At 67.4% G+C, this 112597-nt stretch carries 106 protein-coding genes and 1 pseudogene (1 of these 107 cut by a window edge); 34 read left to right on the top strand and 73 right to left on the bottom strand.

What is annotated here, in order from left to right; translation table 11 throughout:
* From K9U40_RS01245 to K9U40_RS01220, 6 genes and pseudogenes are all read right to left on the bottom strand, one after another.
* Positions 1 to 2729: the 5' portion of an efflux RND transporter permease subunit gene (locus tag K9U40_RS01245; protein WP_149577668.1), read on the bottom strand. Its footprint begins 481 nt before the window's first position; 2729 of the gene's 3210 nt are visible here — the first part of the coding sequence; the start codon lies at positions 2727 to 2729; its stop codon lies off the left edge, out of view.
* Positions 2726 to 3115 (bottom strand): P-II family nitrogen regulator, encoded by a 390-nt coding sequence (locus K9U40_RS01240; RefSeq protein WP_149577667.1) that lies wholly within the window; start codon positions 3113 to 3115, stop codon positions 2726 to 2728. The genes K9U40_RS01245 and K9U40_RS01240 overlap by 4 nt, the downstream gene beginning before the upstream one ends.
* Positions 3105 to 4094 (bottom strand): divalent metal ion exporter adaptor subunit IhpB, encoded by a 990-nt coding sequence (gene ihpB / locus K9U40_RS01235; RefSeq protein WP_149577666.1) that lies wholly within the window; start codon positions 4092 to 4094, stop codon positions 3105 to 3107. The genes K9U40_RS01240 and ihpB overlap by 11 nt, the downstream gene beginning before the upstream one ends.
* Complete coding sequence (locus K9U40_RS01230; protein ID WP_149577665.1) at positions 4091 to 5362, bottom strand: TolC family protein; 1272 nt, start codon at positions 5360 to 5362, stop codon at positions 4091 to 4093. The genes ihpB and K9U40_RS01230 overlap by 4 nt, the downstream gene beginning before the upstream one ends.
* A 65-nt stretch (positions 5363 to 5427) precedes the next feature.
* The gene (locus K9U40_RS01225) at positions 5428 to 5859 is read right to left on the bottom strand and encodes a hypothetical protein (protein WP_149577664.1); all 432 of its coding nucleotides are present in this window, start codon (positions 5857 to 5859) and stop codon (positions 5428 to 5430) included.
* A 158-nt stretch (positions 5860 to 6017) separates the two neighbouring features.
* Positions 6018 to 6452: pseudogene (locus tag K9U40_RS01220) on the bottom strand (MerR family transcriptional regulator); the annotation flags it as partial.
* A 67-nt stretch (positions 6453 to 6519) separates the two neighbouring features.
* Here K9U40_RS01220 and K9U40_RS01215 point away from each other — a divergent pair.
* The 9 genes from K9U40_RS01215 (at position 6520) to K9U40_RS01175 (ending at position 19482) form a co-directional block, all read left to right on the top strand.
* Entirely contained in the window at positions 6520 to 8769 is a 2250-nt protein-coding gene (locus K9U40_RS01215) for a heavy metal translocating P-type ATPase (RefSeq protein ID WP_149577662.1), read from the top strand.
* A gap of 291 nt (positions 8770 to 9060) precedes the next feature.
* On the top strand, positions 9061 to 9702 hold the full coding sequence (locus K9U40_RS01210) for a hypothetical protein (RefSeq protein ID WP_209483271.1): 642 nt from the start codon (positions 9061 to 9063) through the stop codon (positions 9700 to 9702).
* A 3-nt stretch (positions 9703 to 9705) separates the two neighbouring features.
* Entirely contained in the window at positions 9706 to 10773 is a 1068-nt protein-coding gene (locus tag K9U40_RS01205; RefSeq protein ID WP_209483269.1) for a helix-turn-helix domain-containing protein, read from the top strand.
* Between the two features lie 181 nt (positions 10774 to 10954).
* Positions 10955 to 11431 carry a hypothetical protein gene (locus K9U40_RS01200; protein ID WP_232847562.1) on the top strand — a complete coding sequence of 159 codons (477 nt, stop codon included), beginning with the start codon at positions 10955 to 10957 and terminating at the stop codon, positions 11429 to 11431.
* A 131-nt stretch (positions 11432 to 11562) separates the two neighbouring features.
* Complete coding sequence (locus tag K9U40_RS01195; protein WP_149577659.1) at positions 11563 to 11970, top strand: FixH family protein; 408 nt, start codon at positions 11563 to 11565, stop codon at positions 11968 to 11970.
* Positions 11967 to 13388, top strand: a complete 1422-nt coding sequence (locus K9U40_RS01190) for an efflux RND transporter periplasmic adaptor subunit (RefSeq protein WP_149577658.1) — start codon at positions 11967 to 11969, stop codon at positions 13386 to 13388. Before K9U40_RS01195 ends, K9U40_RS01190 begins: the two co-directional genes overlap by 4 nt.
* Positions 13385 to 16561 (top strand): efflux RND transporter permease subunit, encoded by a 3177-nt coding sequence (locus tag K9U40_RS01185; protein ID WP_149577657.1) that lies wholly within the window; start codon positions 13385 to 13387, stop codon positions 16559 to 16561. Before K9U40_RS01190 ends, K9U40_RS01185 begins: the two co-directional genes overlap by 4 nt.
* A 582-nt stretch (positions 16562 to 17143) precedes the next feature.
* Positions 17144 to 18274 carry a multicopper oxidase domain-containing protein gene (locus K9U40_RS01180; RefSeq protein WP_149577656.1) on the top strand — a complete coding sequence of 377 codons (1131 nt, stop codon included), beginning with the start codon at positions 17144 to 17146 and terminating at the stop codon, positions 18272 to 18274.
* Positions 18271 to 19482 (top strand): ZIP family metal transporter, encoded by a 1212-nt coding sequence (locus tag K9U40_RS01175; RefSeq protein ID WP_149577655.1) that lies wholly within the window; start codon positions 18271 to 18273, stop codon positions 19480 to 19482. Before K9U40_RS01180 ends, K9U40_RS01175 begins: the two co-directional genes overlap by 4 nt.
* Before the next feature lie 306 nt (positions 19483 to 19788).
* On the opposite strand, the gene K9U40_RS01170 is transcribed toward K9U40_RS01175, so the two are convergent.
* From K9U40_RS01170 to pstS, 13 genes are all read right to left on the bottom strand, one after another.
* Positions 19789 to 21087, bottom strand: coding sequence for an MFS transporter (locus K9U40_RS01170; RefSeq protein ID WP_149577654.1), 1299 nt, complete (start codon positions 21085 to 21087; stop codon positions 19789 to 19791).
* On the bottom strand, positions 21084 to 22499 hold the full coding sequence (locus K9U40_RS01165) for an FAD-dependent oxidoreductase (protein ID WP_149577653.1): 1416 nt from the start codon (positions 22497 to 22499) through the stop codon (positions 21084 to 21086). Before K9U40_RS01165 ends, K9U40_RS01170 begins: the two co-directional genes overlap by 4 nt.
* A 61-nt stretch (positions 22500 to 22560) precedes the next feature.
* A complete protein-coding gene (locus K9U40_RS01160) occupies positions 22561 to 22908 on the bottom strand; it encodes a PadR family transcriptional regulator (RefSeq protein ID WP_049776178.1) in 348 nt (115 codons plus the stop codon).
* A gap of 178 nt (positions 22909 to 23086) precedes the next feature.
* Positions 23087 to 23521 carry an arsenate reductase (glutaredoxin) gene (arsC, locus tag K9U40_RS01155; protein ID WP_012115938.1) on the bottom strand — a complete coding sequence of 145 codons (435 nt, stop codon included), beginning with the start codon at positions 23519 to 23521 and terminating at the stop codon, positions 23087 to 23089.
* A 17-nt stretch (positions 23522 to 23538) separates the two neighbouring features.
* Positions 23539 to 24357 carry a phosphonate ABC transporter, permease protein PhnE gene (phnE, locus tag K9U40_RS01150; RefSeq protein WP_012115937.1) on the bottom strand — a complete coding sequence of 273 codons (819 nt, stop codon included), beginning with the start codon at positions 24355 to 24357 and terminating at the stop codon, positions 23539 to 23541.
* A complete protein-coding gene (gene phnE, locus K9U40_RS01145; RefSeq protein WP_149577652.1) occupies positions 24357 to 25163 on the bottom strand; it encodes a phosphonate ABC transporter, permease protein PhnE in 807 nt (268 codons plus the stop codon). The genes phnE (K9U40_RS01150) and phnE (K9U40_RS01145) overlap by 1 nt, the downstream gene beginning before the upstream one ends.
* Entirely contained in the window at positions 25160 to 26014 is an 855-nt protein-coding gene (gene phnC, locus K9U40_RS01140; protein WP_149577651.1) for a phosphonate ABC transporter ATP-binding protein, read from the bottom strand. The genes phnE (K9U40_RS01145) and phnC overlap by 4 nt, the downstream gene beginning before the upstream one ends.
* A gap of 23 nt (positions 26015 to 26037) precedes the next feature.
* Positions 26038 to 27006: a phosphate/phosphite/phosphonate ABC transporter substrate-binding protein gene (gene phnD / locus K9U40_RS01135; protein WP_149577650.1), complete on the bottom strand. Its 969-nt coding sequence runs from the start codon at positions 27004 to 27006 to the stop codon at positions 26038 to 26040.
* A gap of 66 nt (positions 27007 to 27072) precedes the next feature.
* Complete coding sequence (arsJ, locus tag K9U40_RS01130; RefSeq protein ID WP_149577649.1) at positions 27073 to 28332, bottom strand: organoarsenical effux MFS transporter ArsJ; 1260 nt, start codon at positions 28330 to 28332, stop codon at positions 27073 to 27075.
* Between the two features lies 1 nt (position 28333).
* Positions 28334 to 29377 carry an ArsJ-associated glyceraldehyde-3-phosphate dehydrogenase gene (locus K9U40_RS01125; RefSeq protein WP_149577648.1) on the bottom strand — a complete coding sequence of 348 codons (1044 nt, stop codon included), beginning with the start codon at positions 29375 to 29377 and terminating at the stop codon, positions 28334 to 28336.
* Positions 29378 to 29429: 52 nt separating this feature from the next.
* Positions 29430 to 30491: an ACR3 family arsenite efflux transporter gene (gene arsB, locus K9U40_RS01120; RefSeq protein ID WP_149577647.1), complete on the bottom strand. Its 1062-nt coding sequence runs from the start codon at positions 30489 to 30491 to the stop codon at positions 29430 to 29432.
* 81 nt (positions 30492 to 30572) lie between these two features.
* Positions 30573 to 31460 carry a helix-turn-helix domain-containing protein gene (locus tag K9U40_RS01115; protein WP_149577646.1) on the bottom strand — a complete coding sequence of 296 codons (888 nt, stop codon included), beginning with the start codon at positions 31458 to 31460 and terminating at the stop codon, positions 30573 to 30575.
* 45 nt (positions 31461 to 31505) lie between these two features.
* Positions 31506 to 32534, bottom strand: a complete 1029-nt coding sequence (gene pstS, locus K9U40_RS01110; protein WP_012115929.1) for a phosphate ABC transporter substrate-binding protein PstS — start codon at positions 32532 to 32534, stop codon at positions 31506 to 31508.
* Positions 32535 to 33079: 545 nt separating this feature from the next.
* Between pstS and K9U40_RS01105 the strand changes: the two genes are divergently transcribed.
* From K9U40_RS01105 to pstB, 4 genes are all read left to right on the top strand, one after another.
* Positions 33080 to 34081 carry a PstS family phosphate ABC transporter substrate-binding protein gene (locus tag K9U40_RS01105; protein ID WP_012115928.1) on the top strand — a complete coding sequence of 334 codons (1002 nt, stop codon included), beginning with the start codon at positions 33080 to 33082 and terminating at the stop codon, positions 34079 to 34081.
* Between the two features lie 105 nt (positions 34082 to 34186).
* The gene (gene pstC / locus K9U40_RS01100) at positions 34187 to 35095 is read left to right on the top strand and encodes a phosphate ABC transporter permease subunit PstC (RefSeq protein ID WP_041575981.1); all 909 of its coding nucleotides are present in this window, start codon (positions 34187 to 34189) and stop codon (positions 35093 to 35095) included.
* Positions 35096 to 35099: 4 nt separating this feature from the next.
* Positions 35100 to 36041 (top strand): phosphate ABC transporter permease PstA, encoded by a 942-nt coding sequence (gene pstA / locus K9U40_RS01095; protein WP_309749466.1) that lies wholly within the window; start codon positions 35100 to 35102, stop codon positions 36039 to 36041.
* Complete coding sequence (pstB, locus tag K9U40_RS01090; protein WP_012115925.1) at positions 36041 to 36880, top strand: phosphate ABC transporter ATP-binding protein PstB; 840 nt, start codon at positions 36041 to 36043, stop codon at positions 36878 to 36880. The genes pstA and pstB overlap by 1 nt, the downstream gene beginning before the upstream one ends.
* A gap of 84 nt (positions 36881 to 36964) precedes the next feature.
* Here the strand turns inward: pstB and K9U40_RS01085 are convergent, their stop codons facing one another.
* A complete protein-coding gene (locus K9U40_RS01085) occupies positions 36965 to 37918 on the bottom strand; it encodes a substrate-binding domain-containing protein (protein WP_149577645.1) in 954 nt (317 codons plus the stop codon).
* A gap of 227 nt (positions 37919 to 38145) precedes the next feature.
* Here K9U40_RS01085 and K9U40_RS01080 point away from each other — a divergent pair, with 227 nt between their 5' ends.
* Entirely contained in the window at positions 38146 to 38994 is an 849-nt protein-coding gene (locus K9U40_RS01080; RefSeq protein WP_149577644.1) for a sulfite exporter TauE/SafE family protein, read from the top strand.
* Between the two features lie 48 nt (positions 38995 to 39042).
* Here the strand turns inward: K9U40_RS01080 and K9U40_RS01075 are convergent, their stop codons facing one another.
* From K9U40_RS01075 to K9U40_RS01030, 10 genes are all read right to left on the bottom strand, one after another.
* Positions 39043 to 41505, bottom strand: coding sequence for an arsenate reductase (azurin) large subunit (locus K9U40_RS01075; RefSeq protein WP_149577643.1), 2463 nt, complete (start codon positions 41503 to 41505; stop codon positions 39043 to 39045).
* A gap of 11 nt (positions 41506 to 41516) precedes the next feature.
* Positions 41517 to 42038 carry an arsenate reductase (azurin) small subunit gene (locus K9U40_RS01070; RefSeq protein WP_012115921.1) on the bottom strand — a complete coding sequence of 174 codons (522 nt, stop codon included), beginning with the start codon at positions 42036 to 42038 and terminating at the stop codon, positions 41517 to 41519.
* A gap of 171 nt (positions 42039 to 42209) precedes the next feature.
* Positions 42210 to 43532: a sigma-54-dependent transcriptional regulator gene (locus tag K9U40_RS01065; RefSeq protein WP_149577642.1), complete on the bottom strand. Its 1323-nt coding sequence runs from the start codon at positions 43530 to 43532 to the stop codon at positions 42210 to 42212.
* Positions 43522 to 44973 (bottom strand): sensor histidine kinase, encoded by a 1452-nt coding sequence (locus tag K9U40_RS01060; protein WP_149577641.1) that lies wholly within the window; start codon positions 44971 to 44973, stop codon positions 43522 to 43524. The genes K9U40_RS01065 and K9U40_RS01060 overlap by 11 nt, the downstream gene beginning before the upstream one ends.
* A gap of 5 nt (positions 44974 to 44978) precedes the next feature.
* Positions 44979 to 45854, bottom strand: a complete 876-nt coding sequence (locus tag K9U40_RS01055; protein WP_149577640.1) for a PhnD/SsuA/transferrin family substrate-binding protein — start codon at positions 45852 to 45854, stop codon at positions 44979 to 44981.
* Positions 45855 to 46086: 232 nt separating this feature from the next.
* Entirely contained in the window at positions 46087 to 47274 is a 1188-nt protein-coding gene (locus tag K9U40_RS01050; RefSeq protein WP_282888464.1) for a thiolase family protein, read from the bottom strand.
* 67 nt (positions 47275 to 47341) lie between these two features.
* The gene (locus tag K9U40_RS01045; RefSeq protein WP_149577638.1) at positions 47342 to 47746 is read right to left on the bottom strand and encodes an OsmC family protein; all 405 of its coding nucleotides are present in this window, start codon (positions 47744 to 47746) and stop codon (positions 47342 to 47344) included.
* An 8-nt stretch (positions 47747 to 47754) separates the two neighbouring features.
* On the bottom strand, positions 47755 to 47991 hold the full coding sequence (locus K9U40_RS01040) for a thioredoxin family protein (protein ID WP_282888463.1): 237 nt from the start codon (positions 47989 to 47991) through the stop codon (positions 47755 to 47757).
* 19 nt (positions 47992 to 48010) lie between these two features.
* A complete protein-coding gene (locus K9U40_RS01035) occupies positions 48011 to 49075 on the bottom strand; it encodes a permease (RefSeq protein ID WP_149577636.1) in 1065 nt (354 codons plus the stop codon).
* Positions 49072 to 49371 (bottom strand): ArsR/SmtB family transcription factor, encoded by a 300-nt coding sequence (locus K9U40_RS01030; protein ID WP_149577635.1) that lies wholly within the window; start codon positions 49369 to 49371, stop codon positions 49072 to 49074. The genes K9U40_RS01035 and K9U40_RS01030 overlap by 4 nt, the downstream gene beginning before the upstream one ends.
* Positions 49372 to 50062: 691 nt before the next feature.
* Between K9U40_RS01030 and K9U40_RS01025 the strand changes: the two genes are divergently transcribed.
* Together K9U40_RS01025 and lldD are read left to right on the top strand one after the other, a co-directional pair.
* The gene (locus tag K9U40_RS01025) at positions 50063 to 50821 is read left to right on the top strand and encodes an FCD domain-containing protein (protein ID WP_282888462.1); all 759 of its coding nucleotides are present in this window, start codon (positions 50063 to 50065) and stop codon (positions 50819 to 50821) included.
* A complete protein-coding gene (gene lldD / locus K9U40_RS01020) occupies positions 50818 to 51990 on the top strand; it encodes an FMN-dependent L-lactate dehydrogenase LldD (protein ID WP_282888461.1) in 1173 nt (390 codons plus the stop codon). Before K9U40_RS01025 ends, lldD begins: the two co-directional genes overlap by 4 nt.
* Positions 51991 to 52094: 104 nt before the next feature.
* On the opposite strand, the gene gatB is transcribed toward lldD, so the two are convergent.
* Positions 52095 to 53585 carry an Asp-tRNA(Asn)/Glu-tRNA(Gln) amidotransferase subunit GatB gene (gatB, locus tag K9U40_RS01015; protein WP_282888460.1) on the bottom strand — a complete coding sequence of 497 codons (1491 nt, stop codon included), beginning with the start codon at positions 53583 to 53585 and terminating at the stop codon, positions 52095 to 52097.
* Positions 53586 to 53873: 288 nt separating this feature from the next.
* Here gatB and K9U40_RS01010 point away from each other — a divergent pair, with 288 nt between their 5' ends.
* The gene (locus K9U40_RS01010; protein WP_349239402.1) at positions 53874 to 54956 is read left to right on the top strand and encodes a glycosyltransferase family 2 protein; all 1083 of its coding nucleotides are present in this window, start codon (positions 53874 to 53876) and stop codon (positions 54954 to 54956) included.
* Positions 54957 to 55001: 45 nt separating this feature from the next.
* Here K9U40_RS01010 and gatA read toward each other — a convergent pair whose 3' ends face one another.
* The 4 genes from gatA to K9U40_RS00990 form a co-directional block, all read right to left on the bottom strand.
* Positions 55002 to 56486, bottom strand: coding sequence for an Asp-tRNA(Asn)/Glu-tRNA(Gln) amidotransferase subunit GatA (gene gatA / locus K9U40_RS01005; RefSeq protein ID WP_282888459.1), 1485 nt, complete (start codon positions 56484 to 56486; stop codon positions 55002 to 55004).
* Entirely contained in the window at positions 56483 to 56770 is a 288-nt protein-coding gene (gene gatC / locus K9U40_RS01000) for an Asp-tRNA(Asn)/Glu-tRNA(Gln) amidotransferase subunit GatC (protein WP_012115897.1), read from the bottom strand. Before gatC ends, gatA begins: the two co-directional genes overlap by 4 nt.
* A gap of 88 nt (positions 56771 to 56858) precedes the next feature.
* Positions 56859 to 57197: a type II toxin-antitoxin system RelE/ParE family toxin gene (locus K9U40_RS00995; protein WP_282888458.1), complete on the bottom strand. Its 339-nt coding sequence runs from the start codon at positions 57195 to 57197 to the stop codon at positions 56859 to 56861.
* 65 nt (positions 57198 to 57262) lie between these two features.
* Positions 57263 to 57505 carry a type II toxin-antitoxin system ParD family antitoxin gene (locus K9U40_RS00990; protein ID WP_282888457.1) on the bottom strand — a complete coding sequence of 81 codons (243 nt, stop codon included), beginning with the start codon at positions 57503 to 57505 and terminating at the stop codon, positions 57263 to 57265.
* A 236-nt stretch (positions 57506 to 57741) separates the two neighbouring features.
* Here K9U40_RS00990 and ruvX point away from each other — a divergent pair, with 236 nt between their 5' ends.
* Entirely contained in the window at positions 57742 to 58272 is a 531-nt protein-coding gene (ruvX, locus tag K9U40_RS00985; protein WP_282888456.1) for a Holliday junction resolvase RuvX, read from the top strand.
* A 334-nt stretch (positions 58273 to 58606) separates the two neighbouring features.
* Positions 58607 to 59542, top strand: coding sequence for an AEC family transporter (locus tag K9U40_RS00980; RefSeq protein WP_282888455.1), 936 nt, complete (start codon positions 58607 to 58609; stop codon positions 59540 to 59542).
* A gap of 87 nt (positions 59543 to 59629) precedes the next feature.
* Here K9U40_RS00980 and K9U40_RS00975 read toward each other — a convergent pair whose 3' ends face one another.
* Entirely contained in the window at positions 59630 to 60082 is a 453-nt protein-coding gene (locus K9U40_RS00975) for a hypothetical protein (RefSeq protein ID WP_282888454.1), read from the bottom strand.
* Positions 60083 to 60370: 288 nt separating this feature from the next.
* On the opposite strand from K9U40_RS00975, the gene K9U40_RS00970 reads away from it, so the two are divergent.
* The 4 genes from K9U40_RS00970 to dprA all read left to right on the top strand — a co-directional run bounded on the left by K9U40_RS00970 (position 60371) and on the right by dprA (position 64486).
* A complete protein-coding gene (locus K9U40_RS00970; RefSeq protein ID WP_282888453.1) occupies positions 60371 to 61318 on the top strand; it encodes an aspartate carbamoyltransferase catalytic subunit in 948 nt (315 codons plus the stop codon).
* On the top strand, positions 61311 to 62627 hold the full coding sequence (locus K9U40_RS00965) for a dihydroorotase (RefSeq protein ID WP_282888452.1): 1317 nt from the start codon (positions 61311 to 61313) through the stop codon (positions 62625 to 62627). Before K9U40_RS00970 ends, K9U40_RS00965 begins: the two co-directional genes overlap by 8 nt.
* A gap of 105 nt (positions 62628 to 62732) precedes the next feature.
* Positions 62733 to 63341, top strand: a complete 609-nt coding sequence (gene plsY / locus K9U40_RS00960) for a glycerol-3-phosphate 1-O-acyltransferase PlsY (protein WP_282888451.1) — start codon at positions 62733 to 62735, stop codon at positions 63339 to 63341.
* A gap of 8 nt (positions 63342 to 63349) precedes the next feature.
* A complete protein-coding gene (gene dprA, locus K9U40_RS00955) occupies positions 63350 to 64486 on the top strand; it encodes a DNA-processing protein DprA (protein WP_282888450.1) in 1137 nt (378 codons plus the stop codon).
* 21 nt (positions 64487 to 64507) lie between these two features.
* Here the strand turns inward: dprA and K9U40_RS00950 are convergent, their stop codons facing one another.
* Positions 64508 to 64726: a hypothetical protein gene (locus tag K9U40_RS00950; RefSeq protein WP_282888449.1), complete on the bottom strand. Its 219-nt coding sequence runs from the start codon at positions 64724 to 64726 to the stop codon at positions 64508 to 64510.
* 320 nt (positions 64727 to 65046) lie between these two features.
* Between K9U40_RS00950 and topA the strand changes: the two genes are divergently transcribed.
* Complete coding sequence (topA, locus tag K9U40_RS00945; RefSeq protein ID WP_282888448.1) at positions 65047 to 67728, top strand: type I DNA topoisomerase; 2682 nt, start codon at positions 65047 to 65049, stop codon at positions 67726 to 67728.
* Between the two features lie 130 nt (positions 67729 to 67858).
* Here the strand turns inward: topA and K9U40_RS00940 are convergent, their stop codons facing one another.
* Positions 67859 to 69016, bottom strand: a complete 1158-nt coding sequence (locus K9U40_RS00940; RefSeq protein ID WP_282888447.1) for a zinc-binding metallopeptidase family protein — start codon at positions 69014 to 69016, stop codon at positions 67859 to 67861.
* 325 nt (positions 69017 to 69341) lie between these two features.
* Between K9U40_RS00940 and K9U40_RS00935 the strand changes: the two genes are divergently transcribed.
* Complete coding sequence (locus tag K9U40_RS00935; RefSeq protein ID WP_282888446.1) at positions 69342 to 69797, top strand: DUF488 domain-containing protein; 456 nt, start codon at positions 69342 to 69344, stop codon at positions 69795 to 69797.
* On the opposite strand, the gene K9U40_RS00930 is transcribed toward K9U40_RS00935, so the two are convergent.
* The 3 genes from K9U40_RS00930 to K9U40_RS00920 form a co-directional block, all read right to left on the bottom strand.
* Entirely contained in the window at positions 69778 to 71412 is a 1635-nt protein-coding gene (locus K9U40_RS00930; protein ID WP_282888445.1) for a molybdopterin-binding/glycosyltransferase family 2 protein, read from the bottom strand. The genes K9U40_RS00935 and K9U40_RS00930 overlap by 20 nt on opposite strands.
* Positions 71409 to 72113, bottom strand: a complete 705-nt coding sequence (locus tag K9U40_RS00925) for an XdhC family protein (RefSeq protein ID WP_282888444.1) — start codon at positions 72111 to 72113, stop codon at positions 71409 to 71411. Before K9U40_RS00925 ends, K9U40_RS00930 begins: the two co-directional genes overlap by 4 nt.
* 98 nt (positions 72114 to 72211) lie before the next feature.
* Positions 72212 to 72535 (bottom strand): XdhC family protein, encoded by a 324-nt coding sequence (locus K9U40_RS00920; RefSeq protein WP_282888443.1) that lies wholly within the window; start codon positions 72533 to 72535, stop codon positions 72212 to 72214.
* Positions 72536 to 72607: 72 nt separating this feature from the next.
* On the opposite strand from K9U40_RS00920, the gene K9U40_RS00915 reads away from it, so the two are divergent.
* Both K9U40_RS00915 and K9U40_RS00910 read left to right on the top strand, forming a co-directional pair.
* Positions 72608 to 73696, top strand: a complete 1089-nt coding sequence (locus K9U40_RS00915; RefSeq protein ID WP_282888442.1) for a lysine-2,3-aminomutase-like protein — start codon at positions 72608 to 72610, stop codon at positions 73694 to 73696.
* Between the two features lie 49 nt (positions 73697 to 73745).
* A complete protein-coding gene (locus tag K9U40_RS00910; protein WP_282888441.1) occupies positions 73746 to 74618 on the top strand; it encodes a DUF296 domain-containing protein in 873 nt (290 codons plus the stop codon).
* Positions 74619 to 74625: 7 nt separating this feature from the next.
* Here the strand turns inward: K9U40_RS00910 and K9U40_RS00905 are convergent, their stop codons facing one another.
* From K9U40_RS00905 to K9U40_RS00875, 7 genes are all read right to left on the bottom strand, one after another.
* Entirely contained in the window at positions 74626 to 75690 is a 1065-nt protein-coding gene (locus tag K9U40_RS00905; protein WP_282888440.1) for a bile acid:sodium symporter family protein, read from the bottom strand.
* A 412-nt stretch (positions 75691 to 76102) separates the two neighbouring features.
* Positions 76103 to 77203 carry a branched-chain amino acid ABC transporter substrate-binding protein gene (locus K9U40_RS00900; RefSeq protein ID WP_282888439.1) on the bottom strand — a complete coding sequence of 367 codons (1101 nt, stop codon included), beginning with the start codon at positions 77201 to 77203 and terminating at the stop codon, positions 76103 to 76105.
* 120 nt (positions 77204 to 77323) lie between these two features.
* The gene (locus K9U40_RS00895) at positions 77324 to 77767 is read right to left on the bottom strand and encodes a DUF6867 family protein (protein ID WP_282888438.1); all 444 of its coding nucleotides are present in this window, start codon (positions 77765 to 77767) and stop codon (positions 77324 to 77326) included.
* Entirely contained in the window at positions 77767 to 78540 is a 774-nt protein-coding gene (locus K9U40_RS00890; RefSeq protein ID WP_282888437.1) for an ABC transporter ATP-binding protein, read from the bottom strand. Before K9U40_RS00890 ends, K9U40_RS00895 begins: the two co-directional genes overlap by 1 nt.
* The gene (locus K9U40_RS00885; RefSeq protein ID WP_282888436.1) at positions 78537 to 79463 is read right to left on the bottom strand and encodes an ABC transporter ATP-binding protein; all 927 of its coding nucleotides are present in this window, start codon (positions 79461 to 79463) and stop codon (positions 78537 to 78539) included. The genes K9U40_RS00890 and K9U40_RS00885 overlap by 4 nt, the downstream gene beginning before the upstream one ends.
* On the bottom strand, positions 79463 to 80998 hold the full coding sequence (gene livM / locus K9U40_RS00880) for a high-affinity branched-chain amino acid ABC transporter permease LivM (protein WP_414114751.1): 1536 nt from the start codon (positions 80996 to 80998) through the stop codon (positions 79463 to 79465). The genes K9U40_RS00885 and livM overlap by 1 nt, the downstream gene beginning before the upstream one ends.
* Complete coding sequence (locus tag K9U40_RS00875) at positions 80998 to 81915, bottom strand: branched-chain amino acid ABC transporter permease (RefSeq protein ID WP_282888434.1); 918 nt, start codon at positions 81913 to 81915, stop codon at positions 80998 to 81000. Before K9U40_RS00875 ends, livM begins: the two co-directional genes overlap by 1 nt.
* Before the next feature lie 235 nt (positions 81916 to 82150).
* Here K9U40_RS00875 and K9U40_RS00870 point away from each other — a divergent pair, with 235 nt between their 5' ends.
* On the top strand, positions 82151 to 82540 hold the full coding sequence (locus K9U40_RS00870; RefSeq protein WP_282888433.1) for a rhodanese-like domain-containing protein: 390 nt from the start codon (positions 82151 to 82153) through the stop codon (positions 82538 to 82540).
* A gap of 6 nt (positions 82541 to 82546) precedes the next feature.
* Here K9U40_RS00870 and K9U40_RS00865 read toward each other — a convergent pair whose 3' ends face one another.
* The 12 genes from K9U40_RS00865 to K9U40_RS00810 form a co-directional block, all read right to left on the bottom strand.
* Positions 82547 to 83005 carry a type II toxin-antitoxin system RatA family toxin gene (locus K9U40_RS00865; protein WP_282888432.1) on the bottom strand — a complete coding sequence of 153 codons (459 nt, stop codon included), beginning with the start codon at positions 83003 to 83005 and terminating at the stop codon, positions 82547 to 82549.
* 2 nt (positions 83006 to 83007) lie between these two features.
* Positions 83008 to 83961 (bottom strand): lipoyl synthase, encoded by a 954-nt coding sequence (gene lipA / locus K9U40_RS00860; protein ID WP_282888431.1) that lies wholly within the window; start codon positions 83959 to 83961, stop codon positions 83008 to 83010.
* Positions 83962 to 84137: 176 nt separating this feature from the next.
* Positions 84138 to 84386 (bottom strand): GlsB/YeaQ/YmgE family stress response membrane protein, encoded by a 249-nt coding sequence (locus K9U40_RS00855; protein ID WP_282888430.1) that lies wholly within the window; start codon positions 84384 to 84386, stop codon positions 84138 to 84140.
* 11 nt (positions 84387 to 84397) lie between these two features.
* Complete coding sequence (locus tag K9U40_RS00850; RefSeq protein ID WP_282888429.1) at positions 84398 to 84676, bottom strand: GlsB/YeaQ/YmgE family stress response membrane protein; 279 nt, start codon at positions 84674 to 84676, stop codon at positions 84398 to 84400.
* A 119-nt stretch (positions 84677 to 84795) separates the two neighbouring features.
* Positions 84796 to 86211, bottom strand: a complete 1416-nt coding sequence (gene lpdA / locus K9U40_RS00845; protein ID WP_282888428.1) for a dihydrolipoyl dehydrogenase — start codon at positions 86209 to 86211, stop codon at positions 84796 to 84798.
* Complete coding sequence (locus K9U40_RS00840) at positions 86204 to 86845, bottom strand: nucleoside 2-deoxyribosyltransferase (protein WP_282888427.1); 642 nt, start codon at positions 86843 to 86845, stop codon at positions 86204 to 86206. Before K9U40_RS00840 ends, lpdA begins: the two co-directional genes overlap by 8 nt.
* Positions 86846 to 87023: 178 nt before the next feature.
* Positions 87024 to 87260 carry a YdcH family protein gene (locus K9U40_RS00835; protein ID WP_282888426.1) on the bottom strand — a complete coding sequence of 79 codons (237 nt, stop codon included), beginning with the start codon at positions 87258 to 87260 and terminating at the stop codon, positions 87024 to 87026.
* Between the two features lie 130 nt (positions 87261 to 87390).
* On the bottom strand, positions 87391 to 88710 hold the full coding sequence (locus K9U40_RS00830; RefSeq protein ID WP_282888425.1) for a pyruvate dehydrogenase complex dihydrolipoamide acetyltransferase: 1320 nt from the start codon (positions 88708 to 88710) through the stop codon (positions 87391 to 87393).
* A gap of 12 nt (positions 88711 to 88722) precedes the next feature.
* Positions 88723 to 90093: a pyruvate dehydrogenase complex E1 component subunit beta gene (locus K9U40_RS00825; RefSeq protein WP_282888424.1), complete on the bottom strand. Its 1371-nt coding sequence runs from the start codon at positions 90091 to 90093 to the stop codon at positions 88723 to 88725.
* A gap of 5 nt (positions 90094 to 90098) precedes the next feature.
* Positions 90099 to 90452, bottom strand: a complete 354-nt coding sequence (locus K9U40_RS00820; RefSeq protein WP_282888423.1) for a hypothetical protein — start codon at positions 90450 to 90452, stop codon at positions 90099 to 90101.
* 10 nt (positions 90453 to 90462) lie between these two features.
* Positions 90463 to 91479, bottom strand: a complete 1017-nt coding sequence (pdhA, locus tag K9U40_RS00815) for a pyruvate dehydrogenase (acetyl-transferring) E1 component subunit alpha (protein ID WP_414114750.1) — start codon at positions 91477 to 91479, stop codon at positions 90463 to 90465.
* Between the two features lie 155 nt (positions 91480 to 91634).
* The gene (locus K9U40_RS00810) at positions 91635 to 91949 is read right to left on the bottom strand and encodes an FtsB family cell division protein (RefSeq protein WP_282888421.1); all 315 of its coding nucleotides are present in this window, start codon (positions 91947 to 91949) and stop codon (positions 91635 to 91637) included.
* A 167-nt stretch (positions 91950 to 92116) separates the two neighbouring features.
* On the opposite strand from K9U40_RS00810, the gene recO reads away from it, so the two are divergent.
* Positions 92117 to 92848 carry a DNA repair protein RecO gene (gene recO, locus K9U40_RS00805; RefSeq protein ID WP_282888420.1) on the top strand — a complete coding sequence of 244 codons (732 nt, stop codon included), beginning with the start codon at positions 92117 to 92119 and terminating at the stop codon, positions 92846 to 92848.
* A 5-nt stretch (positions 92849 to 92853) separates the two neighbouring features.
* Here recO and K9U40_RS00800 read toward each other — a convergent pair whose 3' ends face one another.
* Positions 92854 to 93102: a hypothetical protein gene (locus tag K9U40_RS00800; protein ID WP_282888419.1), complete on the bottom strand. Its 249-nt coding sequence runs from the start codon at positions 93100 to 93102 to the stop codon at positions 92854 to 92856.
* A gap of 297 nt (positions 93103 to 93399) precedes the next feature.
* Between K9U40_RS00800 and parC the strand changes: the two genes are divergently transcribed.
* On the top strand, positions 93400 to 95637 hold the full coding sequence (parC, locus tag K9U40_RS00795; RefSeq protein WP_282888418.1) for a DNA topoisomerase IV subunit A: 2238 nt from the start codon (positions 93400 to 93402) through the stop codon (positions 95635 to 95637).
* Between the two features lie 4 nt (positions 95638 to 95641).
* Positions 95642 to 97453 carry a chloride channel protein gene (locus K9U40_RS00790; protein WP_282888417.1) on the top strand — a complete coding sequence of 604 codons (1812 nt, stop codon included), beginning with the start codon at positions 95642 to 95644 and terminating at the stop codon, positions 97451 to 97453.
* Between the two features lie 66 nt (positions 97454 to 97519).
* Here K9U40_RS00790 and era read toward each other — a convergent pair whose 3' ends face one another.
* The 9 genes from era to K9U40_RS00745 all read right to left on the bottom strand — a co-directional run bounded on the left by era (position 97520) and on the right by K9U40_RS00745 (position 106550).
* Positions 97520 to 98500 carry a GTPase Era gene (era, locus tag K9U40_RS00785; RefSeq protein ID WP_414114998.1) on the bottom strand — a complete coding sequence of 327 codons (981 nt, stop codon included), beginning with the start codon at positions 98498 to 98500 and terminating at the stop codon, positions 97520 to 97522.
* A gap of 209 nt (positions 98501 to 98709) precedes the next feature.
* Positions 98710 to 99447, bottom strand: coding sequence for a ribonuclease III (gene rnc / locus K9U40_RS00780; protein WP_282888416.1), 738 nt, complete (start codon positions 99445 to 99447; stop codon positions 98710 to 98712).
* Entirely contained in the window at positions 99417 to 100169 is a 753-nt protein-coding gene (gene lepB, locus K9U40_RS00775; RefSeq protein ID WP_282888415.1) for a signal peptidase I, read from the bottom strand. Before lepB ends, rnc begins: the two co-directional genes overlap by 31 nt.
* 166 nt (positions 100170 to 100335) lie before the next feature.
* Entirely contained in the window at positions 100336 to 100743 is a 408-nt protein-coding gene (gene acpS / locus K9U40_RS00770) for a holo-ACP synthase (RefSeq protein WP_282888413.1), read from the bottom strand.
* Entirely contained in the window at positions 100740 to 101513 is a 774-nt protein-coding gene (locus K9U40_RS00765) for a pyridoxine 5'-phosphate synthase (RefSeq protein ID WP_282888412.1), read from the bottom strand. Before K9U40_RS00765 ends, acpS begins: the two co-directional genes overlap by 4 nt.
* An 82-nt stretch (positions 101514 to 101595) precedes the next feature.
* Positions 101596 to 103824 carry a RelA/SpoT family protein gene (locus K9U40_RS00760; RefSeq protein WP_282888411.1) on the bottom strand — a complete coding sequence of 743 codons (2229 nt, stop codon included), beginning with the start codon at positions 103822 to 103824 and terminating at the stop codon, positions 101596 to 101598.
* A 172-nt stretch (positions 103825 to 103996) separates the two neighbouring features.
* Positions 103997 to 104971 carry a quinone oxidoreductase family protein gene (locus K9U40_RS00755; protein ID WP_282888410.1) on the bottom strand — a complete coding sequence of 325 codons (975 nt, stop codon included), beginning with the start codon at positions 104969 to 104971 and terminating at the stop codon, positions 103997 to 103999.
* Positions 104972 to 105039: 68 nt separating this feature from the next.
* Entirely contained in the window at positions 105040 to 105792 is a 753-nt protein-coding gene (locus K9U40_RS00750) for an SDR family oxidoreductase (protein ID WP_282888409.1), read from the bottom strand.
* A complete protein-coding gene (locus K9U40_RS00745; RefSeq protein WP_282888408.1) occupies positions 105789 to 106550 on the bottom strand; it encodes a TerC family protein in 762 nt (253 codons plus the stop codon). The genes K9U40_RS00750 and K9U40_RS00745 overlap by 4 nt, the downstream gene beginning before the upstream one ends.
* Before the next feature lie 270 nt (positions 106551 to 106820).
* Here K9U40_RS00745 and K9U40_RS00740 point away from each other — a divergent pair, with 270 nt between their 5' ends.
* Positions 106821 to 108059: a UbiH/UbiF family hydroxylase gene (locus K9U40_RS00740; RefSeq protein ID WP_282888407.1), complete on the top strand. Its 1239-nt coding sequence runs from the start codon at positions 106821 to 106823 to the stop codon at positions 108057 to 108059.
* A gap of 11 nt (positions 108060 to 108070) precedes the next feature.
* Here K9U40_RS00740 and K9U40_RS00735 read toward each other — a convergent pair whose 3' ends face one another.
* Both K9U40_RS00735 and K9U40_RS00730 read right to left on the bottom strand, forming a co-directional pair.
* The gene (locus K9U40_RS00735; protein ID WP_282888406.1) at positions 108071 to 109027 is read right to left on the bottom strand and encodes an AEC family transporter; all 957 of its coding nucleotides are present in this window, start codon (positions 109025 to 109027) and stop codon (positions 108071 to 108073) included.
* 185 nt (positions 109028 to 109212) lie between these two features.
* Entirely contained in the window at positions 109213 to 110013 is an 801-nt protein-coding gene (locus K9U40_RS00730) for a gamma-glutamylcyclotransferase family protein (protein ID WP_282888405.1), read from the bottom strand.
* A gap of 171 nt (positions 110014 to 110184) precedes the next feature.
* Here K9U40_RS00730 and K9U40_RS00725 point away from each other — a divergent pair, with 171 nt between their 5' ends.
* Together K9U40_RS00725 and hspQ are read left to right on the top strand one after the other, a co-directional pair.
* Complete coding sequence (locus K9U40_RS00725) at positions 110185 to 111225, top strand: HpcH/HpaI aldolase/citrate lyase family protein (protein WP_282888404.1); 1041 nt, start codon at positions 110185 to 110187, stop codon at positions 111223 to 111225.
* Between the two features lie 267 nt (positions 111226 to 111492).
* Positions 111493 to 111816: a heat shock protein HspQ gene (gene hspQ / locus K9U40_RS00720; protein ID WP_282888466.1), complete on the top strand. Its 324-nt coding sequence runs from the start codon at positions 111493 to 111495 to the stop codon at positions 111814 to 111816.
* A gap of 149 nt (positions 111817 to 111965) precedes the next feature.
* Here hspQ and K9U40_RS00715 read toward each other — a convergent pair.
* Positions 111966 to 112597, bottom strand: a 632-nt coding sequence (locus K9U40_RS00715) for an invasion associated locus B family protein (RefSeq protein ID WP_282888403.1), incomplete at its 5' end; no start/stop codon positions are given.

The following is a 112597-nucleotide window of genomic DNA, read 5'->3' as shown; positions in this document are numbered from 1 at the left end:
AGCAGCAGGAAGATGAGCAACAGCGCGATGGGCACCACGATGGCAAGGCGCTGTGTGGCCGAAACCAGCTGTTCGAACTGGCCGCCCCAGCCGATCCAGTAGCCTTCGGGCAGCTTCACCTTATCTGCCACCTGGCGCTGGGCGTCGGTGACGAAGGAGCCGAGGTCGCGGTCGCGCACGTTGGCGCTCACCACGATGCGCCTTTTGCCGTTCTCCCGGCTGATCTGGTTCGGGCCAGGGGAGACCGTGAGGTTGGCGATGGCGGACAGCGGCACGTAGCGGATCTGCCCGCCAGATCCGGGGACCCAAGCGGCCTGGACTGGCTTGGCCTCATCGCTCGCCGCAGGGGGAAGCGGCACCGGCAGCGCGCGCAGGGCCTCGATGTCGGTGCGCAATTCCTCCGGCAGGCGCACCACGATGTCGAAGCGGCGATCGCCCTCGAACAGGGCGCCGGCCTCGCGGCCGCCCACCGCGATCTCCACCAGTTCCTGCACGTCGGCGACGCTTACCCCGTAACGGGCCATGGCCGCTCTATTGAGGGCGACCGTCAGCATGGGCAGGCCGGAGACCTGCTCGGTCTTCACGTCGGCGGCGCCCGGCACCGCCTGGAGCACGCTCTGCACCTGCCCGGCCACCTGCAGCAGCATGTCGAGGTCGTCGCCGAAGATCTTGACGCCCACATCGCTGCGGATGCCGGAGATCAGCTCGTTGAAGCGCAGCTGGATCGGCTGGGAGAGTTCGTAATTACTCCCCGCCACGCCCTCCGCCGCCTTCTCGATGTCGGTCATCACCGCGCTCTTGGACTTGCCGGGGTCCGGCCATTCGGCGCGTGGCTTCAGCATCACGTAACCGTCGGAGATGGAGGGCGGCATTGGGTCGGTGGCAACTTCCGCCGTACCGGTGCGGGCGAACACCTCCTTCACTTCCGGCACCTTCAGCAGGCTCTTCTCCAGCGCCTGCTGCATCTCCAGCGACTGGGTAAGGCTGGTGCCCGGCACCCTGAGCGCCTGGATCGCCGCATCGCCCTCGTCGAGGCTCGGAATGAACTCGCCGCCCATGCGGGAGGCGGCAAGGCCACTCGCAACCACGAGGCCGGCCGCGGCCACCGCCACCACGGCGCGGTAGTTGATGGCGGCATCGAGCAACGGCGTATAGAAGCGCCGCGCCCCGCGCATGATGACGTTCTCGTGCTCGGAGACCTTGCCCGTTACCAGCAGCGCGATGGCCGCCGGGATGAAGGTCATGGAGAACAGAGCCGCGCCGGCCAGCGCCATCAGGACGGTGATGGCCATGGGCGTGAACATCTTGCCCTCCACCCCCGTTAGGGTGAGCACCGGCAGGTAGACCACGGCAATGATCATGGTGCCGAACAGGCTCGGCCGGATCACCTCCTTGGAGCCGGCGAGGATGGTCTCGAACCGCTCGGCGCGGGTCAGGAGCCGGCCGCGCCGATGCTGCTCTTCCGCCAGCAGGCGTAGGCAGTTCTCGACGATGATGACCGCCCCGTCGATGATGATTCCGAAGTCGATGGCACCAAGGCTCATGAGGTTGGCGCTGACACGGTTCTCCACCATGCCGGTGATGGTGAAGAGCATGGCGAGCGGAATGACGAAGGCCGTCACCAGCGCCGCGCGGAAATTGCCGAGCAGCACGAACAGCACCACCACCACCAGCAGCGCGCCTTCCAGAAGGTTCTTCTCCACCGTGGCGATGGTGGCTTCCACCAGGTGTGAGCGGTCGTAGACGGCACGGGCGATGACGCCTTCCGGCAGCGAGCGGGAAATCTCCTCCAATCGCGCGGCGACACGCTGGGCCACGGTGCGACTGTTCTCGCCGATGAGGAGCATGGTGGTGCCCAGCACCACCTCTTCTCCGTTCAGGGTCGCCGCGCCGGTGCGCAGCTCACGCCCCTCGCGCACCTCGGCAATATCGCCTATCCGCAGCGGCGTGCCGCCCCGGCTGCCGATGACGATCTCGCGGATCTCGGCGGCGTCCGCCACCTGGCCCGGCGTGCGCACCAGATACTGCTCGCCGTTGCGCTCGATATAGCCGGCGCCCACGTTGGCGTTGTTGGCGGCCAGCGCCGTCATCACCTCGCGGAACGAAATGCGATTGGCCATCAACCGCGCCGGATCGGGCAGCACATGGAACTGCCGCTCGAAACCTCCGATGGTGTTCACCTCCACCACCCCCGGCACGGTGCGCAACTGCGGCTTGATGATCCAGTCCTGGATGGTGCGTAGGTCGGTGGGGCTGAAGGGCTGGCCGTCAGGCTTCTTCGCCCCGTCCCTGGCCTCCACCGTGTACATGTAGATCTCGCCAAGGCCCGTGGACACCGGCCCCATGGCGGTCTCCACCCCCAGCGGAAGCTGGTCCTTCGCCTGCTGGATGCGCTCGTTCACCAACTGGCGGGCGAAGTAGATGTCGGTGCCATCGCGGAACACGACCGTCACCTGGCTGAGGCCATAGCGGGACAGCGAGCGGGTGTATTGCAGGCCGGGCAGGCCGCCCATGGAGGTCTCGATGGGAAAGGTGATGCGCTGCTCGGTCTCCAGCGGCGAGAAGCCGGGCGCCGAGGTGTTGATCTGCACCTGCACGTTGGTGATGTCGGGCACCGCGTCGATGGGGAGGCGCGTGAAGTTCCAGGCCCCGAAGGCGCCGATGGCGAGGCAGAACATGACCACCAGCCAACGCTGGCGGATGGAGAAGGCGAGGATGGCGTCGATCATCGCGCCCCCTCCTGAGCCTGAGCTTTGCCTGCCTCACGGATGCGGGCGAAGCGCTCCACCGGCGTAACGAAAACCACTCCGTCACCGCGGTGTCCGGTCCACCCAGCGCGCGTGAGGGTCGAGATCACTGCCTCCACGACGCCGGCACGGCAGACGATCTGCAACTGGAGATGGCGCTGGTAGGTGAGGTCGTATTCGCTCGCCACATAGGTGCCGCCGGCACCGCGGCCGCGACCTTGGCCGCGCGCTTCGGTGAAGGTAAATCCCGGGAATTCAGGTAGCTCGTGCAGGGCTCGCACCACGCGCCCTTCAAGATGAGGATGAATGAAGGCAGTGACGAGCCGCAGGCCGTCGTCCATCGCGCCGGGGGACGCCTCAGTGCTCATGGCTAGCGCTCCCTTTGGCGAGTTCCGCCTTCACCACGAAGCTGTTTCGCGCGGCGTAGACATCACCGGGCATGAGCCCGAACAGCACCTCGGCCCATTCCGCATCGCGATCACCGATCTCCACATCGCGGGGGGCGAACGCGTCACCGTCGCGCACGAACACGACGGTGCGGTTGTCGATGGTCTGAAGCGCGCTGGTTCGGACCGCGAGATCCACCGGCTTCTCAGTCAGGGTGATGGTGCCCACGGCGAACAGGCCGGGCCGCAGCCGCATGCCGTCGTTGGGAATGACCGCCCGCGCCAGCGCGGTCTGGGTGTCGGCTGATCCGATGGGCGAGACATAAGCCACTCGGCCGTCGATGACCTGCCCACCGTCCTCCGGATCGATGGCGACCTTATCGCCGGCACGCACCCGTGGAAAATCGCGGCGATAGACGGAGAGATCCACCCATAGAGTCGAAAGGTCGGCCACCACGAAAGCCGGCTTCTGTTCGGAGGCGTATTCGCCAAGCCCGACTTGCCGGTCCACCACCGTGCCGGAGATCGGCGCCTTCATGTCGTAGGTGGTGAGGCTCTGGTTGCTTTCGACGACCGCGAGAACGTCGCCCTTGGCCACCTTGTCGCCGATCCGCTTGCGGATCTCCCGGACGATGCCGGGAAAGCGCGGGGTTACCTGGACCACGTTTTCCTGATTGGGCTGGACCAAGCCATTTAGGCGTAGCTTCTGGCGAAGCGTCCCGGGGCTGGCCGTCTCCAGGCCGATGCCGGCAGCAGCAAGCCTGGTGTCGTCCAGTTCCACCCCGCCCTCGGCATGTCCGCCTCCCTCTTCTCCATGCCCACCCTCCGCACCATGTCCGCGCTCAGCGGCTAGGCTGCCCGAAACGGGAGCGTTGCGGTCCTGGAATGCGTACAGCGCCCCCGCGCCGGCCAGCAGGCCGATGAGGAGCATCGCCACGTCGCGTCGCGCCGTGCGGCTCATTTGGCTTTTCCTTTGTTGAGATTCACCGGCCGACCCGTCAGCCCTTCGAGGGTGGCGAGTGCGGTGTGGAACGAAACCAGCGCATCGAGCTCGCGCAGGGCGGCGTCGGTGAGGGTGGACTGGGCGTCAAGCAGTTCCAGGAGCGTGTAGCGGCCTTCGGAATAGCCGGTCTCTACCCCCTCGAAGGCAGTCCGCGCGCCTGGAATGGTGCTGCCGCGCAATAGCGCTATTTCGTCGAAGGCCGCCCTCATCCCGTCATGGGCCCGGCCAAGCTGGGAGATGAGGGCATTGCGGGCGATGGCTTCCTCCGCTTCGGCCCGCAGCATCTGTTCGTTCGCCTCGGCGATGCCGCCGTCATTGCGGTCGAACAGGGGGATCGGCATGGACAATGAGAAGCGCATGCCGCTGTCAGCGGTCTCGTTGTAATGCCGGTAGCCGACCCCCAGGGTCACGTCCGGCACCGACTTGGCCTGTGCCGAGCGCAGGTCCGCCTGCCGCTGGGCGCGCAGGGCGGTGAAGCGGGTGAGCTGCGGATTGCCCAGCGCCTGCTTGACAAGCCCCGGCAGTGGCGGGGGGGCGCTGACCTTCAGCAGGTTGCCGGTCGCCCGCCCGAACCTTGCCTCCTGAAGGCCCATGAGCAGCGCGAGTTCCCGCCGCGCGGTGCCGAGCGCAGCGCGGGCTCGGTCCAGCTCCACCCGGGCGAAATCGGCGGCGACACGGGCGCGGGAAATCTCGGCCGGGGAGGAAGCGCCGGCCTGGACGCGGTTCTGCAGCAAGGGAGCGAGCCGCTGGATCGCCGCCACCTGCGTCTCAAGAATCTGGGCGCGCTGCTGCGCCCCGAGCACGGCGGCGAAGGCGGCGGCGGTATCCGCCAGCACCTGCAGGCGGATCGCCTCCCGCTCCCAGCGCGCCACGCCGACCCCGGCGCCGGCGGCCGCCAGCCGCGCCTCGCGCTTGCCGCCCAGCTCTACCAGTTGGCTGATCTGGATCGTCTGCTCGGCAAGGTCCAGCCCCTGGTAGGAGCCCGAGCCCGCCGCATTGTCCACCTCTAGGGAGAGGTTGGGGTTGGGCAGGGCCCCGGCCTGGGTATTGCGGCCGGCTGCGATGCCGATGTCGCGTTCCGCCGCCGTGAGGCGCGGATTGGCGGCAAGGGCGCTGGCGAGGGCGCTTGTGAGGGTCAGCGGACGGGCGGTTTCGGCGCGCGTCTGCGACGCGTGAAGCAGCGCGAGCGCTGCCCCAAGCGCAAGCGCGAGGGCACGAGGCGACATGATCTGATCCAAAGTCTGATGGCGGATCGCCGACGCGGGGCGTCAGCGCGCGAGCAGAAGTCGGATCAGGCGCGCGGGGGGCGGATGTCTGCGGGAACGGAGCGGCCGGCGCTCAGGCGCGTGGGCGCTACCTCCGACGTGGATGGCAGACGCAGGGCCTCGCTTGCTGCCGGAGTATATGGCACCACCATGGAGCAGCCATGGCAGTCATGGTCCGAGGCAGGCTGGGGCTGGGCCGGGTCATGCGCGGCGCCGAACACCTTGGCATCCGTAGCGGCGAGGGAGGGGTCCGCAACGGATGCCTCGACGGGCGACAGGTCGGTGCTCGACACACCGACGCCCGTCAGCGTAACTGAGGTCCCAGCCAACTCTCCCAGAGCGCCGTCCACATCAAAGATGTGATGCGCTGCCAGTGCGCTTGCGAACGGCCCGGCCACAAGGCATGCCACCACGACGACCGACACGGCGCGGCGGAACGCCGGACCGGTGATCGACATGAGGACTTTTGCCAAGACGCGAAGCATGGACCATGAGAGACCCCAAGAGCCGCGATGTGTCAAGTCTTTCGGAAGCGCTGCGTCAGCGTACCCGAAAAGCTTGGGAGATCGCTTGAATTTCGGCCGATCCCAAGGTTTTCGCCCTGGCCGTTATGAAATTGACATTGTCCGTGATCGGAAAGCGTCTCGATCACCCTGCACTGTGCCACGTGGCCGTGGGCGCAGCCGTCGACCATGCGTTGAAGCTCCGCCTCCAGCGCCCTTAGCGCGGCGATGCGGCTGCGCACCTCGATCAGCCGCGCGCTGGCGATCTCGTCCGCCGCCGCGCACGACTGCTCGGGCCGGTCCTGCAGCGTCAGCAGGGTGCGGATAGCCTCGATGTCAAAGCCCAGCTCGCACGCATGGCGGATGAAGGCCAGCCGCTGCAGGTGGGTGGCGCTGTAGAGGCGGCGGTTGCCCTCGGTGCGCGGCAGCGCCGGCATCAGGCCGATCTCCTCATAGAAGCGGATGGTGGGCACCTTCACCCCGCTTAAGCGCGCCGCCGCGCCGATGGGCAGGAGGTCGGGAAAATTTTCGGACGACGGGCCGGACATTGGGGCTTGCTCCTCTAGTGACTAGAGCATCTAGGATCCGCAGCGTGACGCAAAGAAAGGCCGCATCATGACCGCTCCTCTCGTTCAAAGCCGGTTCCGGGTGACCGGGATGGACTGCGCCTCCTGCGCCGCGAAGATCGAGGGCACCACGCTGCGCATCGCCGGCGTGGCGGAAGCCGAGGTCTCGGTGGCGGCCGGCACGCTGGTGATCCGCCACGCCCCGGACGCCGACCTTGCGCCCCTCGCCGGGCGCCTTTCCCCCATGGGCTACGCCCTCGCTCCGCTCGCGGCCGGCGGCGGGCAGCGCAAGGCACACGACCATGGAGAGAGCTGCGCGGGGCACGATCATTCCGACCACGACCATGCGGGCCACGACCACACCGGCCACGATCACGCAAAGCACGACCACGCCGAAACCGGCGGCCACGACCATGGTGCTGTCCCCGCCGCCGAAGGCAGATGGTGGTCCACCGGCAAGGCGCGCCTCACCCTCCTGAGCGGCCTCGCTTTGGTTGCGGCCTCCGGCATCGGGACCTTCGTCCCGGCGGTGCAATCGTGGCTGTTCCTCGCCGCCATGCTGGTGGGCCTCGTGCCCATCGCCCGGCGCGCCATCGCGGCCGCCGCGAACGGCATGCCCTTCACCATCGAGATGCTGATGACCATCGCAGCGGCGGGCGCCGTGGTCATCGGCGCGGCCGAGGAGGCGGCGGCGGTGGTGTTCCTGTTCCTGGTGGGCGAATTGCTGGAAGGCGTCGCCGCCGGCCGGGCGCGCGCCAGCATCCGCGCGCTCACCGCGCTGGTGCCAAAGACCGCATTGGTGGAGCGCGACGGCGCCACGGTCGAGGTGCCCGCCGCCAGCCTCGTCGTGGGCGAGGTGATCCTGGTGCGGCCCGGCGACCGGATTTCCGCTGACGGCCTCATCGTCGCCGGCGAGAGCGGCATCGACGAGAGCCCGGTGACCGGCGAGAGCGTGCCGGTGCGCAAGGGGCCCGACGCCACCGTCTTCGCCGGCACCGTGAACGGGGAGGCGGCGCTGCGCGTGCGCGTCACCGCCACCGCCGAGGACAACACCATCGCCCGGGTGGTGAAGCTGGTGGAGGAGGCGCAGGAAAAGCGCGCGCCCACCGAGCGGCTCATCGATCGCTTCTCGCGCTACTACACCCCCGGCGTGGTGGTGGTGGCGGCGCTGGTGGCGGTCATCCCGCCGCTGCTGTTCGGCGGGGCGTGGGATGCCTGGATCTACAAGGGCCTTGCCATCCTCCTCATCGGCTGCCCCTGCGCGCTGGTGATCTCGACCCCGGCCGCCATCGCAGCCGGCCTCTCCGCCGGGGCGCGGCGCGGGCTGCTGCTGAAGGGCGGCGCCGTGCTGGAGACGGCGGGCAAGGTCACCACCGTCTGCTTCGACAAGACCGGCACCCTCACCGCAGGAAAGCCGCAAGTGACGGACGTGATCGCCTTCGCCCTGCCGGACGCCGAGGTGCTGCGCCTCGCGGCAGCGCTGGAGACCGGTTCGAGCCACCCCCTCGCCAAGGCCATCCTTGATCGCGCGGCAGCGGACGCCATCGCCATTCCCGTGGCGGAAGCCGCGCAGGCGCTGGGCGGCAAGGGCGTGTCGGCGCAGGTGGAAGGACGCGAGGTGTTCCTCGGCTCGCCCCAGGCCGCCGCCGCGCGCGCGGCCCTGTCGCAAGAGCAGGCCGACCGGATCGCGGCATTGAACGACGCCGGCAAGACCGTGTCCCTGCTGGTGGCCGACGGCGCCATCGCCGGGGCCATCGCCATGCGCGACGAGCCCCGCCCCGACGCCCCCGAGGGCCTTGCCGCGCTGAAGCGGGAGGGCATCCGCACGCTGATGCTCACCGGCGACAACCGGCGCACGGCGGAGGCTATCGGCCGGCAGCTGGGCATCGAGGTGCGTGCCGAGCTGCTGCCGCAGGACAAGCTGCGCATCGTCGGCGAGCTGCAGCAAGAAGGCGCGGTGGTGGCCAAGGTGGGCGACGGCATCAACGACGCCCCGGCGCTGGCCGCCGCCGACATCGGCATCGCCATGGGCGGCGGCACCGACGTGGCGCTGGAAACGGCGGATGCCGCCGCCCTCCATGGCCGGGTGAAGGACGTTGCCTCCATGATCGCCCTGTCCCGGCGCACCATGGGCAACATTCACCAGAACATCGCCATCTCGCTGGGGCTGAAGGCGGTATTCCTCGTCACCACCATTGCCGGCATCACCGGGCTGTGGCCCGCGATTTTGGCCGACACCGGCGCCACCGTGCTGGTGACCCTGAACGCGCTGCGGCTCCTCTCCTGGGGGCGTGGGTGACAGGGCGGGCAATTCGCAGCGAAGCCCGGCTCTTCATTCCAGACCTTGATAGCTCAACGCGCGCGAGTCTCTTGCTTCAGATCTTTTTGAGCACGGCGGTTACGAATATGAGGCTGCCCGCGAAGATCAGGCCCGCTATTGCGCTCGGTGGCCGGCGATGGCGGAGTATACCTTCACACTAGAACTCTTCTTCGATCCTTCGCCGCCCCCGACCACCCAACCAAGACAGTTGCTCGCGATAATTTTTTCCTCCACAAATGAGGGTAAGAAAATTATCGTGGGAGCGATTCGATGGCTGCGGTTCGCGTGCTTGCCGATCATCCTGAAGTTGACGCTCGCCTCGCCGAGTTCGGCGTCACGCGTCAGGAACTGCTTGAGGTCGTGCGCGGCGTGGTCGCTGCTCGCTCGGACGCGACGTTGGACGATCCCGCCTCGGCCGAAGGGCTGCTAGCGTATATCTATGGCACCCGCTATGTGCGGCAGGTCTTCCTGGCCCACGAATGGGTCCGCTACCGCGAGAACAACGTCGAATCGGTCAAACATCCCGACCGGCCGCTGAAGGTCGTGTACCAGAGCGTCGATCTCGCGGCCGACACGCTGCACAAGCCGCAGGCAGTGTCCGGAAAAGGTTCCGGTGCTGACCGCATCATTGCGGTGGGACAGGCGGGACTGTTCCCGGAGGAGGAGATGTCAGCGGCGCGGGATCAGAGCCTCGCGGAGCTCCAGACCGGCGTATGGTTCTTCTGCGTGTCGGTTCAAGGTGGTGATGTCCGTGCCGAGCTGTCGCTGCCTTCGGGCATTTCCGGCGGCAATTTCGAGGGCTTTATCGAGCGCATCTTCATCCTCGGTGGTGGTGAATGGCCGGCGGATGTCATCGTTGATAGCGATCGTCCGGATGGCATCGAGTTCGAGCCTGCTGTTTTGCGTCGCTAGGCCATGTTCAACATTGGCAGAATGGAGCTCGCGCGAAAGCGGCAACGGTTGACCGCCAAGGCTCTCGCCGAGCGGGCTGGCATATCGCCGGTCACCTTGTCGCGTGTCGTCAACGGGCAGCAGATTCCGGATGAAGACACGGTCGACGGCTTGGTGCGCGCGCTGGGATTCCCGCGGGAGTTCTTCTTCCGGGACGACGCGGCTCCGATCAGCGCTGATGCCGCCAGCTTCCGGAGCCTCACGGCGATGTCGGCGCGAGAGCGCGATGCGGCGCTCGCCGCCGGCTCACTGGCCTTCGAGATGTCAGCCTGGGTGCGGGAAAGGTTCGTTCTGCCTCAGCCAGACCTGCTCGACCTCAGCCATGAACGCGATCCCGCTGGAGCCGCACGTGCGCTGCGCCAGCATTGGGCGATCGGCGAGCGGCCGATCTCGCATATGATCAAGCTGCTTGAGACGAAGGGCGTTCGCGTCTTCTCGCTGGCCGAGAACACGAAGAATGTGGATGCCTTTTCCTGTTGGCATGATGGCGAGCCGTATGTCTTCCTCAACACCTTCAAGACCACAGAGCGCAGCCGGTTCGACGCCGCTCATGAGCTGGCTCACCTCGTCCTGCACAAGCACGGCGGTCCCAATCAAGGGCGCGCTGCCGAGCTCGAGGCACATGCGTTTGCATCGTCGTTCCTGATGCCTCACGACGACGTCGTGGCGACGATCCCATTCGTCCGAAGTCTCGATCAATTGGTGCTCGCAAAGAAGCGGTGGGGCGTGTCCGTAGCGGCACTCGCGCACCGGCTTCACCGGATCGGCCGGATCTCCGATTGGAACTACCGGACCTTCTGCATCCAGATAAACAAGCGGTTCGGCACAAACGAACCTGACGGTCTCCCGTCGGAGCGATCTGCAATATGGCACCGTGTCCTCACGGAGCTTTGGCGGGAAGGCGTGACACGCCGGCACGTTGCGGCCCGCCTGGATATCCCCGAGGCAGAACTCGACAATCTGCTGTTCGGGCTTACCGGCGATGTGAATCCGCCATCCGTCGGTGGTTCATCTCTCCGGCTAGTTCCGTGATTGAGCCCGGAAGTGTCGCGGATTCCATCGAGCGGCCACGCCCCGAGCTCTCTTCGTATGGCGTGGTCTCTTTGCGCTTGAGGCTACCGCTGGAGGTGATCCTGCTTGGCGCCGCGTGACCATCCCCGAGATGTGATCCGGCGACGGCAGTTCCGATGCCTTTCCTTCGCCGGGTGCGTGCGTGCGCGACGCACTCACTCATCCTGAGAAGGGCAGCGACGTCCATTTGCCACGAACCTGTGACAGCTTCGTACCGCTGCTCGCATTCCCAGAACGCCTCGCCTATGACATGTTGCGCTGCATGAAGGTCGCCACTTGGCTCCACAGGCTGCTCCCGATCCTTGCGATCGTAGGGCTTGTTGCCGGATCGTTCACCGCACCGGTGAACGGGGCCGCCATGGCGGCCGCCGTTGATATGTCCATGCCCGAAATGGCGGACGACATGCCGTGTTGTCCGCATGAGACGCCGGCGATTCCCGACTGCCAGAAGACCTGCCCATTGATGGCATTGTGCATGGCCAAGTGCTTCTCGGTGGCACCAATGCTTTCACGCCTGGCCTTCGTTCTGCGGGCCGAGGGCGATGCCCTCCGCCCGGGCAGTGACGTCATGGGCGACGCGCTCGCGATAGAGCCCCCAGCCCGACCTCCGCGAACCTAGAACATCGCCGGCGTTTGCGCGCCGGTTCGTGCCGCCCCCGCGAGGCTCGGGCGGCCGAGAGCGCGTGGCCGTAGGCCGCGCAACGCCGGGCCATGCGCACGGCGCTCCGATGAATCTAGGATTTTCAAACTATGACGACCTCTTCTATGAAGCGCGCCGCTGCGGCGGCGCTCGTGGCCGCGCTTTCCGTCGCGGCTCTCTCATCGGCGCGTGCCGACATCACGGACTACGAGTTCCGGCTCGTTCAGACGGACATCAAGCAGGGCAACGGCGCCATCGTCGCAGTCCGACTCGTCGACAAGCGATCCGGCAAGGCGGTCCCCGACGCCGTCATCTTCGCGACCCGGATCGACATGGCGCCTGACGGCATGGAGACGATGGCAGCGCCGATCGAGGCTCTGCCGTCGACCGAGCCGGGTGTCTATCGCTTCAAGACCAATCTGATGATGGCTGGCGGCTGGCGGCTTTCGCTCGGTGCCAAGATCCAGGGTGAGACCGGCACGATCGAGAACAAGCTGGTCCTGAAGGCCGTACCGTGAAACGGGTCGCCCTTACGGGCCTCGCCCTCGCCGCCGTTGTGGCGGCGGGGGCCGGAGGCTACTGGGCTGGCATCCGGGGTCTTCCGGTGGCCGGCCTGCGCGAATGGCTTGGTGTCGAGGCGACCCTTGCGGCGGCTGAGCCGACCGGCACCGGAGCGGTGATCTATTATCAGGATCCCGACCGCGAGCCCGCCTATTCGGCAACGCCACGCCGGACCGGGGATGGCCGGGCTTTCCGTGCCGTCCGCGCCGGCGAGGATGTCAGCTTCGAGGACAGGCCGCCGGCGACGGCCGAGGCGACCGGGCAGGCAGGCCCGCGACGCATCCTCTACTACCGCAATCCGATGGGTCTGCCGGACACCTCGCCGGTGCCGAAGAAGGATTCGATGGGGATGGACTACATCCCCGTCTATGAAGGCGAGGATGATGGCGGCTCGGTCGTGCGGGTGTCGCTTGGAAAACTCCAGCGGACCGGCGTGCGATCCGAGCTGGCAGCGCAGCGTGTCGTCGGCAGGCTGGTGCGGGTGCCGGGAACCGTCCAGCTCGACGAGCGGCGCATCTCCGTGGTCGCCACCCGGAGCGACGCTTTCATCAACGAGGTGGCGAACGTCACCACGGGCGACCGGGTGACGAAGGGCCAGATGCTGCTCCGGCTCTATGCGCCGGACATTGCCACCGCCGGCGCCCAGCTCCTCACCGATCTCAACATTGGCGGCCGCGACAGTGCTCTCGGAGGCGCCCGCCAGCGCCTGGAGAATCTTGGCCTGCCACCCGAGGCGATCGCCGAGATCGAGCGGACGCGCAAGGTGCCGCTGTCGATGACGTGGCGTGCGCCGCGCGATGGCGTCGTGCTCGAACGCAATGTCGTCGACGGCATGAAGGCAGCGCCGGGTGATGTGCTGTTCCGCCTCGCGGACATTTCGACCATCTGGGTACTGGCAGATGTGCCGGAGTTCGATCTTGGGGCCGTCCGGCTCGGCGCGCCGGTGACGATCCGGGCTCGAAGCCTGCCGGGACGCACCTTCGAAGGACGTGTGTCGCTGATCTATCCGCAGGTCGGTGAAGCAACGCGGGCCACGCGAGTGCGGATTGAGATCGCCAATCCCGGCGGTGTTCTGCTTCCCAATATGTATGCCGAAGTGGAGATCGGCACAGGCGATGCCGCGCCGGTGGTTGCTGTCCCCGATAGCGCGGTGATCGACACCGGCACGCGGCAGGTCGTGATCATTGATCGTGGAGAGGGCCGGTTCGAACCGCGCGAGGTGAAGATCGGCCTGTGCGGCGAAGGCTTCACCGAGATCCGCGAGGGCATTGCGGAAGGCGACCGTGTCGTCGTCGCGGCGAACTTCCTGATCGACGCCGAAAGCAATCTGAAGGCGGCATTGCGCGGCCTGACACCGCCGCAGGTGCAGCCATGATCGCCCGCCTCATCGGCTGGTCCGCCCGCAACCTCGTGCTGGTCTTTGTCGGTACGGTGTTCGCCGTCGCCGCCGGGCTTTATGCGCTGAAGACGCTGCCGCTCGACGCCATTCCCGACCTCTCGGACGTGCAGGTGATCGTCTACACCGACTATCCCGGCCAGGCGCCGCAGGTGGTCGAGGACCAGGTCACCTATCCGCTCACCACGGCGATGCTGACGGTGCCGAAATCGAAGGTGGTGCGCGGCTTCTCCTTCTTCGGCGTCTCCTTCGTCTATGTGATCTTCGAGGACGGCACCGATCCCTATTGGGCGCGCTCGCGCGTGCTGGAATATCTCAATGCCGCCGCGCAGCGCCTGCCGGCGGGGGTGACGCCGACGCTGGGGCCGGATGCGACCGGCGTCGGCTGGGTCTACCAATACGCCGTCGTCGCCAAGGAGATGACGCTCGCCGAGCTGCGCTCGCTGCAGGACTGGGTGGTCCGCTTCGGTGCCTCCAAGGCGGAGGGCGTCGCCGAGGTCGCCAGCGTCGGCGGCTTCGTCAAGCAGTATGCGATCGTGGTCGATCCGAACCGGTTGCGGGCGCTGGGCATCCCGCTCGACCGGGTGCGCGACGCCGTCAAGGCGAGCAACAACGATGTCGGCGGCCGCACCGTCGAGCTCTCCGAGTTCGAGTTCATGGTGCGCGGCCGCGGTTATCTCCGAGGCATTGCCGACATCGAGAATGTGGTGCTGAAGACCGATCGTGGCGTGCCGCTGCGGATAAAGGATGTGGCCCGCGTAGAGATCGGGCCGGATGAGCGACGCGGCATCACCGAGCTCAATGGCGAGGGCGAAGTCACCAGCGGCATCGTGCTGCAGCGCTTCGGTGCCAATGCGCTGACCGTGATCGAGAACGTCAAGGCGCGGCTTGCCGAGATCGCCTCCAGCCTCCCCAAGGGCGCCGAAATCGTGCCGGTCTATGACCGATCCGAGCTGATCGGCCGGGCGATCGAGACGCTGAAGGGCACGCTGATCGAGGAAAGCATCATCGTCGCGCTGGTCTGCGTGGTGTTCCTGCTGCATCTGCGCAGCGCGCTGGTCGCCATATTGATGCTGCCGGTCGGCATCCTGATGGCGTTCGCGGCGATGAAGGCGATCGGGCTCGGCTCCAACATCATGAGCCTGGGGGGCATCGCCATCGCGGTGGGCGCCATGATCGACGCCGCCATCGTGATGATCGAGAACGCCCACAAGCATCTGGAGCGCGCGCCACCGGACAAGCCGCGGGTCGAGATCCTGATCGAGGCGGCGAGCCAGGTCGGTCCGGCGCTGTTCTTCAGCCTGCTGGTCATCACCGTCTCCTTCCTGCCGATCTTCACGCTGGAATCGCAGGAAGGCCGGATGTTCGGCCCGCTCGCCTTCACCAAGACCTTCGCCATGGCGGCCGCGGCCCTTCTATCGGTGACGCTGGTGCCCGCGCTCATGGTGGTCTTCGTGCGCGGCCGGATCATTCCGGAGCACCGGAACCCGATCAACCGGTTCCTGATCTGGGTCTACCGCCCGGTCATCCGCGGCGTCCTGAAGGCCAAGACGCTCACCATCCTCGTCGCGCTTGTCGTGCTCGGGGTGACGCTCTGGCCGGCACGCCAGCTCGGTTCGGAGTTCATGCCGAGCCTCGACGAGGGCACGTTGATGTACATGCCGACCACCTTGCCGGGCATCTCCATCACCAAGGCCGCCGAGCTGCTGCAGGTGCAGGACCGCATCATCAAGAGCTTCCCGGAGGTGGCTTCGGTCTATGGCAAGGCCGGGCGAGCACTGACCGCGACCGATCCGGCGCCGACTGAGATGTTCGAGACCATCATCAATCTGAAGCCGAAGGGCGAATGGCGGCCGGGCGTCACCATCGACAGCCTGAAGGCCGAGATGGACCAGGCGCTGCAATTCCCCGGCGTGTCGAACGCCTGGACCATGCCGATCCGCGCCCGCATCGACATGCTGGCGACCGGCATCCGCACTCCGGTCGGGGTCAAGGTGTTCGGCACCGATCTCGCCCAGATGGAGCAGAGCGCCCGCGAGATCGAGCGGGTGCTGCGGTCCGTGCCGGGCACGTCCAGCGCCTATGCCGAGCGCGTGATCGGCGGCTACTATCTCGACATCGTGCCGGACCGGGAAACGCTCGGCCGCTACGGCCTGGCCGTCGGCGACGTCCAGAGCGTGATCGCGACCGCGCTCGGGGCCGAGACGGTGACGACCACGGTGGAGGGGCGCGAGCGCTATGGCGTCACCATCCGCTATCCGCGCGACTTCCGGAGCGATCCGCAATCAATCGCCCGCGACGTGCAGGTGCCGCTGCCGGGCGGCGGCACGGTGCCGCTCGGCGAAGTCGCCAAGGTCGAGCTCACGCGCGGCGCGACCTCGATCCGTACCGAGAACGGCCAGCTCGCGGTCTATGTCTTCGTCGACATCGCCGGCCGCGACCTTGGCGGCTATGTCGCGGAGGCTCAAGCGGCGGTGGCGAACGAGGTGAAGCTGCCGCAAGGCACCTACGTCTCGTGGAGCGGCCAGTTCGAATATCTGCAGCGCGCCGAAGCGCGGCTGAAGATCGTCGTGCCGGTGACGTTGCTGGTCATTTTCCTGCTCCTCTACCTCAACTTCCGGGCCCTGACGGAAACGCTCATCGTCATGCTGTCGCTGCCCTTCGCACTGGTGGGCGGCATCTGGCTGATGTGGTGGCTTGGCTTCAACATGTCGGTTGCCGTGGCGGTCGGCTTCATCGCGCTCGCCGGCGTCGCCGCCGAGACCGGCGTCATCATGCTGATCTATCTCGAGCAGGCGATGGCGGAACTGAAGGCCGAGCGGGAGGCGGAAGGGCGGCCTTTCACTCGGATCGACCTCCACCAGGCGATCATGCTCGGTGCCGTCGAGCGGGTGCGGCCGAAGATGATGACGGTCATCGCCATCACGGCCGGCCTCGTCCCAATCCTGTGGAGCACCGGCACCGGTTCGGAGGTGATGCAGCGCATCGCGGTGCCGATGATCGGCGGCATGGTCTCGTCGACGGTGCTGACGCTGGTCGTGATCCCCGCTGTCTATGGACTGATCAAAGGCTGGCGGTTGCCGCGGACCGTCACCGCCGACGAGAGGGCAATCGAACAGGGGCCAGCCGGCCTCAAGGCTGCCGCCAAATGAGAGGAGGTTCCAATGATGCACGACATGATCGGATCCATGGGATGGGGCATGGGCCTTGCCGGCCTGATCGGCATCCTCGTCTTGGTGCTGGTGATCGCCGCCCTCACGAAATACGTCTTCTTTCGGTGAGGAGCGTCATGCGCAGCTTCGATCGGAAGCCGGACGCGAGGAAACAGCCAGCGAAAGGAGAAGCGCCGTGACAGCCGAGCTTTTCGCAGCACACCGTGAGTTGGTGATCGGCGCCACATAGGCGACTTCTATGCTCGTGCTATCGCGCCTCTGGGCGGCCGAGACATCGCACAAGATGACCGTGACCCGCGATCCGAACTGTGGCCATCGTAGCGGTTGGCTTGCCTATGTGAGGGCAGTCGGATTTCCGGACCTGATCGAGGCAGCCAACCTCGCGCCCCTCAAGGCTAGACTCGGCATGCCCCGATTGCCTGATCTTCTGCGATATGGCGGAAGTTGGCGCCCATGTTGCGGAGAGGAGGAAGCCCTTCTCGACGTCAATTGGCAATGGCCACCAATTGTAGCTTATGCTATTTATATGCGACTAATTCGCATTTGCAGAAAGCGATGCATATGATCAAAGTGCCAGCTTGGTTACGTAAACGGCTGAGCCGGCGCGTGGTGCTGGGAGGCGGGCTAGCGGCTGCCAGCGGCGCAGCGATAGGTATGACTGGTGCTCTAGCGCAGTCAGGACACGCTTCGCATGCAGGAACTGTCGGCGCTGAAGCAAAGCTGGCCTCAGCCCACAGCGGACCCCATGGTGCGATGATCACGGTGGGCGAGGTCGACGAAGCTCGTAATGGCTTCGATCCGACCAAGCTTCTGACCGACTGGGATAGAGGCACTGTGTCCCAGCTTCCGGATGGGCGGACGCTAAGAACCTTCGAGATCACCGCCGAGGACAAGGAGATCGAGATCGCCCCCGGCATCATGTTTCTGGCCTGGACCTATAATGGCCGGGTGCCCGGCCCGTCACTGCGCGCGACCGAAGGTGAGCGGCTGAGGATCGTCTTCAAAAACTACGGCTCGCATCCTCATTCGATGCATTTTCATGGCATCCATGCGGCGCGGATGGATGGCGTTCCAGGCGCAGGGCTAGTCGCTCCGGGCGAGGAGTTTGTCTACGAGTTTGATGCACTGCCTTTCGGATGTCACCTCTATCACTGTCACGCTCTGCCGCTGAAGCGGCATATTCACAAGGGCATGTACGGAGCCTTCGTCATCGACCCGGATCCCACTCGCCATCCCGAATATGAGGCAGTTGCCCGCTCACGCCTGCTCGGCACGGCGGAGAATGCCGAGTGGCAAGAACTCGTAATGGTTATGAATGCATTCGATACCAATTTCGACGGCAAGAACGAGGTCTATGCTGTCAATACGGTAGCCCATGCCTATGCAAAAAAACCCATCAAGATCCTTAGAGACAAACCGGTTCGCGTCTACCTTATCAATGTGATCGAGTTCGATCCGATAAATTCTTTTCATTTGCATGCTAATTTCTTTGAATACTTCAATCAAGGCACGACCTTGACCCCGACCCTGAAGACCGTCGACCTCATCACCCAATGCCAAGCCGAGCGCGGCATCCTTGAGTTCCATTTCACGGAGCACGAGCCCGGTCTCTACATGTTCCACCCGCATCAGTCGGAGTTCACCGAACTCGGTTGGGTGGGCATGTTCGATGTCGTGGAGACCGTATCATGAACCAAGCTGGGCGGCCCCCTTCCAATGCTGCGACAACACTTCCAGTCGGGCGTCCGGGTCGAGCCTCGTTGTTCTGGATCGCTATCCCGTTTACCGTGCTTGGTCTCGCGATGGCGTGGTTGATTGGGACCGATCCGTTATCGAGCTTTCGCAACGGCGCACCGCCGGTCGAGAAGCTGACCTTCGAGCGGACGATCCTAGGTTCCGATGGAGTTCGCCTACTGGTCCGTGCCGGCGGCTCGCAACCCATGACGATCGCCCAGGTCCAGGTCGATGACGCCTATTGGCAGTTTACGCAGACACCGCCGGGTCCGATCGCCCGCGGCGCGACCGCCTGGGTTCAGTTGCCGTTCCCTTGGGTGGTCGGCGAGGCGCACGGCGTGAAAATCCTCACCAACACCGGCGCCACGTTCAAGCGTGAGATCCCCGTCGCGGTTGCGACACCGACCGTGGATTCGATGAGCTTCGTATCCCAGGCTGCCCTTGGCGTCTTTGTCGGCATCCTTCCCGTCGCTATCGGCCTCATGTTCTACCCAGTTCTCCGTGGCGTTGGCCGCAACGGCATGGACTTCCTACTCGCATTGACGGTGGGGCTTCTCGCTTTCCTCGTGATTGATGCAGTTGCTGAAGCGCTCGAACTTGCCGGCGAGGCCGCCGCCTTGTTCCAGGGACCGGTGATGGTCATCCTCACCACTATGGGGAGTTTCCTCTTGCTGATGGCTGTCGGCCGCAGCCGTGGCACACCGACCGGGCTGGCCCTATCGACCTTCATTGCGCTGGGGATAGGATTGCACAATCTCGGCGAAGGCCTTGCCATCGGCGCTTCTTTCGCCTCCGGAGCGGCGGATCTCGGTATTTTTCTGGTGCTCGGCTTTACGTTGCACAACATCACGGAAGGCATCGGCATTGCCGCGCCGATACTGAAAGTACGCCCACCACTTTGGACCTTCGCCGGGTTGACGCTGCTTGCGGGCGGACCAGCCGTCGCAGGTCTGTGGATCGGCAGCCTTGCCTACGCGCCGCAGTGGTCGGCGCTAGCGCTGGCGGTCGGTGCCGGGGCTATCCTTCAGGTGATTGCGGAAGTCGGATCGCTACTAGTGCGCAGAAGCGGCGAGACTCATGTTTCGTTCTTCACGCCAGCCGCAATGACGGGGCTCGCCACCGGCGCGGGCCTGATGTACGTGACCGCGATGCTCGTAAAGATCTGAACGCTTCAAACATCCTCACTTGTAGAGGTGAGGCGGATCATCGAGGCTCGGGCAATCGACTACAATATCGTCAGACTTCACATGAGCCTCGGTGGCCTCCCATCGTCGACGTTCGCCAACCAGTCCCACGAGGACCCAAACCCCGCCAGACCTAAACTTGTAACTGGCAGGGGAAATGAGGAGCACATCAGTTTCCTGCAGCTTTAGCGCGTATGCAGTGAGCCGCCGAGCGCTGATAAGCCGGATGGTGTTGGATGCGTTGTTCCGCTTTAATTCTTTTCAGGAAGGGTGTGTTGCGGCGGGGGCTTAGCGGCGGTCCGGCATAGAAGGAGCCCTCTCGTGGCGCTCCATGTCCTCGTTCCGCGAAAAGGCTGCTGCGGCCCAGAAGGCGCCCGCCAGCAGGACGCCTCCCGCAGCCATGGCAGAGAGGACCGCGCCGTAAGACTGGGATTGCGCCCAGAGGAGCGCGGCACCGGCGGGTGCCAAAGCGCGGGCGAGCATCGAGGGCGCCGCCAGCGCGCCGTTCACGGCGCCATAGGCCTGCCGGGTCAGCATCTCCGGCACGGCGAGCCCACGCACGATGGTCATGATGCCGTTGGCGCTGCCGTAGAGCGCCACGATGGCCGCCACCAGGGCAAAGCTGGGTGGCAGCCACGCCAAGGCGAGTATGGCGACCGGAAAGGCTAGCACGGCACAGCTGCCGATGAGTCGCACCGGAGCGCGCGGCGCGAACACCGAGACGGCGATCCGACCCGCCACCTGGGTTGGGCCGATGATGGCCATGGCCAGCACCACGCTGCCCGCCGTGAAGCCGCGCTCCAGCAGCAGGGGATAGAGGTGGAAGGTGAAGGCGGAGAAGGTGGCGGCATAGGCGGTGAACGCCACCGCCAGGGCCCAGAAGGTGGGCCGGCGGGCAACGCGCCCCATGACCTGCCGCAGGGTGCCCGCTCCCGACAGTGCAAGAGCGTGGACCGGCGATGCCGCGTGGTCGGCCGCGGGCCGGATCACCGCGGCATAGAGCGGCGCGCACACCACGAGGTTCACGGCGCCGAGCGCCACCAGTGCGCCACGCCAGCCCGCCAGATCCAGCAGGATCTGGATCAGCGGAATGAAGACCGTGGAGGCAAATCCGCCCCATAGGGTGAGCGCGGTAATGCCGGCCCGGGCGCCGGCCGCTCCGGTCCTGCGCGCCACCACCGCGAACGCCGGCTCATAAAGGGTTGCCGCCTGGAGGACGCCGATGGCGGCCATCAGGCTATAGAACAGCCAGAGCTGCTGCACCTGCGACCAGGCAAGGAGGCAGAGGCCGGCGAGGCCGGCTCCCGCCGCCATCACCCACCTGCCGTGGCCTTTGTCGACGGCGGCGCCCACGGGGAAGGCGGCCATGCCCCCGAGGGCGAGGCCGAGCGTCGCGGCGCCGAACAGATCCGGCTTCGACCAGCCGAGGTCGCGCTCCATGGCCTCCGCTATCAGGGGAAAGCTGTAGTAGAGCGATCCCCAGGAGCAGATCTGGCCAATGCCGAGGCCGGTGATGAACAGGCTGCGGCCGGAAAGCGGGCGCGCTGGCGCCGGTTGCGCGAGTTCGCCGCTCAGGCCGCTGGTCACGCGGCCGTCCCGCGGCGGGGTGGCGCCTCGGCCTGCGGCGCGGCGGTATCGCAGCCGCAGCCGTCCTTGCCTTCCGCCTTGGCCTGGGCATCGTCCGCGCAGCAGGCATCGGCGTCCCGAGGCGCAGGCCCACCACAACAGCCGGATGCCCCTGCCGTCACCGGTGCGGCGCTGCAGACGCCGGTCTCCGGCAGCACCAGATGGACACTGCGCGCCGCGTCGTGATCGCCGGCGATCTCCGCCGCGATGGAGCGGACCTGCTCATAGCCCGTGGCCATCAGGAAGGTGGGGGCGCGGCCGTAGGACTTGGAGCCGACGATGTAGAAGCCCGGCTCGGGGTGGGCCAGCTCCGCCGCGCCATGGGGCGGGACGGTGCCGCACGAATGCAGGTTCGGGTCGATCAGCGGCGCGAGGGCCGGCGGTGCCTCGACGGCGGGATCGAGGGCGACGCGCACCTCGCGCAGCACGGCAAGGTCGGGGCGAAAGCCGGTGGCCACCACGATCCGGTCCACGGTCCTGGTCCAGGGCTCCGTGCCGAGACGGCCGGACACGTCCAGCCCCGCCGCGCCGCCGACAATCCGCTCCGCCGCGAACGGCGCGAGGACATCGAGCCGGCCGGCGGCGATGGCCTGCGTCGCCGCAAGGCCGAGGGCACCGCGGGCGGGCAGCGCGTCGTTGAGGCCGCCGCCCAGCAGCTTCTCCATGCGGTTGCGCCGAAGCGCCCAGGTGACGCGGGTCGTTGGCGCCGCCTCCTGCAGGCGGAGAAGATCGAGCACCACATTGATGGCCGAATGGCCGGAGCCCACCACCAGCACGCGCCGGCCGGAATAGGTCTCGCGCTCAGCGCCGGACACGTCGGGAATGCCATAGGCGACATGCGCGGCTGCCTCTTCCTCGCCGGGCACCGGCAGGCCGTCCGCGCCCATGGGGTTGGGCTGGCTCCAGGTGCCGGAGGCGTCGATGACGGCACGGGCGAGCGAACGGTGCTCAGCGCCGTTCGCGTCGCGCCAGCAGATCGCGAACGGCGTGTCCGCGCGCCCCTCGGATGACATCTTGTCGAGGCCGTGGCGGGCGATGGCGCTCACCTGTGCCCCGAACCGCAGGTGGGGCGCAAGGGCGGGATGAGCCGCCAGCGGCTCGAGATAGTGCCGCACGATCTCCCCGCCGAGCGGCAGGGCCTTGGGGTTCGGCGCGCTCCAGCCGGTTTCCTCCAGCAGCGTGCGGGCGGCCGCGTCGATGTTGTAGCCCCAGGGCGAGAACACCCGCACGTGGCCCCAGGCCTTGAGCGAGGTGCCGACGCCGGCGCCGCGCTCGAAGACGAGAGGCGCGAGGCCGCGGGCCAGCAGATGCGCCGCGGCGGCAAGCCCCACGGGGCCGGCTCCGATGATAGCGACGGGTAGCGATCCGGTCATGACGGGAGACTCCGATGGTCGATCCATTGACGAGCGATGCTTAAGGGCAAATGAATGCGGGTCAGGGGCAGCATCCCGGAGTGCTCCCGACTTTGTCCGGCGCGCCGGCGATCATCTTCTCCGCGTCGACCAGACAGCGCGTTACGTCCATCCAGGCCTCCACCGCCACCTTGAAGGCGGCGCGGCCCTTGTCCGTGAGGGTGTAGACCTTGCGCTCGCGGCCCGAGACCACCTCGCTTGCAGCGGTGACGTATCCGCCCTCCTCGAACTCCCGCAGCACCGGATAGATGGTGCCCTCTGCAGGGGAACAGCAGCCGTTCGTCGTTGCCTCGACTGCCCTTGCCACGTCGTATCCGTGCATGGGCCGCTGATGCAGCACGCACAGAATGAAGAATTTGGACAGGCTCATCTTGATGGTGCCGTTCCAGTAGGCACGGCTCAGGAAATCGGGCCCGGGCTTCGGCACCGGGGCGGGCGACGGCGGAACGGATGGGGTGGCCGATGGAGAGGTTCGAGACATGCAGGAAGGCTATACATCGATCATCAATGTGTCAATCATCAAGGCATACTTGAAAGCGCTCCCCGCGTCAGCAAACGCGCCGTCCCTCGGCATCGATCACCACCTCTCCATCCTCCTTCGTAAACGGCCCTTTCTGCGGCGCGGGCAGGATGTCCAGGACCCTTTCCGACGGCCGGCACAGCCGCGCCCCGAGCGGGGTGAAGACGAACGGCCGGTTAATGAGGATGGGGTGGGCCATCATGGCATCGAGCAGAGTGTCGTCGGTGAGGGCGGGATCGTCGAGGCCGAGTTCGGCATAGGGTGTGCCCTTCTGGCGGGTCGCGGCGCGCACCGTGAGGCCCGCCGCGGCGATGGCGGCGGCGACCTCTTCCCGCGCGGGCGGGGTCTTGAGATATTCGACGATCGTCGGCTCGATACCGGCGTTGCGGATCAGGGCGAGCGTGTTGCGCGATGTGCCGCAGGCCGGATTGTGCCAGATGGTGACAAGGGAATGCTCAGTCATCGTTCAGGCTCCGAAGATCAGATGATGGCGTGGCGGACCTTGGCGGACACCCATTCGCTCACCACCACGGTGGCGAGGATCACCATGAGGATCAGCGTCACCTGCGGCCACGCCAGCGTATTGAGCGAGCTTTCCAGGTTGAGTCCTATCCCGCCCGCGCCAACCAGGCCGAGCACCGTGGATTCGCGGATGTTGATGTCCCAGCGAAACACGCTGATGCCGGCGAAGGCGGGCATGATCTGCGGCACGATCCCGTAGGCGAGGGTCTGGGCGCCCGAGGCGCCGGTAGCGCGGATCGCCTCCACCTGGCTCTCGTCGATTTCCTCGATGGCCTCGTAGAGCAGCTTGCCGATGAAGCCGATGGACCTGAGCGCGATGGCGATGATGCCGGCCAGCACGCCCGGACCCAGGATCGCCACCAGCAGCAGCGCCCAGATGATGGAATTAATGGAGCGCGAGGCGACGATGACGAACAGCGCCAGCGGCCGCACGAAGGCGGCGCTAGGCGTGGTGTTGCGTGCCGCGAGGAAGGCCACCGGCACCGACAGCACGATGGCGATGAGCGTGCCGAGGGTGGCAATGTTGAGCGTGTCCCAAAGCGGCTTGAGCAGTGCCGGGAAATAGGACCAGCGCGGCGGGACCATGCGCGCGCCGATGTCGGCGGCCTGGGTGGGGGCATCCCAGACGAAGGCCCAGATGGTGCCTTCCGTCATCACCCGCCAGCAGAACACGGTGAAGGCCACGGCGAGAAGCCAGCCGAACCACACGGCGATCTGGCCGCGCGAAGTGCGCCGTTGCCAGGACCGGCGGCCTTCGGGGAGGGCTATGACCGGCATTATTTCACCGGCCCGCGCACGAGGCCGGAGACATATTCGCTCGCCATCACGATGGCGATGATGAGGATGAGGATGGCGGCGGCGCTGTCGAACTCGTAACGATCGATAGCGGTGTTGAGCGTGGCACCGATGCCGCCCGCGCCGACGATGCCCACCACCGCGGATTCGCGGAAATTGATGTCGAGCCGGTAGAGCGAAAGCCCGAGGAGGCGCGGCGCCACCTGCGGCAGCACCCCAAAGGCGATCAGCGATGGCCAGGGCGCCCCGGTGGCGCGGATCGCCTCCACAGGGGCGGGGTCGATGTCCTCGATGTCCTCGGCCAGCAGCTTGGAGAGGAAGCCGATGGTGGCGAACGACAGGGTGAGGAAGCCCGCGAACGGCCCGAAGCCCACCATGGCCACCAGCAATATGGCGACGATGATCTCCTGCAGGGACCGCGACACGGCGATGATGGCCCGGCAAGCGAAATAGACCCCGCGCGGCACCACGTTGCGGGCGGCGCCGATGCCGATGGGAACCGAGATGGCGATGCCCACCACGGTGGAGGTCACCGTCATGGTCAGGCTCTCGATCATGCCCTGGATGATGTCGTCCCAGCGCCGGGAGAAGTTCGGCTCCAGGAAGCCGGAGATGAAGCGCAACCCGCGCGCCCAGCCGTCCGACAGGCGTGCCCAGTTGACCTCGACGCTGCCGAGGGCGAGCGCCAGATAGAGCGCCGCGCCGCCGATGAGTGCATAGCGCAGCCAGGGATTGGCGACGAGCGGCGGCGGCCGCCAGCGGTGCGCCGGAACGGACACAGCGCTCACAGCGTCCTCGCCACGGCGGATGGCGTGGCCTGGACCCGCAGGACACGGACCGCATCCTCGGCGGCGGCTTCTTCCACCGCATCATCCTCCGCCTCGCGGATGGTGCGCGACCAGTCCTCCTCGCCATAGATGGCGGTGAGCACATCGGTGTCGAGTGCCTCCGGAGGGCCGTCGAACACGGTGCGCCCGGCCTTGAGGCCGATGATGCGCTGGACGAACATCTGCGCCAGCGCCACGTCGTGGATGTTGACGATGGCGGCGAGCCGGCGCTCGGCGCACACCTCGACGATGAGGCGCATGATCTGGCGCGAGGTCTTGGGGTCGAGGCTGGCGGTGGGCTCGTCCACTAGCATGATGTCCGGCTCCTGCACCAGAGCGCGGGCGATGCCGACGCGCTGGCGCTGGCCGCCGGACAGCTCGTCCGCCCTCTTGTCCACGTGATCCATCAGGCCAACGCGGTCGAGCACGGCGAAGGCCCGGTCAACGTCGGCCTGGGGAAACCGGCGCAGGAAGGCGCGCCAGAAGCCCACGTATCCGAGCCGGCCGGAGAGCACGTTCTCCATCACCGTGAGGCGCTCCACCAGGGCATATTCCTGGAAGATCATGCCCATGCGCCGCCGCGCGCGCCGCAGGCCCATGCCTCCGAGGCGGGTGATCTCGGTGTCGCCGAGGCGGATGGAGCCGGACGTGGGCTCCACCAGCCGGTTCATGCAGCGGATGAGGGTGGACTTGCCTGCCCCCGACGGACCGATCAGGCCCACCACCTGGCCGGCGGGGATGCTGAGCGAAACATCATCGAGGGCCTTGTCCCCCTTGGCGTAGCGCTTGGACAGACCGGCGATGGTCAGCATCCCACAGTCCCTCTCTCCAGAGTTTACTTGCAGGCGTAGCTGACGCCCATGGCGTCATCGACCTGGCGCACCACCGCCCAGGTCTCCTTGAAGGTGATGGGAATGAATTTCTCCTGCGGCGGCTCGGCCGACTGGAACTCCTTCAGGAGAGCAGTGCCATCCCAATTGAAGCTGAAGAACGCCTCTTTCACCTTGGCGGCGAGCTCGGGCTTCAGATTGTAGGCATAGCCATAGCCGGTGGTGGGGAAGGTCTGCGACTTGTAGATCGTCACCACCTGCTCGGGTTTGATCACGCCGCGGGCGATCATGCGCTTCATCACCGAATTGGCGACGGCCGCTGCCGGATAATCCTTGTTGGCGACGCCGATGATGGAATTGTCGTGCTTGCCGGAGAAGGCGGGTTCGTAATCCTTGCCCGCCTCCATGCCGAACTGCGAGCGCAGCAGCGCGGACGGCGCCTTGTAGCCGGAATTGGAGGTCTCCGAGGTGAAGGCCATCTTCTTCCCCTTGATGTCCTCGACCTTGGTGATGCCGGAGCCGGGATAGGTGATGATCTCCATCTCGTAGCCGTAGGCACCGTCCTTCGAGGCCATCATGGCGAACGGCACGAAGCCGGAGCAGGCGACGGCGATGGGATTGGAGCCGGTGTTGAAGCCGGCCACATGCAGGCGCCCGGCGCGCATAGCTTCGAGTTGGGCGGCGTTGGACTGCACGGGGAAGAACTGCACCTTCTTGCCGGTCACCTTCGCGAGATGGTCGGTGAATTCCTGCCACACCTTGGCGTAGACGGCCGGATCCTCAACGGGGGTGTAGGAGAAGATCAGCGTGTCCGGGTCGATCTGCTTGGAAGGATCAGTCGGCGCGTCCGCGACCATGTCGCCATTCGCGTCCGTGAAGCGTGGGTCGAGCTTGAAGTCGGCATGGGCGATGCTTGGCCCCAGGCACATGGCGGCAAGCAAGAGGGTGCGTGCGAGAAAGCGCGGTAGCGTCATCTCTTCTCTCCAGTGACGGTGTAGTTCAATCGGACGATGCTGGTACGCGAACTCGAAGCCGGAGCCTTATCTGCTCGGTGCCGGCGTTCCCATCGGCTGGGAATGAAGCGGCAGCAGGAGGGTGGTGCCAAAACAGACGGCGAGCATCAGGGCCGACCCCCCGAGGCAGGCATAGATCCCACCCACCTGATAGAGCAGGCCGGACAGGAGGGTGCCGATGAAGCGCCCCGCTGCATTGGCGGCGTAATAGAAACCCACGTCCTCGGCTGCCTTCTCCGATCCGGCATAGGCCAGGATCAGGTAGGAATGCAGGGAGGAGTTCACGGCGAAGGCGGCGCCGAAGATGGCGAGCCCGATCACGACGATGATGTCCGGCCGCAGGGGTGTCACGGCGAGGAGCACGGCGATGGCCACCGGCACCAGAGCGAGGCCGAGCGCCCACCAGCGCGCCGCTGGCACTTCCTTGGACAGGCCGTCCGGGCTGCGGCTCACCACGGCGGGCGCGGATGCCTGCACGATGCCGTAGCCGATGGTCCACAGCGCGAGGAAGCCGCCCACCATGGGAAAGGTCCAGCCCATCCCATAGAGGAAGACCGGCACGCCCACCACGAACCACACGTCCCGCGCGCCGAACAAGGCGACGCGGGCAGCAGCGAGCAGGTTCACACCCCGGCTCTTGCCGAACAATTCTCTTGCCGAACTACTCGCCTTGGCCTTGCCCATCATAGGCGGCAGGGACAGCAGCACGCCGAGAAGCACCAGCGCCAGCACGGCAGCCATGAGCCACAGCGACAAGCGAAAGCCGAACGCCTCCAGGAGCACGCCGCCAAGAAAGAAGCCGAAGCCCTTCATGGCATTCTTGGAACCGGTGAACCACGCCACCCAGCGAAACAGGCGCCCCTCGGCGTTACCCTTGGCCTCGGCCTCCGTCACCTTGATGGCGGACTTGGAGGCGGTCTTGGTGAGGTCCTTCGCCACGCCGCACACGCCCTGCGCCGCCACCACCCAGGCAACAAGAACGGCCGTTTCCCAGGTGGGCGACATGGCGGAGAGCAGCAGGAAGCCGGCGATCTGGGTCGTGAGCCCGACTGTCAGCATACGGGTGATGCCGAAGCGGGCGGCGAGCCAGCCGCCGATGAAGTTCGCCCCGATGCCCGCCGCCTCGTAGAGCAAGAACAGGAAGGCGAGGGTGAAGGGCGAGTAGCCGAGCTTGAAGAAGGTGAACAGCACCAGCATGCGCAAGGCGCCGTCGGTCAGCGTGAAGCCCCAATAGGCCGCGGTGACGATGGCGTAGTTGCGCAGGCCCGCGGAGGATGACGCCGCCATCTCACAGCCCCACGCGTTCGAGGTGGCAGGCAAGGTCCACCATGCGGCAGGCATAGCCCATCTCGTTATCGTACCAGGCATAGACCTTGAGCAAGGTGCCGTCGGTGACGAGGGTGGACGGCCCATCAACGATTGCGGAGCGGGTGTCGCGGGCGTAGTCCGCCGACACCAAAGGGCGCGGCTCGAAGCCGAGGATACCGTTGAGCGCACCCGCGGCGGCCTTGGCGAACAACGCGTTCACCTCGTCCGCCGTGGTCTCGCGGTTGAGCTCGAACACGCAGTCGGTGAGCGAGGCGTTGAGCACCGGGGCGCGCACCGCATGGCCGTTCAGCTTGCCCTTCAGCTCGGGATAGATGAGGGCGATGGCGGTGGCGCTGCCGGTGGTAGTAGGCTGCAGCGAGAGCATGGCCGAGCGGGCGCGGCGCAGGTCCTTGTGGGGCGCGTCCACCACCACGTTGGTGTTGGTGGGATCGTGGATGGTGGTGATCTGGCCGTGGCGGATGCCGATGGCCTCGTGCACCACCTTCACCACCGGGGCGAGGCAGTTGGTGGTGCAGGAGGCAGCGGTGACGATGGGATGCGTCTCTCGGTCGTAGAGCTGCTCGTTCACCCCCACCACAACGTTCAGCACGGACGGGTCTTTCACCGGCGCGGCGACGATTACGCGCTTGGCGCCGCGCTTCAGGTGACCTTCGAGCACGGCGGGGGTGAGAAACTTGCCGGTGGACTCCAGTACGAGGTCCACGCCGAGATCGCCCCAGGGGATATCGCCCGGCGTCGCGTGAGAGGAGAAAGACAAGCTCTTCTCGCCGATGCGCACACTATCCGCGCCCTCGGCTGCGATGGGCGCACGCCAGCGCCCCTGTACGCTGTCGAATTCGAGGAGATGGGCGATGGCTTCCGCCCCACCCTTGATCTCGTTGAGATGAACGATCTCGAGCCGGTTGTTGCCGCGCGGATCATTGTCCGGGCGGTAGGCCGCCCCCATGGCCGCGCGAAGCGAAAGCCGTCCAATGCGGCCGAGGCCGTTGATCCCTACTCTCATGGCACCGTCATCCTCGCAAACTTTGAAAAGGTGCGGCGTTGCCGCGATGATCTCAGGCTTTGGTGCGGTCGCCGGCGTCCGTCACCCTCACGCCGCCGGCTTCGTACCAGTCCTTGGTATGGTTCACGATCCACACCACCGAGAGCATCACCGGAACCTCGATGAGCACACCCACCACGGTGGCGAGAGCCGCACCCGACTTGAATCCGAACAGGCTGATGGCGGCAGCCACCGCCAGCTCGAAGAAATTGGAGGCCCCAATGAGGGCAGAGGGGCCGGCCACGCAGTGGGCTTCGCCGGACAGCCGGTTCAGGAGATAGGCAAGGCCCGAGTTGAAATAGACCTGGATCAAGATCGGCACGGCCAGCAGCGCAATCACCAGCGGCTGGGCGAGGATCTGCTCGCCCTGGAAGGCGAACAGCAGCACCAGGGTGGCGAGCAGCGCCACCAGGGAGAGCGGCTGGAGCACGCCGAGCAGGCGATCGAGCCCGGCCTGTCCACCGGTCGCCAGGATGCGCCCGCGGAGGAGCTGCGCCGCGATCACCGGGACGACGATGTAGAGCATCACCGACAGGAAGAGTGTGTCCCACGGCACGGTGATGGAGGAGAGCCCGAGCAACAGCCCCACGACGGGCGCGAAGGCGACGATCATGATGGCGTCGTTCAGCGCCACCTGGGACAAGGTAAAGTGGGGCTCACCCTTGGTGAGATTTGACCAGACGAACACCATGGCCGTGCAGGGCGCCGCCGCCAGAAGGATGAGGCCGGCGATATAGCTATCGATCTGGTCGGCTGGCAGGTAGGGTCGGAACAGATAGCCGATGAACAGCCAGCCGAGGAACGCCATGGAGAACGGCTTCACCGCCCAGTTCACCAGCAGCGTCACCGAGATTCCGCGCCAGTGCCGGCCGACCTCCTTGAGCGCGGCAAAGTCGATCTTGACCAGCATGGGCACGATCATCAGCCATATGAGGATGGCTACCGGCAGGTTGACCCGCGCCACTTCCAGCGCCCCGATGGTCTGGAACACGGACGGCGCCAGCGCGCCAAGCGCGACGCCGGCGATGATGCACAGGAACACCCAGAGAGTGAGATAGCGTTCAAACACGGACACGGTGCGGGATCTCCCAAGGCCGCCAGCTGCGGCCGATTGCGGCGAGAGCGTGGGCGCGGTCTGTTTCAGGACGACGACAGTTCACGCGGCCTGTCCCGAGAGTGTGAGGTCCGTCGCTCCCTCCATTTTCCCGATCTCGCCGATGCGCTCCTTGAGCGAAGCAAGATCGAGCTGCTCAAATGGCAGGTTGACGAAGGCGGAGATACGCCCGGCGAGCCGACGGTAGGTGGCAACGAAGGCAGCCTTCTGCTCAGCTTCGGTTCCCTTCACCCGGATCGGGTCGGGCAGACCCCAATGGGCCTGTAGCGGATGACCGGGGAAGGCAGGGCAGATTTCCCCAGCTGCGGCGTCGCAGGTAGTGATGACGAAATCCATCTGGGGCGCATCCGGCCTGGCGAACCCATCCCAGCTCTTGGAGGCGAGGTTCGTCGTGTCGTAGCCGAGCGAGTCGAGCAGATCGATAGCCATCGAGTGCGGCTTGAGCTTCGGCCGACTGCCGGCCGAGTAGGCCTTGAAGCGGCCTCGCCCCTCGCGGTTGAGCAACGCCTCCGCGATCAGCGACCGTGCCGAGTTGGCCGAGCAGACCAGCAGAACATTGTAGACGCGATCATTCCCAGCGGCAGGACGCAGCTGTGGAAAGGCCGCGGGGCCGGTCCCGCACCGGGGGGAGACGGCAAAACCCATCTCCGCCATCAGTTGGCTCAGCACAGGGCCCGCTGTGGACAAGCTGACGGCATAGATGATGGACCGTCCCTCGCGCCGCGACGTGACAAGGCCGGCACGCTCCAGCACGCCGAGGTGCACCGACATGGTATTGTGCGCTACCGCCAGCAGGCGGGCGATGTCGCCCGCCTGAAGGCCATAGGGCACATAGCGCAGCAGAAGACGATAAGTCTCGAAGCGCGTGCCTTGGGACAGCGCATCGAAGATCCGCGTGGCGTCTTCCCCATTCAGCTTCGTCTCGTCCATCTTGTCTCACCGTTCGAATGCTGCTCACGCGTCAGCCCAAGTGCCTCAGGCGCCGCCCTTGAAGGTCCTGGCCCAATAGTCCTTGACCTGCTGGACCAGAGCCGGCGGCAAGGGAACATAGCCGAGCTCGGACGCAAATTTCTCGCCCTCGCCCAGGGCGAAACGCCAGAACTCGAAGGCGGCTTGGCTGTTCGCCGGCACCTTCGGCTCGCGGTACATGAGAGCGAAGGTGGTCGCCGCAATAGGATAGGCATCCTCGGCGGGGGAATCGGTGATGACGACGAAAAAGTCCTTGGCGCCGGCCCAATCGAAGCTCAGCGCCGCCGCCTGGAACGCCGCCGCGCTGGGTGCGATGAACTTGCCAGCACGGTTCTGGACGAGGCCATAGGCCAGCTTCACCTGCACCACATAGGTGTATTCGACATAGCCGATGGCATTCGGGACCCGCTTGACCTCGGTCGAGACCCCTTCGTTACCGCGCGCGCCATACCCCACCGGCCAGGCGACTGCGCTGCCTTCGCCGACCTGCTGCTTCCACTCCGGGCTCGCCTTGGCAAGGTAGGACACCCAGTTGAACGTGGTTCCAGATCCATCGGAACGGTGCACCACCACGATCTTCGCGTTGGGCAGCTTGACGTCGGGATTGAGGGCCCTGATGGCGGGATCGGACCAGGTCGTGACCTTGCCGAGATAGATGTCAGCGAGAAGGGCGCCGGTGAAGCGGAGCTGGCCGGGCCCCACGCCGTCCACGTTGAACACCGGAACGACGCCACCGAACACGATGGGGAACTGGCCGAGGCCATATTTCTCCAGTTCTTCCGGCTTCAGCGGCTTGTCGGACGCGCCGAAATCCACCACCCCGTCCTTAATACGGTTGACGCCGGCCGACGAACCCACCGACTGGTATCCTACGATGTGGCCTGTGCGCTCACGAAACGCCTCCGCCCATTTCCAGATGATCGGATAGGCGAAGGTGGAGCCGGCACCCCGCACCTCCGCGGCGCGCGCCGGAGGCGCGAACATCGACAGGGCCGCGAGCGTCGCCGCAGCTGTCCAGACAAGAATGCGATTCACGGCTGGCCTCCCTTGGGTCCTAGCGACATATCGCTGGAAACAGATAGCTCCATACGAGTCATTATGTCGATAGGAGTGGACAGATCGCTATATGGCCTTCATGTCACTCTTGTGACGCCATTTACGTCGCGCCAATCGCAGCGATAGTATAAATTATCGATATGTCGATACAAATGGAAATGATGTAATGTAGAGACGGAATGCTCGCGAGGTTGAGAGGCAAATTTGTTCGGGAGGAGAAATGAATAATAGGCGCTTCATATGGACTTTATATAAGTAATATACGTCAATCGAAGTCGGATAGCCTCTCAAAAATTGCAATCAACCATGGACAATTGCCACGATGTCCATATGATTTACATGAAATAAAGCCAACCATAGCCTAGAACTACGTTGCGTCATATTCGATAAAATCTCTGTTGATTCAGGAATATCGCTCGATATACACAAATTGTCATGAATTTGTTACATAACATGCTTAGAGCCCGTGAGGCTAGGTGAGCATCAGAAGCCCTAGCGGCACTGTCCAGGGAGACGGCATCCTCATGAAGATCATCACTCTCGCGAGCGCCCTCGCGCTGCTCGCTACCGGCGCGGCCTTCAACGGCGCCGCTGCCCAGGCACTGGTCAAGGTCGACGGGTCGTCCACGGTATTCCCCGTGACCGAAGCCATGGCGGAGGAATTCCAGAAGGCGAACAAGGATATCAAGGTGACGGTCGGCATCTCCGGTACCGGCGGCGGCTTCAAGAAGTTCTGCCGCGGAGAGATCGACATCTCTGACGCCTCGCGCCCCATCACCTCCGCCGAGCAGAAGGCCTGCAAGGAAGCCGGCATCGAGTATATCGAATTGCCGGTCGCCCTTGATGCGCTCACGGTCATCGTCCACCCGTCCAACACCTGGGCGAGCGAGATGACGGTTGCGGATCTGAAGAAGATCTGGGAGCCCGAGGCCCAGGGCAAGATCACCAACTGGAAGCAGGTCCGCGACAGCTACCCGGATCGGCCGCTGGTGCTCTACGGCGCGGGCGTCGACTCAGGCACTTACGACTATTTCACCGCCGCCATCGTCGGCAAGGAGCATTCCAGCCGCGGCGACTTCACCGCATCGGAGGATGACAACGTGCTGGTCCAGGGCGTGGCGGGCGATCCCAACGCCCTCGGCTTTTTCGGCCTTGCTTACTATGAAGAGAACACCGGCAAGCTGAAGGCGGTGAAGATCAAGGTCGATGACGCCGCGCCCGCCGTGGAGCCGTCGGTCGAGAACGCCCGCACCGGCAAGTACCAGCCTCTGTCGCGGCCGATCTTCATCTACGTGAACAAGAAGGCGGCCGAAACCCGTCCGGAGGTGGCGAAGTTCGTTGAGTTCTACCAGGACCCGAAGCACGCGGTCGAGCTGGTCAAGGAAGTCGGCTATGTGCCGCTGCCCGAGGCCGCCCTGAAGGTGTTCCAGGAGCGCTTCAAGAAGCGTGAGATCGGCACCGGCTTCACCGGGTCCAAGGTCGGCGTCTCCGTCGAGGATCTCGTCAAGGAAAAGCTCGTCTACTGACAGGTGATCTTGAGGGACCTGAGGGAGGTGCTCCGGCGCCTCCCTCCATTCAGGTGAGGGTTGGACGTGGTCGCACCGGTGTCTCCAGACTCAAGAACAGGCCGGTTGCGCCTGACGGTTTCTCCGGTCTTCCTGGCGCGACGCCGGGTGGTGGACCGCATCATGCGCGTTGTCCTGTTTCTCAGTGCCGCACTCTCTGTCCTGGTCACGGCGGGCATCGTCTACGTCCTCCTGTCCGAAAGCCTGAAATTCTTCGCACAGGTGTCGATCATCTCCTTCCTGACCGACACACAATGGACGCCGGTGTTTCAGGACAAGCACTTCGGCATCATGACTCTGGTATCCGGTACTTTGGTGAGTTCGCTCATCGCCCTGCTCGTCGCGATTCCAGCCGGTACCGTGCTCGCAATCTATCTGTCGGAGTTCGCGCGGCCACAGGTGCGCGAGACCATCAAGCCGTTTCTGGAGCTTATCGCAGGCGTGCCCACTGTGGCATTCGGCTATTTCGCTCTTTTGTTCCTCACGCCCATCTTCCAGATCTTCATTCCCGGGCTGGCGGGCTTCAACCTGCTCGTGCCGGGCATCGTCATGGGCATCATGATCCTGCCCTACATCGTTTCCGTGAGCGAGGACGCCATGCGCGCGGTCCCTGCGGAACTGAGGGAGGGGGCCTATGCGCTGGGCTTCACGCGGCTCCAGACGGCGACGCGGGTGGTGATCCCCGGCGCCTTCTCCGGGGTGACGGCGGCCTACATCCTCGGCATGTCGCGGGCGGTGGGCGAGACCATGGTGGTGGCCATTGCTGCGGGCCAGCAGGCGAAGCTCGCCCTGAACCCTCTGGAGGGCGCAGCCACGATCACCTCCTATATCGTCCAGATCAGCCTCGGCGACGTGCCACATGGCTCCATCGCTTATCTCACCATCTTCGCGGCGGGCATGACGCTGTTCCTCATGACTTTCGCCTTCAACATTCTCGCCTTCTGGCTCCGCCAGAAATACCGTGAAGTCTATTGAGGGGATGGCCGTGAAGCCGCTCGCCGCTCAACCCTCCCGCCGCCTCTCCGACGCGGAAATCGTCGCTCGGGCGCATCGGTCCGACCGCAATTTCGCGATCCTGGGCCTCAGCGTGCTCGTCATTTCCATGATCGTTCTGCTGTCGCTCATCGTGGACTTCATGGTGGACGGGCTTGGCCGCATTGATCTTGATTTCCTGACGAGCTTCCCCTCCCGACGCGCTTCGGAGGCCGGCATTCTGTCCGCCTGGGTCGGCACCACGCTGGTGATGCTGGTGACGACGGCGCTGGCGGTGCCGCTCGGCGTCGCAGCAGGCCTCTATCTTGAGGAATATGCGCCGCGGAACTGGATCACCCATCTCATCGAAATCAATGTGACCAATCTCGCGGGCGTGCCCTCCATCATCTATGGGCTGCTCGCCCTCGGCCTGTTCGTGCAGAGCTTGGCCATGGGCCAGACGATTCTAGTTGCGGGCATCACGCTGGCGCTTCTCATCCTGCCCATCATCATAGTCGCCACACGCGAGGCGGTGCGCTCCATCCCGCTCGAGATCCGCGAGGGCGCCTATGCGCTTGGCGCCGACAAATGGCAGACGGTGAGCGGCTACATCCTGCCCACCGCGCGTCCCGGCATCCTCACGGGTGCCATCGTCGGTATGTCACGGGCCATCGGCGAGACCGCGCCCATCATCACCATCGGCGCGCTCACCTTCATCGCCTTCCTGCCGCCTTCACCGGTCCAGGACACCTTTCCGTTCATCAATTTCAACTGGCTCAACTCGCCGTTCACGGTGATGCCGATCCAGATGTTCAACTGGGTTTCACGTCCCCAGGCGGCGTTCCACGTGAACGCAGCAGCAACCGGTCTCATTCTGCTGCTTATGACGCTGCTGATGAATGCGATCGCCATCTGGCTGCGCTACAAGATCCGCCGGAGCATGCGCTGATGCTGCAGCCCGGCCTTTCGGAGAACGAGATGACCGCCGTGACCCCAGCATTGGACGCCGTGGCCAGCAAGGAGCCCGCCCCCCTGCGCGCTTCTGTTCGCAACCTCAATTTCTTCTACGGCGACAACCAGGCGCTCAAGGGGGTGGAGCTTCCGATCGTCGAGGGTAAGGTCACCGCCCTCATTGGGCCGTCGGGATGTGGAAAGTCCACGCTCCTGCGCTGCTTCAACCGCATGCATGACCTATATCCGGGCAACCGGTATCAGGGCGAGATCATCCTCTATCCGGAGGGGATCAACATCGTGGCGCCGGAAGTAGATCCAATGCTCGCGCGTTTGCGCATCGGCATGGTGTTCCAGAAGCCCAACCCGTTTCCGAAATCGGTCTATGAGAATGTGGCATCCGGCCTCCACATCCGGGGCATCCGGAATCGCTCCGAAGTGGATGGGCGCGTGGAAGCCGCGCTACGCCAAGCCGCCCTATGGGACGAGGTGAAGGACCGCCTCCAGGAATCCGCCTATGGATTGTCGGGCGGCCAGCAGCAGCGCCTGTGCATCGCCCGCACCCTCGCCCCAGATCCGGAGCTCATCCTGCTCGACGAACCCACTTCGGCCCTCGACCCCATCGCCACGGCGAAGATCGAGGAACTGATGGACGAGTTGCGGGGCGCCTACACCATCGTGATCGTCACCCACAACATGCAGCAGGCGGCGCGCATCTCGGATTTCACCGCCTTCATGCATCTCGGCCACATGGTGGAATACGACGTGGCCAGCCTGATCTTCACCAACCCAACCGAGGAGCGCACGCGCTCCTATATCACCGGCCGGTTCGGCTGAGGCGTTCGGCTCGGTGGGAGGCGGCGGGAAGTTCGCTCGTGGACTTGGCATTCGGGCGCTTCAGCGACGGCAGTAGATTCGGCCTCACGTCTCAGCCACGATCTTCCCGATGTCGGTGATGTCATATCCGCCGATGCTCTTGAACTCGTTCTGGAACCGCTCCGAGCGCAGGATCTTGAGCATCGTCGCGACCTCCGGTGTGTCGAGATGCTCTTTACGGACCACAAGGTCGTAGCGTTCCCTCTTCAGTGGGACGAAGTCCACATTATCTACTTGGCGGGCGACCTTTTCCATCCCCACCGCCACGTCGGCGTCGCCACGGCCCACTGCGCTCGCCACGGCGAGATGGGATTGGTTCTCGCTATCGTAGCCCTTAATCCGGCTGGCGTAGAGATCGAGGAGCTTCAGGTTCTCGTCGAGCAGCACCCGCGATCCCGCCCCCTTCTCGCGGTTGATCATGGTGATGTCGTCGCGGGCGAAGTCCTGCCATGTTCGGATGGCCTTCGGGTTGCCTTTGGCGACGTAGAGGCCCTGCATGCGGTAGGTGACGTTGACCACCGCGCAGCGCACGCCAGGCAGTAAGGCACGGACATAGGGCACGTTGTAGTCGTCGCCGGCGCTGTCCCACAGATGTGCGCTCGCGACGGAGACCTTGCCGTAATAGAGCGAGACGAGGCTGTCGTAGCTGCCGATATAGGCCCTGAGCGCCATGACGCCGTGCATGCGCATGAAGTTGGACAGGATGTCGAGGATGAGGTCCTGGCCGCAGATGATGAAGCCGTCCCCGGCCCGACGCTCCGCCTTCAGGTCAAAATACCGGTTCTCGTCGAATGCCGGGCGGCCTGCCAGCTCGGGCGCGCGCGCGGCCCTGCCGGAGCGCTCGATATAGTCGCGCACGTTCGCCTCGGTGAAGCGGATCTTACGGCCGACCTTGTAGAAGCCGATCCCGCCTGCCTTGATCAGAGCATAAATGCCGCTCCGGCTGACGTGCAGCCGCTCGGCCACATCTTCGACAGTCAGGGCGTTAGGCGTATCCATGGAATGTCCGGCATCTCAATTCATCTAATTTCATATCATTTGGCATATAGCTCGGCCTTCGGCCAGCCGTCCTGACCATTCTATCTTTACAAAACAACATCTATTCGCCACGCTCGGCTCATTAAACCAGCAATATACCCGTCAAATCGTTTGTTTTCGTATCAATTCATATCATTTCATACCATGATGGCGGCTCCGTCCGAACGATCATGGCCGGAGGCTCATCCATGTCCCAGCAGTCCATTCCACTGTCGTCCGAGCGTGCCAACACACGGGACGAGCGGGGGTCCAACCCTGGCCCCCCGCCGGTGCCGGCCTTCGCCGGGGGCGCCCTCATCGGCATGCTCGGCGGTCTCATCGGGCTTGGTGGCGCAGAGTTCCGCCTGCCGCTGCTGATCGGCCCATTCCGCTTCCGGGCGCTCGAAGCGGTCATCCTCAACAAGGCCATGAGCCTGGTCGTCGTCGCTAGCGCGCTGCCGTTCAGGGCGGCGACGGTGCCCTTCAGCGCGATCGCGACCAACTGGCCGATCATCCTCAACCTGTTGGCGGGTAGCCTCGTTGGCGCCTGGTTCGGCGCCGGCTGGGCCACCCGGCTCAGCTCCCGCACCCTCTACCGGGTCTTGGCAGTCCTGCTGGTGCTGATCGCCGTCGCCCTCCTGTTCGGACACGGATCGACCGCAGCGTCCGCGCTGCTTTCGGGACCCTGGCTGATCGTGGCCGGCGTCATTGCGGGATTCGCCATTGGCGTGGTCGCCTCGCTGATGGGCGTGGCCGGCGGTGAGCTGCTGATTCCGACGCTGGTGCTTCTCTTCGGCGCGGACATCAAGCTCGCCGGCAGCCTGTCGCTGGCGGTGAGCCTGCCCACCATGATCGTCGGCTTCACCCGCTACAGCCGCGACAACGCCTTCGCCACCGTCGCGCAGAACAAGGTGTTCGTGGCCGTGATGGCGGTGGGCTCCATCGTGGGCGCCTTCATCGGCGGGCACCTCCTTGGGCTTGTGCCCGAGCAGGTCTTGCTTCCCATCCTGGCGCTGATCCTCGTCGTGTCATCGGTGAAAGTGTGGCGCCACGGATGAGGGTGCGGTCTCGGCCGGCGCCAGAACGCCGGCCGATGGTGCCCGCCGTCAGGCCGGATACTCCTTCGACTTGAAGGTCAGGTGCCGCACGCCTTCCGGCGCGTCGGCGATCTTGCGGATGTTGCCCCACGTCTGCTTGTAGTTGGGGATGATGTCCTCGTTGACCCCCGCGGACACCACATTGCCCTGCACGCCGGTCGGGAAGCCGAACAGCATGAAAGTCTCCTTCCGCTTCGCCGTGGGGGTGGGATAGGCCATGGCCTGGGTGGAGCCGTTCTCGTTGTAGACCTCCACGAGATCGCCGCTCTTGAGGCCAAGCTCGCCCATGTCCTGCGGGTTCATCTCGATGAAGGGATAGGGCCAGCGATCCATGACCAGCTCATTCTCCACGTCAAGATAGGCGCTCTGCCAGACGAGGTTCGCCCGCCCGTTATTGATGAGGAAGGCGAACTTGTCCTTCTCCGCCTGTTTGCCGGGGGCCTGGAGGCCGCGCCACCGGGTTTCGGCGAACACCGCCTTGCCGTCCGGCTTGTTGAACTTGCCATCGGCGAACAGCCGCTTGGTGCCGACGATCTTGCCGTCTGCGAAGGCCGTGGCGGGCTCCTGGAAGCCGTTAGTGCCCATGGTCCGCAGGCGATCGTAGGTGACGAACGCGCCGCCCTTTTCGTTCTTGGCGTAGCCGTCCATGAAGGCGTCTTCCTCGCTCTTCCAGTCGAAGCCCTTGAACTTGTCCGCCACCTCCGTTTTGCCCATGGCGCGCAGCACCCGCTCCATGTGATTGGCGATCCGCGCGGCGATGAGGCAATCGGGCATGGCCTGGCCCGGCGGGTCCATGTAGCGCTCGGTAAGGCGCATGCGCCGCTCGCCGTTCATGGAGGTGAGGTTCATCTCGCCGGATGTCGCGGCGGGCAGCATCACATGGGCGGCCTCGCCGATATGGGTCGGCACGATGTCCACGTCGACGCTGAACAGCCCACCCTTGCGGATGGCGCCCAAGATGGCGGCCACCATGGCATCGCGGTCGCCGTAGGGCACGCTGGCCATGGCGTCCTTCACGAGGTCCGTGCGCATCTTGTAGGCGCGCTTGAAAGCCATGGCGTTGAGCGTGGTCTTGTAGTGGTCGCAGCCCCAGATGTGGTGCACGCCGCCCTTGCCCTCGATCAGCAGCTTGTCCACATAGGCTGCGGGCCGGCCCACATGGGCGTCGGACGGGCGGCAATAACCCTCCTGGTGGCCGCCCATGCGCACGCAGCCGCCGCCCGGACGGCCGATATTGCCGGTAGCGAGGGCGAGATTCACCAGCGCCTGGTTGGTGCGGTAGTTGTCATTGCCCCAGATGAGGCCCTTCTCATAGGCGAACATGGTCCGCCGACGTGCCCCGCCGGCCTTGGGCTCGCCGATCCAGGTGACCGCCTTGACGATGTCCGCCTCGCTGAGGCCGGTGGCGCGAGCGGCTTCCGCCACGCTCACCTTGTTGGCCGCCAGGGCCTTGTCGAAGTCCTTCGTGGAGGCCGCGATGAAACCCTTGTCGATCCACCCCTTCTCCGCCGCGTAGGTGAGCCAGGCGTTGAACAGGATCAGGTCGGTGCCGGAATTGAGGGCGAGATGGAGCACGTTCTCCTTGCCCGCCTCCACCTCGCTGGCATTCACGGTGACGGTGCGGCGCGGATCGACGATGACGATGCGCGCCTTGGCCACCGGCTCGCTGCCGAACTCCGCCTTCTTCTTGTCGAGGGAGGTTCCGCGCAGGTTGGGCACCCAGTGGTTCAGGAAATAGTTGGTCTGGGTTTCCAGCGCGTTCGTGCCCACCGCTACGAGGGTGTCGGCGAGCTCCGCGTCCTCGTAGCAATTGTTGAGCTCGCCCACCCCCATGTCGCGCGAGCCGTGGACCTCCGAATTGTAGGCCGGGCGATTGTGGATGCGGATGTTCTTTACCTTCATGGCGCCGAAATAGAGCTTTCCGGTGCCCCAGGTGTTCTCGTATCCGCCGCCCGCGCCGCCGTGGTCGAAGGCGGACACGAACAGGCCGTCCTCGCCCTGCTCAGCGATCACCGCTGCGGTGACGCGGGCGACGAGGTCGAGGGCGTCGTCCCAGCTCGTGGGCTGGAGCTGTCCGTAGCGCCAGACCTGGGGATCGGTGAGGCGCTGGAGCTGGGTGTTGCGCTGGCGCGAATAGCTCATCTCGGCGATCCGCGCGCCGCGCACGGAGCCGAGGCCGGAATTCACCACGCACGCCTTGTCGGGCTTGATGACGATGTGCACGTCTCGCCCGTTCTGCCTGACGATGTTGTACATGGACGGCGCATACCAGGCTGCGGTCTCTGCCGGCTGTTGCCTGGAGAGATCGACGCCGAAGGCGTTCTCGCCCGGCGCCGTGCCGCCCTCGTATCGGGCGTCCCAACTATAGGCCTTGTAGCCGCAGCCGACGATGCAATAGTGGCAGACGACGTTGTGGACGGTCGCATTGGCGGGAATGATGGGCAATTGGCCGATCTGGCGCTTGTAAGCCATGGTGTCCTCCCTCAGAGCACGTTGGAGAGGCGGCCGTAGAGCAGCTCATCCACGCCTTCGGCATAGATGTCGCCCTTCGCGTCCACACGCAGCGCGTATTGCGGCAGGTTCTGCGTCGCCTGGCCCCAGATCTGCTGGCCGCCTTTCTCGCAATCGAAGCGGGAATAATGGCCGGGGCAGTTCAGCGTCTTGTCCGTCGTGCTGTAAGAAAGGGGAAATCCCTTGTGCGGGCAGACGGTGGTGAAGCCGACGATGTCGCCGTCGGGTCCGGCGCCTCCGGCCACGCGTGTCCCGAGCTTCAGAAGGACGCCGGGCGCGTCGTCATCGGGATAGGCCACGTCCAGCGGCTCATTAACTTTCAGGTCCTTCACATTGGCGAGGCGGTTCGCTGGATATCTCACCAACGCGACCGCAGGGGCCGCCTTGGCTTGGGCCGGCAGAACGGAGGCGACGGCGGCGCCTGCGGTCGCAAGGCCGGCGCCGGTCAGGAAGCTGCGGCGGCCGGCATCGACGAGGCTGGGACATCTTTTCATGAAAGCTCCTCCCAGAGCGTATTGGTCCTTTCGGACGCAAGACGTCCTGCAGAAGCTGCGCCATGCGGAGCTGAGTAGAGAATTCAATGATTTAACGAGCGAGATGAGGCGAGCACGTCCGCCGTCCCGAACATGCTGCGGCGCCGTCTGTCCGGAAACCCGAACGCGCCGTCAGCCGTCGCTACCCAAACCGAGGCGGCGCATCTTCTCCCACAGGGTGGTGCGCCCAACGCCGAGGAGCCGGGCGGCGGCGGAGAGTTCGCCCGCGGTCGCGGACAGCGCCCGGAGGATGTGACGCTTCTCCGCCTCCTGGCGCGCGGATTCCAGTGAGCCGATCCGTAGGCCGGCGTCAGCGCCTTCGCGAACGATCTCGGGAAAGAGATCCCCGGGCATCAGCCAGGGGCCCAAGGCAAGAGCGACCGCACGCTCCATCCGGTTCCGCAGCTCCCGCACATTCCCGGGCCAAGGATGCTGCATCGCGGCCTCCTCGGCGAGGGCGCTGATCCCTTTCAGGTTGGTCTCGGTGTCCGCGCTATATTCCGTAAAGAAGCGCTCCATGAGCCATGGGATGTCATCGGGGCGCTCCCGCAGAGATGGCAGGCGAATGCTGACCGCGTTGATGCGGTAAAGGAGATCCTCGCGGAATTGTCGCTCGACAACTCGCAGCGCCAGATCGGCGTTGGTGGCCGTCACGATACGGCCGCCGAAGGCGATCTCGCGCTCACCGCCGACCCTCTGAAACGTCTTGCTCTCGATCAGCCGCAGGAGTTTTGCCTGCAACTCCGGACGCAATTCCCCGATCTCGTCGAGAAACAGCGTGCCGTCGCCGGCGCGCTCCACATAGCCGAGATGGCGCTGCGCGGCACCGGTGAACGCGCCTCGCTCGTGGCCGAACAGCTCGCTTTCCATCAAGTCGGCGGGAATGGCGGCGCAGTTGACCGCGATAAACGGCGCGGTCGCGTGCCGCGATTGCGCATGGATGAAGCGGGCGGCTACATCCTTACCTGTCCCTGTCTCCCCCGTGATGAGCAGATTGGAGGACAGGCGAGCCATCCTGCACAACAGAGCCTCCACCTGCCGGATGGCGGGTGAGACGCCCAACGTGCCGCCTTCCGTGGTTCCATGCGGCATCAGCAAGTCGGTGAGCCGCGCCAGGAAGTCCTCCATCTCGAAGGGCTTGGTGACGTAGTCCGCCGCGCCGGACCGCATCAGGCGCACCGCTTGGTCGATGTCGCCATGGCCGGTCACGAACAGGAAAGGCGGCGTCCGAGGCACGTGCGCCGCTTCCCGGAACACAGCCTCCCCATCGAGATCCGGAAGGCGGATGTCGCATACGATAGCCTCGAAGCGAATCTTCCGGATATCCGCCACCGCTGCGCAGCCGGTCCGCCACCAATGCACCCTCATTCCCTCCAGGCCGAGCCGCTGCGCGAGGCTCTCGCCCATGATGGGATCGTCCTCCACGAGGCCGATGACGGGAGGCTCATGCGACATGGGCGAGCTCCATTGGGGCGATGAAAGGGAAGAGAAGACGGATCCGCGTTCCCCCCGTTTCAGGCCGCTCGACCTCGGCCGAGGCACCGAGGTCGTCCAGGATGCGCCGGGTGGTCCACAAGCCGAGGCCGCCGCCCCAGGGTGGGCCACCCGTTTCCCCGCCAGCCGCAAGAAGGCACCCCGCAGGCTCGGGCAGGCCGCTGCCTCGATCCGACACGATTACATGCAGGGCCGTCGGCGTGAGCGACGCATCCACCGCCACTTCGCTTCCCGGCGGGGCGGCGGAAACCGCATTCAGCAGCAGGTTCAGCACGGCCTGGCGCACCGGGGTGCTGGGCAGAGGAAGCAACACGTCGACGGGACCGGAGAACCTCAGATCGACACCCTTCCGGCGCGCCGCGGGGGCAATCAGTAGCTGCAGGTCCTCGAAATCGGCCATGGCGAGGGGTCGCGGCGCCTGCTCCGGCCGATACAAAGCGAGGGTGGTGCGCACCACGTCGCGGATACCGACGAGGCCTCGTTCGAGAAGGCCGAGGGACGATTTTCGGACCGCCGCATGGTGTCCATGGGTCTTCAGCGTCGCCAGCGCGTTAAAAAGGCCGCCCAGCGGGTTGTTGATCTCGTGGGCGAGCGCCGAGGTGAGCCGCCCGAGGCTGCCGAGCCGATGCTCGTCCGCCAATTGTCGGGCTAGGTCCTCCCGCTCGTACATGGACCGGACCAGCGCATTGTAGGCTAGGAACAGGCGGGCGAATTCAGCGCCGTTGCGCGCGACCGCCTCCGGGGGAACGGGCGTCGCCCGCCCTTCGCTCGCAGCGCCCAGATAGCGCGAGAGCGTGCGCACCGGCGCCATCATGCGGGCGACGAGCAACCAGCCGGCCACGGCGAGCAGCAGCGTGACCATCCCGTTCGTGGCCGCGAGCGCGAGGACGACGTCGCGCCGCTCCAAAGCCAGATGGCTGGTGTCGAAAGTGGCGTGGATGATTCCGACGATGCGTCCAGGATAGGAAAGCACGCGCGTCGCGGTGGCGGATCTGGCGCCCGCCTCGAATCTGAAATCCCGGCCGGTTGCGAGCGGAGCGAGATCGGACGGGAGACGCACCCCAATGGGGAAGCGACGGGGATCGGACGCCGCGATCACGAGGCCCTCCGCGTCGGTGATCACGGCGCTCAACGGATGCAGGCTCTTGTTGAGGGCCTGTGCCCGCATGATGGCGTCATAAACTTCCCAGACATCGTCTCTTAGGATCGCGGGTGCGACCGCGGAGGAGAGGCTGTCCAGATAGGTCTGCGCCAAGGCGCGCAACTGGCGCTCCTGCGTCTCCCCCAGCCGGCTCAGCACGCGCTCGGAGAGTGCAAGCCCCACCAGCACCATGAGCGCCGCAACCGCTAGGGGCACCTTGAGGGTGACGGGCCACTGGCGGGGGTCAAGGCGCGCGATCATGGGCGTCACCCGGTGCCCGCGACGAGCGCCGCCTTTGCGGCGATGGGGTCGAAGAGGCTCGCCTCCTGCGGCGCGAAACCATCGAGCCGCAGCATGGCGAGCACCGCCTTGCCATCCTCGTCCTCGTTCATGCGCGCAAGCGCCTCCGTCAGCGCGGCGAGCGCCTGCGGGTCTGGCGGATGGCGCGGGGCAGCGATGGGCGGGAAGCCGAGCCATTCGGACCGGCGCAGGATGGCGACGCGCGACGTCAGCTCCGGCTCGATCTCCCGCATAACGTCCAGGACGTAGCCGTCCACGGAACCGGATTGGGCGAGGCCCGAGGCCACGGCACGGATCACGTTGCGATGGCCGTAGGTGAAGAAGGTGCGGGCGAAGAAGGACGGGGGCTTCAGGCCGTGCTCCGCGAGAAGCGCGCGGGTGACGAGGAAGCCGGAATTGGAATCGGGGTCCGAGAAGGCGTGGATATCGCCCTTGAGGTCCTGGAAGTCCCGTGCGTCACGGTCCCGGTCGACGATGAGGCAGGACTGATAGAGCGGCTGCCCGCGCCACAGCGGAACCGCGACCAGCTGGAGCGCGTCACGATGGGCGACGAACGGATAGCCGCAGATCCACGCGGCATCGAGCTGACCCGAGACCAGCAGCGCGGTGATCTCCTGATAGGTCCGCCGGCTGACGAGTTCGACCGGTAAGCCGGTGGCCCGCCGCAGGTAAATCTGAAGCCGGCCGAGCAGTTCGAGGTCGGAGGTCAGGAAGACGGGGGTCAGGCCAAAACGGATGATGCCGGCCGAGGCGCGCGCCAACAGGGGCACGAGCGTCGCGCCGACCATGGAAGCAGCGGCAGCAAGGACCGCCCTGCGGTCGATGCGCGAACCGGCGCCCATTTGCTAGGGCCTCCCGCTTTGTAATTCTTCTTAAATCGAAGAATAACGCGGATGGCCTGAAAGGCAAACGGGCATCCGTGTCGGCGTGAGAAACGACAATTTGCGCAGTGCCCCCGCCAGGAGGCTTGTTCTTCTGCCGTGGAATCAATTGGCGGCGCGAGGGCCACTTTCAAAGAACCCGCGCGGGATCGCGGCCGAAGCCGGCAGCCCGCACGGGCGTCTGACCTGCCTGTCAGGCCAGTGTTTCGATCGCCAGCGCGATGCCCTGGCCGCCGCCGATGCAGAGGGTAACGATGCCACGCTTGAGGCCGTCGCGCCGCATCGAATGGATGAGCCGCGTGGTCAGGATCGCCCCGCTCGCGCCGATGGGATGGCCATGGGCGATGGCCCCGCCTTCAACATTGACGACCTCTTCGGCAAGGCCGAGCTCGCGGGTAACGGCGAGGGCGATCGCCGCGAAGGCCTCGTTGATTTCCACCCGCTCGACCTCCGCGATCGTCCAGCCCGCACGCCCCAGCGCCTGGCGCACGGCTGGTACCGGACCGATGCCGAACATGCCTGGCTCCACCGCGCCGACGCCGAAGGCGACGACCCGCGCCAGCGGCTCAAGGCCGTTCGCCGCGGCGAAATCGCGTTCGGCGAGGATCATCGCCGCGGCGCCGGTATTGAGACCGGGCGCGTTTCCGGCGGTGATGGTGCCGTCCTTACGGAAGGCCGGCTTCAGCTTGGTGAGGGATTCGATCGTGGTGTCCGGCCGATTGTGCTCGTCGCGAGCGAAGATCTCCGGCCCCTTGCGGCCCTTGATTTCGACACCGACGATCTCGGCATCGAATTTTCCGGCGGCCTGCGCCTGGGAAAAGCGCTGTTGCGAGCGCGCCGCCCAACGGTCCTGATCCTCGCGGGAGACACCACATTTGGTCACGAGGTCTTCGGTGTGCCAACCGGAATGCTCGCCCGAGAAGGCGTCGTTCAAGCCGTCGCGCAGCATGGAATCGTAGATCTGCGCATCGCCCATGCGATAGCCCCAGCGCCCGCCGCTCATGAGGTAGGGCGCGGCGTCCATGTTCTCCATGCCGCCGGCGATCGCCGCATCGGCGAAGCCCAGCCAGATCTCCTGGGCGACCGAGGCAACGGCCTGGGCGCCGGAGCCGCAGACCCGGTTCACAGTCATGGCCGGCACCTCCACCGGTACGCCGCCATGGACGGCCGCCTGGCGGGCGGGGTTCATCTTGTTGCCGGCCTGGACCACATTGCCCATGATGAGGCTCGACAGCTTGGCTGCATCGAGGCCCGAGCGACGGAGCGTCTCGCGCACGACTGTCGCACCCAGCTCGGTCGCGGGGACCGCCTTCAGAGCGCCATTATAAGTGCCGATCGCCGTGCGCACCGGCGCGCAGATGACCACGTCTCGTTTCGTCATGGACTTGGCCTTTCATGGATAACGACAGATCGCATTCGCGCGGGTGCGCGCAGCGCCTTGATGCGCCTCATGCCTTCCTTCGGATCGTCCCGTCCAATCGGGTCGCTTCCGCCACGGTGTTCGAAATCGTGCCGTACTTGCGGACGTTGGTGTGGAGCAAAGCCAGGCGCTGCTCCGTCTCGTCCGTATCGATGATCAGCTCGTAATCCACCGAGATGATCTTCGGCGGCGCGTCCTGCCGAACGGCGTGGAGCGTGACATCCACCCCGCGCAGCTCGAAATTCAGCATCGGGGTCACCCGCTCGATGCCCTTGATCATGCAGGCCGCGATGGCGGCAAGGAACAGTTCCGCCGGGTTGAAAGCATCGGCGCGCCCGCCAATGTCGGTGTCGAGGGTGATCTCGGCCTCTTTGGTGCGGGCGAGGCTGCCGTGTACGTCGATGCGCGACGCGTGAACCTTGTATTCCAGCATGGCGGCGCTCACGCCGCGAGCAAGCGGGCGAGATCGTCCGGCTTCGGCAGGCCGCCGGCGTGCACCACCTTGCCGTCGATGACGATGCCCGGCGTCGAGGCGATGCCGTATCCGGCGATCACCGCATAGTCGGTGACCTTTTCCACCGTGACGTCGAGCCCGAGCTTGGCCGCCTCATCCCGCACCATCTGCGCCGTTGCCTCGCAGCGAGAGCAGCCGGGGCCCAGCACCTTCACGTCTTTCATGGCTTTTGCCTTTCTTGTTTTAAGAAAACAGCGCGTTGAACAGGAAGCCCACGGCGAGGATGCCGATGCCGACCACGCCCACAAACACGGCAATCAGCTTGAGGCTTAGGACTTTGCGCAGGATGATCATTTCCGGCAGCGACAGGGCGATGACCGCCATCATGAAGGCGAGCACGGTGCCCAGCGCTGCCCCCTTCGCCAGCAGGGCCTCGACCACCGGGATGATGCCCGCGGCATTGGAATACATGGGAATGCCCAGCAGCACCGCAGCCGGAACCGACCACCACGCATCCCGCCCCATGATGGAGGCGAGGAGATCTTCCGGCACATAGCCGTGGATGAAGGCGCCCGCTGCGATGCCGGCGATGATCCACATCCAGACCTTGCCGACGATGTCGCGCACCGCGTCGAGGCCGGCCCTGATGCGATCCACCAGCGTCATACCGTTTGGCGGCAGCTCGACCGGACTGGCACGCACGTTGCGCACCCAGTCTTCCAGCCAGCCCTCCAGGTGCAGGCGTCCGATGACCCAGCCGGCGATAATGGCGATGGAGAGGCCGAATGCCAGATAGGTGAGCGCCACCTTCCAGCCGACCAGCGCGAACAGGAGGCCCAGCGCCACCTCGTTGACCATGGGCGCGGCGATGAGGAAGGAGAAGGTGACGCCCAGGGGCACCCCGGCGGAGACGAAGCCGACGAACAGCGGCACCGCCGAGCAGGAGCAGAAGGGCGTGACGATGCCGAGGCCGGCGGCCGCAATGTTGCCGAGCCCCTCGCGTTTTCCAGCGAGCAGGGCGCGGGTGCGCTCGGCGGAGAAGAAGCTGCGCACCACGCCCATGGCGAAGACCACCAGCGTCAGCAGCATCAGCACCTTGGGCGTGTCGTAGATGAAGAACGCGACCGCTTCAGCGAGATGGCTGCCTTGCTCCACCGGCAGGCGGGCCACTAGCCATTGGGAGAACGGCGCGAGCTGGGCATAGACCACGAACCAGAGGGCGATCGCCGCGGCCGTCACCGCCGCCCAGGTCAGTGACGATGCATCCCTCGGTGGCTTGCGCCCGGTCAATGACAGGTCGGCGCTCATGCGGCTCTCCTGTTCGATGAAGCGTCCAGGGTGGTGAGGACAGCATTGATGATGGTTGCCTGCTCGGCCGGCAGTTCGGGATTGCGACGGTAGCGCACCCATTGGGCGTCCCGCCGATCCACCACGACGCCAGCCTGCTTGAGCACCGCCATATGACGCGACATGCGGGATTGGGTGACGCCGAGGACGCGCACGAGTTCGCAGACGCAATGCTCGTGCCCATCCCACAGGAGGTGGACCGCCGCGAGGCGGGTGGGTTCGGCCAGGGCCGACAGAAGGGTGAGGGCGGACTGCATACGCTTCTTTTACTTTAATGCGCATATGCGTTCAAGCGCATTTTATAATTAGCTTGTCACTGGGAACGCAGGGCTTCTCGAAATCAGGGGGAATTGAACCCTCACCCTCGACCTCGGAGCGGATATCTATGCTGCGGCTCGAAATAGCAATTTGAGATGGTTGCGTGCCCCCGCAACCAAAATCAGTCTTGAATATCCAGATCTGCAAAAGGCCGCCCGTAGCGCGGCCTTTTTGCTTTTGGGATCCTGTCCGCACCCGCGCAACGAAATGCGCAGGACATCATATCCGCCATAACAGCGTCTGGCGGCGGGCCTCAGCGGTCGTGGCTCCCTGAGCGGCACAATCTCCCCTTCCCCCAGCTTGCCGGCAGGCTCTTCCCGCTGGCGCTTCCTGCGCGGTCAGCGGAGCCGCGCGCTGATCGTCAGTTCCCTCCACGCCTTCCCTCGCGCGTACCGGCCGAAGCAGCGCCACTCTTCCAGATGCGATCCGCAGCCGGCAACCGCAACACCAGCGATGAAGCCGGCCGGCAAATGTGGTCTGACCAATTTGCCATTTGACTAATTCGTGTCTTCAGTTATCTGAGCGATCAAATGACATGACTGAACAATGCTGTGCGATTTTGGTCTGACCAATTTGCGCAGGCCGGGCGGCGGCGACGGTGCCGCCTGCTTTCCCGACGTGGAGGGCCGGGTGAGAAAGCTGTCGGACGAGATCGAGGCCTTGATCGTCGAAGGCGGACTTCAGGCCGGCGCGCGGCTGCCGCCGGAGCGCAAGCTCGCCGCCGACCTAGGGGTATCGCGCTCCCGGCTGCGCGAAGCCATCCAGCGTCTGGTGAGCCGCGGCATCCTCACCGTGCGCCGGGGTGGCGGCACCTTCGTGGCCGAACCCCTCGCCGCCGTCTCGCTGGACAAGGCATTCTCCCCCCTTTCGCCCCTCGCCCGCCTGGAACCGGGCTACTGGCAGGACGTCATGGAGATCCGCAGGTCGCTAGACGGCGATGCGGCCTGGCATGCGGCGCTGCGGGCCGGCGAGGAGGACAGGACGCGGCTGGCGGCGGCTCATGCGGGTATCCGCGCCGCCGAGGGCGCCGACGCGGCGACGCAGGCCCGCGCCGATGCCGCCTTCCACATGGCGGTGGCGCAAGCCTCCCACAATGCGGTCCTGCGCCAGGTGATGGCGGGCCTGTTCGACCTGCTGCAGCACTCCATTTCCACCAGCCTCGACAAGCTCTACCGCCTGCCGCGCACCGCGCACGCGCTGGAGGAGCAGCATCGCCTCATCTTCGAGGCGATCATGGAAGGCCGCGCCGACGATGCGCGCGACGCCACCCGCCGGCATCTCGATTTCGTGGAGGACAGCCTGCGGCTCATCGAAGATGCCGCGGCGCGCGAGCGACGCTCGGTGCGCGCCCTTTCCCGGGCGGCGACAGAGAAGGAAGCAAGATCATGATCATCTCGTCGTCCTCGGACTATCGCGAGGCGGCCCGCCGCCGCCTGCCGCCCTTCCTGTTCCACTATATCGACGGCGGCGCCTATGCCGAAGCCACCCTGCGCCGGAACGTGGAGGACCTGTCCGACCTCGCCCTGCGCCAGCGCGTTCTGAAGAGCGTGGGCGAGGTGGATCTTTCGGCCAGCCTGTTCGACCAGCCCCTCTCCATGCCCGTGGGCCTCGCCCCGGTGGGCCTCACCGGCATGTTTGCCCGGCGCGGCGAGGTGCAGGCCGCGCAGGCCGCGACCAGGAAGGGCATCCCCTTCACCCTTTCCACCGTCTCGGTCTGCCCCATCGAGGAAGTGCAGAGCCAGGTCGCCAAGCCCATCTGGTTCCAGCTCTACGTGCTGAAGGACCGCGGCTTCATGCAGAACGCGCTGGAGCGCGCCTGGGCAGCGGGCATCCGCACCCTGGTCTTCACCGTGGACATGCCGGTGCCCGGCGCGCGCTATCGCGATGCCCATTCCGGAATGTCCGGCCCCAATGCCGCGTTCCGGCGCATGGTGCAGGCCGTATTGCACCCGTTCTGGGCCTATGACGTGGGTCTGATGGGCACCCCGCACGATCTCGGCAACGTCTCCGCCTATCGCAAGGAGAAGACCACGCTCGAGGACTATGTCGGCTGGCTCGGCGCCAATTTCGATCCGTCCATCGGCTGGAAGGACCTGGAATGGATCCGCGAGTTCTGGAAAGGTCCCATGGTCATCAAGGGCATCCTTGACCCGGAGGATGCCCGCGACGCGGTGCGCTTCGGCGCCGACGGCATCATCGTGTCGAACCATGGCGGGCGCCAGCTCGACGGCGTGCTGTCCTCCGCCCGCGCCCTGCCGCCCATCGCCGATGCGGTGAAGGGCGAGATGACGCTTCTCGCCGATTCCGGCATCCGCTCGGGGCTCGACGTGGTGCGGATGCTGGCGCAGGGCGCCGACGGCGTGCTGCTCGGCCGCGCCTTCGTCTATGCGCTGGCGGCGGCGGGCGGCGCGGGGGTGGAGAACCTGCTCGACATCATCGCCAAGGAGATGCGGGTGGCCATGACCCTCACCGGCGCCCGCGCCATCTCCGACATCTCCCGCGACAGCCTGGTGCGGGAGATCGAGCGGCCGCTGGCCCGCGCCGCCGCAGCGGAGTGAGGCGGGGCGACGGCGTGCCCGGTCGCGGCAAGAGACTAAAAACGACAATGCCCGGCGCAGGGCCGGGCATTGCGGAGAATGCGGAAAACCAGGAAGGAGGGGGCTCAGATCCCGAGCTTCGCCTTCAGGATGTCGTTGAGCGCCTGCGGGTTGGCCTTGCCGCCGGAGGCCTTCATGGCCTGGCCCACGAACCAGCCCAGCATGGTGGGCTTGGCCTGCACCTGGGCCACCTTGTCCGGGTTCTTGGCAATGATCTCGTCCACCACCTTCTCGATGGCGCCGAGGTCGGTCACCTGCTTCATGCCCCGGGCTTCCACCACCACGCGCGGGTCGCCGCCCTCGGTGAAGACGATCTCGAACAGGTCCTTGGCGATCTTGGAGGAGATGGTGCCCTCCGCGATCAGATCGAGGATGGCCCCGATCTGGTGCGGGGTGACCGGCGACGAGGTGATGTCGCGCCCTTCCTTGTTGAGGCGGCCGAACAGCTCGTTGATGACGAAGTTCGCCGCCGCCTTGCCGTCGCGCTTGACGCCGCCGCCTTCCGCCACTTCCTCGAAATAGGCGGCGGTCTCGCGCTCGGCCACCAGCACGCCGGCGTCATAGGGCGAGAGACCATAGTCGGCGATGAAGCGGGCCTTCTTCTCGTCTGGCAGTTCGGGCAGGTGTCCCTTGAGGTCCTCCACCCATTCGGGCTTCAGCACCAGCGGCAGCAGGTCCGGATCGGGGAAGTAGCGGTAGTCGTGCGCCTCTTCCTTCGAGCGCATGGAGCGCGTCTCGCCCTTGGTGGGGTCGAACAGGCGCGTCTCCTGGGAGATGGTGCCGCCATCCTCCAGGATCTCGATCTGGCGGCGGGCCTCCGCCTCCACCGCCTGGCCGATGAAGCGGATGGAGTTGACGTTCTTGATCTCGCAGCGGGTGCCGAAGGGCGCGCCGGGGCGGCGCACGGAGACGTTCACGTCGGCGCGCAAATTGCCCTTCTCCATGTCGCCGTCGCAGGTGCCGAGATAGCGCAGGATGGTGCGCAGCTTGGTCACATAGGCCTTCGCCTCCTCCGCCGAGCGTAAATCGGGGTGGGAGACGATCTCCATCAGCGCCACGCCGGAGCGGTTGAGGTCCACAAAGGACTGGGTGGGCGACAGGTCGTGGATGGACTTGCCGGCGTCCTGCTCCAGATGCAGGCGCTCGATGCCTACGGTGAAGCTCTCGCCGTCGGGCAGGTCGACGATCACCTCGCCCTCGCCCACCACCGGCTGCTTGTACTGGCTGATCTGGTAGCCCTGCGGCAGGTCCGGATAGAAATAGTTCTTCCGGTCGAACACCGAGATGAGGTTGATCTGCGCCTTCAGGCCAAGGCCGGTGCGCACCGCCTGGGCGACGCACTCCTGGTTGATGACGGGCAGCATGCCGGGCATGGCCGCATCCACCAGCGAGACATGGTCGTTGGGCGGGCCGCCGAAGGCGGTGGAGGCGCCGGAGAACAGCTTCGCATTGGAGGCGACCTGGGCATGCACCTCCATGCCGATCACCACCTCCCAGTCGCCGGTGGCGCCGGAAATGAGCTTCTTAGGTTCGGTAGGGCGAACATGTACGGTCATGAAAGGTCCCGGGACTAGCCGCCGCGTCGGCGCGCAGGCGATCAGCGTTTCGACGAGCGTTTCTCTTAACTCACTACTCCCCAACGGGGAGTGCGCGCAACGCCAGAGCACGCGCCGATCTGCTTGCATCGCAATTTGTTCGGATCGCGCTCTTGGCCGTGCTTTGCCGCCTCGCCTCGCCGCGCGGCCGGTGCTATAGCAGGCGCAAACGAGACCCCATCTCACTCCCATTCATGACCGTGTCAACATCCGGCGTCCCCTCGCCTCCTCCCCCCCGCGCCGAAGAGCCTGCGGCTTGCCGCCGTCGCCATCGTCCGCGACGAGGCGGACGTGATCGAGGCGTTCGTGCGGCACACGCTGGCGGTGGTTGACCACCTCTTCATCGAGGACGACCAGAGCCGGGACGGCACCCGCGCCATCCTCGACGCCCTCGCGGCGGAGGGGCTGGCGGTGAGCGTGTTCGACGGCCCGCAGGAGGCCGCCTATTTCCAGGCCGCGCGCACCAAGGGCCTGCTTGCGCGTGCCTATGGGGTGGAGCGGTGGGATTTCGCCTTCCTGCTGGACGGCGACGAGTTTCTCACCACGCCGGACCGCTCCACCCTCGAAGCGGAACTCTCCAGCCTGCCCGAAGCCCAGGCCGGCGGGCTGCGCATGTGGAACTACCTGCCCCGCCCGCTCGACCAGATCCCCGATCCCTTCAGCTTCGTCTCGGACCGCACCCAGAAGCTCACCGGCTTCAGCGCCAAGGTGATGCTGCCGGCGAGCGTCGCGGCGAATGCGGAACTCAAGATCGAGGATGGCAACCACGCCGCCTTCTGCTTCCGGCGCAAGGTGGTGGTGCACCAGTTGCAGTCGGTCGCCCTCGCCCATTTCCCGGTGCGCAGCCACGACCAGATCGTCTCGAAGACGCTGGTGGCCTATTGCCGCTGGCGCACCCGGCCAGATTACGATCCCGCCACCACGGCGCTGGGTCCCATGAGCGCCATGGCGCTGCTGCGGTCGAGCCCCGGCCTGAGGCTCGAAAGCCTGGATGCTATCACCGCCTGCTACTTGGGCGCGACCGGCCCGGACGACACGCAGCAGCGGCCGTTCGAGCGGCTCGGCGGGCCACGGCGTTATGATGCCCTCGCCGCCATCCGCCCCTATGACAAGGCGGCCTCGGCCGTAGATACGGTCATCGCCTCCCTGAGCCGTCTTGAGGCGGGTGGCGCGACCTCCCGGCAGGCGGCGGAGAGCGGCCTTGCGAAGTTCCTGTCCAAGTCCCTGGTGGGGCGCTGGCGGGCGCTGCGCGGCGGCCACACCACCCTCAAGGCGGAATGGGACGGCACCGTCCGCCGCCTGAGCCGCTCCATCCGGAAGCGCCTCGGATAGGCACCCGCACCGAAGCGCGGGCGCCTCTGTCGAAACCGGCTGACCTCAGCCGCGCCACCACATCTTGTCCACGGGGAAACGGCCGGCGGCCTCCTCGATCACCTCGGCGAGGGAGAACAGGGTCTCCTCCTCGAACGGGCGGCCGATGAGCTGGAGGCCGAGGGGCAGCCCGTCCGCCGAAAGGCCGGCGGGGACGGAAATGCCGGGCAGGCCCGCCATGTTCACGGTCACGGTGAACACGTCGTTGAGGTACATCTCCACCGGATCGGCCTTCAGCTTCTCGCCGATGCCGAAGGCGGGCGAGGGCGTGGCCGGGGTCAGAACGGCATCCACGCCCTGGGCGAACACGGTGTCGAAATCGCGCTTGATCAGGCTGCGCACCTTCTGCGCGCGCAGGTAATAGGCATCGTAATAGCCGGCCGAGAGCACATAGGTGCCGATCATGATGCGGCGGCGCACCTCCGGGCCGAAGCCGGCGGCGCGGGTGTTCTCGTACATCTCCACCACGTCCTTGCCCGGCACCCGCTCGCCATAGCGCACGCCGTCATAGCGGGCGAGGTTGGAGGAGGCCTCCGCCGGCGCCACGATGTAATAGGCCGGCAGCGCGTACTGGGTGTGGGGCAGCGAGATGTCCACGATCTCCGCGCCCGCGTCCTTGAGCATGCGGGCGCCCTCGCGCCAGAGGGTGTCGATCTCGTCGGCCATGCCGTCCATGCGGTATTCGCGCGGAATGCCGATCTTCTTGCCCTTGATGGAGGCGCCCACCGCCTCCTCATAGTCCGGCACGGGCCGGTTGACGCAGGTGGAATCCTTGGGGTCGTAGCCCGCCATGGATTTCAGCAGCACCGCCGCGTCGTTCACCGTGCGGGCGAACGGGCCGGCCTGGTCGAGGGACGAGGCGAAGGCCACGATGCCCCAGCGCGAGCAGCGCCCGTAGGTGGGCTTGATGCCCACCGTGCCGGTAAAGGCCGCCGGCTGGCGGATGGAGCCGCCGGTGTCGGTGCCGGTCGCGCCCGCGCACAGAAAGGCCGCCACCGCCGCCGCCGAGCCGCCGGAGGAGCCGCCGGGCACCATCGCGGTCTCGTCATTGTCGCGCCGCCACGGCGAGATGACGGGGCCGAACGCCGAGGTCTCGTTGGACGAGCCCATGGCGAACTCGTCATTGTTGAGCTTGCCCAGCAGCACCGCGCCGTCGCGCCACAGGTGGGAGGTGACGGTGGATTCGTACTGCGGCACGAAATTGTCGAGAATCTTCGAGCAGGCCGTGGTGCGCACGCCCTCGGTGGCGAACATGTCCTTGATGCCGAGGGGGATGCCCTCCAGCGGACCGGTCTCGCCGGCGGCGATGCGCCGGTCGCTCTCCTTCGCCATATCCAGGGCGATCTCGGGCGTCTCCAGCACATAGGCGTTGAGGGAACGGGCCTGCTCCATGGCCTTCAGATAGGCCTGCGTCAGCTCGACCGATGTGAACTCGCCCTGGGCGAGGCCCTCGCGGGCCTGGGTGAGGGTGAGCTGTGTGAGCTTCGTCATTCCACCACCTTCGGCACGGTAAAGAAGCCACCCTCGGCATCGGGGGCATTGGCGAGCACTTTTTCGGGGCAGTGGCCGTCGGTGACCACATCCTCGCGCATGGGCAGTTCCACGGGCACCACGCTGGTCAAGGGCTCGACGCCGGAGACGTCGAGGTCGGCCAGTTGCTCGACGAATTCGAGGATGGCGTTGAGCTCGTTCTGAAGATGGCCGAGTTCGTCCTCGCGCACCGAGATGCGCGCAAGATGGGCCACCCGGCGGACGGTCGCCTGATCGACGGACATGATACGCTCCCAAAAGCTGCCCGCCGCTATAGCAAGGGGTATGCCGCGGTGGAAGGGTTTGCGGCGGAAGGTGGGCGGGGAAAGCCCCCTACAGATCGCACCGTCCCTGTCGGAAGGCCTGGAACATGGTTCGCTTGCCGGACAATGCCGGCGGCGGCCAAACGTCGGGGGCTTGAATCACCCGCTGAAGATGACGCGCCACATCCATGCGCTGGTGCAGAATACGCACGACCTCCAGAACCCCGTCGTGCGGGAATCTGTAGAAAACGACGTGTGAGCCGATCAGGTGGCGGAAATAGCCCGGTCGGACATGGTCGGCGCGCATGCCGCCGCGGAGGTCACGCGCGAGCATGTCAAGCGCTTCAGCGATCAGCCGCACATAAGCTTCGGCCTTGGTGACGCCCATCGGTCGGTCGAATACCGCCAAATGCCATCCAGATCCTCACGTGCCTTCGGCGTCAGCGTGAGTCGAACGTCCGTCACCTCGATCACTCAGGGCTGGGAGGAGCGTTTTTCCGCCAGAAAGGAGGCGATATCGAATGGCTCACCCGCCCCACTGGCCTCGCCCTCCGAGAGAGCCGTCCTCAGGCGGTCGAGCTTGCCCTCCTGTTCTTCCAGAAGCTCTGAGGCCACGCGCACCACATCACTCGCCGAACTGAAGCGCCCGGCCGCAACCTGGCGATCCACGAAAGCAGCCTGATGATCGCCGAGGGAGATGGATTTCGTGTGCGACATTGCATTTACCCTGAGAACAAAACGAAAATACCAAACCTTCATCGTCCACTGCAAGCCACTGCCAACCCGAGGGTCGCAGCCAGATCAAGGCAAGCGGCACCCGACGATGCGAGATCACGCGCCGATCGGACGACGCGTTCTCTTTTCGAGCAGTCGGACAACGGGCCGTCCTCCTCTCGTACCAACTGTGCACGCCGCGATTTCACCCCCGCCCGAAAATGCTCTAGCCATACGCAATGACGCACCCCTCCTCCCCCGCCCCCATCGGTCCGCTGGCCGACATCGCGCCGCTGCTACCGCCACGCGGCGCGCTGCTCGGGCTCGATCTCGGCACCAAGACCATCGGCGTCGCCTCCTGTGATCCGGATCGCCGGGTGGCGACTGTGGTGGAAACGGTGAAGCGCACCAAGTTCACCGCCGATGCCCAGCGCCTGCTCCAGCTGGTGGCCGAGCGGCGGGCGGTGGGCTTCGTGCTCGGCCTGCCGCTGAACATGGACGCCTCCGAAGGCCCCCGCGCACAGGCGAGCCGGGCCTTCGCCCGCAACCTCGCCCGCCTCACGCCGCTGCCCATCGCGCTCTGGGACGAGCGCCTGTCCACCGCGGCGGTGGAGCGCGCCCTGATCTCCGCCGATGTCAGCCGCGCCCGCCGCGCCGCCGTGGTGGACCAGCATGCCGCCGCCTTCATCCTGGAAGGGGCGCTGGGCTTCCTGTCCCGCCATGCGCCGCGCCCGGCCGGGAACGAAGGCGAAACCGGACCGGACGACTGATTCGATCCCCACCTGTTTCCCGGCCGTTCCGGCAAGGGGCGCCGGCCTGTCCCGCTTTGGGACGGCCACTGACCGGCCATCAGAACAGGGGTCTGTTCCGACGCATTTTCCGCCGGACGGGCATCCACGGGGCCGCAAGATGCTCCTGAGCGTTTCCACCTTCACGGAATCGGGGAAACGCTTCCATCTCATTGTGCAGACGGGTTTTCTTCACGCGAACCGGTTTCCACTCCGCTCGAAAACGCTCTAAAGGTGGGGACCCCGGCGGGCCACGCGCCCCTTGGGAGGAACCAATTGCCTGCCGCCGGACGGCAGGCGCGCTATGCGTCGGCCCATGGATCTCATCTTCAGCGCGCTCGCACCCGTCTTCCTCATCATCGCGCTGGGCGCCGTGCTGCGCCGGATCCTGCTGAAGGATGCCGCCCATTGGGCGGCGCTGGAAAAACTCACCTATTTCGTGCTGTTCCCGGCCCTGCTGATGGTCTCGGCGGTGAAGGCCGATCTCAGCAAGGTGAACGTTCTGGCGGTCGGCGGGGCGCTCATCGGCTCGGTGGTGGCGCTCTCGGGCCTGATCCTCCTCGTCCACCGGCCCCTGATCGCGGCGCTGGCGGCGGACGGTCCGGCCTTCACCTCCCTGTTCCAGGGCGCCGTGCGCTGGAACACCTATATCGTGCTGGCCGTGGCCGGCGGGCTCTACGGCGCGGCCGGCATCACCATCGCGGCGCTCGCTCTGGTGGCCATGATCCCGGTGGTGAACGTGATCTCGGTGCTGGTGCTGGCCAGCTTCTCGGGCCGCCATCCGCCCACCTTCGCCTATGTGGCCGAGCAACTGGCGCGCAATCCCTACATCTGGGCCTGCGCGGCCGGGGCGGCGCTGAACGCGACCCATTTCCCGGTACCCGGTGTGCTGCTGGAGTTCGGCGACATCCTCGGCCGCGCCTCCCTCGCCCTCGGACTGCTGGTGGTGGGCGGCGGGCTGGTGCTGGACCGGCTGGCACGGCCGCGCCCCATCGTCCTCGCCAGCCTCGGCCTGAAGCTGCTGGTGAAGCCGGCCATCGCGCTCCTGCTGGCGCTGGCCTTCGGCCTTTCGGGCACCGAGCTGATCGTCGTGGCCATCACCGCCGCCGTCCCGTCGGCGCCCAACGGCTATGTGCTCGCCCGCCAGATGGGCGGCGACGCGCCGCTGCTGGCGGAAATCCTCACCCTCCAGATCGTCGCCGCGGCGTTCACGCTGCCTGTGGTGGTGGCGGTGGCCAAGCTCCTCGCCTGAACCTCGGGTCCCGAACGCAGGAAGGGCGGCCCAAACCGCCCTTCCGAAGCCGCCCTTCCGAATCCTGACCTATCCGGCCCTACCCGATCAGCAGGGCGACCAGTAGCCGGCGCCGCCCGGGCCGGTGGTGACCCAGCAGCTGCGCGGCTGCGGGGCCGGCTCCAGGTACACGCGGGGCGCGGGCTCGTAATAGACCGGCGGCGGTTCTTCATAATAGACCACCGGCGGGGGCGGCGCGGCGGAGGCGGCGCCGGCGATGGCCGCCGCGCCGAGAATGCCAAGGGCGACGCCCGCGCCCACCGCCGCACCGTTGCCGCCGCCGCAATTCCAGCAGCCGCCCCGGTAAGGGCCGCGATAGGGCCCGCCATAATACCGGCCGCGATGCCAGTATCCGACATCGGTGACGGAGGCGGCCTGGTCCGGCGCGAGCGCGAGCGCGCCGGTGCCGATGGCAGCGGCATGACCCGTCGATACCCCGCCTGTGGCAGCGGCGGCCGCCACGGCCAGCGCCACGAGCTTCGCCCGGAGGAGAGATGACATGAGACCCACTCCCAAACGTCGCGGGCCATGGGCCCGGGATGCACAAACTCTGAAACCGGCAGTTCCGGTCCCCTTTCAGGCTCGAAGAAACTTCGTGCCAAAGTGTGGCGCAGCGCGGGTGTTTCCGGGGAGACTTGTGCACGAATGATGAACGATTCCTGAAGCTCCCGCGCCGCGCCGCCGCCCTCCGGCAGGCACAGGCCGGCGCCTTCTCCGACCAAAAGCTTGCCGCTCCCGCACCGCTTCCCTTGCCCGGCGGGCCGCGTGCGTCTATGCCTGCCGCCTGCCATGCATGCCGCCTCCGCCTTCACCCTCTCCGGCCGGGACCTTCTCGGCATCGAAGGCCTCATTGCCAGCGAGATCACGGGTCTGCTCGACCTTGCCGAGGAGTTCGTCGAACTTAACCGGCAGGTCGAGAAGAAGCGCACCACGCTTCGCGGCCGCACCCAGATCAACCTGTTCTTCGAGGCATCGACCCGCACCCAGTCCTCCTTCGAGATCGCCGGAAAGCGGCTCGGGGCGGACGTGATGAACATGTCCGTCGGCTCGTCCTCCGTGAAGAAGGGCGAGACGCTGGTGGATACCGCCATCACGCTCAATGCCATGCACCCCGACATCCTGGTGGTGCGGCACCATGCGTCCGGCGCGGTGGCCCTTCTGGCGCGCAAGGTGGACTGCTGCGTCGTGAATGCAGGCGACGGCGCCCACGAGCACCCCACGCAGGCGCTGCTGGACGCCCTCACCATCCGCCGCAACAAGGGCCGGATCCAGGGGCTCACGGTGGCCATCTGCGGGGATGTGCTGCATTCGCGGGTGGCGCGCTCCAACATCATCCTGCTCCACACCCTCGGCGCGAAGGTGCGGGTGGTGGCGCCCTCCACCCTGCTGCCGTCCGGCATCGAGAGCCTCGGCGTCGAGGTGTTCCGCACCATGGAGGCAGGCCTCGACGGCGCCGACATCGTGATGATGCTGCGCCTCCAGCGCGAGCGCATGGCCGGCTCCTTCATCCCGTCGGTGAAGGAATATTTCCACTATTTCGGCCTCGACGAGGCCAAACTCCGCCGCGCCGCTCCCGATGCGCTGGTGATGCATCCCGGCCCCATGAACCGGGGCGTGGAGATCGATTCGGCGGTGGCGGACGGCCCGCGCTCCCTCATCCGCGAACAGGTGGAGATGGGCGTCGCCGTGCGCATGGCCGTGCTCGACACCCTCGCCCGGAAGCTGCCCAATGCGTAACGGCCGTCCCGCCTTCCGCGATCCGCGCCCGCTGCTGCTCGTCAATGCGCGGGTCATCGACCCCTCGCACGGCTCGGACTTCCACGGCGATGTCTATCTCGCCGACGGCGTCATCAAGGATGCCGGCTTCGGCATCGCCGCCGCGGGCGTGCCAGAGGGCGCCGAGGTGGTGGACTGCAAGGGCGCCGTGGTGGCGCCCGGCCTCGTGGACATGCGCGCCTTCGTGGGCGAGCCCGGCGCCGAGCATCGCGAGACGCTGGCCTCCGCCAGCCACGCGGCGGCGGCCGGCGGCGTCACCACCATCATCTGCCAGCCCACCACCGACCCGGCGGTGGACGATCCCGCCATCGTGGACTTCATCCTGCGCCGCGCGCGGGACACGGCTGTGGTGCGGGTGCACCCCATGGCGGCCATCACCAAGGGCCTCAGGGGCGAGGAGATGACCGAGATCGGCCTGCTGCAGGCCGCCGGCGCCGTCGCCTTCACCGACGGCTACCGCTCGGTGGCAAGCGCGCAGGTGCTGCGCCGCGCCCTCACCTATGCCCGCGACTTCGACGCGCTCCTGGTGCATCACACCGAGGATGCGAGCATGTCGCAGGGGGCCATGAACGAGGGCGCGTTCGCCGCCCGCCTCGGCCTCTCCGGCAACCCCAAGGCGGCCGAGACCATCGTGCTGGAGCGCGACGTGCGCCTCGTCGCCGGTGCGCGCGGGCGCTACCACGCGGCGGCGCTCACCTGCGCCGAGTCGCTGGCCGTGCTGGAGCGCGCGAAGGAGGCCGGATTGCCGGTGACGGCCTCCGCCACCATCAACCATCTCTCCTTCAACGAGCTCGACATCGGCGCCTACCGCACCTATTTCCGGCTCGCCCCGCCGCTGCGCGCGGAGGAGGACCGGCAGGCGCTGATCCGCGCCATCTCCTCGGGCCTCATCGACGTGGTGGTCTCCGACCATCTGCCGCAGGACGTGGAAGGCAAGCGCCTGCCCTTCTCCGAGGCGGAGCCCGGCGCCATCGGCTTGGAAACCCTGCTCTCGGCGGCGCTGCGCATGGTGCATACGGACCAGGTGGACCTCGTGAACCTGCTGGCCGCCCTCTCCACCCGCCCGGCGGAGATCCTCGGCCTCGATGCCGGCACGCTGCGCCCCGGCGCTCCGGCGGACGTGATCGTGTTCGACCCCGGCATGCCCTACGTGCTGGATCCCTCCATGCTCAAGTCGCGCTGCCGCAACACGCCGTTCGACGAAGCCCGGCTCGACGGGCGGGTGCAGCGCACCATCGTTGCCGGTGCGACCGTGTACGAATACGTTTGATGCACCCACGCCCGCCCATCGCCTCCCCATGGGCGACGATCCGATTGCGACGCGTCTTCGCCACGCGAACCGGTACCCGCGTTCCCGTCCGCTTCCGAGGTCCCCATGCCTGATGCCCCGTCGTCCGCCCCGGTGCTGCTCATGGCGCTGGCGCTGGGCTACCTGCTGGGCTCGATCCCGTTCGGGCTCCTGCTCACCCGCATTGCCGGCACCCGCGACATCCGCTCCATCGGCTCCGGCAATATCGGCGCCACCAACGTGCTGCGCACCGGCCGCAAGGACCTCGCCGCCGCGACGCTGCTGCTCGATGCCCTCAAGGGCACCGTGGCCGTGCTGATCGCCGGCCATTTCCTTGGCGCGCCAGCCGCGATGGCCGCGGCCTTCGGCGCCTTTATCGGCCACATCGCGCCGGTGTGGCTGCGCTTCCAGGGTGGCAAGGGCGTCGCCACCTTCCTGGGAGTCACGCTGGGCCTCGCCTGGCCGGTGGCGCTGGTGTTCGCGCTGGTGTGGCTGGCAACGGCCTATCTCACCCGCTACTCGTCCCTGTCGGCGCTCACCGCCTCGGTGGCGACCGTCGCGGCGGCCGCGGCCCTCGTCAACGACCGGCTGGCGCTGCTGCTGGCGCTCCTCGCCATCCTGCTGTGGATCAAGCACCACGCCAACATCCGCCGCCTCCTCGACGGGAGCGAGGGCAAGATCGGCGCGAAGGGGTAGGACGCCGCATGGCACGAGGCAAGGCGTCGGGCGCAGGCCCCGGCCCGGGCGAACTGCTCTCGCCGGCCCAGCGGCTCGACTGGCTGCGCCTCATCCGCACCGAGAATGTGGGGCCGCGCACCTTCCGCGCCCTCATCAACCAGTTCGGCGGCGCCGCAGCCGCGCTGGAGGCCCTGCCCACCCTCGCCCGCCGGGGCGGGCGGCTGCTGCCGCCCCGCACCCCCACCCTCGATGAAGCCGAGGCCGAGGTCGCCGCCCTCGCCCGCCTGGGTGCCCGGCTCGTGGCCACCGGAGAGGCCGATTATCCCGTCGCCCTGCGCCAGCTGGATGACGCCCCGCCGCTGATCTGCATCCAGGGGCGGGGCGAGGTGCTGCGGCGGCCCATGGTGGCCATTGTCGGCGCCCGCAACGCATCGGCGGCCGGCCGGTCCTTCGCCGCGCGGCTGGCGCGCGATCTGGCCGGCGCCGGCTGGGTGGTGGTCTCCGGCCTTGCGCGCGGCATTGATGCTGCCGCCCACGAGGCGAGCCTCGACGGCGGCACGGTGGGCGTGTTCGCCGGCGGCCTCTCCCGCCCCTATCCACCGGAGAATCTCGGGCTGATCGCGAAGGTGGCCGAGACCGGCGCCCTCGTTTCCGAAATGCCGGTCAACTGGGAGCCCCGGGCCCGCGATTTCCCGCGCCGCAACCGGCTGGTGTCGGGCATGGCGCTGGGCGTGGTGGTGGTGGAGGCCGCCGAGCGCTCGGGCTCGCTGATCACCGCACGCCTTGCCGGCGAGCAGGGGCGCGAGGTGTTCGCCGTGCCGGGCTCCCCCCTCGACCCCCGCGCCGGCGGCACCAACCGCCTGCTGAAGCAGGGTGCCACCCTCGTCACCGAGGTCGAAGACGTGATTTCCGTCTTGTCCCCCATGACAGGGCGGCAGCGACCGGACGCCATCGAGGCGGAAGGCCCGCCCATGACACCCCCCATGCCGGGGGACGACGCCCGCGCGCGTATTGTCGGACTGCTCGGGCCGGTCCCCACCCTGATCGACGATCTGGTCCGCCTGTCGGGCTGCACGGCAGCGGAGGTGCAGATCGTGCTGCTCGAACTCGATCTCGCCGGCCGGCTGGACCGGCCGGGCACGGGGCGGGTCGCGCTCAAATAGGCCCCGCCCCGGCAGGCCGCCTCAGGTGCCGCCACCCCGGCGCGACGATCCGCCTTCGGAGCCGGCCCGTGGATCGTCCTCGAGGCCCTTCGCTTCGAGGCGGGCCATTTCCAGAATGTAGGCCAGCGTCGTGAGGCCATGATTCTCGGCAAGCCGGGACAATTCGGCCGCTATGGTGGCGATATAGGCGGCCGCAGAGGCGGGGTCGCTCCGCGGGCGAGAAGAGGACACTTCGGTCATGGCCCGTCCGTCGGCGAAACAGAAAGCCGCTCACCTCTTATAGATTGATGTTCACATTAAAACATACCTCAGGTTGTAACTTTATCGGATGCTTCCGGCCCATCCGGGGATCGGGGGAATTTGACAGGCGCCGTTCCGCTCCCCATGTTGCGGCCGCTTCCCGGTGTCGCGATCCGGCCGGCGGGGATCAGGACCGCGCCGCGGAAGCCGGCACTCCCAGGGCGGATCACGATGCGCGAGCACGCATCGTTTCGCCTGCGGAGCCATTTGAGTGAGGCCGCGCAATGGGGCAGCGGCCCTTTGAAGAGATACGGTCCGTCATGCAGGTCGTCATCGTCGAATCGCCGGCCAAGGCGAAGACGATCAACAAATATCTCGGTCCCGGCTACGAGGTGATCGCCTCCTACGGCCACGTGCGCGACCTGCCCTCCAAGGACGGCTCCGTCGATCCGGATGCGGATTTCCGCATGCTGTGGGAGGTGGACCCCAAGGCGCAGAAGCGGCTCAACGAGATCGCCGCCGCGGTGAAGGGCGCGGACGGCCTCATCCTCGCCACCGACCCGGATCGCGAGGGCGAGGCCATCTCGTGGCACGTGCTGGAGGTTCTGCGTCAGAAGAAGGCGCTCAAGCACCAGAAGGTCGAGCGCGTCGTCTTCAATGCCATCACCAAGCAGGCCGTGCTGGACGCCATGAAGGCGCCCCGCGCCATCGACGTGGCGCTGGTGGACGCCTATCTCGCCCGCCGCGCCCTCGACTATCTGGTGGGCTTCACCCTGTCCCCCGTGCTGTGGCGCAAGCTGCCCGGCGCCCGTTCCGCCGGGCGCGTGCAGTCGGTGGCGCTGCGTCTCGTCTGCGATCGCGAGCGCGAGATCGAGACCTTCGTCGCGCGCGAGTACTGGTCCATCGTGGCCCGGCTCGCGACGCCCCGCGCCGAGGAGTTCGAGGCCCGCCTGTCCGGCGCCGACGGCAAGAAGATCACCCGCCTTTCCGTGGGCACGGCGGAGGAGGCGAAAGCCTTCCGCGCAGCGCTGGAGAGCGCCGACTTCCGCGTGCGCTCGGTGGAGGCCAAGCCGGTGCGGCGCCATCCGCAGCCGCCCTTCACCACCTCCACCCTCCAGCAGGAGGCGAGCCGCAAGCTGGGCCTTGCCCCCGCCCGCACCATGCAGATCGCCCAGCGCCTGTATGAAGGCGTGGACGTGGGCGGCGAGACGGTGGGCCTCATCACCTATATGCGAACCGACGGCGTGGACATGGCACCGGAGGCGGTGGCCGCCACCCGCAGCGCCATCGGCAAGCAGTTCGGCCCGAAATACCTGCCCGGCGTGCCGCGCAAATACACCACCAAGGCCAAGAACGCACAGGAGGCCCACGAGGCCATCCGCCCCACCGACCCCTCCCGTCACCCCCGCGACGTGGCGCGCCATCTCGATGGCGAACAGGCCAAGCTCTATGAGCTGATCTGGATCCGCACCGTGGCGAGCCAGATGGAATCGGCGGAGCTGGAGCGCACCACCGCCGACATCGAGGCAAAGGCCGGCGGCCGCACGCTGGACCTCACCGCCACCGGCACCGTGGTGAAGTTCGACGGCTTCCTCACCCTCTATCGCGAGGGCAAGGACGACGAGGACGACGACGAGGAGAGCCGCCGCCTGCCGGCCATGAGCGCCGACGAGAAGCTCGACCGGCGCGACATCCTCACCGACCAGCACTTCACCGAACCGCCGCCGCGCTATTCGGAGGCGTCCCTGGTCAAGCGCATGGAGGAGCTGGGTATCGGCCGCCCATCCACCTATGCCGCAGTGCTCGCCGTGCTGCGCGACCGCGAATATGTGAAGCTCGACAAGAAGCGCCTCGTGCCCGAAGACAAGGGCCGGCTCGTCACCGCCTTCCTCGAAAGCTTCTTCAAGCGCTATGTGGAATACGACTTCACCGCCGACCTCGAGGAGAAGCTTGACGAGGTCTCGGCGGCGGAAATCGACTGGAAAGAGGTGCTGCGCGCCTTCTGGCAGGACTTCCACGCCGCCATCGAGGCCACCAAGGACCTGCGCGTCTCCCAGGTGCTCGACGCCCTCGACGACATGCTCACCGCCCACATCTTCCCGCCCCGGGAAGACGGCACCGACCCGCGCCTGTGCCCCACCTGCGGCAATGGGCGGCTGTCGCTGAAGATGGGCAAGTTCGGCGCCTTCATCGGCTGCTCCAACTATCCCGAATGCCGCCACACCCGCCCGCTCACGGGCGGCGAGAATGCCCCCGAAGGCGACGGCAAGCGCGTGCTGGGCATGGACCCGGAGAGCGGGGAGGAAGTCACCCTCCGCTCGGGGCGCTTCGGCACCTATCTTCAGCTCGGAGAGGGCAAGGACGGGGAGAAGCCCAAGCGCTCCTCCCTGCCCAAGGGCCTTGCCCCCGCGGACGTGGACCTGGAAACGGCCCTGAAGCTCCTCGCCTTGCCGCGCGAGGTGGGCAAGCACCCGGACGACGGCGAGGTGATCCTCGCCGGCATCGGCCGCTACGGCGCCTATGTGCAGCACGGGCGTACCTATGCCAACCTCGAGGACGGCGACGACATCCTCGCCGTGGGCCTCAACCGGGCGGTGGCCCTGATCGCCGAGAAGCAGTCCAAGGGCCGCGGCGGGCGCGGGGCGGCCACGCCGGGGCGCACGCTGGGCGACCATCCCACCCTCGGCGGGCCGGTCACCGTGCGGCCGGGCCGGTTCGGGCCTTACGTGAACCACGGCAAGGTCAACGCCACCCTGCCCAAGTCCGCAGACCCGGAGGCGTTCACCCTCGCGGAGGCCGTCGCCCTCATCGACGCCAAGGCGGCCCTGTCGCCGTCCAAGACGAAGGCGCCCCGCAAGACCGCCGCCAAGACCGCCGCATCCGGCGACGATGCGCCGGCCAAGCCCGCGAAGAAGCCGGCGGCCAAGAAGACAGCAGCCAAGAAGACAGCGGCCAAGACGGCGGCAAAGAGTGCCAGCAAGGGGCCGAAGGCGGCCGAATAGGCCGCGCCCCGCCAAGGCTTGAAAGGGAAAGGGCGAGCGCGCCGAGGCTCCGGCGCGCTCGCCCTTTCGTCTCATCAGGCGGAGCCGCCGATGGGCCTTCCGCCTGGCTACCGCGTCCGGATCGGGCGGCTCAGGCCGCCGCCGGTTCGGGCTTGCCCTCGGGCGCATCCGCCTCGTTCTCGCCGCGCCCCTTGGGAATTTCCACCTCGACCCGCGCCGGAGCCGCATCCGCCGCCACCTGGCGGTGCACGAGATCGTGGATGAAGCCGATCTTTGCGATGACGCCCGGCCCGAGGATGAACGGATAAGCGTCCGTCATGCCGAGGCAGCGGTTGAGATTGTTGAGCGCGAAGGCGATGGGCAGCCAGGAATCCACCATCTGCTGCACCGGGCAGGCCTGGTAGGGATTGAAATCCACCTGCGCGTCCAGCTCGCCGGTGCTGTCCAGGGTGGGATGCACCTCGACCCCGAACGCCGCCGCCATCTCCAGCGTATCCACGATGTGGACGTAATGCTTGAAGGTCTCGGCGAAGTCTTCCCACGGATGCGCGGTGGCATAGGCGGAAACGTGGTTGATCTGCCAGTCGGGCGCGGGGCCCGTTGCATAGTAGGTCTTCAACGCCTCGCCGTAATCGACGCTCTCATCCCCGAACACGGCGCGGAAAGCATCGAGCCGGCCGGCATCGCGCACGAGGCGATTCCAGTAATAGTGCCCCACCTCGTGTCGGAAATGCCCGAGCACGGTGCGGTACAGCTCGCCCAGCTCGTTCTTGCGCTGCTCCCGCTCGGCATCGTCGGCTTCGGCGAGGGCGATGGTGATCAGGCCTTCGTCGTGCCCGGTCATGACATTCGGCGTCTCGGCGTCCGGCATGTCGGCGAGAAAATCGAAGCACAGTCCGCCTTCGCGGTCCTTGTTGCTTTCCAGAGGCAGGTTGAGGCGCAGCAAAGAATAGATGAGACGATGCTTCGCCACTTCCACCTTGCGCCACTTGCGCAGATTTTCAGGCACCGCCAGGTCGGGAACCGTGCGGTTGTGACGGCAGGCGAGGCAGTATTCCTCCTTCTGATCGGCCGGCATCAGCCAATTGCAGGCATCGTGGGCGGCATTGGCGCAGAACTTGTAGCGCGCTTCGATATGACCAACCGATCGGTAGGCGTCGCCATCCACTTCGAGGGGCGTGATTTCATTGGATTCGGGGATGTAGCCGAGTTCATGGCCGCACTTCTCGCAGCGGCGGTTCTCAAAATAGAGAAGCTGGTCGCAGACGGCGCAGCGGAACAAACGCATCTTCATCTCCCAAGGGCGGTCACGGTGCTTCAGGCACACGCTTTATGGGACCGGCGCCGAGAGAACCCCAGACGTGACCGCAGGTTCCGATTCTGCGCCGGAACTGCGTCAATTTCTCACGTCTGGCCCTTAATACCAACGGGCGATCAGATTTCTCGTCGCCCGTCGGGAAAAAGCCTGCTCGGCGCCGGTCAAAGAGCGGGGCCGCTGGCATGGTCCGTGATCGTCCGGGCAAGCGTGGGAAACGCCCCCACCGTTACGTCTTCCACCCCGACGGCGGCGCATGCCGCGTGACGGCCGCCGCCGGGCAAGGCAAGATCGCGCCATGAGCACGACCGACCTCTTCACCATCGGCTACGAGCAGAGCACTCCGTCCGCCTTCCAGGCGGCGCTGGATGACGCCAAGGTTGATCTTCTGGTGGACGTGCGCGCGGTCGCGGCCTCCCGCCGTCCCGGCTTTTCCAAGACGGCGCTGGCGGCGGGCATCGCCGAGCACGGCATCGCCTATGTCCATCTGCGGGCGCTGGGCACGCCCAAGGAAGGCCGGCTCGCGGCGCGCGGCGGCGACCACGAGGCCCTCATGCGCATCTACGAGGCCCACCTTGCCACCGCCCCGGCGCAGGCGGCGCTGGAGGAGCTGGCCTCCCTCGCCAAGGGCCGGCGCATCTGCCTGCTGTGCTACGAGCGGCATGTGGAAGGCTGCCACCGCCTGCGGCTCGCCCAGTGGATGTGCGAACGGCTCGACATCGGCGTCACCCACCTCATGCCGGCTCCGTTCTGACCTCCCGTTCCTCATCCGCCGCCGCCCGCGCCTGGGCGAGGAGCTGCGGCGTATCCACGTCGAGGAACGCGCCGGCGCCCTCAACGGCGATTTCCGCCACCACATCCTGGTTGGCGGCGAGGATGTGCCGGGCGCCCACATCGCCCTCCAGCGCGCCGAGATCGGCGAAATAGCGCCGCGACCACAGCACGGGATGGCCCCGCTGGCCGCCTTCCACCGGCACGCAGATGAGCCGGCCGGCGTCGGGGTCGTGGGCGGCGATGAGCCGGTCGATGACCTGCGGCGCGAGGAGCGGCATGTCGCCGAGCACCACCAGCGCACCAGCGGCGGTTTCGGGCACCGCCGAAATGCCCGCGCGCAGGGAGGAGGCCATGCCGGTGGCGTGCTCCGCATTGTGCGCGAAGGTCACGTCGAGCCCTTCGAGCGCATCGGCGATCCGCCCGCGCTCATGGCCGGTGACGACGATGACCGGCCGCGCCATCGAGGCGAGCGCGGCCTCCGCCACCCGGCGGATCACCGGCACGCCGCCCACCTCCTCCATCAGCTTGTTGATGCCCTGCCCCATGCGCGCGCTGCGCCCGGCGGCGAGGATGACGGCGGCGAAGCCCTGCCCCGCATCGGCCTCGGCCCTGGGATGGGGCCGGATCGCGATGTCCGACAACAGGCCGCCCGCCCCGAGCCGGGCGATGTCGCGGCCGGTCACCTCGAGGCCGGCGAGGAGGCGCATGAGCACGAAATCGAAGCCGTTCTCCTTCGGGCTGCGGGCACAGCCGGGCGCTCCGAGCACGGGCATGACGCCGAGCCGGCCGAGCATCAGCAGGTTGCCGGGATCCACCGGCATGCCGAGCCGCACCACCTCGCCCCCGGCGGCGACGAGCGCGGCGGGGATCACGTCGTTGCGGTCGGCGATGGCCGAGGCGCCGAACACGATGACGAGTTCCGCCCTCGCGGCCGCCGCGCGCCCGATGGCCTGCGCCAGGGCTGCCGTGTCATGGGCCACGGTGTCGGTGGACACCATCCCGGCGCCGGCGGGGGCGAGGCGCGCGCGGGTGACCGCGAGGGTCTTGGCCACCACCTTGTCGGCGAGGCCCGGCAGCAGGGTGGAGATGACCGCCACGCGCTTCAGCCGGAACGGCGCCACCGACAGGAGGCCTTCCGAGGCCCGCTCGGCCGCCTCCACCAGCCGGGCCGGCACCGCATAGGGGATGATCTTCACCGTCCCCACCATGTCGCCGGCCGCCACCGGCGTGAAATCGCGCAAGGTGGCGAGGGTGATGGCCTCGTTCACGTCGTTGAAGGCATCGAGCGCCGCGTCCGACACGCGCAGCACCCCGGCCGACCGGGCGAACAGGTTGGCGCGGCCGGTGAAGGCGGCATCCGCCCGCACATGGGGACCGGCCACCGCCTCGGCCAAGAGCCGGGCGGCGGCGTCTTCCGCCATGTCGCCCGGCTCCATGCGCGCCGCCACCACCTCGCGGAAGCCGGCGGCCGCGAGCCGCGCGATCTCGGCCGGGCCGAGCCGCGTGCCCTTCTTGATGACACCGCCGTCGAGCCGCACCGAATGGGCGGCGATGGCGCCCACGGCCTCCGACAAAGGCAGGGAGCCGAACTTCACGCCGCGACTCCTTCCGCATGGGCCGCGCCCGAGCGCAGGGCTCGGATCACCTCGGCCAGCACCGCCACCGCGATCTCGGCCGGGCTCGCCGCGCCGATGTCGATGCCGATGGGCGCATGGATGCGGCCAATGACATCCGGCGAAAGTCCCGCCGCCTGAAGCCGCTCCCCCCGCTTCGCATGGGTGCGGCGCGAGCCCAGCGCGCCCACATAGAAGCAGCCCGCCTTCAGCGCGGCGACGAGGGCCGGCTCGTCCACCTTCGGGTCATGGGTCAAAGCGACGAGGGCGGTGAAGGGATCGAGGCCATAGGCCGGCAAGGCCACCTCCGGCCATTCCGCGATCACCCGTACGTCACCGAAGCGCTCGGGCGTGGCGAAGGCGGTGCGCGGGTCGATGATGGTCAGGTCGAAGCCGGTGAGCCGCGCCATGGGCGCCAAAGCCTGGGAGATATGCACCGCGCCGATCACCAGCATGCGCGGCGGCGGCAGCTCCACCGCGAGGAAGGCCCGCTTCGCCCCCTCCCCCACCAGGCGGCTGCGCCGGGCAGCGAGCGCCTCGCGGATCGGGCCGGCGAGCGGGTCGGCATCCACCCGATCGAGCCCGACCAGGCGCTGGGCTCCGCTCTCCAGCTCCGTCACCACCACGCAGGCCCGCCGCGCAGCGCGTTCCGCGTTGAGGGCCGCCAGAAGGTCGAGGCGCATGGGTGGGCATCCTCCCTGAGGGAGCGGCCGGCGGCGCCGGCTGCATCATCTTCCCCAATGAATATAACGCCGGACGCGCCACGTCATCGGCCACCTTTTCAATCCACGCGCTCGACAAAAACGGCGATCTTGCCGCCGCAGGAGAGACCCACCTTCCAGGCGGTCTCATCCGCGACGCCGAATTCGAGGGTCCGCGGCGTGCCGGAAGCGATCACGTCCGCCGCCTCGCCCACCACCGCGCCCTCCACGCAACCGCCGGAAACCGAGCCCAGAAAATTGCCGTCGGCGTCGATGACGAGCCGGCTGCCCACCGGGCGGGGGGCCGAGCCCCAGGTTTCCAGCACGGTGGCCAGCGCGACGCCCCGCCCCTCGCGGCGCCAGCGCTCGGCGGCGGCCAGAACATCGCTTTCGGTCACGTCCATGGCATCGCTCCTTCCGGCAAGGCTCTTGAATTGGCAAGGCCGGACGCATCCCATATAGGTGCCCGAACGCCCATGCCAAACCTTCTGCTGCCAAACCTTCTGCCTCTGCCCGCCCGCGATCAAGGCACCCTGCGCTCGGGCGACGACCTCGTCGCCGCCGGCCTTGCCGACGCGCGCGACCTCGAGGCGCTCACCCGCGTGGCGGCACGTTATGCGGTGGCCGTGCCGCCGACGCTCGCCGCCGCCATCGACCGGACCGATGCCGCCGACCCCATCGCCCGCCAGTTCGTGCCCCATCCCGCCGAGCTGGAGGTGCGGCCGGAGGAGCTTGCCGACCCCATCGGCGACGAGGCCCACAGCCCCGTGCCGGGCATCGTCCACCGCTATCCGGACCGGGCGCTGCTGAAGATCGTGGGGGTGTGCGCCGTCTATTGCCGCTTCTGCTTCCGCCGCGAGATGGTGGGGCCGGGCGCGGCCGCCACCCTGTCGCCGGAGGCGCTGGACGAGGCATTCGCCTATCTGGCCGCCCATCCCGAGATCTGGGAGGTGATCCTCACCGGCGGCGACCCCTTCATGCTTTCACCGCGCCGCATGGGCGAGGTGATGGCGCGCCTTGCCGCCCTGCCCCATGTGAAGATCGTCCGCTTCCACACCCGCGTGCCCATCGCCGCGCCGGAGCGGGTGAGCGACGCGTTCATTGCCGCGCTCAAGGCGCCGGGCCTCACCTCCTACGTGGCGGTGCATGTGAACCACGCCCGCGAGTTGACGCCGGCCGCCCGCTCAGCCCTCACCCGCATGGCGGACGCCGGCATTCCGCTCCTGTCCCAGTCGGTGCTGCTGCGCGGGGTGAACGATGATGCGGAAACCCTCGCCACCCTGTTCCGCAGCCTCGTGGAATGCCGGGTGAAGCCCTATTACCTGCACCATCCGGACCTTGCCCCCGGCACCGCCCATTTCCGCCTCGACATCGCGCGGGGGCAGGAACTGATGCGCGCCCTGCGCGGGCGGCTCTCGGGCATCGCGCTGCCCACCTATGTACTCGACATTCCCGGCGGCGCCGGCAAGGTGCCCCTGACCCCGGACCACCTTGCCCCCGCCGGCGCACGCCTCGCCGTCTCCGACAATTGCGGCGGCGTCCATCTCTATCCCCCGGAGGGATGATGGCGGCGTCCGCCCGTGCTATCGCACAGGGCAAACAAGGGGGGACGCCATGGGGGACAAGCGCCGGATTGCGCAGCCGGGGCCGGCGCCGCAGGAGCGCATCGAGAGCGCCGTGGGCCGGCTGCAGGTGCTCGATTTCACGCTGGAACCGGGCCTCACCCTCAATGCCGCCATCACCGGGCCGCTGATCGCGGCGGGCATGGGCGCGGCGCAGGTGGAGATCTCCGGCGGCGCCTTCGGCCCCTTCACCTATGTGATGCCGGCCGCCTCCCCGGACACCGACCACGCCGCCTGGTACAGCGCGCCTTTTACCCCCGCGGGCGAGACGCGCCTTGAGCGCGGCAACGTCACCTTCGGGCGCAAGGAGGGCGCGCCCTTCATCCATTGCCACGCCTTCTGGACCGAGCCGGACGGCTCCCGCCACGGCGGCCATGTGATGCCCCACGACGCGGTCGTGACGGCCCCCATCCGCGCCCGCGCCTATGGCGCCGCCGAGGTGGAGACCACCGCCGATTTCGATCCGGAAACGAACTTCCCGCTGTTCACCCCCCATGCCCGCATGGCGCCGGCCGAAGGCCGCCCGCGCATCGCCTTCGCCCGCATCCGCCCGAACGTGGAGATCGGCACCGCGGTGGAGGCGCTGTGCCGTCGCCATGGCTTTGCCGGCGGGCGGCTGCGCGGCGGGGTGGGCAGCCTCATCGGCGCCCGTTTTACCGACGCCGCGCCGGTGGACGACTATGCCACCGAGGTGTTCGTGACCTCGGGCCTGGTGGCGCCGGACGCCTCCGGCGCGCCGGAGGCGCAGATCGACATCGCCCTCGTGGGTCTCACCGGCGTGCTGGCCGAGGGCCGGCTGGCGCGAGGCGCCAATCCGGTGCTTATCACCTTCGAGCTGGCGGTGGAGGAGACCTCCGCCGGCTGAACCCCGCTCAGGAGGCCGGCGAGGAGGCCTGGCGCCGCTGCGGCACGGCGTCCGCCACGAGATCCTCCTCGCTCTCGGCGAGGAGCGCGGGCTCGGTCTCCTCCGCCTCCAGCGCCCCGCTGCGGCCGGCGATGATGCCGACGATGACCAGCTGGAGAAAGTGGTAGAGCATGATGGGCGTGATGATCAGCGACAGGTCCGGCGACCCGTTGAACATCACCTGCGCCATGGGCAGCCCGGTGGCGAGCGACTTCTTCGACGCGCAGAACACCACCGCGATCGTGTCTGGCCGGGAGAAGCCGAAGACCCGGCAGGCGAACCCGGTCAGCAGATAGACCACGGCGAACAGCAGCAGCACGCCGGCCACGATCTCCAATAGCAATACCGGGCTCTGCCCCTTCCACACGCCGGCGGCCACGCTGTCACAGAACGAATTGTAGACGATGGCGAGAATCACCGCCCGGTCGGCGATGCGCACCGCCTGGCGATGGCGCTCCACCAGCTTCAGCAGCAACGGCCGGGCCGCCTGCCCCGCCGCCAGCGGCAGGATCACCAGCACGACCAGCTTGAGGATCACCGGGCCCAGATCCATGCCCCCGCCCACCGTGTGCAGGTACCAGGCCATCAGGACCGGCGTCGCGAACACGCCGATGAGGCTGGAGACGGAGGCGTTGAAGATGGCCACCGGCACGTTGCCGCGCGCCAGCGAAGTCATCGCCACCGAGGACGAGACCGTGGACGGCAATGCGGCGAGGAAGAAGAACCCCGTCGCCACCGCCTCGGGCAGGCGCTCGCCCATCAGGGCCAGCACCGCCACCACGACAGCGGGAAACAGGAGAAAGGTGCCGAGCTGCACCACGAGGTGCAGTTCCCAGCGGGTGGCGCTTTCGAGCAGCCGCTTCGGCGCCAGCGAGATGCCATAGAGGAAGAAGATCACCGCGACGCCCCAGCTCGCGGCCTTGTCGGCGTGGAGCACGCCGCCCGTGACGCCGGGCTGCGGCCACAGCAGGGCCAGGGAGACGGTGAGGGCGAGGGCGACGACGAACGGGTCGAGCTTCAGTCGTGACAACATGGGCCGGGATGCGAGGGCGTGAGACCTGCGCTCCCAAGACCGTTCCCTGCCCCATCGCCCGTCCGGACGCCTGAGGCTCCGTGCGCACGCTTGTCGCTGACCTCGGCCGCCTGAAGCGGCCGGCGCCAGCTTTCGCCGATCTTCCTGTCGACAATATACCTAAACTGCGTCCTGTGGCCCGCCGGGTCAACCGGCCGCGACGGTAAACATGGCATCCTGGGCGCGACACGTCGTGTCAGGCAAGGCGCCATCGGAGCAGAGCGGGCCGGCGCCACCCGGTCTGTCCTTGGACTGCCGGCAGGATGACGGCCTGCTCAAGTCCGGGTCCAGCCCGTATCCGCCAGCGTGAGAGATCCGGCAACGAAAAAGGCCCGCGCGCAGCGCGGGCCTTCCTGTCGCCGGGGCGAGCCGGTCAGAGCTGGGTGTAGGCGCCGTCCTTCCAGACGTAGACCACGTAGTCGAGCTTGGTGATGTCGCCCTTCTTGTCGAAGGAGAGCGGGCCGAGCACGGTGTTGAAGGTCTTGCCGGAGTGCAGCTCGGCCGCCACCTTCTTGGGGTCGAGGGTCTTGGCCGCCTCGGCCGCCTGCTTGATCGCCTGCACGGCCGCGTAGGAATAGAGCACGTAGCCTTCCGGATCGACGCCCTTGGCCTTGAACGCGGCCACGATGTCCTTCGCGGCCGGGTTGTTGCGCGGATCCGGGCCGAAGGTCATCAGCGTGCCCGCGGCGCCGGGGCCCGCAATGGTCCAGAATTCCTTGTCGGTGATGCCGTCCCCACCGAACAACACGGTCTTCATGCCCTGGTCGCGCATCTGGCGCACGATCAGGCCGGCCTCGGGATGCAGGCCGCCATAATAGACGAGATCGACGCCCGCCGCCTTGAGCTTGGAGACGAGGGCGGAATAATCCTTCTCGCCGGGATTGATGCCCTCATAGAGGACTTCCTTCACCCCGCCCTTGTTCATGGCCTTCTGCGTCTCGTCGGCAAGGCCCTTGCCGTAGGGCGTCTTGTCGTGGACGACGGCGACCTTCTTGCCCTTGAAGTTCTTGACGATGTAGTTGCCGGCGACGGTGCCCTGCTGGTCGTCGCGACCGCAGACGCGGAAGGTGTTCCACATCTTGCGCTCGGTGAAGGTCGGGTTGGTGGAGGCCGGGCTGACCTGAAGGACGCCGGCTTCCTCATAGTCCTGCGAGGTCGGGATCGAAACGCCGGAATTGAAGTGACCGACCACGTATTTCACGCCGTCGGAGATGAACTTGTTGGCCGCGGACTTGCCCTGCTCGGGCTTGCCGCCGTCGTCGCCGACCGAGAGCTCGATCTTCTGGCCGAGGATGCCACCGGCAGCATTGATGTCGGCCACGGCCTGCTCGGCGCCAGTCTTCAGCTGGGCACCGAAGGCTGCCGCGCCGCCGGTCATGGGGCCACCGACGCCCATCTTCACCTGCGCCTGGGCCTGGGCCGCGAGCACGAGGCCAGCGCCGAGCGCGAGCGACGCCATCAAGAGCTTCTTCATCAAGTCTCTCCCTTTCGTCCGGAAGCGGGACACCGGCCCGCCTTCCAGTGAAACCATGCTGGCGCATTGTGCCGCAATTCGCCGGCCTGTCGATGACGCGCAAGGCGCCTCGGGCCGGTTTCAACCGGAGGTTTTGGGCCGCCAGGCAAGCCGCCCCGCCGGCTCGTACATCCAGCCGTACTGTACCGTCATCTGCCGCTTGCGATGGGCGCGGAAGCCCAGGGTCGCGATGGCTGTGAGCAGCACGAACTCCACCGCGAACGGCTCCAGCGAGAACAACTCGTCCTCGAACAGGGCGAAGTGGCAGAAGCGCACCGCGCCGGCCAGCAGCAGGCAATAGAACACGAGCTGCATAAAGGGCGCCCAGCCATGCGCCACCGCCTTGCCGGTCCGCCATGCGGCGGCGCCGCCGAGGAACAGGGTGACCAGCAGGAAATCGGCCAGCGAGGCGCCGATCAGCTCCCGCGGCCAGACGGCAAGCACCACCACCAGCACGGCGATCACCGCCAGCGGGCCGATGAGCAGGGGCGACGAGGCGCGCCCCGGATCCGCCTTCGATGCCATCAGCGCCCTCCCTCCAGATAGGCGGCGCGCACCTCCGGCCGGGCCAGCAGCTCGGCGCCGGTGCCCGACATGGTGACGCGTCCGTTGACCATCACATAGCCGCGGTGGGCGAGCTTGAGGGCGTGGTAGGCGTTCTGCTCCACCAGGAACACGGTGAGGCCCTCGGTCTCGTTCAAGAGCTTGATGGCGTCGAAGATCTGCTTCACCACCAGCGGCGCGAGGCCCAGCGAGGGCTCGTCCAGCAGCAGCAGGCGCGGGCGGCTCATGAGCGCGCGTGCGATGGAGAGCATCTGCTGCTCGCCGCCGGACAGGGTGCCTCCGCGCTGGTCGATGCGCTCCCTGAGGCGCGGGAACATCTCGAACATGCGCTCCAGATCCTGCGCGAAATGGGTGTTGCCGGTGATTGCGGCGCCCATCTGCAGGTTCTCGTAGACGCTCATGCGCGGGAAGATGCGCCGGCCCTCGGGAGACTGGGCGATGTTGAGGCGCATGATCTCGTGGGTGGGCAGGCCGGTGATGTCGCGCCCGGCGAAGACGATGCGGCCGTCGCGGGCCTGGGGACTGCCGCAGATGGTCATCATCAGCGTCGACTTGCCGGCCCCGTTGGCGCCGATGAGGGTGACGATCTCGCCCTCGTTCACCTCGATGTCCACGCCCTTCAGCGCGATGATCTTGCCGTAATAGGCGGTGACGCCGCTGACCGACAGCAGCGGCGCGCCTTTCGGCGCGGGACTGGCGGCGACGGCGCCGGGGGCGAGGGTCTGGGTGCTCATGCGCCCACCTCCGCTTCCACCACGGCCGCCTCGTCTTCCTCCACGCCGAGATAGGAGGCGATCACCTTGGGATCGTTGCGCACCTCGTCCGGCGTTCCGTCGGCGATCTTGCAGCCATATTCCAGCACGACCACGTGGTCCGATATCTCCATCACCACCGACATGTCGTGCTCGATGAGCAGGATGGAGGTGTCATGATCGCGCCGGATGGACAGCAGCAGCTCGTTGAGGGCCGCCGATTCCCGCGGGTTCAGGCCGGCGGCCGGCTCGTCGAGGCAGAGCAGAACCGGGTTGGTGCACATGGCGCGGGCGATCTCGAGGCGCCGCTGGTCGCCATAGGGCAGGTCGCCGGCGGGATCGTCGGCACGCTCGACGAGGCCGATCTGGTTGAGCCAGTAGAGCGCCTTGTCCATGGCGCCCTTCTGCTGGCGCTTCCAGGACGGCAGGTTGAGGAGCGCGGCGGGGTTGAGCAGCCCGGCGCTGGTGAGCGACATGTGCTGCGCCACCAACAGGTTTTCGAGCACGGTCATACCCGAGAACAGGCGGATGTTCTGGAAGGTGCGGGCGACCCGCGCCCAGGACGCCACCTTGTGATCGGGCAGCCGCTCCAGCAGATAGAGCGCGCCCGCGGCGGTACGCCCCCAGGCAAGGCCCGAGGCGGTGACGGCGTCGAGTTCCTCCGGCGTCGCCGCGCCGCCATGGAACAAGGCGAGGCGGCCCGTAGTGGGCTTGTAGAAGCCGGTGATGCAGTTGAACACGGTGGTCTTGCCGGCGCCGTTGGGCCCGATCACGGCGGTCACCTCGCCGCGGCCGGCGACGAAGGATACGTCGTTCACCGCGATGAGGCCGCCGAAGCGCATGGACAGATGGTCCACCGCGAGGATCGGCGCCCGCGCGCCGGCCACGGGATCAAGGCTCGCCATCAGCCGTGGCCCTCCTTGACGAGGGAGGCGGAGACCGCCTTGCGCTCCTTCAGGAAGACGGTGGGCAGGCGGCTGGAGACAAGGCCCCGCGGGCGCCACACCATCACCGCCACCATGGCGAAGCCGAAGATCAGCATGCGGTAGAGGGAGGGGTCGAAATCCGGTCCGAACAGGAAATCGGCCTTCAGGAAGGAGAGGTTGCGCAGCATCTCCATGCCGCCGATGAGCAGGATGGCGGCTCCCGCCACGCCCATCTGCGATCCCATGCCGCCCAGCACCACGATGGCGAGGATCACCGCCGATTCCATGAAGGTGAAGCTCTCCGGCGAGACGAAACGCACCCGCACCGCGAAGAAGGCGCCGGCAAAACCGCCGAACATGGCGCCGGTGGCGAAGGCCGTGAGCTTGGTGAGCGTGGTGTTGATGCCCAGCGAGCGGCAGGCGATCTCGTCCTCGCGCAGGGCTTCCCAGGCCCGGCCCACCGGCATCTGCCGCAGCCGGATGGTGACCAGCGCGGTGAGGACGGCCAGCCCCAGGATCACGAAATACAGGAAGATGATCCGGTGCATGGAATCGAAATCGAGGCCGTATCTGGCCGCGAATCCGTCATCCGAGCTGTTGAAGGGGACGCCGAAGAAGGAGATGGGCGGGATGGAGGAGATGCCCGCCCCGCCATTGGTCAGCGACACCCAGTTGATGAGCACGAGGCGGATGATCTCGCCGAAGGCCAGGGTGACGATGGCGAGATAATCCCCCCGCAGCCGCAGCACCGGAAAGCCCAGGATCACGCCCCAGAAGGCGGCGAGGATGCCGGACACCGGCAGGCACAGCCAGAACGACCATGCGGTCCAGAACCCCTCCCCCAGATGGCCGGCGAAGAACTCGTTCAACGGCACGCTGGTGGAGAGCAGGGCGAAGGTGTAGGCGCCCACCGCGTAGAAGGCCACGTAGCCGAGATCCAGAAGCCCGGCGAGGCCCACCACGATGTTGAGGCCCCATCCCAGCATCACATAGGTGAGCACATAGATGCCGAGGTCCACCCAGTAGCGGCTTGGGCTGAGGCCCCCCGACAGCAGGATGGCGAGGAAGGGATAGGCGATGGCGAAGGAGAAGAAGGCCGGCCGGAGCGCCGGCGCCGCCTTCTGCACCAGCGCGGCGAAGGCGGAGGGCTCCGTGCCCGTCTTCACCTTGCGGCCGCGGCGCCAGACGGTGAGGTTCAGCACCAGCCGCAGGACTGCGACGATGGCGGCGAAGACCGCAACCAGCCCGAAGCGATAGGTGAGGCCGAGCGGCCCGCTGCCCGATTCGGTGGCGCGGAAGCCCACCAGCGGCAGCAGCAGCAGGCCCGTGAGCAGGCCGCTCACGATCGCATCGGTGACGGCGCTGCCGATGACGGAGCCCCGATGCGGGGCCACGGGCGGCGGGGGCGCCGCGCCGGGCAGGCCGTTGGGCACTCCGCTTGGCACATCGACCTGAGGCAGGGATCCGGACGGCAGAGATCCCGGCGGGATATCGGCAACGGGCGGATGCACCATCAGACCTTCTCCACTTCCGGCCGGCCGAGCAGGCCCTGCGGCAGGAAGATGAGCGTGACCACGAGGATGGAGAACGCCGCCACATCCTTGTATTCAATGGAGAAATAGGCGGACCAGAAGGTCTCGATGAGGCCGATGAGCAGCCCGCCCAGAACCGCCCCCGGCAGCGAGCCGATGCCCCCCAGCACGGCGGCGGTGAAGGCCTTGACCCCCGGCACGAAGCCGTCTGCGAAGTTCACCACGCCGTAATACATGAGGTACATGACCCCGGCGACGGCGGCGAGCGCGGCGCCGATGACGAAGGTGAGCGAGATGGTGCGGTCCACGTTCACGCCCAGCAGCGCCGCCATCTTGCGGTCCTGCTCGCAGGCGCGCTGGGCGCGGCCGAGGGGCGTCTTCTGCACCAGCCACCAGAAGCCGGCGAGCAGCGCCGCGGTGACCACCATGATGATGATCTGCTTGTAGGCCAGCGTGACCTCGTAGCCGTCGCGCTCCATCACCACGATCACGTCGGTCACCATGGGCGGCAGCGGCTTGTTGCGCGGGCCCTGGGCCACCTGCACGAAATTGGAGAGCAGGATGGACATGCCGATGGCCGAGATCATGGGCGCGAGGCGGAACGAGCCGCGCAGGGGCCGGTAGGCAACGCGCTCGATGGTCCAGCTCACGAGGCCGGTGAACACCATGGCCACCAGGAGGGTGATGGCGAGGATGAGGAAGATGGAGCTCATCCCCAGCACGGTGGTGAGCAGGAGCACGCAGATGAGGCCGATGAAAGCGCTCACCATGAACACGTCGCCGTGGGCGAAGTTCACCATCCCGATGATGCCGAACACCATCGTGTAGCCGATGGCGATCAATCCGTAGATCGACCCGAGGGTCAATCCGTTGATGAGCTGCTGGAGGAACACTTCCATCCGCCGCTGAACCCCTCTGTCTGGTCGGCGCGCTTATTTTGTCATCGTGCCCGACGATTGTGCGCTGCCTCTTTTCCGACTCATAACCCGCCCTGTCCGTCGAGACAATTGCGCCGCGCTGCGGGGCATTCACGTTGGGGTAGGGGCGTCCCGCGTGGGGGCCGCGACTTGACAGGGCTTCGCCTCGGCCGCCTCCTTCCCGCACCCACCTGCCGCCTCGCCGGAGCGACATGCCATGCCCCAGACCATCACCCGCGGCTTCAAGCAGCTCGTCGAGGAGGCCAACGCCCGCGTGGAGACCCTGACGCCGGACGAGGCCCGGCGCCGCATCGACGATGGCGCGCTGCTGGTGGATGTGCGCGACCCGCGCGAGCTGGAGCGGGAGGGGCGCATTCCCGGCGCATTCCACTGCCCACGGGGCATGCTGGAATTCTGGATCGACCCCGAGAGCCCCTATTTCAAGCCGCCCTTCGGCGAGGACCGGCCCTTCGTCTTCCTGTGCGCCGGGGGCTGGCGCTCCGCCTTGTCGGCGGCCACGGCGCAGGACATGGGGCTTAAGCCGGTGGCCCATGTGGGCGGCGGCTTCAAGGCGTGGAAGGAGGCGGGCGGGCCGGTGGCGGGCTGAGGCGCCCTACCCCACCGTGCCGTAGACCTGATCCGCCCGCGCCTCGAAGGCATCGGCGAAGCGGCGGAAGGCGGCGTCGAACATGGCGCCCATGAGCATGGCCAGCGCCCGCGAGCGGAACTCGTAGGAGATGAAGAACTTCACCTCGCACGCGCCCTCGCCCTGCCCGACGAACTCCCAGCGGTTGTCGAGCCGGCTGAAGGGCCCGTCGAGATATTCCACATGGATGGTGAGGCGCGGCCGGTCCAGCGTCACCCGCGACGTGAAGGTCTCGCGGATGAGCTTGTAGGCGACCGTCATGTCCGCCACCAGGATCTCCACGCCCTCGTCGGACTTCATGCGCCGCTTGATGCGCAACGACTGGCACAGGGGCACGAACTCGGGATAGCGCTCCACGTCGGCCACCAGGTCGAACATGTCCCGTGCCCCGTGCTTCACACGCCGGGCGTTGGAGAAGGATGGCACGATCAGGCCCGGCCGAGACGCGCCGCCCGGGCCGCGCGCAGCTTCTCGAAATCGTCGCCCGCATGGTGGGACGAGCGCGTGAGCGGGCTCGCCGAAACCATCAGGAAGCCCTTGGCATAGGCCACCGTCTCATAGGCCTTGAACTCGTCCGGCGTCACGAAGCGCTCCACCTTGTGGTGCTTGCGCGTGGGCTGGAGATACTGGCCGATGGTGATGAAATCCACGTCCGCCGAGCGCAGGTCGTCCATCAGCTGGAGCACTTCCGGCCGCTCCTCGCCGAGGCCCACCATGATGCCGGACTTGGTGAAGATGGAGCCATCCAGCTCCTTCACCTTCTGCAGCAGGCGCAGGGAGTGGAAATAGCGCGCGCCGGGCCGCACCGAGAGATATTTGGCGGGCACGGTCTCCAGATTGTGGTTGAACACGTCGGGCCGCGCCGCCACCACCACCTCAAGCGCCCCGTCCTTGCGCAGGAAATCGGGGGTGAGGATCTCGATGGTGGTGCCGGGGCTCGACTTGCGGATGGCCGCAATGGTGCGGGCGAAATGCTCGGCGCCGCCGTCGGCGAGGTCGTCCCGGTCCACGGAGGTGATGACCACGTGGGACAGGCCGAGCTTGGCCACCGCGTCGCCCACCTTCTGCGGCTCGCTTTGGTCGAGCGCCTCCGGCAGGCCGGTGCGCACGTTGCAGAAGGCGCAGGCTCGGGTGCAGGTGTCGCCCATGATCATGAAGGTGGCGTGCTTCTTCTCCCAGCACTCGCCGATATTGGGGCAGCCGGCCTCCTCGCACACGGTGTGCAGGCCGTTGGCCCGCACGATGTCGGCGGTCTGCGACCAGCCGGCCGAGCCCGGCGCCTTCACGCGGATCCAGTCGGGCTTGCGCAGCACCTCGGTTTCCGGGCGGTTGGCCTTTTCCGGGTGGCGTGGGCGGGCGAGCGTGTCGATGACCGTGACCATGCGTTTCGTCTCTCAACCCCCGGCAGGAGAATGCCGCTCCCGGCAGGGGAAAGCGCCCGTCTCGGGCAGAGCCCCGCCCGGACGAGGGTCCGGGCCGGGCATGGAACTCATTTCACCATAACGCGCGCCATCCCGGGCCGGAAGCCACACGGCGCGCGCTGCGACCATGCGTTTTCTCAGGCCGGCCGCTTGCCGGTCACCGCCCGCCAGATGGCGAGCAGCAGCACCGCCCCGCAGGTGGAGATGACGATGCGGTCGAGCATGCCGTCGCCGATATAGTTGAGCCCGAGCGCCCCTGCCACCCAGCCTCCGAGCATGCCGCCTACCAGTCCCACGACGAGGTTGGTGAGGAGGCCGCCCGAGGATTTCATGAGCTTCTCGGCAAGGAAGCCCGCGATGATGCCGACGAGGATGGAAATGATCATGCCAGCCTCCCTCAGCGCGAGCGGATCGCGCGCCAGATCCACAGCAGCAGGATGGCGCCGACGATGGCCGCGATCAGCGTGCGGAAGAAGCCGAACACCGGCACGTTCAGCACCGAGGCCAGCTTGTCACCGATGAAGGCGCCGGCGACGCCGACGAGAAGGTTGGTCAGCAGGCCGTGATTGCTTGCCGTCACTCGCTCGGCGATCCAGCCGGCGATCACGCCGATGAGGATCAGCGAGAAGAAGCCGACCCCTGGCTGGCTCAGGAATGCGTAGGTCTCATTGTTCATCGCGGCCCCCAGTGCACCCCTCGATCCGGCGGACAACCGGCGGGTGGTGGCGGATCATGCCGCCGCCACGGCCCTTTGGCGAGAGGCGCGGGAAACATCTCCCGCGCCGCTCCGCAAGATCAAACGTGGATGGCGCGACCGTAGGCGGCCATGACGCTCTCGTGCATCATCTCCGACAGGGTCGGGTGCGGGAATACCGCGTGAATCAGGTCCTCCTCGGTGGTCTCCAGATTCATGGCCACGACGAAGCCCTGGATCAGTTCGGTCACCTCCGCGCCCACCATGTGGGCGCCCAGCAGTTCGCCGGTCTTGGCGTCGAAGATGGTCTTCACCAGCCCGTCCGGCTCGCCGAGCGCGATGGCCTTGCCGTTGCCAATGAAGGGGAAGCGGCCCACCTTGATCTCGCGGCCGGCTTCCTTGGCCTTCTTCTCGGTGAGGCCGACGGAGGCGATCTGCGGCGTGCAATAGGTGCAGCCGGGGATCTTGTTCTTGTCCATGGGGTGGGTGTGGAGGCCCTTGATGGTCTCCACGCAGATCACGCCCTCATGCTCCGCCTTGTGAGCCAGCATGGGCGGGCCGGCAATGTCGCCGATGGCATAGACGCCGGGCACGTTGGTGCGGCCATAGCCATCGGTCACGACGATGCCGCGCTCGATCTTCACGCCCAGCCCCTCGAGGCCGAGGCCCTCCACGTTGCCCACCACGCCCACGGCCGAGATCATGCGGTCCACGGTAATGTCGTGCTTGACGCCCTTGGCATCCTCCACATGGGCGGTGATGCTGTCGGCATGCTTGGTGACGCCGGTCACCTTCGCCCCGGACATGATCTTCATGCCCTGCTTCTCGAAGCGCTTGCGGGCGACGGCGGCGATCTCCTCGTCCTCGACGGGCAGGATCTGCGGCAGCACCTCCACCACGGTCACCTCGGCGCCCATGGTGCGGTAGAAGGAGGCGAACTCGATGCCGATGGCGCCCGAGCCCATCACCAGCAGGCTCTTGGGCATCTTTTCCGGCACCATGGCGTCGAAATAGGTCCAGATCAGCTTCTTGTCGGGCTCAAGGCCGGGCAGCGCGCGCGGGCGGGCGCCGGTGGCGACGATGATGTGCTTGGCGGTGTAGTCGCCGCCGCCCTTGGCGCCCTTGGGCGGGTTCTGGGCGGCTTCCACCTTCAGCTTGCCGGGGGCGATGAAGGTCGCCTTGCCCCAGATCACGTCCACCTTGTTCTTGTTCAGCAGGAAGCCGACGCCGGTGGCGAGCTGGGCCGACACACCGCGCGAGCGCTTCACCACGGCCGCCGCGTCGAAGCCGATCTTCTCGGCGGAGAGGCCGTAGTCCTTGGCGTGCTCCATATAGTGGTAGATCTCGGCCGAGCGCAGCAGGGCCTTGGTGGGGATGCAGCCCCAGTTCAGGCAGATGCCGCCGAGATGGCTCTTCTCCACCACCGCGGTCTTGAAGCCGAGCTGCGCCGCCCGGATGGCGGCCACGTAGCCGCCCGGCCCGCCACCGATGACGATGATGTCGTAACTGTCAGCCATGGAACGTCTCCTCGCCGCGCGCGTCTGCGGCGGGTTCTGGATGGGAGGGAAAATCGGGGGTGCCGAGGCGGCCTGCGGACCGCGCCTCGGCGAGCAGGGCGAGCACCTGCTCGAACAGCATCAGGTCGCGAAAGGGATCGGCGGCCGGTGCCGGCGCCTGGATCACCGGCAGGCGGGACGCGGCAAGCGCCTCGGCCAGCATGAGGTTGTCGAAATGGCCGAAGTCCTCCACGTGCAGGCCATCCGCCAGCAGGGAAGCGGGCTGCCCCTCGCCGCCGGCGGGGCCGATCACGGAACGGGCGCGGTGCTTCAGCTCGCCCGGAAGGTTGGAATAGGCCGCCACCGGCTTGCCCAGCGCGAAGGCAAAGCCCACCTCGAACGCGGTGCCGGGATCGGCGCTAATACCGCGGAACGGCGTGAGATTGGCGACGAGGGCGTCGGCCGAGCGCATCAGCGCAAGATTGGCGGCGAAGATGGCGCGGCTCGCGGCGCCGGCCGCCGCATCCAGCAGCGGATCGCCGTCGAGCGGGTAGAGGCCGGTGAAGCCGAAGCGGGCGCACAGCGCCACCTTGCGCCGGCCGATCTCGCGCGCATCGTCAAGGAACACTTCGGGGCCGGCGAGATACAGCTTCATCAGGCTTGCCCGTCTCCATGATGGCATCGGCTCCGGTCTTCGGCCGGCGCCGGGCGGGTCCTTTTCCAGTGCGCCCGGCCCCCGGCCGGTCTTGCGGAGCGCCTCGCGAGAAGGCGCTCCGGTTCTTGTCATGCCCGGTCCGATGGAGCGGACCGCGCTTTCCACCGGGCCTGCGCCGTCAGCGGGACAGCAGCGCGAAAAGCTCGTCCTTGAGGCGCATGCGCTCGCGGCGCATGGCTTCCATCTCGATATCGCCGGTGGGCTCCACGTCGGTCTCGGCGCGGTGCACCTGACGGTTCACCTCGTGGTAGGCGTCATAGAGCTTGGCGAAATGAGCATCCGAGAGCTTCAGCGCCTGGATCTTCTCGGCATGGTCCGGGAAGTCCGCGGCAAGCTCGTGGGGCGTGTGGCTCATGGTTTCAACCTTCCTTGGTGCTACGGCGGGAAACGCCGCTGCCCCGCAGCTACACCGGGCGACGGCGGCAGGATTTGATCTGCCGCAGCCTCGGGGCGAGCCTCACGCCGGCAGGGACCGGATGCGCAGATCACACCAGCATGGACATGGGCTTCTCGATGAAGCCCTTGAACGCGCTGAGCAGCTCGGCACCGAGCGCGCCGTCCATCACCCTGTGGTCGCAGGTGAGGGTCACGGTCATCTGCATCACCGCCTTGATCTCGCCATTGCGCACCACGGCCCGCTGCTCCGAGGTGCCCACCGCGAGGATGGAGGATTGCGGCGCGTTGATGATGGCGGTGAAGTTGCGCATCCCCATCATGCCGAGGTTCGACACCGAGGTGGAGCCACCGGAATATTCCTCCGGCTTCAGCTTCTTGGTGCGGGCGCGGCCGGCGAGGTCGCGCATCTCGTTGGAGATGGTGGAGAGGGTCTTCTGCTCGGCCTTCTTCACGATGGGCGCATAGAGGCCGCCGTCGATGGCCACCGCGACGCCCACGTCGGAGTGCTTCATGCGCAGGATGCGGTCTTCCGCCCACACCGCGTTGGCGGCGGGCACCTTCTGGAGCGCCAGCGCCATGGCCTTGATGATGAAGTCGTTTACCGAGACGCGGTAGGTCGGCTTGCCGTCCTTGTCCTTGCCCGCATTGGCGTTGACCTGCTCGCGCAGGGCCATGAGGTCGTCGAGGTCGCAGTCCACGGTGAGGAAGAAGGTGGGGGTCACCTGCTCGCTCTCGACCAGGCGGCGCGCGATGGTCTTGCGCATGCCGTCGAGCTGCACTTCCTCGTAGCTGCCGGCCTCGAACATGGCCTTGACCTGCTCGGCGCCGGGCGCGCTGGCGACCGCCGCCTTGGGGGCAGGCGCAGCGGCGGACGCGGGAGCGGCCGGCGCGGGAGCGGCGGCCGGCCTGGCACCGGGCTTGGCGCCTTCCAGGTCGCGGGCGACGATGCGGCCGTGCGGGCCGGAGCCGGCGAGCGCGGCAAGGTCGATGCCCTTGTCCTTGGCGATCCGGCGGGCGAGCGGCGAGGCGAACACGCGACCGCCCTGCCCGTTGGCGGCGGGAGCGGCGGCAGGCACCGGAGCCGCGGCGGCGGGGGCGGCAGCGGCAGCAGGAGCGGCAGCCGGCTTGCCCCCTCCGGCACCGGCGGCAGCGGCCGCGACATCCTCGCCCTCGCCGGCCAGCACGGCGATGAGCTGGTTCACCGGCACGTCCTGGGAGCCTTCCGGCACCAGGATCTTGGCGAGGACGCCTTCGTCGATGGACTCGACTTCCATGGTGGCCTTGTCGGTCTCGATCTCGGCAAGCACGTCACCGGACTTGACGGTGTCACCTTCCTTCTTGAGCCACTTGGCGAGGTTGCCCTTCTCCATGGTGGGAGAGAGGGCCGGCATCAGGATCTCGATGGGCATTCGTCTCTCTCCTCAGCGATAGGTCACGGCGTGCACGGCCTCGATCACGTCCGCCACCGAAGGCAAAGCGAGCTTCTCGAGGTTGGCGGCATACGGCATGGGCACGTCCTTGCCGGTGACGCGCAGCACCGGGGCGTCGAGCCAGTCGAAGGCCTTGTCCATGAGCTGGGCGACGATCTCGGCGCCGACGCCGGACTGCGGCCAGCCCTCCTCCACGCTCACGCAGCGGCCGGTCTTCTTCACCGAGGCGATGATGGTGTCCACGTCCATGGGGCGGATGGTGCGCAGGTCGATGACCTCCGCCTCAATGCCCTGCTTGGCCAGTTCGTCCGCCGCCTTCAGCGCATAGGTCATGCCGATGGAGAAGGACACGAGGGTCACGTCCTTGCCGGGACGGGCGATGCGCGCCTTGCCGATGGGCAGCACGTAGTCATCGAGCTTCGGCACCTCGAAGGAGTGGCCGTAGAGAATCTCGTTCTCAAGGAAGATGACCGGGTTCGGATCGCGGATGGCGGCCTTCAGCAGGCCCTTGGCATCGGCCGCCGAATAGGGCGCGATCACCTTGAGGCCGGGCACGTTGGAATACCAGGAGGTGTAGTCCTGGCTGTGCTGGGCGGCGACGCGGGCGGCGGCGCCGTTGGGGCCGCGGAACACGATGGAGCACTGCACCTGTCCGCCGGACATGTAGAGCGTCTTCGCCGCCGAGTTGATGATGTGGTCGATGGCCTGCATGGCGAAGTTGAAGGTCATGAACTCCACGATGGGCTTCAGCCCCGCCATGGCCGCACCCACGCCGACGCCGGCGAAGCCGTGCTCGGTGATGGGGGTGTCGATGACGCGGCGGTCGCCGAACTCCTGGAGCAGGCCTTGAGTGATCTTGTAGGCGCCCTGGTATTCGGCCACTTCCTCGCCCATGACGAAGACGTCGCCGTCGCGGCGCATCTCCTCGGCCATGGCGTCGCGCAGGGCCTCGCGCACGGTCTGGGTGACGAATTCGGTGCCGGCCGGCACCTCCGGATCGGGCTGGGCCGCCGCCTGCGGGGCGATCACGGCCGGCGCCGCTGGGGCCGGCGCAGCGGCGGGGGCGGGGGCGCTCTCGGCGGCCTTGGGGGCGGGCGCCGGGGCAGCGCTGGCATCCTCGCCGTCGGCAAGGATGGTGGCGATGGGGGTGTTCACCGCCACGTCCTGGGCGCCCTCGGGTACGAGGATGCGGCCGAGGATGCCTTCGTCGATCGACTCCACCTCCATGGTGGCCTTGTCGGTCTCGATCTCGGCAAGCACGTCACCGGACTTGACGGTGTCGCCTTCCTTCTTGAGCCACTTGGTGAGATTGCCCTTCTCCATGGTGGGAGACAGGGCCGGCATGAGGACTTCGATGGCCATGGCTGTCAGCTCTTGCTCGGCGCGCCCGTGGCCCCGGCCGGCGAGGAGCCGGCCGGGGCCACGGGGGGCTTGTAGGTGAGATTGGTGTAGGCGGAGATGGCGGCGACCGCGACGGTCACGGACACGAAGAAGGCGATGGCCGCCTTGCCGGTCCGCACCGCGTCGGCGTCCGCCTCGCGGCCCCGCCGCCTGACGGCGAAGGGCCAGAGCGCGAGCAGGGCGTAGCTGCCCGCGCCGCCCCCCTGCCCCGCCGCGCGGTTGGCGGCGATGGCCTTCAGGCCGCCGCGCACGGCGACGCCCCAGGCGAGGATCGCCGCCAGGAGCGCCAGGCCGGCGAGGACATAGAACAGCGCGGCCACGGCCCGCGGCTCAGCGCAGGATATCCGTGTACAGCTCCGACACGTCGGGCTCGGGATCGTTGGTGGCGAAATCCGCCGCCTCGTTCACGACCTCGCGGACCTCGGCGTCGATCTTCTTCAGCTCGTCCTCGGTGGCCCCGTGGGCTTCCAGGAGACGGGTACGGACCTGCTCGATGGGATCGTGCTCGGTCCGCATCTTCTGGACCTCCTCCTTGGACCGGTATTTCGCCGGGTCCGACATGGAGTGGCCGCGATAGCGGTAGGTCTGCATTTCCAGGATGTAGGGGCCATTGCCCTCGCGGGCGAAGGCGAGCGCCCGCTCGCCGGCGGCCTTCACCGCCTGCACGTCCATGCCATCCACCTGCTCGCCAGGGATGTTGAAGGAGGTGCCGCGCTTGGAGAAGTCCTGCTGGGCCGAGGCGCGGGACACCGAGGTGCCCATGGCGTACTTGTTGTTCTCGATCACGTACACGACCGGCAGCTTCCACAGCTCGGCCATGTTGAAGCTCTCGTAGACCTGGCCCTGGTTGGCCGCGCCGTCGCCGAAATAGGTGACCGAGACGTTGCCGTTGTTCCGGTAGCGATCGGCGAAGGCGAGGCCGGTGCCGAGCGAGACCTGGGCGCCGACGATGCCGTGGCCGCCGAAGAACTGCTTCTCGATGCTGAACATGTGCATCGAGCCGCCCTTGCCCTTGGACAGGCCGCCGCGGCGGCCGGTGAGCTCGGCCATGACGCCGCTGGCGGCCATGCCCGTGGACAGCATGTGGCCGTGGTCGCGATAACCGGTGATGACCTGGTCACCCGGCTTCATGGCCATCTGCATGCCCACCACCACGGCCTCCTGGCCGATGTAGAGATGGCAGAAGCCGCCGATGAGGCCCATGCCGTACATCTGCCCGGCCTTCTCCTCGAAGCGGCGGATGAGCAGCATCTCGCGGTAGGCGAGAAGATCCTGGTCTTTGGTGAAGGGTGCCGGGGCCGCGGCATCGGCGGCTCGGGCGGAAGTTTTCTTGGCGGCCATCGGCATCCTCAGGAAGCGCTGGAACTGCGCCTTCCTATCCCAGCTCCCGACGGCCTCAAAGCGCGAAATTCTTCGTGCTGCATTGCAACACGTTGCAAATGCTTGATTTCACTAAAATGAACCATAAAATGGTTCATTAGTGCTGTGAACCATTTTATGGTTCATTTGCTGCGAAGCAGCACCAGATCCTTGCCGTTTATGAAGTTGAGCTGGCGACGCGCCTCCTCGTCCAGCATGTCCGGATCCAGCTGGTTGGGCGCGAGCAGGGACACCTTGTTCTCCATGGCACGGCGCTGCGCCTTGAGGGTCGCGAGCTCGGCCTCCAGCACCTTCATCTCCTGCTCGTAGTTGCGCTTGGCGACGAGCCCGTGATCGCCATTGTAGGCATGGTAGGCGAAATAGCCGATGAGCGCCGCCGCTCCGAGGTGGAGGGCGAGCGTGGCGAGGATGGACTGAAGGCGCGAGCGGCTCTGCATGGCCGCATCCTCGCCGCTTCGGGTTTCCGCTGTCTTAAGGCGGTCCCACACAGTTGCGTCTTGCGCGCGGACGGCGTTCAGTGTCGCCCGAGCGCCGGAGTGCATCCATCGGCGGCCGCGCCGGCGGCGCGCTCCATCCCCAATTCCGAAGCCGGACAAGCGCAACCGTGGAATGGACCGACGAAGGCATCGTACTGGGGGTGCGGCGGCACGGCGAGGGCAACGCCATCGTGGAACTGCTTACGCGCCGGCGCGGCCGGCACCTCGGCATGGTGCGGGGCGGGGCCTCGCGGCGGCAGGCGCCGCTGCTCCAGCCCGGCAATACCGTGAGCGCCACCTGGCGGGCGCGTCTCGACGAGCACATGGGCAATTATGCGCTGGAACCGGCCGTGGTGCGCACCGATGTGCTCATGCGCGCGCCCCATGCCGCCTTCGGCTTCACCCACATGGCGCAGGTGCTGCATCTGCTGCCGGAGCGTGATCCCCACGAGGGCCTGTTCCTGACCCTCGGCGCGATCCTCGACGCCTTCGAGGATCGCGAGTCGGCCGGCCGGCTGCTGGCTCGGTTCGAGCTGGCCCTGCTCGCGGAGCTGGGCTTCGGACTGGAGCTGGAAACCTGCGCCGCCACCGGCCGCCGGGACGATCTTGTCTATGTGTCGCCGAAAAGCGGGAGGGCCGTCTGCGGGGAGGCCGGCGCGCCCTATGCGGATCGCCTGTTCCCCCTCCCCGGCTTCCTGCTGGACGGTGCCGCCGCGACCGGCCCCGGCGATGTCGAGGATGCACTGCGCCTGACCGGGCATTTCCTGCTGACGCGGGTGCTCGAGCCGCGCGGGCTCGGACTGTCCGATGCGCGCGCGGCTTTTGTCTCGGCCTGGCGCCGGGGCACGGCACCGGCCTGAGGCCGTCACCAGTAGCGCCGCGGCCCCACCCAGACGTTGCGGCACCTCGTGACCCAATGCCGGCGTCCGTTCCACCAGCGGCGCTCCTGCCAGCACCGCCGCACCCAGCGCACGTCTTCCACCTGGGCCTGCGCCTGCGCCTGACCCGCGAAGGTCGATCCGCTGCCCGCCAGCGATCCGGCCGAAGCGGAGGGCACGGCGCCAAGAAGGGCCGCCGCGATAATGCCTCCCGCAGCAAGAGTTGCCGTTCTCATGTCTCGCACCTCCTTATGGCTCGAGCGTACTCGTCGCCCGGCTGATTGATGCTGTAACGTCGCTGGGGCGTGATTTTGTTCCCTCCTTGAATTTTCACGCCCAGCGTGAACTGTTAAGGACAGGCTCATCATCGGATTTCCGCCATGATTTACCATGGGCGATGCCGGTAAATTCAGCTTCCATTCAGGCATCCGGCGGTGGCACGTTTTTCGTGGGGCGGTTGTGGGACGCGCCTGTGATGGCCACCTTCGCCACAGGCGGCTTGTCGCTTGCCCGCGCGCGCGGTACTGGCAGGCATGGCCACGCGCACACTTCCGCCCGGCGACGGGCACATTGAGAAAGTCACGCTCAAGGAGGCGCTGGAAGAGCGCTACCTGGCTTACGCCCTCTCGACCATCATGCACCGCGCCCTGCCCGATGCGCGGGACGGCCTGAAGCCGGTCCACCGGCGCATCCTGCATGCCATGCGCCAGCTCAGGCTGGATCCGGGCCAGGGCTTCAAGAAGTCCGCCCGCGTGGTGGGCGACGTGATCGGCAAGTTCCACCCCCACGGCGACCAGTCGGTCTATGACGCCCTCGTGCGCCTCGCCCAGGATTTCGCCCAGCGCTATCCGCTGGTGGACGGACAGGGCAATTTCGGCAACGTGGACGGCGATAACGCCGCCGCCATGCGATACACGGAAGCCCGCCTCACCGAGACCGCCCGCCTGCTGCTGGACGGCATCGACGAGGACGCGGTGGACTTCCGCCCCACCTATGACGGCTCGGAAGAAGAGCCGGTGGTGCTGCCGGCGGCCTTCCCCAACCTGCTCGCCAACGGCTCGCAGGGCATCGCGGTGGGCATGGCCACCTCCATCCCGCCCCACAATGCCGCGGAACTGCTGGACGCGGCCCTCCACCTCATCGACCACCCCGAGGCGCCGGCCTTCGATCTGCTCCAGTTCGTCCCCGGCCCCGACTTCCCCACCGGCGGCGTGCTGGTGGAGGACCCGGTGGGCGTGGCCGAGGCCTATGCCACCGGCCGCGGCTCGTTCCGCGTGCGGGCGCGCTGGGAGAAGGAGGAGACCGGGCGCGGCACCTATGTGGTGGTGGTCACCGAGATCCCCTACGGCGTCGCCAAGTCCCGGCTGGTGGAGAAGATCGCGGAGCTGCTCACCGACAAGAAGCTGCCGCTCCTCGCCGACGTGCGCGACGAGAGCGCCGAGGACATCCGCCTGGTGCTGGAGCCCCGCGCCCGCACCGTGGATGCCGAGGTGCTCATGGAGAGCCTGTTCAAGCTCACCGAGCTTGAGGCCCGCGTGCCGCTGAACATGAACGTGCTGGTGCGCGGTCAGGTGCCCAAGGTGCTCTCCCTTTCGGAAGCGCTGCGGGAATGGCTCGACCACCGCCGCGACGTGCTGCTGCGCCGCTCGCGCTATCGCCTGGAGCAGATCGCGCACCGGCTGGAGGTGCTGGGCGGCTACCTCGTCGCCTATCTCAACCTCGACGAGGTGATCCGCATCATCCGCGAGGAGGACGAGCCCAAGCAGGAATTGATGCGCACGTTCGAGCTCACCGACGTGCAGACGGAAGCCATCCTCAACATGCGCCTGCGCTCCCTGCGCCGGCTGGAGGAGATGGAGATCCGCAAGGAGCACGACGCCCTGAGCAAGGAGCAGGACGGCCTGAACAAGCTGGTCGCCTCCGAGGCGGCGCAGTGGAAGAACATCGCCAAGGAGATCCGCGAGACCCGCAAGACCTACGGCCCCGAGACCGCCCTCGGCCGCCGCCGCACCACCTTCGCGGCCGCCCCCGTGGTGCACGAGGACGCCTTCACCGAGGCGCTGGTGGAGCGCGAGCCGGTCACCATCGTGGTCTCCGACAAGGGCTGGATCCGCGCCCTGAAGGGCCACGTGCAGGACCTCTCCAACCTCCAGTTCAAGGGCGACGACAGCCTGCGCCACGCCTTCTTCGCCGAGACCACCTCCAAGCTCATGGTGTTCGCCTCCAACGGGCGCTTCTACACGCTTGAGGCCGCCAAGCTGCCCGGCGGGCGCGGCCACGGTGAGCCGGTGCGCCTCATGATCGACCTGGAGCAGGAGGCGGAGATCGTCTCCGTCTTCGCCTACCAGGCCGGGCGCAAGCTGCTGGTGGCCTCGAAACAGGGCCGCGGCTTCGTGGTGGGGGAGGACGACTGCCTCGCCAACACCCGCAAGGGCAAGCAGGTGCTCGTCACCGATCCGCCGGACGCGGCGCTGGCGGTGCGCTTCGTGGACGGCGACTGGGTGGCGGTGGTCGGCGACAACCGCAAGCTGCTGCTGTTCCCGCTCAACCAGGTGCCGGAAATGACCCGCGGGCGCGGCGTGCGCCTCCAGCGCTACCGGGAGGGCGGGCTGTCCGACCTCAAGGTGTTCGCCATGGCTTCGGGCCTCACCTGGGAGGACACGTCCGGCCGCACCTGGACCGTGACCGAGCTTCTGGAATGGCAGGGCGAGCGCGCCTCGGCCGGCCGCCTGCCGCCCAAGGGCTTCCCTCGCTCCAACACCTTCTCCTGAGCCGATGCCCGCTCCGCCCGCAGATCCCCCGCCCGCCGGTCCAGTACCGGCCGGCGGCACGGCGCCGGGATCGGCCCTCGGCCGGCTCGTGGCCGCCGCCCGCTCGTCGGCGCGGGAGCGGGAAGTGGTGCTGGTGCTGATCGCGGCGGCCATGGGGGTTCTGGCCGGGCTCGCGGCCAGCGCCATGAGCCTGACCACCCAGTGGATGCACGAGGCGCTGTTCCAGCTCGCTCCCGGCGACCGGCTCAGCGCCTCGCCGGCCTTGATGTCACCCTGGCTGGTCCTGGTGCCGGCGGCGGGGGGGCTGGCCATGGGGCTCATCGCCATGGCCCTCAGGCGCTGGCGCCGGCGCAATTTCGTGGACCCCATCGAGGCGAATGCGCTGCATGGCGGCCGCATGTCGCTGACTGACAGCATCATCGTCTCGGCGCAGACCGTGGTCTCCAACGGCTTCGGCGCCTCGCTGGGGCTGGAGGCGGGCTATTCGCAAATCGGCGCCGGCATCGGAGCCCGCCTCGGCCGGGCCTTCCACCTGCGGCGCAACGACCTGCGCATCCTGGTGGGCGCGGGCGCGGCGGCCGGCATCGGCGCCGCCTTCGACGCGCCGCTCACCGGTGCCTTCTACGGCTTCGAGATCATCATCGGCAGCTATTCCATCCCCGCCGCCGCCCCGGTGCTGGCGGCGACGGTGACGGCGGTGATGGTGGCGCGGCTGCTCGGGGTGCATGTGGAGCCGCTGAACATCCCGCTCGACGTGGTGCTCCAGCCCCTCGACATCCTGCCCATCGCGCTGCTCGGGCTGCTGGCGGCGGGGGTCGCCATCCTGATCATGCGCCTCGTCACCGGCGTGGAGATGCTGTTCGGGAAAAGCGGCATCCCGGCGCCGCTGCGGCCGGCGGTGGCGGGTCTCGGCGTCGGCGCGCTGGCGCTCTACAGCCCGCAGGTGCTGTCCGACGGCCATGGCGCGCTGCATCTCCAGGTGGCAAGCCCGGTGGTGCTCTCGGTGGCGATCGTCTTCGGCCTGAAGATCCTGGCCTCCGCCCTGTCCATCGGCTCCGGATTCCGGGGCGGCCTGTTCTTCGCCTCGCTGTTCCTCGGGGCGCTGATGGGCAAGCTCTATGGAGGCGCCTTCGCCGTGCTGTGGCCGGCGCTACAGCTCGATCCGGCGGTGTGCGCGGTGGCCGGCATGGGGGCGCTGGCGGTGGGCATCATCGGCGGGCCGCTCACCATGACCTTCCTCGCTTTGGAGATGACGCGAGACCTCGCCCTGTCCGGCTACGTGCTGGCGGCGGCGGTGGTGACCTCCCTCGCGGTGCGGGAGACGTTCGGCTATTCCTTCTCCACTTGGCGCTTCCACCTGCGCGGCGAGAGCATCCGCAGCGCGCAGGACGTGGGCTGGATGCGCGAATTGACCGTCGCCCGCCTGATGCGCACCGACATGGCCACCTTCCCCGAGCACGGCACCCTCGGCGCCCTGCGTGCCGCCTTCCCCCTCGGGGCGCGGCGGATGGTGGTGCTGGTGGACGGAGCGGGCGCCTATGCCGGGCTGGTGCGGGTGGCCGAGGCCCACGCGGCGGAACATAACCCCGCCGAACCGGCCGCGACGCTCGCCACCCATCGCGACGACCTGCTGCTGCCTGCCATGAACGTGAAGGAGGCGGCACTCGCCTTCGATGCGGCGCAGGCGGAAGACCTCGCCGTGGTGGACGACCGCAACACCCGCCGCCTCGTCGGCCTGCTCGGCGAGGCCCACGTGCTGAGACGCTATACCGAGGAGCTGGACAAGGCGCGGCAGGGCCTCGGCGCGGAGGTGTGATCCCGTCCACACTTTCGACCCCGCCACGCCGAAGCCGCTGTTGGGTTCGGCCGCCCTTGGCTCGCCTCAGCCGCCCTTGGGGAATTCGAGGCCCATCTCGCGGTAGCGCTCCGGATCATCCGCCCAGCTCTCGCGCACCTTCACGAACAGGAACAGGTGCACCGGCTGCTCGATGATCTCGGAAATCTCGGCGCGCGCCTCCGACGAGATGGTCTTGATGGTCTGCCCCGCCTTGCCGAGCACGATCTTGCGCTGGCTTTCGCGCTCCACGTAGATGGTCTGCTCGATGCGCACGGAGCCGTTGCGCAATTCCTTCCAGCTCTCGGTTTCCACCGTGGAGCGGTAGGGCAATTCGTCGTGGAGGCGCAGGAACATCTTTTCCCGGGTGATTTCCGCCGCCAGCATGCGCATGGGCGCATCCGACACCTGATCCTCCGGATAGAGCCAGGGGCTGAGCGGCACCTGCTCGGCGAACCAGCGGCGCACGTCGGCGACCCCGTCCCCGGTCAGGGCGGAGACCATGAACACCCGGTCGAACGGGAGCTTCTCGTTGATCTGCGCGGCCAGCGCCAGCAGCGTGTCGCGGCGGATGATGTCGATCTTGTTGAGAATCAGCGCGCGGGGCCGCCGGATCTCGGCGAGGGGCGCGAGCAGGGCCTCGATCTCCTCGTCCATGCCGCGCTTGGCGTCCACCAGCAGCGCGATCACGTCGGCATCTGCGGCATGGGTCCAGGCGCTCGTCACCATGGCGCGCTCCAGCCGGCGCTTGGGCGAGAAAATGCCGGGCGTGTCCACCAGCACCACCTGGGAGGTGCCGTCGAGGGCGATGCCGCGCACGATGGCGCGCGTGGTCTGCACCTTGTGGGAGACGATGGACACCTTGGTGCCCACCAGCTGATTGGTCAGCGTGGATTTGCCCGCATTGGGCGCGCCGAGCAGCGCGACGAAGCCGCAGCGGGTCGGCCCTTCAAGGGGCGGGAGGGTGCGCGGCGCGGCATCGTGCTCCGCGTCGAAATCGTCCTCGTCGTCCAAATCCTCGTCGCTCAAATCCTGGTCGCTCAAATCCTGGTCGCCCAAATCCTGGTCGCCCAAATCCTCGTCGGACAACGCGTCGTCCGCGAGCAGGTCCTCGGCAAGGCCAGCCTCCGGCAGCGCATCCTCGGGCAACACGTCCTGCGGCAGCTCGGGCGCGGCCGGTACCGGCTTCGCGCTGCGCTCGCCCGGGCCGCCCTTGGAACCCTTCCGTGCCGGTGCCATCACGTCTCGTCCTTTTTCCACACGCCCTCACGGACGAGGAAAGCGGCGGCTGCCGCCTTCTGCGCATTCTGCTTGGAGGCCCCGTCCGCCTGCTCCGACGGCAGGCCCGGAAGATCCACAGCCACCGTGAAGCGGGGGGCGTGGTCCGGGCCGGAACGGGTCACCTCGCGATAGGAGGGCGGCGGCAGCCCGCGGGCCTGTGCCCATTCCTGCAACACCGTCTTGGCGTCCCGCAGGGGCCGGCGCGGCGCTTCCAGGCGGGGGCGCCAGAAGCGCTCCACCACCTGGTGGGCCGCCTCGTAGCCGCCATCGAGGAACACCGCCGCGACCACGCCTTCCGCCACGTCGGCCAGGATCGCCCGCCGCTTGTGGGCGCCCGACTGGCTCTCGCCCGGGCCGAGACGGATGAAGGGGCCGAGATTCATGTCCTGCGCCACCTCGGCGCAGGCCTCCTCACGCACCAGTTCGGCGAGCCGGCGCGAAAGCTCGCCCTCCTCGCCTTCCGGGAAGGCGACATAGAGCATGTGCGACACCACGGAGCCGAGCACGTGGTCGCCCAGGAACTCCATGCGCTGATAGGACCGCAGGCGCGGGGCCTCGCCCTTCACGGCGCTGATGTGGGAAAGAGCGAGCTCAAGCACGGACCGGTCGCGGAAGCGGTAGCCGAGCCGCTCCTCCACGGACGCAAGGTCGGTGCCCGTCCCGTTCAATGTACCCGAGTGAACAGCCGATCCCATCGCACCGTCCAAGGCCACGTCCAAACCTGCCACGCGGAAGCGCCCTCGTCGATAGAGAAGAAGATCACCTGCGCCTTGCCGATGAGATTCTCGAAGGGAACGTAACCCACCTGGCTCAGGACGCGACTGTCTGCCGAATTGTCGCGATTGTCTCCCATCATGAAGAAGTGGCCCACAGGCACCTCGTAGACGGGGGTATTGTCGTAGAAGCCGTTGTCCACGAGATCGAGGGTCTCGTAGGTGACACCGTTCGGCAGGGTCTCGCGCCAGCGCTTCACCGGCACCTTGCGGCCGGTTCCGTCGTCCTCCGCCACGTCGGGCAGGCGCTCGCGCTTGACCGGCGCGCCGTTGATGTGGAGCAGGCCGCCGATCATCTGGATCTTGTCGCCCGGCATGCCGATGACGCGCTTGATGTAGTCGGTCTCGTTGTCGCGCGGCAGCTTGAACACCACCACGTCGCCGCGGGTGGGCTCCGAGCCGAGGATGCGGCCGGAGAACAGGTTGGGCGAGAACGGGATCGAGAAGCGCGAATAGCCGTAGGTGTATTTGGAGACGAACAGATAGTCGCCGATCAGAAGCGTGTCCTTCATGGACCCCGACGGGATGTTGAAGGGCTGGAACAGGAAGGTCCGGATCACCAGCGCGATCAGGAGCGCATGGACGATCACGCGGACGGTTTCGAGGAAACCGCCGTCCTTCTTGGAGTCGCTGGTCGCGGTCATCTGCTGTCCAAAAATCCCGGGTGGGGCGCAGGGTAGTTGAAACTGCGCCGAAACTGAGGAGAGGCGCCGCATCAGCGTCCGCATCCACAGGGCCAAGGTCCTGTGCTGGCCCCTATAGAGGCTTCGCAGGCTCGCGGCAACGCGCGTGCTGGCGCGTCTCCCAGCGTCAGACGCCGGATTTGGGCACCGCCGATATGACCACGTAGGCCGCCGTCAGCGGGCCCTCGTCGGTCAGGGAGAGGTGGATCTGCGGCTCATAGCCCTGCGGCACCATCTCGGCGAGCCGCCGGGCCGCTCCGCCCGTCAGCACCAGGGTCGGCTGTCCGGACGGCAGGTTCACCACCCCCATGTCGCGCCAGAACACGCCGTGGCTGAAGCCGGTGCCGAGCGCCTTGGCGCAGGCCTCCTTGGCGGCGAAGCGCTTGGCGTAGGTCTCCGCCCGCAGCTTGCGCCGGTCCGCCTTGGCGCGCTCCTCGGGGGTGAACACGCGGTCGAGGAAGCGGTCGCCGAACCGCTCGATGGAGCGGGCGATGCGCCGGGCGTCCGAGAAATCCGAGCCGATGCCGATGATCATGCCGCGGCGCCATCCCCGATCGCGGCCCGCCCCGCCGCGATGGCCGCCCGCATGCGGTCGATGGCCTGGTCGAGCCCCACGAAGATGGCCTCGCCGATGAGGAAATGGCCGATATTCAGCTCCACGATCTCCGGAAAGGCGGCGATGCGCTCGGCGGTGGCATAGTCGAGGCCGTGGCCCGCATGGACCTCCAGCCCCAGCGTGGCGGCCTGCCGGGCCCCGGCCTTCAGCCGCGCGAACTCGGCCTCGGCCTCCTCGTGGCGGCCCTCGGTCGAGGCGTCGCACCAGGCGCCGGTGTGCAGTTCCACGATGTCCGCGCCGAGTTCCGCCGCCGCCGCGATCTGCGCCGCATCCGCCGCGATGAAGAGGGAGACGCGGATGCCCGCCGCCTTGAGCCGCGCGATACGGGGGGCGAGTTCCAGGCGCTGGCCGGCGGCGTCGAGCCCGCCTTCGGTGGTGCGCTCCTCCCGCCGCTCGGGCACGAGGCAGCAGGCGTTGGGGCGGACACGGCAGGCGATGTCCACCATCTCCTGGGTGGCCGCCATCTCGAAATTGAGCGGCAGGTCGATCCCGGCCTTCAGGCGCTCCATGTCGGCGTCGCGGATGTGGCGGCGATCCTCCCGCAGGTGAGCGGTGATGCCGTCGGCGCCCGCAGCGCTGGCGAGGACGGCGGCGCGCACGGGGTCGGGGTGGGTACCGCCGCGCGCATTGCGCACCGTCGCCACGTGATCCACGTTCACTCCGAGCCGCACCGGCTTCAGCACCGCCATCTGTCCTGCTCCTTGCCGTGTTCCGGCTTGTGGCGGTTCGCGCCGGGACGGGCAGCGCCATCGCGTCCCGCCCACGTGCCGATCAGCCGTTCACCCGCTCCACCTGCGCAACCACGTCACGGGCTTTCAGGTCCGCCATGATGGTATTTAGATGCCTCAGATCGAACACCTCGATGTCGATCACCATTTCGTGGAAGTCCGCCGACCGCGCGCGCATCTGCAAGCCGTCGATGTTGCCGCCGCGATCGCCGATGGCGCTCGCGACCTGGGCCAGCGAGCCCGGCGCGTTGCGGGCCGTCACGGTGATGCGGGCGGGAAACCGGCCCTCCGACAATTCGTCCACGTCCCAGCGCACGTCGAGCCAGCGCTCGGGCGCGTCCTCGAAATTCTGCAGGGACGGCGACTGGATGGGATAGATGGTGATCCCCTCGCCCGGCGTGAGAATGCCGACGATGCGGTCGCCCGGCACCGCCCCGCCCTCCGGCGCGAAGCGTACGGGAAGCTCGCCATTGATGCCGCGGATGGGAATGGCGTCCAGCCGCTCCGCATCCGCCCCCTCCCGATTCTTGGCGCCGTCCGGGATCTTGAACTTGAGGTTGTGGCCGCGCTTCAGCTCGAACCAGCCTTCGCCGTTGGTCGGGCGATCGGGCCGCTCGTCCGGGCGGGGCGGCACCCAGTCCGGATCGACGGCGCGGATGAGGTCCTCGGTCTTGATCTCGCCCCGGCCCACGGCTGCGAACACGTCATCGGCCGAAGCGCGGGCGAGGCGCGGCGTGGCCTTGGCCACCGCGTCCTCGGAGAAGACCTTGCCCGCCCTGGCGAAGGCACGCTCGGCGATCTTGCGTCCGAGGCCGGCATACTGGGCGCGCACCGCCGTCCGCGTCGCCCGGCGCACGGCGGCGCGGGCCTTGCCGGTGACCGCGATGGTCTCCCATGCGCCCGGCGGCGTCTGCGCCTTGGAGGTGATGATCTCCACCTCGTCGCCGTTCTTCAGCTCCGAGACCAGCGGGGCGATGGACCCATTGATCTTGCAGCCCACCGCGGTGTTGCCCACGTCGGTGTGCACCGCATAGGCGAAATCGATGGGCGTCGCCTTGCGCGGCAAGGCGATCAGCCGGCCCTTGGGAGTGAAGCAGAACACCTGGTCGTGGAACAGCTCGAGCTTGGTGTGCTCCAGGAACTCTTCCGGCGACAGGCCCTGCGACAGGTTCTCGATGGTCTTGCGCAGCCAGGCATAGGCGCGGCTCTCGTGGGAGAGCATCTCGCCCGGCGCACCGGAGGCGTCCTTGTAGAGGGCGTGGGCGGCGATGCCGTACTCGGCGATCTCCTCCATGTCGCGGGTGCGGATCTGCATCTCGACCCGCTGGCGGCGCGGGCCCACGACCGTGGTGTGGACGGAACGGTAGTCGTTGGGCTTGGGGGTGGAGATGTAGTCCTTGAAGCGGCCCGGCACGATGGCCCACTTGGTGTGGATCACGCCCAGCGCCCGGTAGCAGTCCTCCACCGAGGACACGATGATGCGGAACCCGTACAGGTCCGACAATTGCTCGAAGCCGATGGCCTTGCGCTCCATCTTGCCCCAGATGGAATAAGGTCGCTTCTCGCGTCCCTTGACCTCGGCGGTGATGCCGCGCCGCGCAAGCTCGTCCTTCAGCTCGCGCTCGATCTCCTGCACCAGCGGGCCATTGCCCTGCCGTAGTTCCGAGACGCGCACCGCGATGGACTCGTAGGCCTCTGGCGACAGCTGGCGGAAGGAGAGGTCCTCCAACTCCTCGCGCATGTCCTGCATGCCCATGCGGGCGGCGAGCGGCGCGTAGATGTCCAGCGTCTCCTGGGCCACCCGGTCGCGTTTCTCCGGCGGCACCCATTTCAGGGTGCGCATGTTGTGCAGGCGGTCGGCGAGCTTCACCAGCAGCACCCGCACGTCGTCGGCGATGGCGAGCAGCAGCTTGCGCAGGTTCTCCGCCTGCTTGGCCTGCTTGGAGACGAGGTCCAGCTTCTTGATCTTGGTGAGCCCCTCCACCAGCGTCGCGATCTGCTTGCCGAACAGACGCTCGATCTCGGCCTTGGTGGCGCTCGTGTCCTCGATGGTGTCGTGCAGCAGGGCCGCGACGATGGTGGCATCGTCGAGCTTGAGATCGGTAAGGATGGCCGCGACTTCGAGGGGATGGGAGAAATAGGGATCGCCCGACGCGCGCAGCTGGCTGCCGTGCGCCCGCATGGCGTAGACATAGGCGCGGTCGAGCAGCGCCTCGTCGGTGTTGGGATTATACCGTCGAACGCGCTCGACGAGTTCGTATTGGCGCATCATGGCCGGGAACGATCCGTCGCAGCACGGCGGGGCAGGTTCAGCGCGCCCGCCCCATCCTTGTTTGAAATCTAGATATCATGCGCAGGGGGGACGCGCGCAAGCCGGTCGTGGCGCTTTTGAACGCGGCACCCGGCCGAAGCCTTGACCTCCTGCCCGGCCGCGCCAACACGCCTCACGGCAACAGCAGGGTCGAGCCCGTGGTCTTGCGCGATTCCAGGTCCCTATGGGCCTTCTGCACGTCCTTCAGCGCATAGGTCTGGTGGACGGGGATCTTCACCGCACCGGTCAGCACCGCCTCGAACAGGTCGTTGGCGGTGGCGATCAGGTCATGGCGCTTGGCCACGAAGGTGCCGAGCGTCGGCCGGGTGGCGAAGAGCGACCCCTTCTGCGAGAGCTGCAGCAGGTCGAAATTCTTGATGGCGCCGGAAGCATTGCCGAAGCTCACCCACAGGCCCAGCGGCTTCAGGCAGTCGAGGGAGGCGGGATAGGTCGCCTGCCCCACGCCGTCATAGACCACGTCGCACAGCTTGCCGGCGGTGATCTCCTTCACCCGGTGCACGAAATCCTCGTCGCGGTAGAGAATCACCTCGTCGCAGCCGTGGGAGAGCGCCAGCTCCGCCTTGTCCTTGGAGCCCACGGTGCCGATGACGGTGGCGCCCAGATGCTTGGCCCACTGGCACAGGATGAGGCCCACGCCGCCGGCCGCCGCCTGCACCAGAATCACGTCGCCCGGCTTGATGTGATGGGTGCGGCGCACGAGATATTGCGCCGTCATGCCCTTCAGCATCATGGCGGCGGCGGTCTGGTCGTCGATGGCGGCAGGCAGGTGCAGCAGCACGGCCGCCGGCACGTTGCGCACTTCCGAATAGGCGCCGATGGCCATGGCATAGGCCACCCGGTCGCCGGGATGGAAGTCGTTCACGTCCGGCCCCACGGCCTCCACCACGCCCGCGCCCTCGTTGCCGGGAACGAACGGCAGGCCCGCGGCCTTGTAGAGGCCGGTGCGGAAATAGACGTCGATGAAGTTGAGGCCGATGGCGGTATGGCGGATCTGCACTTCCCCGCGTCCGGGGGGCGGCACCTCGACCGCCTCGTAGACCAGCACCTCGGGACCCCCGGTCTGATGCACCCGAACCGCACGGACCATGACGCCAGTTCCCTTTTCCCTCAGCGAGGCGAGGATCATAGGCCCGCGTCCGCCGCCCGCAAGCGCCCTCAGCGCCCGCCGGAGACCTTCAGGATGGCACCGGTGGTGTAGCTCGCCGCATCGGACAGGAGATAGAGCACAGCGTCGGCGACCTCCCCGGCGGTGCCGGCCCGGCCCATAGGCGTGGTGGGCACCAGCCGTTCGAGGCGCCCCACCGCGCCGCTCGAATCGTGGATGTCGGTGGCGATGAGGCCCGGCGCCACCGCATTCACCCGGATGCCGTCCCGCGCCAGCTCGCGGCCGAGCCCGATGGTGAAGCTGTCGATGGCCCCCTTGCTGGCCGCATACCACACATATTCGCCGGGCGAGCCCAGCGTCGCCGCCATGGAGGAGGTGTTGACGATGGCGCCGCCCTTGCCCCCGCGCGCCACGGACATGCGCCGGACCGCGGCCTGCGCCACCAGCAGCGCGCCGGTGACGTTGAGGTCGATGACCCGCGCCATCTCCCCGGCATCGGCTTCCGCGAAGGCTCCCGAGCGGCCGGTGATGCCCGCATTGTTCACGAGATGGGTCACCGGACCGAGTCGCGCATCGGTCTCGGCAAACAGGTGGTCGATGTCGGCGGCGACGGCCATGTCGCCCTTGATCACCACCACCTCGGCGCCGTGGGCGCGCGCGGCGGTGGCGGTGGCCTCGGCGGCGGCGGCATCGCGGGTGTAGTTGAGCGCAATCCTGCCATAGCCCGCCTGGGCGGCCTTGAGCACGCAGGCGGCGCCGATGCCCCGGCTGCCGCCCGTCACCATCAGGACCTTGCCCGTCATCGGCCCTCTCCCGCCTGCCGCGCCGCGATCCGCCGCCGCCGCCGGCCGGAGGCGCTGACGTTCAGCATCTCCACCATCACCGAGAACGCCATGGCGGCATAGATATAGCCCTTGGAGATGTGCGCCCCGAAGCCGTCCGCCACCAGCGTGACGCCGATGAGCACGAGGAAGGCCAGCGCCAGCATCTTGGTGGTGGGATGGGCGGCGATGAAGGTCGAGAGCGGGCCGGAGGCCACGAACATGATCGAGACCGCGATGATGACGGCCATCACCATGATGGCGAGATGCTCCGCCATGCCGATGGCGGTGAGGATCGAGTCCACCGAGAAAACGAGGTCGAGCAGGATCACCTGCACCACCACGGCCATGAAGGCGCGCTGGACATAGGTGGCAGGGCTGCCCGCCTCCTCCGACTCGTCTTCGCCTTCCAGCGCGCCATGCATCTCGTGGGTGGCCTTGGCGATGAGAAAGCCGCCGCCGGCGATGAGGATGATGTCGCGCCAGGAAAAGGCGTGGCCGAAGGCCGTGAACAGGTCCTGCTGGAGGCCGATCAGCCAGGACAGGGCGAACAGCAGCGCGATGCGCAGTCCGAGGGCGGCGGAAAGGCCCACCTGCCGCGCCCGCAAGGCCTGGGCCGGCGGCAGGCGCTGGACCACAAGGGAAATGAACACCACATTGTCGATGCCGAGGATGATCTCCATGGCCGTCAGCGTCACGAGGGCCGCCCAGGCCTCCGGTGACGTAATCCAGTCCATCATCCGATTCCCCCGCGCCGATTTTGCGCCAGAATGGTTGAACCCGTGCGCATCGCAAGACGTCCGCTGCCGGTTGCGGCGCGAAAGGCGGCGCGCGTGCCGATGGGGCAACACGCCGCGCCGCTGTGTCGCGATCCAGCCACATGAAGCGGCAAATCCTTGCGGGCGCGGCATTTCGAGGCGCGCTTCAGGGCAGCGGCGGCCTTTTCTCGAACCGATGCAGGTTCTAGTGTGCGGGCGGCGCCGACCATACGGCGACGCGGGGAGACGGTGATGGCGCAAGACGGCATGCACCACGACGGAACGCATCAGGGCGACCTTAATCAGGGTGACCTGCACGAGGGTGACCTGCACGAGGTGATCGTGGTGGGCGCAGGTCCGGCCGGGCTCGCCACCGCCCTCGGTCTCGCGGGGCGTGGGGTGCCTACCGCCCTCGTGACCGGACCGGATCGCGGAGCCGACCATCGCACCACGGCGCTGCTGGAGGGCTCGGTGCGCATCCTCGAGGATTTCGGCCTGTGGGCCGACCTCGAACCCCGCTCCGCGCCCCTGCGCGACATGCGCATCGCCGATGCCACCCGACGCCTCGTCCGGGCGCCGGAAGTGACGTTCCGCTCATCGGAAATCGGGCTTCCCGCCTTCGGCTACAACATCGAGAACGACGCCCTGCGCAACGGCCTCCTCGCCGTGGCCATGCAGCAGCCCAACCTCACCATTTTCCGCACCGCGCTGGAGCGCATCGAAGTCGCGCCCGACGCCCTCGCTCTCCACCTTGCCGATGGCACCACGCTTCGCGCGCGCCTCGTGGTGGGGGCGGACGGGCGACAGTCGCGGGTGCGCGCGGCGGCGGGCATCTCCATGCGCACCCGCGCCTATCCGCAGGTGGCCTTCACCGCCACCGTGCGCCACACCCGCTCGCACGAGGACACCTCCACCGAGTTCCACACCGAGACCGGCCCCTTCACCCTCGTGCCCCTGCCGGGGGACCGCTCCTCCATCGTCTGCGTGGTGACCGAGCGGGAGGCGATCCGCCTCCTCGGACTCGACGACATGGCGCTGGCGCGGGATCTGGAGGCGCGGGCCTTCTCCGTGCTCGGCCGGTTCGAGATGGAGGGCGGGCGCGGCGCCTTCCCGCTGGCGGCGGAGACGGCCGAGCGCCTGGTGGCGGACCGCATCGCCCTCATCAGCGAGGCGGCCCACATCATGCCCCCCATCGGCGCGCAGGGGCTCAATCTCGGCCTGCGCGACGCGGGAGCGCTGGTGGCCTTCGTGGCGGACGCCTTCGCGGGGGGCGAGGACACGGGCAGCGAGGCCCTTCTGTCGCGCTATGCGGCGGCGCGCCAGCGCGACGTGTTCGGCCGGATGCGGGCGGTGGACCTGCTCAACCGCTCGCTGCTGTCCGATCTGTTGCCGATCCAGAGCGTGCGCGGCTTCGGCCTGTATCTGCTCGACCGGGTCGGCCCGCTGCGCCGCACCCTCATGCGGCTCGGCATCGGCGACAAGGCGGCCTGAGGCACCGAAGCTCAGAACAGGCTGAGCGGGATGAGGTGCCCGCGCAGCAGAAAGAGCATGCCCGTCACCGTCACCACCGAGAACAGGGTGCCGAGGAGAACTGCGGCGGACGCCTCCTCCATGAAGACGTGATACTGCCGCGCCAGTACGAAGACGTTCAGCGCCGGCGGCAGTGCCGCCATCAGCAGCAGCGTCTCGCCCCAGACCTGCGAGAACGGCCCGAACAGGCTGAGCGACACCAGCGCGATCGCCGGGTGTAGCACCAGCTTCAGCACCAGAAGCGGCCCCAGTTCCACCGGGACGCGCTTCAGCGGCCGGAGCGCCACGGTGACCCCCAGCGCGAACAGCGCGCACGGCGCGGCGGCATTGCGCAGGAAATCCAGCATCCGCGACAGCGGCTCCGGCTCGCGGAACTCCAGCGCCGCCGCCGCGACCCCCAGCATGGTCGCGATGTTGAAGGGGTGCGTGAGCACCCGTTTCGCAATCAAGCCGAGGGTATGGAGAAGGCTTTCCCCCCGGCCGCGCATGCTCATCAGCAGCGGGACGATGGTGAAGAACAGGAGGCTGTCGCAGGCGAAGATGAGGGCCGCGGGGGTCGCCGCCGCCTGGCCGAGGGCGGCGAGGGTCAGGCCCGGACCCATGTAACCCACATTGGCATAGGCGCCGATGGTCACGGCGATGGCTGCCTCGCCCATATGCCCGCGCCGGAAATACAGGCCGATGGCCAGGGCGATGAGCGCCGTTGTCGCCGTGGATGCGACCACCGCGAGGATGAAGGCGGGATTGGCCAGCTCATGGATCGGCGTCTGCGCGACGATGCGATAGAACAGCGCCGGCAGCGCCACATAGATGACGAAGAAGGTCAGCCAGGCGAGCCCGCTCTCGGGCAGCCGGACCCGCCAGCCGCAGAAATAGCCGAGGAAGATCAGCCCGAAGAAGGGAAAGGCGAGGCCGAACAGGTCGCTCATGGCAGCGCGCTCATTGGGGCAGGCTCGGTGTGGGGCGGCCTCAGATGGACGGCCCCTGGGGCCGTCTCATGGAAGCGGGCTCGGGAGGGATGCGGATGGGCGGCCTGAGGGATGAAACGCGCCCGGAAGCGGGTCGCATCCTCCTTAATCACCGGCCGCGGCGATGAAAAGTCGGCCCGCCGCGGCTATTCGGGCGGCGGCGCCGCGCCGGCCATGAGATGACGCGCCGCATAGAGTTCCGGATAGAGCCGGTTGCGGAACTGGCTGGACGCCGGCTCGGTGGTGGAGAGCAGCCGGTCGATCTGGCCCGCCTGCTCGGTCGCCGCCCAGGGGCGGCGGGGCGTGGGCCTATCGTCGAGCCAGAAGGCGCTCCAGTCGAAGGTGGTCTCGATCAGTTCCCGGGCGAAGGCGGCGCCTTCCGCCAGCGCGCCCTGCAACACCACGTCGATATAGGACTGGACCAGCGGATAGGCCGCATCGGGCCCGGCAAGGTCTTCCGCCACCCCCTCCTCCGGCGGGCTTGCGCGCCCCCTGGGCACATAGATCCAGACGCGGCCCGACCGCGGCAGCCCCTGCCAACCCACGGCCTCCAGATGGGCCGGATCCACCTCAAGCCGCCGGTAGCCGCCTTCGCGCCGGTCGAAGGCCGCCATTTCCTCGGCGTCGCGCACGGGAAAGACCACGCCGTTGATCGAGGACGGCTCCTCGCCCGCGCGCGGACGGCGCAACCCCAGCGCCGTGAAGCCCGCCCCGGACCGCGCGCCCCCCTGTGCCACGAAGGCGCGCACGAGTCCGAACCGCGCGGATATCCGCGCCGGCACCGCCGCCACCCGCCGCCGCGAGGTGGCGGTGCGCGACGGCTCGCTGATCAGGGTGCCGTAGCCGAACAGGAAGTCCGATGGCTGCTCTGGCAGGCTCTCGCCCCAGAAGTCGCGCGCTGCCGCCGTACCCGATGCGGCCGCAAGGCCGGCGAGGCCGAAGAGCACATGCCGCCGGGAGAGCGCAACGCTTCGAGAACGGCCCGCCTCTTCATGCCGGCTGCCGGATACCCCTGTTCCCAAGTCGTGTTGCACCGGCCGGCCACCTATGCTGCATTGCATTCAACAGGTTGGCGGCCTCGGGCAAAGGGCCCCGCCGCCGGATCCATGGGGGGAGAGATGAAGCTGCCGCGCCAATTCTTCAAGCCGCTCGCCATCGGTGCGCCCGCACCTTATCGCGAGCTGCCGGTGCAGCTTGAGCGCATGATCCATTTCGTGCCGCCGCATCTCGAAAAGATGCGCGCCAAGGTGCCGGACATCGCGAAGCAGGTGGACGTGGTGCTCGGCAACCTCGAGGACGCCATCCCCTCGGATGCCAAGGAAGCCGCGCGCCGGGGCTTCATCGAGATGGCCAAGGCCACCGATTTCGGCGCCACCGGCCTTTGGACCCGCATCAACTGCCTCAACAGCCCCTGGGTGCTCGACGACATCGTGGAGATCGTCGGCGAGATCGGCGCCAAGCTGGACGTGATCATGCTACCCAAGGTGGAAGGCGCCTGGGACGTGCACTATCTCGACCAGCTGCTCGCCCAGCTGGAGGCGAAGCACGCCATCGGCAAACCGATCCTCATCCATGCTATCCTGGAGACCGCCGAGGGCGTGAAGAACGTGGAGGAGATCGCGAGCGCCTCCCCGCGCATGCACGGCATGAGCCTCGGCCCGGCGGACCTTGCCGCCTCCCGCGCCATGAAGACCACCCGCGTCGGCGGCGGCCATCCCGACTACAAGGTTCTGGCGGACGCGGACGGTGACAAGCCGCGCGCAGGCTACCAGCAGGACCTGTGGCACTACACCGTCGGCAAGATGGTGGACGCCTGCGCCGCCAACGGCATCAAGCCCTTCTACGGCCCGTTCGGCGACTTCTCCGACCTCGCCGCCTGCGAGAGCCAGTTCCGCAACGCCTTCCTGCAGGGCTGCGTCGGCGCCTGGTCGCTGCACCCCACCCAGATCGACATCGCCAAGCGCGTCTTCTCCCCCGATCCGGGCGAGGTGGCCTTTGCCCTCAAGATCCTAGAAGCCATGCCCGACGGCGCCGGCGCGGTGATGATCGACGGCAAGATGCAGGACGATGCCACCTGGAAGCAGGCCAAGGTGATCGTCGACCTTGCCCGCATTGTCGCAGCCAAGGATCCGGAAATGGGCAAAACCTACGGACTGTGACAGAATTGATTAACGAACCGTTGCCGCATATTGCCGTAACGGAATGTCGATCGCGACGGCACAGTGAAGAGGCGGGACATGGGCAGTCACGACAAAGCGCGCGCGAAACCCGCCACCGGCGCGCCTGCGCCTGATGGCAACGGCATGGCGCCGGTACCGGAAACCACGGCTGGCGTCAGCGCGCCGGAAGGCAAGGGAATCGCCGTGGCCCCCGAGGGGACGGGAGCCTCGCTGCTTCCGTCCGCGGCGGCGGAGTTTCACTCCACCATGCGCGAGGCGAAGTTCCGGATCGGGGAGGTGGTGCGCCACAAGCACTTCCCGTTCCGCGGCGTCGTCTTCGACGTGGATCCGGTGTTCGACAACACGGAGGAATGGTGGCTCTCCATCCCCGAGGAGATCCGTCCGCACAAGGACCAGCCCTTCTACCATCTGCTCGCCGAGAATGCGGACAGCGAATATGTCGCCTACGTCTCCGAGCAGAACCTGGAGCGCGACTTCTCCGACGAGCCGGTGCGCCACCCCAAGGTGAACGAAGCCCTTGCGGACGACGGCGCCGGCGGCTGGCGGGTGCGGCGCGACCTCATCAACTGAGCCCTCGCCGCCACGCGCGGACCCCTTCGGGTCCGCGCGGCCTCGGAAAAGAAGCTCCGCCAAAAGAAAAGGGGCCGGCATGACGCCGGCCCCTTTTTGATGCGGCACGAACCGAGGCGGCACACCGCCCTCCAGTCACCGGGCCGGAATCACTGGCCCTGCTTGGCGCGCTCGAGCTCCTGGCCCTTCTTCAGGAGGGCCGCCTTGCTCTGCTCTTCCTGCTGCTGGGCCGCCGCGCGGGCTTCTTCCATGCGCTTGCGCTCCTGCTCCATGGCCACCTTGGCGTCCATGCCGGGGCCGTCATAGGCCTTGCCGAAATCGGCGGTGGAGATGGGAAGGCTGAGGGTGCGGCCGGTGCCGTTCACCATCTGCAGATACACGGCATTGGCCTTGCGGAACTTGGCGATGAAGCTGCCGTCAACCTCGAGGTCGCCGATGCAGGTGGCGCCGCCGCCCTGGATGGGCTGGCACAGCACGAAGGGGATATTCACCGGGTCCTTGTCGAGGGTGATGCGCAGGCCGGGCTGGAGGCGCATGCCGAGGGGCACGGACACGTTGATGCGCTTCTTGGGCTCGTCCTGCATCTCGACGATATCCACCTTGGCGATGGCCTGATTCTCGACGCCGAGCACCTGGGTGAGCACGCACACCTGCTTCTTCCGCTCGGGGATCTCCTGGCAGATCTTCTGCCACGGGGAAGCGGAGAACTTCACGTCGGCCTCGCCCTGGGTCTGGCCCTGCGGGGCGCCGCCGGCGGGCGCCTGCGCCGCCGGAGCCGCAG

This window comes from Xanthobacter autotrophicus (assembly GCF_030015065.1).
GTDB lineage: Bacteria > Pseudomonadota > Alphaproteobacteria > Rhizobiales > Xanthobacteraceae > Xanthobacter > Xanthobacter autotrophicus_D.
The sequence above is the reverse complement of the archived record's forward strand: the minus strand, read 5'-3'. Positions and strand labels throughout refer to the sequence as shown.

Excerpts from the sequence above, each read along its gene's own strand:
- phnC (WP_149577651.1), bottom strand. The coding sequence starts at position 26,014 with ATGCTGACCATCGCCGGTCTGTCCAAGCGCTACGCCAAGGGGGACAAG.
- K9U40_RS00910 (WP_282888441.1), top strand. The coding sequence starts at position 73,746 with ATGGGGGACAAGCGCCGGATTGCGCAGCCGGGGCCGGCGCCGCAGGAG.
- K9U40_RS00890 (WP_282888437.1), bottom strand. The coding sequence starts at position 78,540 with ATGAGCACCCAGACCCTCGCCCCCGGCGCCGTCGCCGCCAGTCCCGCG.
- parC (WP_282888418.1), top strand. The coding sequence starts at position 93,400 with ATGGCCACGCGCACACTTCCGCCCGGCGACGGGCACATTGAGAAAGTC.
- K9U40_RS01215 (WP_149577662.1), top strand. The coding sequence starts at position 6,520 with ATGACCGCTCCTCTCGTTCAAAGCCGGTTCCGGGTGACCGGGATGGAC.
- K9U40_RS00900 (WP_282888439.1), bottom strand. The coding sequence starts at position 77,203 with ATGAAGAAGCTCTTGATGGCGTCGCTCGCGCTCGGCGCTGGCCTCGTG.
- phnD (WP_149577650.1), bottom strand. The coding sequence starts at position 27,006 with ATGACGCTACCGCGCTTTCTCGCACGCACCCTCTTGCTTGCCGCCATG.
- K9U40_RS00965 (WP_282888452.1), top strand. The coding sequence starts at position 61,311 with ATGCGTAACGGCCGTCCCGCCTTCCGCGATCCGCGCCCGCTGCTGCTC.
- K9U40_RS01230 (WP_149577665.1), bottom strand. The coding sequence starts at position 5,362 with ATGTCGCCTCGTGCCCTCGCGCTTGCGCTTGGGGCAGCGCTCGCGCTG.
- K9U40_RS01180 (WP_149577656.1), top strand. The coding sequence starts at position 17,144 with ATGATCAAAGTGCCAGCTTGGTTACGTAAACGGCTGAGCCGGCGCGTG.
- pdhA (WP_414114750.1), bottom strand. The coding sequence starts at position 91,479 with ATGCCGATGGCCGCCAAGAAAACTTCCGCCCGAGCCGCCGATGCCGCG.
- K9U40_RS00915 (WP_282888442.1), top strand. The coding sequence starts at position 72,608 with ATGCCAAACCTTCTGCTGCCAAACCTTCTGCCTCTGCCCGCCCGCGAT.
- ruvX (WP_282888456.1), top strand. The coding sequence starts at position 57,742 with ATGACGCACCCCTCCTCCCCCGCCCCCATCGGTCCGCTGGCCGACATC.
- K9U40_RS00895 (WP_282888438.1), bottom strand. The coding sequence starts at position 77,767 with ATGGCATCGAAGGCGGATCCGGGGCGCGCCTCGTCGCCCCTGCTCATC.
- gatA (WP_282888459.1), bottom strand. The coding sequence starts at position 56,486 with ATGACGAAGCTCACACAGCTCACCCTCACCCAGGCCCGCGAGGGCCTC.
- lpdA (WP_282888428.1), bottom strand. The coding sequence starts at position 86,211 with ATGGCTGACAGTTACGACATCATCGTCATCGGTGGCGGGCCGGGCGGC.
- K9U40_RS00790 (WP_282888417.1), top strand. The coding sequence starts at position 95,642 with ATGCCCGCTCCGCCCGCAGATCCCCCGCCCGCCGGTCCAGTACCGGCC.
- ihpB (WP_149577666.1), bottom strand. The coding sequence starts at position 4,094 with ATGAGCCGCACGGCGCGACGCGACGTGGCGATGCTCCTCATCGGCCTG.
- arsC (WP_012115938.1), bottom strand. The coding sequence starts at position 23,521 with ATGACTGAGCATTCCCTTGTCACCATCTGGCACAATCCGGCCTGCGGC.
- K9U40_RS01195 (WP_149577659.1), top strand. The coding sequence starts at position 11,563 with ATGACGACCTCTTCTATGAAGCGCGCCGCTGCGGCGGCGCTCGTGGCC.
- K9U40_RS01115 (WP_149577646.1), bottom strand. The coding sequence starts at position 31,460 with ATGGACGAGACGAAGCTGAATGGGGAAGACGCCACGCGGATCTTCGAT.
- K9U40_RS00950 (WP_282888449.1), bottom strand. The coding sequence starts at position 64,726 with ATGACCGAAGTGTCCTCTTCTCGCCCGCGGAGCGACCCCGCCTCTGCG.
- K9U40_RS01160 (WP_049776178.1), bottom strand. The coding sequence starts at position 22,908 with ATGAGCCTGTCCAAATTCTTCATTCTGTGCGTGCTGCATCAGCGGCCC.
- K9U40_RS01125 (WP_149577648.1), bottom strand. The coding sequence starts at position 29,377 with ATGAGAGTAGGGATCAACGGCCTCGGCCGCATTGGACGGCTTTCGCTT.
- K9U40_RS01055 (WP_149577640.1), bottom strand. The coding sequence starts at position 45,854 with ATGGGCGCCGGTTCGCGCATCGACCGCAGGGCGGTCCTTGCTGCCGCT.
- K9U40_RS00760 (WP_282888411.1), bottom strand. The coding sequence starts at position 103,824 with ATGATGCGCCAATACGAACTCGTCGAGCGCGTTCGACGGTATAATCCC.
- K9U40_RS00825 (WP_282888424.1), bottom strand. The coding sequence starts at position 90,093 with ATGGCCATCGAAGTCCTCATGCCGGCCCTGTCTCCCACCATGGAGAAG.
- K9U40_RS01105 (WP_012115928.1), top strand. The coding sequence starts at position 33,080 with ATGAAGATCATCACTCTCGCGAGCGCCCTCGCGCTGCTCGCTACCGGC.
- K9U40_RS00940 (WP_282888447.1), bottom strand. The coding sequence starts at position 69,016 with ATGCGTTTGTTCCGCTGCGCCGTCTGCGACCAGCTTCTCTATTTTGAG.
- K9U40_RS00810 (WP_282888421.1), bottom strand. The coding sequence starts at position 91,949 with ATGCAGAGCCGCTCGCGCCTTCAGTCCATCCTCGCCACGCTCGCCCTC.
- lldD (WP_282888461.1), top strand. The coding sequence starts at position 50,818 with ATGATCATCTCGTCGTCCTCGGACTATCGCGAGGCGGCCCGCCGCCGC.
- plsY (WP_282888451.1), top strand. The coding sequence starts at position 62,733 with ATGCCTGATGCCCCGTCGTCCGCCCCGGTGCTGCTCATGGCGCTGGCG.
- acpS (WP_282888413.1), bottom strand. The coding sequence starts at position 100,743 with ATGATCATCGGCATCGGCTCGGATTTCTCGGACGCCCGGCGCATCGCC.
- K9U40_RS01165 (WP_149577653.1), bottom strand. The coding sequence starts at position 22,499 with ATGACCGGATCGCTACCCGTCGCTATCATCGGAGCCGGCCCCGTGGGG.
- rnc (WP_282888416.1), bottom strand. The coding sequence starts at position 99,447 with ATGGGATCGGCTGTTCACTCGGGTACATTGAACGGGACGGGCACCGAC.
- K9U40_RS01065 (WP_149577642.1), bottom strand. The coding sequence starts at position 43,532 with ATGTCGCATGAGCCTCCCGTCATCGGCCTCGTGGAGGACGATCCCATC.
- K9U40_RS00850 (WP_282888429.1), bottom strand. The coding sequence starts at position 84,676 with ATGAACAATGAGACCTACGCATTCCTGAGCCAGCCAGGGGTCGGCTTC.
- K9U40_RS00745 (WP_282888408.1), bottom strand. The coding sequence starts at position 106,550 with ATGATGGACTGGATTACGTCACCGGAGGCCTGGGCGGCCCTCGTGACG.
- K9U40_RS01240 (WP_149577667.1), bottom strand. The coding sequence starts at position 3,115 with ATGAGCACTGAGGCGTCCCCCGGCGCGATGGACGACGGCCTGCGGCTC.
- K9U40_RS00920 (WP_282888443.1), bottom strand. The coding sequence starts at position 72,535 with ATGGACGTGACCGAAAGCGATGTTCTGGCCGCCGCCGAGCGCTGGCGC.
- dprA (WP_282888450.1), top strand. The coding sequence starts at position 63,350 with ATGGCACGAGGCAAGGCGTCGGGCGCAGGCCCCGGCCCGGGCGAACTG.
- K9U40_RS00830 (WP_282888425.1), bottom strand. The coding sequence starts at position 88,710 with ATGCCCATCGAGATCCTGATGCCGGCCCTCTCTCCCACCATGGAGAAG.
- K9U40_RS01045 (WP_149577638.1), bottom strand. The coding sequence starts at position 47,746 with ATGCTGGAATACAAGGTTCACGCGTCGCGCATCGACGTACACGGCAGC.
- topA (WP_282888448.1), top strand. The coding sequence starts at position 65,047 with ATGCAGGTCGTCATCGTCGAATCGCCGGCCAAGGCGAAGACGATCAAC.
- K9U40_RS00765 (WP_282888412.1), bottom strand. The coding sequence starts at position 101,513 with ATGGCGGTGCTGAAGCCGGTGCGGCTCGGAGTGAACGTGGATCACGTG.
- K9U40_RS00740 (WP_282888407.1), top strand. The coding sequence starts at position 106,821 with ATGGCGCAAGACGGCATGCACCACGACGGAACGCATCAGGGCGACCTT.
- K9U40_RS01060 (WP_149577641.1), bottom strand. The coding sequence starts at position 44,973 with ATGATCGCGCGCCTTGACCCCCGCCAGTGGCCCGTCACCCTCAAGGTG.
- gatB (WP_282888460.1), bottom strand. The coding sequence starts at position 53,585 with ATGACCGTACATGTTCGCCCTACCGAACCTAAGAAGCTCATTTCCGGC.
- K9U40_RS00735 (WP_282888406.1), bottom strand. The coding sequence starts at position 109,027 with ATGAGCGACCTGTTCGGCCTCGCCTTTCCCTTCTTCGGGCTGATCTTC.
- arsJ (WP_149577649.1), bottom strand. The coding sequence starts at position 28,332 with ATGGCGGCGTCATCCTCCGCGGGCCTGCGCAACTACGCCATCGTCACC.
- K9U40_RS01050 (WP_282888464.1), bottom strand. The coding sequence starts at position 47,274 with ATGACGAAACGAGACGTGGTCATCTGCGCGCCGGTGCGCACGGCGATC.
- hspQ (WP_282888466.1), top strand. The coding sequence starts at position 111,493 with ATGCGCGAGGCGAAGTTCCGGATCGGGGAGGTGGTGCGCCACAAGCAC.
- K9U40_RS01075 (WP_149577643.1), bottom strand. The coding sequence starts at position 41,505 with ATGGCTTACAAGCGCCAGATCGGCCAATTGCCCATCATTCCCGCCAAT.
- K9U40_RS00990 (WP_282888457.1), bottom strand. The coding sequence starts at position 57,505 with ATGTCGCACACGAAATCCATCTCCCTCGGCGATCATCAGGCTGCTTTC.
- K9U40_RS00975 (WP_282888454.1), bottom strand. The coding sequence starts at position 60,082 with ATGTCATCTCTCCTCCGGGCGAAGCTCGTGGCGCTGGCCGTGGCGGCC.
- K9U40_RS00905 (WP_282888440.1), bottom strand. The coding sequence starts at position 75,690 with ATGTTGTCACGACTGAAGCTCGACCCGTTCGTCGTCGCCCTCGCCCTC.
- K9U40_RS01040 (WP_282888463.1), bottom strand. The coding sequence starts at position 47,991 with ATGAAAGACGTGAAGGTGCTGGGCCCCGGCTGCTCTCGCTGCGAGGCA.
- K9U40_RS01070 (WP_012115921.1), bottom strand. The coding sequence starts at position 42,038 with ATGAAAAGATGTCCCAGCCTCGTCGATGCCGGCCGCCGCAGCTTCCTG.
- K9U40_RS00840 (WP_282888427.1), bottom strand. The coding sequence starts at position 86,845 with ATGAAGCTGTATCTCGCCGGCCCCGAAGTGTTCCTTGACGATGCGCGC.
- K9U40_RS00875 (WP_282888434.1), bottom strand. The coding sequence starts at position 81,915 with ATGGAAGTGTTCCTCCAGCAGCTCATCAACGGATTGACCCTCGGGTCG.
- K9U40_RS00980 (WP_282888455.1), top strand. The coding sequence starts at position 58,607 with ATGGATCTCATCTTCAGCGCGCTCGCACCCGTCTTCCTCATCATCGCG.
- pstA (WP_309749466.1), top strand. The coding sequence starts at position 35,100 with ATGGCCGTGAAGCCGCTCGCCGCTCAACCCTCCCGCCGCCTCTCCGAC.
- K9U40_RS01210 (WP_209483271.1), top strand. The coding sequence starts at position 9,061 with ATGGCTGCGGTTCGCGTGCTTGCCGATCATCCTGAAGTTGACGCTCGC.
- K9U40_RS00970 (WP_282888453.1), top strand. The coding sequence starts at position 60,371 with ATGCATGCCGCCTCCGCCTTCACCCTCTCCGGCCGGGACCTTCTCGGC.
- K9U40_RS01080 (WP_149577644.1), top strand. The coding sequence starts at position 38,146 with ATGTCCCAGCAGTCCATTCCACTGTCGTCCGAGCGTGCCAACACACGG.
- K9U40_RS01175 (WP_149577655.1), top strand. The coding sequence starts at position 18,271 with ATGAACCAAGCTGGGCGGCCCCCTTCCAATGCTGCGACAACACTTCCA.
- livM (WP_414114751.1), bottom strand. The coding sequence starts at position 80,998 with ATGGTGCATCCGCCCGTTGCCGATATCCCGCCGGGATCTCTGCCGTCC.
- K9U40_RS00935 (WP_282888446.1), top strand. The coding sequence starts at position 69,342 with ATGAGCACGACCGACCTCTTCACCATCGGCTACGAGCAGAGCACTCCG.
- K9U40_RS01225 (WP_149577664.1), bottom strand. The coding sequence starts at position 5,859 with ATGTCGATCACCGGTCCGGCGTTCCGCCGCGCCGTGTCGGTCGTCGTG.
- K9U40_RS00885 (WP_282888436.1), bottom strand. The coding sequence starts at position 79,463 with ATGGCGAGCCTTGATCCCGTGGCCGGCGCGCGGGCGCCGATCCTCGCG.
- gatC (WP_012115897.1), bottom strand. The coding sequence starts at position 56,770 with ATGTCCGTCGATCAGGCGACCGTCCGCCGGGTGGCCCATCTTGCGCGC.
- K9U40_RS01035 (WP_149577636.1), bottom strand. The coding sequence starts at position 49,075 with ATGAGCGCCGACCTGTCATTGACCGGGCGCAAGCCACCGAGGGATGCA.
- K9U40_RS01205 (WP_209483269.1), top strand. The coding sequence starts at position 9,706 with ATGTTCAACATTGGCAGAATGGAGCTCGCGCGAAAGCGGCAACGGTTG.
- K9U40_RS01185 (WP_149577657.1), top strand. The coding sequence starts at position 13,385 with ATGATCGCCCGCCTCATCGGCTGGTCCGCCCGCAACCTCGTGCTGGTC.
- K9U40_RS00750 (WP_282888409.1), bottom strand. The coding sequence starts at position 105,792 with ATGACGGGCAAGGTCCTGATGGTGACGGGCGGCAGCCGGGGCATCGGC.
- K9U40_RS01085 (WP_149577645.1), bottom strand. The coding sequence starts at position 37,918 with ATGGATACGCCTAACGCCCTGACTGTCGAAGATGTGGCCGAGCGGCTG.
- K9U40_RS00855 (WP_282888430.1), bottom strand. The coding sequence starts at position 84,386 with ATGATCATTTCCATCCTCGTCGGCATCATCGCGGGCTTCCTTGCCGAG.
- K9U40_RS01030 (WP_149577635.1), bottom strand. The coding sequence starts at position 49,371 with ATGCAGTCCGCCCTCACCCTTCTGTCGGCCCTGGCCGAACCCACCCGC.
- K9U40_RS00925 (WP_282888444.1), bottom strand. The coding sequence starts at position 72,113 with ATGCGCCTCGACCTTCTGGCGGCCCTCAACGCGGAACGCGCTGCGCGG.
- pstB (WP_012115925.1), top strand. The coding sequence starts at position 36,041 with ATGCTGCAGCCCGGCCTTTCGGAGAACGAGATGACCGCCGTGACCCCA.
- K9U40_RS00755 (WP_282888410.1), bottom strand. The coding sequence starts at position 104,971 with ATGGTCCGTGCGGTTCGGGTGCATCAGACCGGGGGTCCCGAGGTGCTG.
- lepB (WP_282888415.1), bottom strand. The coding sequence starts at position 100,169 with ATGACCGCGACCAGCGACTCCAAGAAGGACGGCGGTTTCCTCGAAACC.
- phnE (WP_012115937.1), bottom strand. The coding sequence starts at position 24,357 with ATGCCGGTCATAGCCCTCCCCGAAGGCCGCCGGTCCTGGCAACGGCGC.
- K9U40_RS00835 (WP_282888426.1), bottom strand. The coding sequence starts at position 87,260 with ATGAGCCACACGCCCCACGAGCTTGCCGCGGACTTCCCGGACCATGCC.
- K9U40_RS00725 (WP_282888404.1), top strand. The coding sequence starts at position 110,185 with ATGAAGCTGCCGCGCCAATTCTTCAAGCCGCTCGCCATCGGTGCGCCC.
- K9U40_RS00800 (WP_282888419.1), bottom strand. The coding sequence starts at position 93,102 with ATGAGAACGGCAACTCTTGCTGCGGGAGGCATTATCGCGGCGGCCCTT.
- lipA (WP_282888431.1), bottom strand. The coding sequence starts at position 83,961 with ATGGTCACGGTCATCGACACGCTCGCCCGCCCACGCCACCCGGAAAAG.
- K9U40_RS00870 (WP_282888433.1), top strand. The coding sequence starts at position 82,151 with ATGCCCCAGACCATCACCCGCGGCTTCAAGCAGCTCGTCGAGGAGGCC.